Below are 84,732 nucleotides of genomic sequence, written 5' to 3'. Positions count from 1 at the left end.
CTCGACCATCACCACACGGTGCAGATTACCCAGCACTCCAAATGAGACGACGTCTAAGAGCGGAATGTTCCGACGTTGGGATTGCCTGATCTGGATGAGGAGCTACCGGTATGGGACCGCAGCGCACGAGGCCGGATCTTGGCGGTGTTCCCGAGACTGCGCTCTGGACGCTGTACACGCGTGCTCTCGAAGCACGCCGACCCGACCGCCTGATCGTGGATCCGGAAGCAATCAAGCTGGTTGATGCGCTGGACTACCCGTTCCGGGAGCGCTTCGGCCCGGACAAGTGGGACATGGCCGATGGTGAAGCGATCCGGACGCGGGTGTTCGACGACGAACTCCGTCGATTCCTCCAGAATCACCCAGAGGGAACCGTGGTCACTCTCGCCGAGGGGCTGGAGACACAGTTCTGGAGGGCGGACAATGGACTGGCCCGATGGCTCGGTGTGGATTTGCCGGAGATAGTGAAATTGCGGCGCTGCCTGCTGCCGGAGTCGCCACGACAGCGGCTCATTGCGTGCTCGGCGCTGGACGATCACTGGATGAACGAGGTGGACCCCACCCGTGGCGTCCTGATCACCGCCAAGGGGTTGTTCCAGTACTTTCAGCCAGCGGAGGTGCGCCGACTTATCGCCGCGTGCGCGGAGCGGTTTCCCGGCGCCGTGATGGTCTTCGAGGCACCTTCCCGCTGGCTCAGCACTCGTATGAGGCAAGGCCGTCTCCGGACTCCCGCCGGCACTCCGATCCCTCCCACATACTGGGGGATGGACCCGAAAGAGGCCCGAAGGATCAGCACGGCCCACCCGAACATCGCCGAGCTGACGGACCTGCCCCTGCCTGCCGGCCGAGGGAAGGTCTACGGTCGACTACTGCCGTGGATCGCGCGCACACCCGTGGTACGGAACTGGAAACCTGTCTGGATCACACGCCTGCAGTTCGGTGACGCCAGTGGAGCACCCCCCTGCGGTGACGGCCCGGAGCGCACCCGACACGAGTCTCGGGAGCGCCCAGCCAGCCGTTACTGAGGTTGAACTCGTGGAGTCGTAGGGGCTGGACGGCTCGTCGTGCGTGCGGTAACACCGGGGCATGCGGTATCCACAAGGTGGCGGGTTGACCGCCGAACGGCAGCAGTTCCGCGAAGAGTTACGGCTCAAGGCGGCTGAGAGGTTCGCCGAGAGTGAGGCGAGCTCGGTGATCGCCAAGGACTTGCGGGTCAGCGTCCGCTCGGTGCAGCGGTGGCGGCAGATGTGGGACGAGGGCGGTCCGCGGGCTCTGCGGTCGCAGGGGCCAGCGTCACTGCCGAGACTGAGCGAGAAGCAGTTCGCCCAGCTGGAGGCGGAGCTGGCCAAGGGGCCGGCCGCGCACGGCTGGGAAGACCAACGCTGGACCCTGAGCCGTGTGAAGACGGTGATCGGCCGGCGCTTCCACCTGACCTACACGGTCCAGGGCGTGCGCAAGCTCCTGGTGCGCAACGGCTGGTCCTGCCAGGTCCCGGCCCGACGGGCCATGGAGCGGGACGACGAGGCGGTGGCCGGGTGGGTCAAGGAGGTGTGGCCCTGCGCGGAAGACTCGCGGCGGCCCGTGGAGCCTGGCTCGTCTTCGAGGACGAAGCCGGATTCTCCATGACGCCGCCGCAGGCCAAGACCTGGTCACAGCGTGGCCGGACACCAGTGGTCCGAGTCCGCGGCCGGTCCCGCAGACGCATCTCCATCGCGGCCCTGACCTGCTACAAACCCGGCCACCGATCCCGGCTGATCTACCGGCCGAGACGAGACAACGGCCAACGCGACGGACGCAAGAGCTTCTCCTGGCGCGACTACCGAGACCTGCTGATCGCAGCCCACCAGCAGCTCGGCGGCCCGATCGTGCTCATCTGGGACAACCTCAACGTCCACAAAGCCGCCAACTTGCGGGAGTTCGCCGAAGCCCGGGACTGGCTGACCATCTACTACCTGCCGCCCTACGCACCCGACCTCAACCCCGTCGAAGGAATCTGGTCCCTCCTGCGACGCGGCTGGCTCTCCAACGTCGCGTTCAGCACCCCCGAACACCTCGTCCAGCGCATCCGACGCGGCCTACGGCACATCCAGTACCGCAGCCACCTCATAGACGGCGGGACTGCTGCACGAGTAGGTGACAGCGGGGTTTATGCAGCCAGGGCTGCGGGTGGGGTCATGATGGTTTCGTACTCGATGGGGGTCAATCGGGCCAGGCGTTTCTGGCGCCGGCGTCGGTGGTAGGTGCGCTCGATCCAGGTGACGATCGCGATCCGCAGCCCCTGACGGGTGGCCCATGTACGGCGGTCGAGGACGTTCTTCTGCAGCAGCGCGAAGAAGCTCTCCATCGCCGCGTTGTCACCGGCGGCACCGACCCGGCCCATCGATCCGATCATGCTGTGACGTGCGAGAACGGCGACGAATTTCCGTGAGCGAAATTGCGACCCGCGGTCGGAATGCACGATGCATCCTGCGACCTGGCCGCGGCGGGCGACGGCGGATTCAAGGGCTCTGACGGCCAGGCTGGACTTCATCCGGGCGCACGGGCACAAGGTTGGGGAGACGGCCGAGGCGTACTGGAGGATCAACAGGCACCAGTCGGACTGCGGCTACGGTGTCGGCCAGGGCGCGACGGGTGACGTCGCTGGCGGTACGGTCGCAACCGGTCATCGTGGCGAGGATCGTGATGATCTGCTCGTGCCAGATGACCACGCCGTACGTGTGGTTGAGTACCGGCTCCAGGTCCGGGTGGGGGTATGTGGCGGTGGCGTCGTACCGGGCGGCGATGCGCGGGGAGCGATCAGCCCACTTCAGGTATTCCAGCGCCCGCTCGCGCGGCTCGGACCTGCCGAAACGGTGGGCGAACCGGGCATGCAGCCCGGCTGTCCCCTCCGGCCACGACTCGACATGCTCAACCGCCAGCTCATCAGCACACAGTCACATCAACGACGTCGAGGCTAATCGTCACCCCAGATGCGGTTGCAGTATGAGGCGCTGCACGGATGGCGTCTGAGATGCCACAGGCACGGTGCTGGACGGCATCGATCTGGAAGCTCCCGACGGCAAGCAACTGCCCCCTGTCCTCTTGGATGCCCGACTCGGCATCAGCTGACCTGCTCGCGTGCCAACAGCAAGAGACCCCGGAGAAGCTCTCCGGGGGTCTCTTCGTGCTTCGAGTGTCCGGCCGGTTCAACGACCCGCTGTTTGTGTGAGGCCCATTCCATGCCCAGTTCCGCAGCGCTTTCGGGGCTGACATCCCCGTTGCGGCCCCTTCGCCTATGCCCTGGCAGGAGTTGAGGACGAGGGAGGGCGGGATGGGCGGCGCGGACGCAGCCGGGGATCGAGGCTCGCTCACCGGTGTTGTGAGGTCGGGACGGGCACGTGCCCGCGTGCGGGGTGGCGCCACCCGCCGGATGCGTCGCGGGCAACGTCCACGCCGACTTCCACCACCAGCGCGGGTTCACACAGCGTGACGACAAGTTCTTCCTGGCTGCACCACCGGCGGGCTCTCCGTCAAGTTGGACGTGTTGAAGCCCAAGGGGTCCTGTCGGCTGAGCGGCCCGAGCGGGGTGCTGCCCACGGGCATGCTGGAGCAGATCATCGCCCGGCGCGGCGGTAAGATCATCGAGGTCATCAGTGGCGCCGGTAGCACCGCTAACGGGTTTGCTCGTCCACCGACTCGGCTCCACGCTCCCCGCATGGATCGACGCCGTCCACGCCAGCCAAGCTGCCCTGCCAGGAAGCGCTGGTGTGAGCTGGACAGGTCGATCGCGGACGGGCAGACAAGCACGACGACGCTCCTGGTCAAGCGAGTGATCTCGGTTGTGAACTCGCCTACCGGGAGCTTCACGCCTCTATGCGACCAGGGCGTAGCCCCCTCGCCGCAGCCGGCGCCAGGTTGGATGAGCAGGTATCGATCAATCCTGGCTGGGCCGCCACAGCCAGCGCAGAGCGTCCGGCAGCAGGACGCCGCCGTGGTTGGGGCTGTGTCCGCCGTCTCCCAGAACAAGGCGGAAGTCGTAGCCCGCTTCAGCGAGAGCGGCTGCCACGTGCAGGTTTTCGGCGAGCCAGTTCCACTGTGGCTCATTCCAGCGCAGGTCGCGGTGGCCGCTTTGCAGGAAGATGCGCAGCGGCTTGCGGAGGACGCGGGAGATGAGGTCCGGGTAGGGATTGCCGCCCGGCATCTGCGCGAAGCTGGACAGGTATCCGATGACGCGGCGGAACTTGTCCGGACGCAGCCACGCGGCGGTAAGGGCGCAGTTGCCGCCGCTGCTCCCGCCGCAGATGCCCCATCTTTCGGGTGACAGGGCGATGGTATAGCGCTCCGCAACCTGCGGGATGATCTCGGTGAGGAGGAATGTGACGTACCGGTCGTCGAAGGCGTCGTACTCGTTGTTGCGGTTCTTCGGGATATCCGCATCGGGGAAGACGCCAGGATCGACGAACACGCCGATGGTGACGGGGATGTCGCCGCGGTGAATGAGGTTGTCCAGGACGATCGCGCCGCGTACCTCCCCTGCAGGGTCCAGGTACCACTATCCGTCCTGGAACACCATCAAGGATGCCGGTTTCGCCGGGTCGTACTGTGCGGGCACGTGGACCCAGAACTTCCGGAAGGTCCCCGGGTAGACCTCGCTGTCCCTCCACTTGAACGCGACCGTCTCGCCAGTGGGCACACCCGGCTGCAGAGCGGAATCGGGTCCGTGGACGTAGCGCACGTCCGACTGGTCGATCGGAAGTGTCTGGTAGGGCATCTCGACAGTCACGGGGAGCAACCGTAGGGCGATCACCACCCTTGGCCGCAAGGTTTTTTTTCGGCCAGCCCGAATGCCACACCTGACATCTGTCAGGGTCGCGACGTCCCTGGCGCGGTGAACCGCTCCGGGATCGGTGGAGGCTCTATGCGTTGACTCCAGCCGCCGGTCGGGGCTGGTGTTGAGCGTAGTGGTTGGTTTCGTGCTCGTGGGGCGGGATGTCTCCGATCGCGGTGTGGAGGCGCTGGTTGTTGAACCAGCCGACCCATTCCGCGGTGCCGAGTTCGACGTCGGCGAGGCCGTGCCAGGGCTTGCGGGGTTTGATCAGCTCGGTTTTGTAGAGGCCGATCTGGGATTCCATGAGCGCGTTGTCCAGGGCGTCGCCGACGGTGCCGATCGAGGCGTCGATGCCGGCCTCGAGGAGTGTGCCGTGAACGCGAAAGACGTGTACTGGGCGGATTCAACTGGTCGTCGCAACACCTTGATCACGGAGGTGTCCGATGGGACGGCCGACAGGGTGGACGACGACGGTAACGGGGCGTCCGGGGATGCGGTCACCGGGCAAGCCGCCGGTCCGCCGGGATGCGGAACGCGCCTTCTGGAAGAAGATCGCCGCAGGGCTGACCAGTGAGGACGCAGCGATCGCGTGCGGTGTGTCGGGGCCGGTCGGCTCGCGCTGGTTCAGGGAACGTGGCGGAATGCCGTCGATCCACCTTGGCCCGGCCTCGGGCAGATATCTCTCCTTCGAGGAACGTGAGGACATCGCGCTGCTGAAGGCCCAGGACTCCGGGGTTCGGGAGATCGCCCGCAGGCTGGGCAGGGACCCTTCTACGATCTCGCGGGAACTGCGGCGCAACGCCGCCACCCGCTGCGGGCAGCTCGCCTACCGGGCTTCGATCGCACAGTGGAAGGCCGAACTGGCCGCGCGACGGCCGAAGCCGTCCAAGCTGGCCGGCAATGAGCGGCTGCACGAGTACGTGCAAGACCGGCTGGCCGGAGAGCTCCGCCGCCCGGATGGCACCACAGTGCCGGGGCCTGCGGCGCCGCGATGGAAGGGACGGAACAAACCCGTCGCCAGGACCGTCGTTGGGCCACATCATGGAGCCCGCAGCAGATCTCCCACCGGCTGAGGGCCGACTTCCCCGATGATGAGTCCATGCGCATCTCGCACGAGGCGATCTACCAGGCCCTCTACATCCAGGGCCGGGGCGCGCTGAAGCGTGAGCTCGTCGCCTGCCTGCGCACCGGCCGGGCGCTGCGGGTGCCCCGGGCCAGGTGACACCTGACCTGGCTTGCTGAGAGGCGGCCTGGAAGGATGTTGCAGTGCCCAAGCCGTATCCGAAGGAGTTCCGCGAGGACGTCGTGCGGGTCGCGCGCAACCGTGAGCCCGGCGTCACGCTGGAACAGGTCGCCGCCGACTTCGGCATCCACCCGATCACGCTGTCGAAGTGGCTGCGTCGCGCCGGCACCGACGAGGGCGGCACCAAGCCTGCGCCGGTGTCGAGCGAATCGGCCGAGCTGCGCGAGGCCCGCAAGCGCATCCGGCTCCTGGAGCAGGGGAACGAGGTTCTGCGCAGGGCTGCGGCGTATCTGTCGCAGGCGAACCTGCCGTCAAAATGATGTACCCGCTCGTCCGCGAGCTGGCCGCCGCCGCTGCCCCTGGCCGGGTGCCGGTGGCGGTGACGTGCCGGGTGCTGGGGCTGGCCTGCCAGCCCTGCTACCGGTGGCTGGCCTCTCCGGTCACCGACACCGAACTCGCCGAGGCATACCGGGCGAACGCACTGTTCCACGCTCACCGCGACGACCCGGAGTTCGGCCACCGCTTCCTGGCCGATGAGGCCCGCGCGGCCGGCGAGGCGATGGCCGAGCGGACCGCCTGGCGGATCTGTCGCGACAACCGCTGGTGGAGCGCGTTCGGTAAGCGGCGGGGCCGGGGCAAGAGCGCCAAGGCCGGCCCTCCGGTCCACGACGACCGGGTGAGACGCGACTTCACCGCATCCGGGCCGAACCGGCTGTGGCTGACGGACATCACCGAGCACGCCACCGGCGAGGGCAAGCTGTATCTGTGCGCGGTCAAGGACGTCTACTCGGGCCGCATCGTGGGCTACTCGATCGACGCCCGGATGAAGTCCAGCCTGGCCGTCAGAGCCCTTGAATCCGCCGTCGCCCGCCGCGGCCAGGTCGCAGGATGCATCGTGCATTCCGACCGCGGGTCGCAATTTCGCTCACGGAAATTCGTCGCCGTTCTCGCACGTCACAGCATGATCGGATCGATGGGCCGGGTCGGTGCCGCCGGTGACAACGCGGCCATGGAGAGCTTCTCCGCGCTGCTGCAGAAGAACGTCCTCGACCGCCGTGCCTGGGCCACCCGTCAGGGGCTGCGGATCGCGATCGTCACCTGGATCGAGCGCACCTACCACCGCCGCCGGCGCCAGAAACGCCTGGCCCGATTGACCCCCATCGAGTACGAAACCATCATGACCCCACCCGCAGCCCTGGCTGCATAAACCCCGCTGTCACCTACTCGTGCAGCAGTCCCTGCTCGTCACCCGGGAGGCAGGCTACTTGTCACAGACGTTCAATCGGCAGCCTTCCTGTCACCAGGTCGAGGCGTGACGCTCATCCAGTCGGTCGGCTACGGAGCTGCCTTGCGGAAGCGAGACAGCAGGGTCCGGGCCGGCAGGGCGTCCGGGTCGAAGAACTGCGTGGCCAGAGCGGGCGGAACCGCCGTACCCTGCATGCGGACCTCGTGGCAGGTGAAGCAGAACGCCGCCTCGAACAGCGCCAGATCAAGAGAGTCCTCGTATGCCCGGACGCTCCAGCCCGGCGAGAAGCCGCAGCGGCGCTGTTCACTGCCGGGCAGGCTCTCGATCAAGGCCACGGCAGCGGCGGCCTCGCTCCCGACCCAGTGAGCAACCGCCGTGCCGGGGTACGGGACGTCCCGCCCGGTGGGAAGGGCGGAGATCCGTACGACCTCGATCAGCACGGTGGCGGTAACGGCTTCGGCGGGGAGCTGCATGAACGCAGTCTGCCCGCCAGGTCGGCGGCCGGGTAAGGGGCACAGACGCCTTCGGCAGGCGCAGGCCGGTGTCGGTTCGATCGACCCGATGCCATCCACCGCGGAAGTACCGGATGCGGTCCTGGTCCGTCGACCCGATCGGCGCGGTGTAGCCCATGCGGGCGCGGGTGTCGATGACGATGCCGCCGGTGGTCGCCGCCTTCTGCCGTGCCCGTGCCCTAATCTGCGGCTACCCCCGCTTCTTCACATCCCGCTCCAGCCGGTCCGCGAGGTCCGGGCCGGGCCTTTTCCCTTCCACTCAGCCTGCCCGTCGGCAGACCGAGTGCGCGTACGCACCCGACCACCGACCCGACCACGGCAGGTCAGCGCTTTGCAACACCTCGCCGGGGGCTGTGTGCTGAGCTCCTGGCGCACGTCCAGGCAGCGCAGCCGGACACCGGGCTGCCCGGATCCCGTGCCGTACGGTCTGACGCCGCGGTCGCCCACCGTCCGCGACGGATCTCACCGAACCCGGCGGTGCCGCCGGTACGGCCGGGAGATCTGAACCAATACCAGGAATCAGGCGGCGACGAGCTCCTGCTCGCGGTCCGGCGTTGTGACCTTGGGCTTCTTGTTCGGCAGCGAGAGCCGGAAGACCTTGTGCCACGCGGAGAACACCTGCTTGGGCAGCGGGCCGGTGACGTACTCCAGCTCGTACTTCTCGAACAGCGCGCGCACCTTCACCGCGACCTCGGCGTACCGGTTGCTCGGCAGGTCCGGGAACAGGTGGTGCTCGATCTGGTGCGACAGGTTGCCGGTCATGAAGTGCATGGCCCTGCTGCCGCTGATGTTCGCCGAGCCCATCATCTGGCGCAGGTACCACTGGCCGCGCGTCTCGCCCTTGATCGACCGGCGCTCGAAGACCTGCACGCCCTCGGGGAAGTGCCCGCACATGATCACCGAATGGGACCAGATGTTGCGGACCAGGTTCGCGGTGAACGTGGCGGCGAGCGTGGGGAGGAACGACGGGCCGGACAGCAGCGGGTGGATCACGTAGTCCTTGAGTACCTGCTTGCGGATCTTGCGTCCCACGGCCTTGGCCCGGGCGCGGAACTCCGGGTTCTTGCGGCGGCGCTTGTGCAGGTTCTTGCCGAGCTCCAGATCGTAGGCGGCGATGCCGTACTCGAAGAAGCAGGCGTTGAGGAAGTTCCACAGCGGCTGGCCGAGGTGGAACGGGTGCCACTTCTGGTCCTCGTCGACGCGCATGATGCCGTAGCCGAGGTCGTTGTCCTTGCCGATCACGTTGGTGTACGTGTGGTGCAGCTCGTTGTGCGAGTGCTTCCACTGGTCGGCCGGCGAGACGTGATCCCATTCCCAGGTGGTGGAGTGGATCTTCGGGTCCCGCATCCAGTCCCACTGGCCGTGCAGGATGTTGTGGCCGATCTCCATGTTGTCCATGATCTTCGCCACGGACAGACCGGCGGTGCCGATCAGCCACGCGGGCGGGAAGATCGAGAACAGCAGCACGCCCCTGCTGACCAGCTCGAGCTTGCGCTGCGCCGAGATGACCTTACGGATGTAGGCGGCGTCTTTCTCGCCGCGGTCGGCGATCACCTCGTCGCGGATCGCGTCGAGCTCGCGGCCTAGCTCCTCGATCTGCTCCGCGGTCAGGTGGGCGGTGGGGTCGATGGCGGTCAAGGTGCTCCTACCGTTCGATGTCGCAGGGGCCCGCCGCGGCGGACACGCAGGTCTGGATGAGGACGCCCGGCTCGGCCTCGGTGATCTCGCCGGTGCGCAGGTCGCGGACGGCGCCCGCCTTGAGCGGCGTGATGCAGCCGAAGCAGATGCCCATGCGGCACCCGGAGGGCATGAGCACGCCGGCCTCCTCGCCGATGTCCAGCAACGGTGCGGCGCCGTCCGCGTCGACGGTCTTGCCGGTGGCGCTGAACGTGACCTTGCCGCCGTCGCCGGTGACGACGATGGTGGGGCGGAAGCGTTCGGTGTGCAGGCGCTCTTGGACGCCGTGCTCGCTCCAGTGCTTTTCGGCGGCGTCGAGCAGGCCCGCAGGCCCGCAGGCCCAGGTCTCGCGCTCGGCCCAGTCGGGCACGAGTTCGTCGAGACGGGCGATGTCGAGCATGCCGTCGGTGTCGGTGTGCACTTCGGTGAGCCGCAGCTTCTTGTCCGCGACCAGGTCGTGCAGTTCGTTGCGGAAGATCACGTCTTGCGGCTGTGGCGCGCAGTGGACCATGACGACGTCGTCGAACTCGGTGTCGCGCAGCATGCCCATCACGGGCGTGATGCCGCTGCCGGCCGTCAGGTAGAGCACCTTGGCGGGCTTGGCCTGCGGCAGCACGAAGTCACCGGTCGGCTGGTCGAGCTGGATCAGCGTGCCGGGTTTCGCCCTGCGGACCAGGTGGTTGCTGACCTTGCCGTCCGGGATCGCTTTCACGGTGATCGTGACGCGGCCGTCCCGGCGGTTTGTCGGCGAGGTGAGGGAGTACGCACGCCACAGGCGCACCCCGTCGACGTCGACCCCGATCCGCACGTACTGACCGGCTGTGTGACCGCGCCAGCCCCGTCCCGGCCTGATCACGATGGTCGCGGCGTCATTCGTCTCGGGGTGCACGGCCTCGATGCGCCCACGCAGGTCAGCGCCCGCACGCAGCGGGCTGACCAGGTCGAGGTAGTCCGACGGCAGCAGCGGCGTCGTGACCATCTCCAGCAGTTTCCACGCCCTGCTGCGGAGGGCTGCACTCGTCATGGCTCCAGCTTGCTGCGTCTCAGGGCGTAAAGTCCTGACCGCAGGATGTGAATCTGGTCGGCTGAATTGTTCGCAGGGAACAAAAACATGAGCCATGCAATCCAGAGGGCCAGCGAACTGGCCCTGGACGAGACGACGGTCACCGCACTGCGGACCGCGCTGAAGACCACCGCCGACGAGGTCGTCCAGGCGATCATCGACGAGGTCCCTCCCTACGCCAACGCCCTCTCGGGCCACATGGGCGCCACCATCCGCCGAGCCGTCCGCACCGCCCTGGGGCACTACCTCGACCTCGCGAGCGGGAACGCCACAGGCGGCGACGGCGGTGACGCAGCCTACGAGCTGGGCCGCGGCGAGGTGCGCGACGGCCGTTCGATGGACGCCCTGCTCAGCGCCTACCGCGTCGGCGCCCGCGTGGCCTGGCGATGCCTGGCAGCGGGCGCCGTACCCGCAGGTCTGCCCGCCGCCGAGGTCGCCAAGTTCGCCGAGCTGACCTTCGCCTACATCGACGAGCTCTCCGCCGCGAGCGCCGCGGGCCACGCCGACGAACTGGCCGCCCGGGGCAGGGCCCACGAGCGCCACCTGGAACACCTGGCCCGCGACCTCCTCGCCGGCGCGAGCCCGGACGTGCTGCTGGCCTCTGCTCAACGGGCCGGGTGGCAGCCTCCGGTTTCGCTGACCGCGGTCCTGCTGCCCGCCGCCCAGGCCCGGCCTGCCTACCGCGCGCTCGACCCGAGCACCCTCGTCCTCGACGATCTGCCGGACGCCGCCGGCGTGCTGCTCGTCCCCGATGCCGACCGGTCACATCTCTTGCGGCAGCTGACCGACCGCACCGCCGTGGTCGGCCCGGCCCGGCCATGGACCCGGGCGTCCGCCTCGTACGCACGGGCCGTACGCGCGCGTTCCCTCTCCTCTGATATTCGCGACACCGAGGACCACCTGCCCGAGCTGGTGCTGAGCGCCGACGTGGACGCGTTCGCAGACCTGCGTGCCCGAGCCCTCGCACCGTTGCGGACCTTGCCTGTGGCGACCGCACAGCGGCTGGAGGAGACGTTGCGGGCGTGGCTGCTGCACCAGGGCAGGCGGGACGAGGTGGCGGCGGCGTTGTTCGTCCATCCCCAGACGGTCCGGTACCGGATGTCGCAGCTGCGGGAGCTGTTCCCGGATCTCGCATCGCCACACCGGGTCCTTGAACTGACGCTGGCGGTCGGTCTTCGGGTCGGCTGACGCGTACTTCGACCGTCCACGACCGCGTCCGCGAGCGGCCCCGTCTCCGAGAAGCGCAGGGGTGGATACGGCTCGACTGGATCCGGTGGACGACGCGCACCGGCCCGCTGGTCGACGCGCTCATCGAGCATCTGGTCGGTGATCCGGGCCGCTATGCCTGGGAGACAGGTCTCATGTCGTCGTGGAGGGCGCTGTCCTGGCGCGAGCTGACCCACGGGCGCGCGGCGAGCTGCAGCTGGGTGACCGGCGGGGTGGCCAGGCCGGGTCACCAGGGGCGAGGGGCCTGGCCGCTCGCGACGGGGACCACCGAGGTTCTGCGACGGCCCCGTGCCTCCCTTCCGACAGATCAGCCGGACGACCGACCGGGCCGGCCTGGCACACCGCGCGAGGGATCATGGGGATGGAATGACGGAACGTGAGGTCAGGAGCTGCCATGGCGAAGCGGGTTCACCGACCCCGCGAGGACGAGGAGTTCAATTTCATCCTCGGTATGAGCGGAGTTCCGGTCCTCGCATACTTCACCGGGACATGGCCCAAGGCGATCGAGCCATGCCGGGTGATGGACCTCGTCGTGGGTGGCATCGCCGACGACTACACGGGCCGCCTGACGGCCGTCCGCACCGACATCACGCGTTGTCCGGCCGCAGCCGAGCGATACGGGATCACCGGAGCCCCGTCCTACGTCCTGCTGAAGGAGGGAGAAGCGGTGGCGCACGGCAAGGGGCCTGTGACCATCGCCGAGGTACGGAAGTTCCTGGACGGCCACCTCTGAGCGACCGCTGCGGCACCAGGCCGCGACGCCCGTCACGTCTCGTCTCTGGGAGCTGCGCCGCCTGAGACACCTTGGGGCTCAGACACCCCCACAGGTCACATGACCCCGTCGAGCGCGGTCGCGTCCGGCAACTGCGCGGCGCCGGAGCTCACCTCGGGAAAGGCGGGCAAGAGGTCCGTCCCCTGGCGAGAGCGCGGCACCATGCGCCCGGCAGCCATCGAGAGCAGGGCCCGCCAGCCATCCCACTTCGCCTCGGCAGCCCACACCGGGGGTAGGCCGGGATCGGACACGGGTGCGGCGAGCATCGGCTCCGGCATGGTCCACATGGCTCAGACCGTCAACTCATCAGCGATGAGGGCCCGTGGCGGTGCTGAAGGTGACGAGCGCTCGTGCAAGGGGGCGTCACCACGACACCTCGCGGACGTCGGCCCGGCTCTGCGGCTGGATCGTGGCGGTGATCTCCGACCGGTGGCGGCTCGCGGAGAACGTCACCGTGAGCGTCTGCGCCTCGGTCCGGCTCGTACTCACCGTGAACCCCCGGTTCGGCACCGCCGAGATCAGGCACACCGCGTCGTCGCCGAACCGCACGGTGGCCTTGCCGCCCTCGGACGGCACCGTGTAGACGCCGGCGCCGCCTTCCTGGCACCCCGAGCCGTCCGCGCCGGCCGGCGCCCCCGGGGTACTGGTGCGGCCTGTGGGTGTCGGCGTGGGCGTGGGCGTCGGGCTGGGATCGGTCGCCGGCTCGCTGCTCCGGGGCGGCGGGCTGGGCCTGCGACTGCTCGCCGACGGGCTCGGGGAGGGTTTCACGGTGGTGGGGCTGGGCCGCGGGGACTTCGGGGGCTCACTCGGCGCGGACTGTGCGACCGGCGCGGTAGGCCGGGTCGACCCCACCACGAAGTGAATCGTGAGGATGACAGCGGTGACACTGGCTGCCGTGCAGGCCAGCCATATGATCAGGTAGCGCAGGAGGCGGGACACGGCACCATAGTGACGGACCGGCTAACGTGACTGCTCATGGCCTCCGTACTTGTCGTCGAGGACGACCCCGTCATCCGGGCCGCGCTGATCGAGGTCCTGACCGGGCACGGCTACGCGGTCAGGACCACCCACCAGGGTTTCGAGGCGCTGCGCGAGATCACCCAGAGCCCGCCGGACATCGTGGTGCTGGACCTGGGGCTGCCCGATCTCGACGGCCTCGACGTGCTGCGCATGATCCGGGGCATCTCCCGCGTGCCGGTCCTGGTCGCCACCGCCCGTGACGACGAGAGCGAAATCATCCGGCTGCTCAACGCGGGGGCCGACGACTACCTGGTCAAGCCGTTCTCCGGCGGCCAGCTCGCCGCCCGGCTCGCCGCCGTGCTGCGCCGGTCCGTGCCCGCGGACGTGACTGCGGCCCGGCGGCCCGTCCTGCAGGTGGCAGACCTGCGCATCGACCCGACCGCTCGCACCGCGCACCTGGCTGGCCGGGAACTGCCCCTGACCCGCCGCGAGTTCGATCTGCTCGCCTACCTCGCCGCCCACGCCGACCAGGTCGTCACTCGGCAGCGCATACTCGCCGAGGTGTGGCAGCAGCCGTACGTCGAGGACCAGACGGTCGACGTCCACCTCTCCGCACTCCGGCGCAAAATGGGCGAGAAGGCGCGAAAGCCCGGCTATCTGCGCACGGTTCGCGGCCTGGGCATCAAGTTGGTCAGCTCGCCATGAGACGTGCCCTCGCTTGGATCGCCCTGGCCGTCACCTCGATGGTGGCCCTGTCCTTCCTCATCCCCCTCGCCCTCCTCGTGCGCGAACAGGCACGGGACCGGGCCACCACGGCTGCCGAGCAGCGGGCGTCCGCCCTGTCTCCGGTGCTCGCCCTCACCACCCGGCGCGCAGACGTGCAGCAGGCCGTCGCCGAGCTCGGCTCCTCCGACCAGCTCGTCGTACGTCTGCCCGACGGCGGCTTCGTCGGCACCTCGCACGCGCCCCGGGACGCGCTCGACCGGGCCGTGCGCAGGCGCGAGACGCTGGCCGTGGACACCACCGGCGGCTGGGTCTACCTCCAGCCCGTCGTCCTGCAGGGCGACCGGGTCGCGGTCGTGGAAGCCTTCGTGCCCACCGCAGACCTCACCCGGGGCGTGGCCGCGTCCTGGGGCGTCATGGCGCTCCTCGCGCTGGGTCTGATCGGCGGTTCGGTACTCGTCGCAGACCGGCTCGGCGCCCGCGTCGTCCGGTCATCGCGCAGTCTCAAGCGCGCCTCGCTGGCTCTCGGCTCCGGCGATCTGGACGTGCGTGTCGAACCCGACGGCCCGCCCGAACTGCAGGAGGCCGGTGCGGCGTTCAACACCATGGCCGACCGCGTCCTCGACCTGCTCGCCGTGGAACGCGAGCTGGTCGCCGACCTCTCGCACCGGCTGCGCACCCCGTTGACCGCTCTCTACCTGGAGGCCGACCGGATGGGGTCGACGCCCAGCGCCCGGCGGGTCGCGGAGGCGGCCGGCCAGCTGGAGAGCGAACTGGACTCGATCATCGCCGCGGCCCGTACACCGCTGGCGTCGGCGCGGCCGGCCCGTACGGCGGCCGGCGCGGCGAAGGCGTGCGACGTCGCCGAGGTGGTGGCCATGCGCCTGGACTTCTGGTCGGTCCTCGCTACCAAGCAAGGACGACCCTACGAGCGCTCCCTCACGCCGCGATTGGTGCCCGTAGCCTTCCCCGAGGACGACCTTGCGGCCGTCGTCGACGCCCTGATCGGCAATGTCTTCCGGCACACCCCGGAGGGCACCGCCTTCGCCGTGCGCGTGGAGCGGGCGGATCGGCACGTGTTCCTCACGGTCGACGACGCGGGACCGGGCGTGGCGGACCCCGAGGCAGCGCTCACGCGCGGTGTGAGCGTCGGAGGTTCGACGGGGCTGGGCCTGGACATCGTGGCCCGGGCGTCCCGCGCGGCGGACGGCGAACTGACGATCACCCGGGCGCCATTGGGCGGCGCCCGGGTGCGGGTGTCGTTCGTACTGGCTGACGCGGGCGGGGCCGGCGACGGGGGGGCGGTGACCGGGGTCAGCGACCGGCGCCGAAGTTCTGCGTCCACCAGGGACCGCCGTCGCCGAATTGGACGCCCACGCCCAGCTCCTTGAAGGAGCAGTTGAGTATGTTCGCGCGGTGCCCGGGGCTGTTCATCCAGGACTTCATCACCGAGGCGGCGTCCGCCTGGCCCCGGGCTATGTTCTCGCCCAGGGTCGACCACTGGTATCCCGCGGCCTCGACCCGCGTCGTCATCGTCGAGCCGTCGGGGCCGGTGTGGGACATCACGCCGCTGCTCGCCATGACGTCGCTGTAGTCGTCGGCGGCCCGGGTGAGCCGGTCGTTCGCCGTGACCGGCGAGCAGCCCGCCGCGGCCCGCTCCTTGTTGACCAGTGCGAGCACCTGGGCCTCGGGCCCGCCACCGGACTCGGAACCCGACCCGGAGTCCGATCCTGTGCTGCCCGGCCGTATGCCGCCGGAACCGCTCGCCGACCCGCCGCCGCTCTTCGCCGTCGTCCCTGCGGGTGCCTTGGACGCGGGGACGGCCGTCTTCCGTGCACGAGGGGTTGGGCTCGCCGATTGCTTCCGCTTCTCCTTCGGCTTCGCGCTCGGCGAGCTGCTCGCCGTGGTGCTCGGGCTCGCCGAAGCAGAGGCGAGCGGCGCCGCACTGCCGGCGGCGTCCCCGGCGCCCGGCGTCCTGTCCGTGCTGTTCGCAACCACCCGGTCCGACGCGTCGCCGTCCTCGCCGCTGACGACGGCCACGGTGATCCCGACGCCCGCGATCGCAGCCACGGCTCCCATGGCCAGCGCGGGACCGCGCGATTTCGGCCCACTGCGGGGGCGGGCGTGAAAGCGGGACGGGCGAGCGGCTCGGCGGGAACCCATGCAGGACACCTCGGTCTGTCGGTCGGCTGACTCGGCCCCGTGTCCGGTGGCCGCGATCGCGGCCACCGGACCTGTGGGGGGTGTTCGAGAGCCTAGGACCCGGCCGGGGCGGAGACCTCTGTTCGAAGGTCATCTTCAAGAAGCCTTAAGAGAGCCGCCAAAGTCCGCTGAGGAACGGTGGGAAGCTCACCCTGAGGGTGTGCACGCCATGTGGCTGACACACATCGACACAAGATCGCCGAGCTCCAGCGGCGGGAATCCGAACGGGAACGCGGCCGGCGCGTCCGGTACGCCAGTCCGGGATGGATCGTCCGGCTCGCTATCGGCACCGGCTGCCCGCCCGTCCAGGTCCAGCCGGCGACTGCCGTGCCACGGGCAACCGCCGCCGCGCCATCAACCGCGCCGAAGCCCGCCGGCCCCTGGCCTCCGGACTCCCCGCCTGCCCCACTGCCAGCCCGACACCGACCTGCGCATCCTCGACTGAACATCGGCGACTCCGCCCCCTACGGCTCCTGCCTGGTCATGTGCGTGACTGCTGCACCGTCGGCGGCCCGGCCCGGCGGCGCCGACGCGTGACACCGGCGAGCGCGCGCTGATCCCCGGCTGCGGTCGCGCCGCCCGTCCCTCCCCTCCTCCTCAACTCCGGTCAGGCATGGACGAAGACGGAAGTCGCCGTTCTCCTGGCCGATGCCTACGTGGTCCGGCGGACGCTGGCGGTACACCGCGGCGCGCACACCCACACCGTCTGTCACCGTCCATCTCGACGACCTGAGCGCCCACCTCGTGGCCGACTGGCTGCGCGAACGCAGTTGCCGCTGGCCCCAGGCCAGTGACCCGCACCTGATCATCACCGCCCCCCTCCTATCGGCATCCGGCATCGCCACAGCTCAGCTACTGTGCCCTGCGGGCTGCCTTCGACCAGGTCGGACTGCTGCCCCGGCAGGTGTGGGCCGACCACATCCTGTATGAGGCACGAGAGACCGCCGATCCCGTGCACCTCTTCCGTCTCTTTGGCATCCACCCCAACATCGCGGTGACGTACGTGCACGCCGCACGTCCGGACAAGGGCCTGCCCCGCATCCGCTGACCGAGCGGCTGGTCCGGTGCACTTGCTGGTCACCAGCCGGTGACGCGCTGCCAGATGTCCTGGATCGCCGGTGCGGTGTTCGTGGTTCGGGTGCTGTCGATGACGTGGTAGCCGTGATGCTGGGCGGCGGTGGCGCAGGCGTGGTTGGGCAGGATGCGCAGGCGGGTGCCGACGGGCAGGTCGGGCAGGCGGGCGCCGTCGGGGGTGGTGAGGGTGCCGTGTTCCTGGCTTGCGGCCGTCATGACCAGGTCCGGGATGAGGGTGCCGTCCAGGTCGGTGACCAGGCCATAGCCCTGGTCCTGCGCCTGGACGGCAGTGCCGCGGTCTCGGGACATGGCCATCCAGCCGCCGTCGGTGACGACCCAGCCGTATTCGGGGCGGTGGCCGATGACGGTGACCACGACCGACAGGGCGATGTCCTCGATGCGGCAGACGCCGATGCCGGCCATCACCAGGTCGAAGAAGACGTAGTTGCCGGCGCGCAGTTCGGTGACGCCGGTGAGGTCCTCGGCCGCGTGGGCCGTGGGGGTGGAGCCGACGCTGACGGTGGCCACGGGCAGGCCGGCCGCGCGCAGCCGCTCTGCCGCGACGCCGGCGGTGTCGCGTTCGTTCTCCGCTGCCAGGCGCTGTTCCTCGCCGGTGTAGGCGAAGTACGACTCGCCAGCGTGGGTCAGCACGCCGTCCAGACAGCCCGCGTCATGCAGGATGCGCCCGATCTCGACGAGCGTGGGCGCGTCGGGCTTGAGGCCGCCGCGGTGGCCGTCGCAGTCGATCTCGATCTGGGCGGGGACGGGAAGGCCCGCTTGGCGGGAGGCTTCGACGACGAACTCCGCCTGCTCTGTGCTGTCCAGCAGGATGCGCAGGGTGACTCCGCGGCGCAGCAGCGCGACGACGCGCGGGAGTTTGTGGGGGGCGATACCGACGGCGTAGGTGATGTCGGTGTAGCCGCCGTCGGCGAACGCCTCGGCCTCGGCGAGGGTGGAGACCGTGACGGGACAGGGGGTGCCATGGTGCAGGAGGGTGGCGACGTCGAGGCTCTTGGCCGTCTTCACGTGGGGGCGCAGGGCGACCCCGAGCCGGTCGGCCCTGGCTGCCAGTCGCTCGATGTTGCGCCGCATCTTGTGGACGTCGACGACGGCGAACGGCGTGTCGGGATCGGCGAGCGTCCGGGCGGCGCTGGGGCTGGTGGCGGTTGCGGGGTTGTTCACAGGGAGATGTCCATCTTCTTCAGGAGGGCCAGGCCCAGGTACAGGTCCTGCAGGCCGATTCCGGAACTGTCGAAGACCGTGATGTCGCTGTCGTCGGTGCGTCCCGTGGCGCGTTGGGTGAGGACCTCGCCGAGCGGGATGAGGACCGTCTCCGCCGGGGCGTGCTGGCTTTCGCCCATGCGGCGGGCCTGTTCGGGCAGGTCGCAGAAGACGCGGGCGCGGGCGAACAGTGCGGGCGGGAGTTCCCGCTTGCCGGGGGCGTCGGCGCCCATGCAGGAGATGTGCGTGCCGGGGCGGACCCACGCGGCCTCGAACAGCGGCGGAGTGTCGGCCCGGGCGGTCGTGGCGGTGACGATCACATCGGCCCGGGCGCAGGCTTCCTCGGCGCCCACGCTCCGGACGGTATGCCCTTGTGCCGCCAGTGCCGCGGTCATCCGCTCGGCGCGCTCGGCGCTGCGTCCCACGACCAGGACCTCGTCGATGGGCTGGACGCGGCTGACGGCCGCCACCTCGTAGGCGGCCTGGTGGCCGGTGCCGAAGACGGCCAGGGTGGTGGTACCGGTACGGGCCAGCAGGTCGACGGCGAGGGCGTCGGCCGCAGCGGTCCGGTAAGCGTTCGCGGTGCCGACCTCCAGGACGGCCGCGATCCTGCCGATCGTCTGGTTCAACAGCAGCAGGGTGGAGTGGTGGCGCGGCAGCCCGTGCCCGGTGTTGCCCGGCCAGTAGGTACCGATCTTCACCCCGGCGTGGGTCGCGGACGCGGACGGCTTGAGGGTGAACTGGTTGCGCGGGTCGGACCCGTGCACGGCCAGGCTGGGAAAGGCCGTGCCGTCCACCGTCGCGGCGAAGGCGGCGCGGGCCGCTTCGAGGGCCAGGTCCTCGTCCACGAGCGCGGCGGTCTGCTCCTCGGTGATGTGCAGCAGGCGGCGCGCAGCCGGTGGCCGGCCGGAGCCGGGCGAGGGAGCGAGCACGGGGTCGGTGGTCGATCCGGCGGCGGTCACGAAGTGCCCCCTACTTGGTGTAGTTGTAGACGGTCGCCCGGGACACGCCGAGCAGGTCCGCGATGGTCTGCGCGGCATCACGCGAGTCGAAGTAGCCGTCCTGGTGCAGCTGCCGTACGAGTGCCTTCTTGTCCTGTCTGCTCAGCGATCGGGGGGTCGCGGCGCGCTCCGCGGCCAGTTCCTCCACCGCGTGGCGCAGTTCGCGCGCGTTGCGGTCCCGCAGGGTCTCCAGGGCCTGCTCGCGGTGCTCGGTGTCCGTGGCCACGAGGTTCGACAAAGCGAGCGTCATCGGTGACAGCACCGACACGTCGAGGTTCAGGCAGAGGGCGGCGATGTACTCGCCGGCGGTGTTCTTGATCCCGATGGACGTGCTCTTGGCCGGGCGGCCGTCGGGGAACTGGTTGGGGTAGTTCTGGATGACGCTGGGGTAGCCGGGGTCCTCGATGCGGGCCAGGCCCAGCTCTGTGGCGGAGTCCCCGACCTCGCGGCCGGAGAGATTGTTCTCGATCGCTCGGATCGCGTGCTGGGGATCCCGCAGGTCGTGCAGAACCACCTCGCACAGGCCCGGGAACATGCGGCCCAGAGCAACAGCGATCTTCTCGGCCTCGCGGATGAGGTGCTCGTCCGCCTCGGCCGAGGCCGAGGTGACGATGCCCTCGCGTTCGACCCTCTCCACACCATCAACGACGCGTGCCACGAGGCCCCATCCCGAAGATTCAACTGGACTCATATTCCACATCTAGATGATGAGTCTAGAAATCCTCTCGGCGATTGTCCAGCGGCCCTTCAGCAGGCGGGGGCGAGCATCAGGGCGTAGCCACAGAGCCACCCACCGACGGCCACGCTCACCCGCCTCGCATCCCTGGATGATCCTCGACCACCCCCGGCAGTTCTTCTTCAATGATCTCGACCAGCCGGTCGAAGGCGGTCGGGCCACGTCCAGCGCGGGCTTCCGCCGGCCTGGCGGCCATGCGTGCCTTGTGAGTGGCCTGAGAGCCATGCCGAAGGCGGCGGCGAGCCTGGGGCCCATCGTGTTCACCATGCCGGCAAGGCGGGTGCTGCGGATCATCCGGGGCGGGAAGCCGCAGTCGTCGGGACGTGGGAGAGGTATGCAGCGAAGGCCGGGCTTCGCCCGGCCTCTGTTCCTTTGGTGACCACGACGTGGGGGTTCTCGGTCCGCCATGCCTGGCGATGATCCAGGCAGCGTTGCCGCACCGTCCATGGGTCGGGATCGAGCGGGACAGGATGGGGCCGCTTGCCGAGCCGGACCGTTTGGGCCTGCTGGTCCATGTCGTTGACCTGCAACATTCGGGCCTCTGACCTGGAGGCGCCATGCAGCAGAGTGAGCATCCCCACGACTGCCTCGTGGGGATGGACCTCCTCGTTGGTCGTCCAGCAGCGGAAGAGGTCAGCGCTGCTGGACGAGGGTGAGGGTCCTGCCGCGGAAGCCCTTCGAGCCATTGGAGGTCATGTTCCGGGTCGGATCGACCAGAACGATGTGCTGGGTCCGGGCGAAGCGGAAGAACTGTGTATCGGCCCGTGGAATCCGTACTCGTGTCCGGACTGCCCACCCGTGATCGTCGTCGACGAGCAGGGCTTGGCTTACGCTCGAGCCGGGCGCCCCGGCCGGGGAACGAGGCCGGTACCTGCCCTGCGACCCGGGCGATGGCATCCTTCGAGAGCCGGGTGAAATCAGCGATCGTTAATACCGCTGGACGAGGAAGGCGCCATGAGCAACGGGCTGGAACAACTGAAGGCCGTGGTACCGCTGCTCAATGAAGAGGGGGCAGCGGGAGACATGCTTGACTGGGACGGGGCCGCGACCGAACTCGGCGTGTCCTCCTTTCCCAGCGACTACCAGGCGTTTGTGACGTCCTTCGGCGCCGGATCGATCGAGGACAGCCTCTACGTGTGGGTCCCCCGCCCCGGAACGACGGGTGCCCCGTTGACGGTGGGGCGGTTGCCGGCGGATGCGCTCGGCTCGGAGTCAATGCGTGTGTGGCAGGACTCGGTGGCAAACTCCAGGTACCGGCTGGAGGACATGCTCGTCTGGGGGCAGACGAACAGCGCGGACGCCCTGTGCTGGGTGGCGTCCGACCCCGACCCGGACAACTGGCCCGTCGCGGTCTGGGAACGGCAAGGCAGCAGGTGGCAGGTCTACGACCTGGGCATGGTGGAGTTCCTCCTGGGGCTGTTGCGCGGAATCCTCCCCGCGTGCCCCGTGAGCGATGAGACTCTGTGGAGGGCCCGGAGCGCCCGGTTCCTGAACTTCCGGGACGAGGAACGAGCCCTCGACGCGGGCGTCGACCCGTGGACGGGCAGACGGTTGAACAGGTTCGGCTGAACCCTCCCCCTGCCCTCTCGGGCGGTCCGACGAAGTCGTTGCGCTGGGCCGTGTTGTAGAAGGTACTGGTCTCTTGAGTCGGCCGTTCGGAGAAGTCGCGCGCGGCCAGCCAGATGATGAGGTCGTAGGCGATTCCGCCGGTGTCGGTGTCGGTGGTGACCTTGTAATCGCGACGCGTGGGGTACATGGCAGGGTCCGGTGCCGGGAACGGTGCACGGATTGTCTATCGTCTCCCAGTGCGAACAATCATGGTGCCTGTCCGCGGAGCGGAGGGCTTGGCGTGGTGAGGCTGCGGTGGCCGCGCCTTCGGCATCCGGCGCAGGTGGTCGTGGCCGGCTTCGCCACGGCGATCGCGGCCGGGGCCGGCCTGCTGATGCTGCCGGCGGCGAAGGCCGGGCCGGGCGGTGCCGGTGTGGTGGACGCGTTGTTCACCTCCACCTCCGCCGTGTGTGTGACCGGTCTGGTCGTGGTGGACACCCCCGGCTACTGGAGCGGGTTCGGGCAGGCGGTGATCCTAGCGCTCATCCAGGTGGGCGGCTTCGGCATCATGACCTTCGCTTCCCTGCTGGTTCTGCTGGTGTCCCACCGCATCGGCCTGAAGGCACGCATGACGGCCGCCGCGGAGACCAAGACCCTGGGGCTGGGCGATGTCCGCTCGGTCGTGACCGGTGTGGTCAAGGTCAGCCTGCTGCTGGAGGCGGTCACCGCGCTGGTGCTGACCCTGCGGTTCGCGACCGCTTATGACGAGCCCTGGCCGCGGGCGGTGTGGCTGGGCGTCTTCCATGCCGTCTCGGCATTCAACAACGCCGGATTCGCCCTGTACTCCGACAGTCTGATGGGCTTCGTCACCGATCCATGGATCTGCCTGCCCATCGCGCTGGCGGTCATCGCCGGCGGACTGGGCTTCCCGGTGCTGTTCGAACTGCGCCGCCGTTGGCACCGGCCGTGGTCCTGGTCCCTGCACACCAAGATCGTGGTCTGGGCCTCCGGGATCTTCCTGGTCGGCGGCAGCGCCTTCATCACCGCGATCGAATGGTCCAACCCGGCCACCCTGGGCTCCCTGGACGTGCCCGGGAAACTGCTGGCCGGCTTCTTCCAGGGCGTCATGCCGCGCACCGCCGGGTTCAACAGCCTCGACACCTCCCAGATGAATCCCGCGAGCTGGCTGGGCACGGACGTGCTGATGTTCATCGGCGGTGCCAGCGCCGGCACCGCCGGAGGCATCAAGGTCACCACCTTCGCCGTGCTGTTCTTCGTCATATACGCCGAGATCCGCGGCGAGGGCGCAGTCAACATCTTCCACCGCCGCCTGCACGGTGATCTTCAGCGTCAGGCTCTGACGGTGGTGCTGCTGTCCGCGGGCGCGGTCGCCGTCTCCACCCTGGCCTTCGTGGTCTTCACCGACTACAGCCTGGACCAGTCGCTGTTCGAGACCACCTCCGCCTTCGCCACCGTGGGACTGTCCACCGGCATCACCGCGGCCCTGCATCCCGGTCTGCAGCTGCTGCTGATCGCGCTGATGTTCATCGGCCGGCTCGGCCCCATCACCGTCGCCTCCGCGCTCGCCCTGCGCAGTCGCGTCCGCCTGTACGACCTTCCTGAGGAGCGACCCGTCATTGGCTAGGAAACCCACCCCGAAGAAGCGGCGCACGGGCCCGGAGAGCTCCGTCGTCGTCATCGGCCTGGGCCGCTTCGGCCGCGCCCTGGCCCTGGAACTCGTCGACGAGGACACCGAAGTCCTCGGCATCGACGAGAACGCCGAGGTCGTCCAAGCCCTCTCCGGTTCCCTCACCCACATCGTGCGGGCCGACTCCACCAAAGAGGACGCCCTGCGCCAGCTCGGCGTCCACGAGTTCGACCGTGCCGTCGTCGCCATCGGCACCGATCTGGAAGCCAGCATCCTCACCGCCTCGCTGCTCATCTCCTTCGGCATCGACGACGTCTGGGCCAAAGCCACCAGCGAGGCCCACGGCCGGATCCTCACCCAGCTCGGCGTCCACCACGTCGTCTACCCCGAACACGACATGGGCCAGCGCGTCGCCCACCTCGTACGCGGCCGCATGCTCGACTACATCGAGTTCGAAGACGACTTCGCCATGGTCAAAACCAACCCGCCCGCCGACATCATCGGCCTCCCCCTGGCCAACAGCGCCGTCCGCACCCGCTACGGCATCACCGTCGTCGCCATCAAACGCCCCGGCGAAGGCTTCACCTACGCCACCGCCGACACCGTCGTAGAAGCAGACGACACCATCATCGTCGCCGGACGCACCCGAGCCACCGAACGCTTCAGCGAACTCCAGTAGGAACAACCCGGGCGGGCAAACCAGGATGGTTTGGCTCCTCTCTGACGGCCGGGCACCGGCCGGCTGGGTGCCGACGAAGGCGGACGGCCGCAGTCCCGGGCGGAGCGGTGTCGCGCAGGCGGCCGGCTGCGAAGACGCACCGACCGGGACACCGCCGCTGGAGCAGGCACTGGACCCAGCCGAGCAGCCGGGAGTGACTGTGCTCTCCGGGCGGCACCGCCGCCTACCTGCACCCCGCCCTCAACAGCCTCGGCGATGACCGGAAACCGGGTCGGTGACACCAAGGCTGCACAGTGAGCCCCTTCCACGCCGGCGCCGCCGCCGTGACAGGGCTGATCATCGCCGCCGCGACGGCACCGGACCAGGTCTGGCGGGTGGGCGCCATCGGGGCCCTCGCGCTGGTCGCCGTACCGCTGACGGCCGGCGATGCCGAAGACGGACTGCGACGGCTCGGCACCGGCCTGCTCGGGTTGGTCTGGCTGGGCGTGCTGGTGCCGCTGGGGGCGCTCGGCCTGGCCCTTTTCGCCGCGGTGTCGGTCGCCGACGTAGTGTGCGTACTTCGCCGGCCGGCGACTGGGCGGGCCCCGGTTGTCGCCCCTGTCCCCGGCCAAGCGATGGAGCGGAACGCTGTGCGGCGCTGCTGCGGGCCTGGCCGTGCTCGTACTGCTGTCGTCGTGGAGCTGGCCGGCGGTGGCCGCGGTGGCCGTGGGCGGACCGGCAGGCGACTTGGTGGAGTCCCTCGTCAAGCGCGGCGCCGGGGTCAAGGACTCGGGCCAGTGGCTGGCGGGAGCCGGAGGGCTGCTTGACCGCGTCGACTCCCTCGTGGGTGCGCTGGCGGTGGTCGTCGTACTGGGATGAGCGGGCCGGCAGTGCACCGTGGACTCCTTGGCCGAACCGGCAAGGCCATCGCTGCCTGGCTGCAACGGGTCGGTCTTGCCGCTTGCCGACTCCCCCGCCGCATCCGCACAGGCGAATCCGGCGGGTGCAGCAGGCCGGAGCGGCCGGCTCCCGTGCGCGTCGCCCCCGCGGGGTCATGCGCGCGTCCCGCACGCTGGCGGTCACGACGTTCGTGTTGATCTTTCGATCGCCGGGCCTGCGGTCGGTTCGACGACGACGCCACCATCCCGGTGGCCGCATGGCGCGCAAGCCACCGGGCGCGAAGGGTGCGCGGCGTCACGGACGGCGATGCCCCGGGCTCGATGGACGACCATCTGCTGGATCACGGTGAGTGGCGGATGGACGCGCAGGGGGTGAAGCTGGAGGGGAGCGACCAGCCGGGATTCGGCGTCCGGACGCTGCTGCACCGCAGCATCCAGACCCGGCTCGACAACCACATCGCCGACCTCTCGCCGGGCGGCGGGGCCCCCGGCGACATGATCGTCGCCGGCGTGCGCGACGCCCCCCCCGCACCGCATCGTCCGCAAGGCCGGCGCTGACCGCAGTCTCGCCCGCCGCAGGTAAGCGCCTGTGACAGGCCCGCCCCTCTCGTGGCCGGAATCGCACGGGACACCGACGCACCGGCGCGACTCGAAGTACACGACGGGGGAACCGGAAGAGAAGCCCTGACGCACGAGGGGAGGCCGGGTTCCCGGACGCCCGGCTCCGTCACCGGAAGGGAGGCGACGATGGCGCACGAAGACGACGCCCGGCAGGCCGTGCCGAACACCCCGGGGATGCGCCCGGACGGCGACGGCGTCACGCGCCGCCGTCCGCTGCGGGAGCGGCACCACGTCCAGGAGACGGTCGAGGTCGAGGTCGCGGTGCCGGTGCGCACGGCGTACAACCAGTGGACGCAGTTCAAGACCTTCCCCCGGTTCTCGACCCTGGTGCACGGCGTCGAGCAGGTCAGGCCCACCGTGACCACCTGGACCATCGGCTACGGACCCCTGCGTCACCGCTTCATGGTCGAGATCGTGGAACAGGACCCCGACGCCTACCTGGCCTGGCGCGCTCTGGAGCAGAAGCCCTCCCACCAGGGCGAGGTCGAATTCAGGGCGACGGAATCCGGCGGCACCGCGATCACCGTCCGGCTGCTCCTGGACCCGCGGGGAGCCGCGGGGATCCTCACCCGCTCGTCCAGGGGCGCCCGGCTGACCGCCCGGCTGGTGCACGGCGAACTCATGAAATTCAAACGGTTCATCGAGGGACTGGGGCAGGAGGGCGGGGCCTGGCGCGGCACCATCCGCAACGGCCGTGTACAGCACGATCATCCGGAACCGCCCAGGAGCCGCGTGGCCCAGTGGCCCGTCGGCTGACCCGCGCACCGGACAAGAGAGAGGCGAACCGATGCAGAACCCGCCCGGTGAGGAGCCGGAGACCACCCTCTCCGTGACACCGCCGAAGAAGTGGGCGGCCGGAGTCCCCGCGGTCGTGCACGCGCTGGGGTACTCCCTGGAGCAGACCTCCCCGCGCAAGACCGGGGTGGACCTGCTGACCATGAACCAGGTGGGCGGGGTCGACTGCCCCGGCTGCGCGTGGGCGGACCCGGCCCCGGGCCGGCGTCATCGCAACGAGTACTGCGAGAACGGTGCCAAGCACATCAACGACGAGGCCACCACGCGCCGGATCACCGCCGACTTCTTCCGTGAGCACAGCGTCTGCGACCTCGCCGCCCGCTCGGACATGTGGCTCAACCAGCAGGGCCGGCTCACCGAGCCGATGATCAAGCGGTCCGGCTCCGAGCATTACGAGCCCATCGGCTGGAACGACGCCCTGGGTGTCCTCGCGCAGGAACTGAAGGCGCTGGGCTCCCCGGACGAGGCCGTCTTCTACACCTCCGGCCGCGCCAGCAACGAGGCCGCCTTCGTCCTGCAGCTCTTCGCCCGCGCCTTCGGCACCAACAACCTGCCCGACTGCAGCAACATGTGCCACGAGTCCAGCGGCTTCGCCCTGAGCGAGACCCTGGGCACCGGCAAGGGCACCGTCAGCCTCGACGACCTTCACCACGCCGACCTGATCTTCCTCGTCGGGCAGAACCCGGGCAGCAACCACCCGCGCCAGCTCACCGCCCTGGAGGAGGCCAAACGCAACGGCGGCCGGATCGTCGCGGTCAATCCACTGCCGGAGGCCGGGCTGCGGCGCTTCAAGAACCCGCAGAAACCGAGCGGAGTCGTGGGACGCGGTACCCAGATCGCCGACCGTTTCCTGCACATCAAGCCCGGCGGCGACCTCGCCCTGTTCCAGGCACTCAACCGCCTGCTGCTGGAGGCTGAGGACGCCCGCCCCGGCACCGTCCTGGACCACGACTTCATCGACGCCCACACCGCCGGCTTCGAGGAGTTCGCCCAGCACGCCCGCACCGTCGACTGGGACGACGTGCGCACCGCGACCGGACTGACCCGCGAGGAGATCGAGAAGGTCCGCGACGAGGTCCTGAAGAGCGACCGCGTCATCGTCTGCTGGGCGATGGGCATCACCCAGCACAAGCACGGCGTGCCCACCGTAAGGGAGATCGTCAACTTCCTGATGCTGCGGGGCAACCTGGGGCGCGCCGGTACCGGTGCCTGCCCGGTGCGCGGCCACAGCAACGTCCAGGGCGACCGCACCATGGGCATCTGGGAGCAGATGCCGGACACCTTCCTCGACGCCCTGCAGAAGGAGTTCGGCTTCGACCCGCCGCGACCGCACGGCCTGGACTCGGTGGACTCGATCAAGGCGATGCGCGAGGGCCGCGTCAAGGTCTTCCTCGCCCTGGCCGGCAACTTCGTCCGCGCCGCTCCCGACAGTGAGGTCACCGAGGAGGCGATGCGCTCGTGCCGGCTGACCGCCCACATCTCCACCAAGCTCAACCGCTCGCACACCGTCTGCGGCGACACTGCGCTGATCCTGCCGACACTGGGGCGCACCGAACGTGACGTCCAGGCCGACGGCGAGCAGTTCGTCACCGTCGAGAACTCCATGAGCCAGGTGCACACCTCCCAGGGCCGCCTCGAGCCGGCCTCCCCGCTGCTGCTCAGCGAAGTCGCCATTTTGTGCCGGCTCGCCCGACGCACCCTGGACGGCTCGGCGGACATCCCCTGGGACACGTTCGAGGGTGACTACGGCATCATCCGCGACCGTATCTCCCGCATAGTGCCGGGCTTCCACGACTTCAACGCACGGGTGACCCGCCCCGGCGGCATCCAACTGCCCAATCCGGTCAACGAGGGCGTCTTCAACAACAAAGCCGGCAAAGCCCTGTTCAGCTGCAACGAGCGCGTGGTGCCCCGGGCACCCGAGGGTCACCTGCTGCTGCAGACGCTGCGCTCGCACGACCAGTGGAACACCGTCCCCTACACCAACGACGACCGCTACCGCGGCATCCACGGCAGTCGCCACGTCGTGCTCGTCAACCCGGCCGACCTGATCGAACTCGGTCTCGCCCGGGGCGATCATGTCGACCTGGTGAGCGTCTGGGCGGACGGCTCCGAGCGCCGGGCCGAGAACTTCGAGGTCGTGCCCTACCCCACCGCCAAGGGCTCGGCCGCCGCCTACTACCCGGAGACGAACGTCCTGGTGCCGCTGGACAGCGTCGCCGACATCAGCAACCAGCCCACATCGAAGGGCATCGTCGTCCGCCTCGAACCCACCCTCGACCGGACACAGCCCACACCGGCCTGACCGGCGGCACGATCCCGACGGGGCCCGCGACGACAGCGGGCCCCGTCGTGCGTTGCCGACTGGAGGCCGCAGGAGTGGGCGCAAGGCGGCGTTCTGGCGCCCTGGCCCAGGCGTCCGCCAGGCCCAGGCCGTGACGACTTCAGCAGCCCGCCGGTCTCCCCACCTGTGCGGTTGTCAGACGGTTCGGGGAGGAGCGCGGTGTCGGGTCGGTCGTGCGGGCCCGCGTCGACGTAGTCGGCGAGGGCCTGGACGCGGGCTGCCGGAGCGGAAGCTCGCGCGGACAAGCCTCCGGGTGTGTGACCCTCGATCGCGTCGTGCGGTCGATGAGCCTTCCTGGGCCGGTCGGACGGGCGGATCAGCGCAGTCCGGCGAAGAGATCGTTCTCGGGTACGGCCGCGCCGGTGGCGTCCTGGACACGTACGAAGGTCTCCATGCCCATCAACTCGCCGAACCTCTCCTTGCCCATCTTGAGGAAGAAGATGTTCTCGCCCTGACTGGCGTGCGCGGCCAACGCGTCGAACTTCTGGCCGCTGAACGCGGTGGTGTCCACCCACGTGGTGATCTCATCGTCGGGGAGGCCGATCTCGGCCATCGCGGCGGCCTCGGCAGGATCCGGCTCCGGCATGTCCGGATGAAACTCGCGCATGATCTCGCCGAACCGCTGCATCATCGAGCGGGGCATCGTCGTCCAGTACACCTTCGGGGTCAGCGCGGTCATCTCCAGCGCCGCCATCGTGATGCGGTGGGCCTGGATGTGGTCCGGGTGGCCGTAGAAACCGTTCTCGTCGTAGGTGACGACCACATCAGGTCGGTAGTGCCGCATGAGTTCCGCGAGTCGGGCCGCGCCTTCCCGCACGGGGGTCTGCCAGAAGGATCCGGGGGCGTCGTTGCTCGGCCAGCCCATCATCCCGGAGTCGGCATAATCCAGCATCTCCAGATCGCTGACTTTCAGGACGCCGCAGCTCGCTTCAAGTTCTTGACGGCGCATCAAGGCGATCGCCGCCGGATCGTGCCCGGGATCACCCGGTTTGACACCCCCGGGTCCGTCACCGCAGCCGCCGTCGGTACATGTCACGAGAACCGTGCGGATGCCTTCCGCCGCGTACCGCGCGAGGACCCCTCCGGTTCCGGTGGCCTCGTCGTCGGGGTGGGCGTGCACCGCCATGAGCGTCAAGGGCCGGTCAGTCATGAAACAGTCCTCCTGCAGGCATACGTCTGGTCCGAGTGCGCGGCGGGCGTACCGCGCCCCTGGGGTCCGGATCCGGGTGGGCGGACGACCTTGTGGTCTCCGTGTTCCCCGCCCGTGAGGTGCCGGTCCCTCGGTCGATGCAACCGTGCCGGCCGGACCGGTTGTTCCCCTGCATGTCTCAGCGCCACGTCGGATCCGACGTCCATCCGGCACCAGCCGTGAGATTCCGACACGAAATTTGAGAGCTTACAAGGGTGTTGCTCCGGGGAGCCGCGGAGGGCTACCAGCCACTTCCCGACGCACGCGGCCTGTTGGCCCTGAGCGCCGCTGTCGAGATTTTCGAACCGCCCGAGGCCTACGGTGTGCGGGCGTGAAGGCACCGACGCCCTGCACGGAACGGCAGCTCGGCATCGAGACCGCCATCGCATTCGCCGGGGTGCGTCAACCGGTCTCGCCTCCCCTGTGTGCCTGCCGGGCCGTCCTGTTCGCGGTGATCGACGCCGGCCCGGCCCTTCCGCGTCCGCGGCCGGCCCGTCCTCAACTGGGCGGAACAGAGTGCGTGGGCCGACCGGCCTCGACGGCCTCGGCGACCCGGGCCGCCGTCTCCCGCAGCCAGATGTGCGCCGCGTCGCGCGTGTGCACCGGGTGCCACCACAAGGCTTCCTGAAGCGGCACAGCGTCGTAGGGCGGTTCCATGACGCGGACGGGGACGAGTCCGCCGAGCCGCTCGGCGAGACGTTCCTGGATGAGGGCCACCCTCCGGGTGCCGGCGACCAGGAGGGGCATGAGCTGGAAGCTGTCGACGGCGACCTCGACGTGCGGCTCGATGCCGAGCATGCCGATCTGACGGGCGGCGGGCGCATCATAGATGCGCTGGTACGTCACCCACGGCAGCCGGGCCAGATCGTCGAGGGTGAGGTGCTCGCCGACCTCGGGGTTGTCGTCGGCGACGAGGTACACCCAACGGTCCCGGTAGAGCTCGACGGCGGGGAAGCCGCTGATGATGCCGTGCGGCATCATCAGCCCGTCGGAGGTGCTCAGCAGCGCCCCGGTGTCGTCGATGATTTCGTTCGGTACCTGTTTGAACCTGAGCCGGATGCCTGGTGCCTCGGCTTGGATGGTGCGGGCCAGTTCGGCGCCGAAGACGGCCACCGCGTAGTCGGAAGCGATCAGAGTGAACTCGAGTTCCTCGCGGGCGGGGTCGAAATCGGCCTGGCTGGTGAAGACACGCTCCAGCAGGTCGCAGGCGGTGGCGGTGCGGTCGAGGAGGGTCAGGCCGAGGGCGGTCAGTTCGTAGCGGCCACCCTCCCGGGAGAGCAGGTCGTCGTCGAAGTGGCGGCGTAGTCGTGCCAGCGCGGCGCTCATGGCGGGCTGGCTGAGCCCGATCCGTCGGCCGGCATTGGTGACGTTGCGCTCCTCCAGGAGGGCGCGCAGGGCGACGACGAGGTTGAGGTCGAGGCTTGCCAGATTCACGAAGCATCCCAGTGCCGGGGCGGAAAGCGTTGCGATTATTTGCCGCTTGGATTCAGGTATCCAGGAAATCGATTTCCCAGATCACAAGTTACGGGCCAGATTAGTGGCATCGCAATCGGGAGGACATCTCCGTGAAATCCGCTGCCGCGTCGGCACCCTGCATCCCCTTTTCGGGCCCGTTCGCCATCGGCACCCTGTCGGCACGGGGCGAGGCTCGGTTCCCGGGCCTCGTGGCCCCGGACGGCCAGGTCCTCGACCTGCGCACGGCACTGGACGAACCCGCGCTGACCACGCTCGCGCTCCTGGAGCGCTGGGACGAGGAGCTGCCGCGCCTGCACACCCTCGCCGGGGACCCGACGCGCGACTGGCGACCGCTGGCGGACCTGACGGTGCACGCGCCCGTCGAGCCCCGGCAGATCTTCCAGTCCGGCGCCAACTACCGGCAGCACGTGATCGACCTGGCGGTCGCACACCGCGCCCCGGACGCCCCGGGCACCGTCGAGGAGGCCCGTGCCGAGGTCGCGGCGGTCATGGACAAGCGGGCCGCCGAGGACCTCCCGTACGTCTTCATCGGCCTCCCGACCGCGATCAGCGGCCCCTACGACGACGTGGTGCTGCCCGCGTGGGCCGAGAAGCCCGACTGGGAACTGGAACTCGCCGCGGTGATCTCCCACCCCGCCTACCGGGTCACCGTGGAGGAAGCCCTGGATCACGTCGCGGGCTACACCATCGCCAACGACCTGACCGACCGCGCGACCGTCTTCCGCCGGGACATGCCCCCGATCGGCACCGACTGGCTGCGCAGCAAGAACGCCCCCGGCTTCACCCCGCTCGGCCCGTGGATCGTCCCGGCCGGCTCCATCGCCGACCCCTCCGGCCTGCGGGTCACCCTGAAACTCAACGGGGAGACCATGCAGGACGAGTCCACCGACGACATGATCTTCGGCGTCGCACGGCTCGTCTCGTACATCTCCCAGACCGCCCGACTGCTTCCCGGCGACCTGGTCCTCACCGGCAGCCCGGCCGGAAACGGCATTCACTGGGGCCGGCTGCTGCGCGACGGCGACGTGATGGACGGCTCGGTCACCGGGCTCGGCGCCCAGCGCACCCGCTGTGTCGCGGAGGAGGCCCGATGAGCGCCGACCGTATCGACCGTACCGATCCCGAGGCGGCGATCGCCGAGGCCGCGAAGGCGTACTCGAACTGGGGCCGCTGGGGCGAGGACGACGTGCTCGGCACGCTCAACTTCCTCGACGAGGCCAAGCGCCGCGAGGGCGCAGCCCTGATCCGCGACGGCGTCAGCTTCTCCTTGTCACAGGCCTTCGACATGGACGGCCCGCAGAAGGGCTGGCGGCGGCGTACGAACCCGGTGCACACGATGCTCGCCACGGGCACCGATGCCGCTCTGGGCGGCCAGGGCTTCCCGCATGGTTTCGGTGGCGCCGACGACGTGATCGCCATGCCCCTGCAGTGCTCCACCCAGTGGGATGGGCTCGGGCACATCTTCGATCACGGCAAGGCCTGGAACGGCCGCCCGGCGGAGAAGGTCGTCACCTCCGAAGGCGACCTGGTCACCGGCATCGAGCACATGGCTCCGCACGTCGCCGGGCGGGGCGTCCTCCTCGACGTGGGCCTGGTCATCGGCCAGGACGGTGAATTGCCCGACGGCTTCGCCGTCACCGAGGAGCACCTGACCGCGACCGCCGCCTCGCATGGTGTGACCGTCGGTCGTGGCGACCTGGTCCTCGTGCGCACCGGGCGGCTGGCCCGCGCCCGTCACGAAGGCTGGGGCGACTACGCGGGCGGGCCGGCGCCGGGGCTGAGCTTCAGTACGGCCGGCTGGCTGTACCGGAGCGAGATCGCCGGGATCGCCACCGACACCTGGGGCTTCGAGGTTCGGCCCAACGAGTTCGACCACGCCTTCCAGCCGCTGCACCAGGTCGCCATCCCCCACATCGGTCTGCTCATCGGTGAGATGTGGGACCTCGACGCCCTCGCCGCACATTGCGCCGCCGACGGCCGGTACGAGTTCTGGCTCACCGCCGCGCCACTGCCCATCACCGGGTCCGTCGGCTCACCGGTCAATCCCATCGCCGTCAAGTAACGCCCTGGACCGCCGCGCCGGCAGCGCCCGGACGGCTGCGCCACCCTCGCCCGCCCGGCCCGCAACACCCCCCTTGCCGCTCGACGTCGCGCGGCACCGTCTCAGGGAGAACCCATGACCGATCCCCACCTCCGCACCGTCCTCGTCGTCGGCGGCGGCGCGTCCGGCAACGCCGTGACCGTGCTGCTGCGGCGGGCGGGCATCGCCGTGGAACTCATCGAGGCCAAACCCGACTGGAACGTGCTCGGCTCCGGCATCACCCTCCAGGGCAACGCGCTGCGCGTGCTGCGCGAAGTGGGCGTATGGAACAAGGTCCAGGAGAGCGGCTACGCCGTCGACGCCGTCGGTCTGGCCGCGCCCGACGGGACCGTGTTCCATGTCCAGCAGGACATCCGCACCGGTGGGGACGACCTGCCCCCGATCTTCGGCATGCAGCGGCCCCGGCTGCAGGAGATTCTGTGTGAGGCCGTTCTCGAGAGCGGCGCGACAGTACGCCTCGGCACCACCGCCGAGGAACTGGTCCAGGACGCGTCCGGCGTCACCGCCCGGTTCAGCGACGGCACCGAAGGCCGCTACGACCTCGTCATCGCCGCCGACGGCGTCAACTCCCACACGCGCGCCATGATCGGCATCAGCGACAAACCCGAACCGACCGGCATGGCCATCTGGCGCGTCCCCGCGCCCCGCCCCGAGAGCGTGGAGCGCAAGGACCTGGCCTACGGCGGATCGTGCTACATCGCCGGCTACTGCCCCACCAGCAAGAACACCATCTACGCCTACCTCGTCGAGGCCAACCGCGACCGCGCCTCCATCGACCCGGCCTCGTACGCGGACGAGATGCGGCGGCTGGCCGCGCCCTACGGCGGTGCGTGGCCGGAGATCGCCGCGAGCATCACCGACCCCGCCAAGGTCAACTACACCTGGTTCGAACGGCTGCTCGTCGAGGGCTCCTGGCACCGCGGCCGGATCGTCCTGATCGGTGACGCGGCCCACGTCTGTCCCCCCACGCTCGCCCAGGGCGCGGCCATGTCGCTGGAGGACGCCTCCGTACTGGCCGAGATGCTGAGCGAGGAGCAGGACTGGAGCTCCCTCGACGCCCTGCTGACCGGCTTCTACGAACGCCGGATCGACCGTGTCCGCATGGTGGTCGAAGCATCCGTGCAGCTCGGTCAGTGGCAGCTGGACGGCGTCCGGGACGCCGACGCACCCGGTCTGATGGGCCGCACGATGTCCGTCCTGAAGGAGACCCCGTGAACCCCGTGCACACCGTGAGTTCCCAGAACAGCACACCCACGATCGACGTCCACGCGCACGTCCTGCTCCCTCAGGTCGAGGACGCCGTTGCTGGACACCCCGGGCTGGCCGCGGCCCGTGATCTCGACGCCCGCCGCAACGGCCCCGAGGCCATCGCCGTCAGCGGCCCGATGTTCCGGGACCGCTTCCCGAGGCTGACCGACGTCAAGGCCCGGCTCGCCGCGATGGACGCCTCCGGGATCGACATCCAGCTGGTCTCGCCGTCTCCCTCGCACTACCACTACTGGGCCGACGAGGACCTGGCCCGTACGGTGTGGGAGCCGGCCAACGAGGGCACCGCCGCGCACGTCGCCCAGGCCCCGCAGCGGCTGCACGGCCTCGGCCTCGTTCCGCTCCAGCACCCGGGCCTCGCCGTCGAAGCCCTCGAGCACGCCCTCGGCCTGGGCCTGCGCGGGGTCGAGATCTCAAGCCACGCGCCGGGACGTGAGCTGTCGGACCCCGCGTACGAACCGTTCTGGACGCGGGCCGAGGAAACCGGCGCGATCCTCTTCCTGCACCCCTTCGGCTGCACGCTCGACGAGCGCCTCAACCGGTGGTACCTGTCCAACACCGTCGGCCAGCCGACCGAGAACGCCGTCGCCCTGTCCCATCTGATCTTCTCCGGAGTCCTGGACCGGCACCCGGGGTTGCGCATCGTCGCCGCCCACGGCGGCGGCTATCTGCCCACGCACATCGGCCGCTCCGACCACGCCTGGCTCGCCCGCACCGACACCCGCGGCTGCGCGCACCCGCCCAGCAGCTACCTCAAGCAGCTGTACTTCGACTCCCTGGTCCATGACCCGGACGTCCTGCGCGAGCTGATCCGGGTCGCCGGCCCCGGCCGGGTGCTGCTCGGCTCCGACTTCCCCTTCGACATGGGCACCGACGACCCGCTCGGAGCGCTGCGCGACGTCACGGACCTGCCCGCCCCCCACTTCCACGCCGTCCGCGGCGCCAACGCGGCAGCGCTGCTGCGTCTCACCTGAGGAGCCCGACATGACCAACCGTCTGCTCACCCACCTGCGGCACGTCGACCTGGCGGTGCCGGACTACGACAAGCAGCTCGACTTCTACGCCGGCGTCTGGGGCCTGACCAAGGTCGCCGAGGACTCCGGCATCTCCTTCCTCGCCGCCGAGGGCTCCCCCGAGCAGTACATCGTCCGGCTCCGCAAGGCCGAGGAGAAGCGCCTCGACCTCATCTCCTACGGCGCGGCCAACCCCGCCGACGTGGACACACTCGCCGAGCGACTCCTCGCGGGTGGAGTGCAGTTGATCTCCCAGCCGGGCAAGGTCGACACCCCCGGCGGCGGCTACGGCTTCCGCTTCTTCGACATCGACGGCCGCACCATCGAGGTCTCGGCCGACGTCGAGGCACGCCGGCACCGTCGTATCGAGGAGAAGGAGTCCATCCCGGTCCGTCTCTCGCACGTCGTCCTGAACTCCCCCGACATCAACGCCACCCGCGCCTGGTACGAGCAGCACCTCGACTTCCGGCTGTCCGACACGATGACCTTGCCGCACATGGGCGAGGTCATGCACTTCATGCGGATCAGCAACCAGCACCACTCCATGGCCATCGCCAGCGGTCCGCACACCTCCCTGCAGCACCTCTCCTTCGAGATGCGCGGCATCGACGAGTACATGCGCGGCTCCGGCCGCGTGATGCGCTCCGGCGCCCGCAAGATCTGGGGCCCCGGGCGGCACATGGCGGGCGACAACACCTTCACGTACTTCCTCGACCCGCACGGCAACACCGTGGAGTACACCACCGAGCTCGAAAAGCTGGACGAGGACACCTGGCACCCGCACGTCTACGACCTGACGAAGCCCGAGAACGCCGATCAGTGGGGCACGTCCAACCCGATGAACGAGATGGTCGCCAAGGAGATGCTCAACGACGTCGACCGCGGCGTCTTCGTCGCTCCGCCGGTCTGACCCCTTGGCCCCCGGGGGCTCGGCGCACTCCCCCGCCCTGCCATGCCGCCGCGCCCCCGGCCTGTGTCAACCCACCCCGCTCCCTAGGAATGCCATGCGTTTCGCCACGTACGAACAGCACGGCCGCAGCCGTCTCGCCACCGTCGAGGACGACGGCGTCCTCTCCCCCTGCCCCGGCCGAGCCTCCCTTCTCGATCTGATCCAGGCCGGTCCCGAGGTGCTGCGCGAGGCGGGCAACGCAAGCCTGGACGTGCCGCGCGGGCCGCACGTCTCCCAGGTGCGATTGCTGCCGCCGCTCCAACCGCCGTCCGTACGCGACTTCGTCACGTTCGAGGAGCACGTCGAGGGTGTACGACGCAGCATCGACGGAGTCTCGGGCGCCCCGGACGCCTGGTACGACGCGCCCACCTTCTACTTCACCAACCCCTACGCGGTCATCGGCGCCCACGACGACGTCCCCGTGCCGCCCGGCAGCCAGGCGATGGACTTCGAACTCGAAGTCGCCGCGGTCATCGGCCGCGAGGGCCGCGACCTCACCCCCGAGCAGGCCCGCGACCACATCATCGGCTACACCATCTACAACGACTGGTCCGCCCGCGACCTCCAGTCCCGCGAGATGCAGGTCGGTCTCGGCCCCTGCAAGGGCAAGGACACCGCCACCACCCTCGGCCCCCACCTCGTCACCGCGGACGAGCTGGAGCCCTACCGCGACAGCGACGGATTCCTGCGCCTGGCGCTGACCGCCGAGATCAACGGCGAGGTCGTGGGCAAGGACCTGCTGTCCAACATGAGCTGGACCTTCGAGGAGATGACCGCCTACGCCTCCAGGGGCACTTACGTACGCCCCGGCGACGTCCTCGGCTCCGGCACCTGCGGCAACGGCGGCTGCCTCGCCGAACTGTGGGGCGTTCGCGGCGAGCAGGACCCGCCACCGCTCAAGCCCGGCGACATCGTCACCCTCACCGTCGAGGGCATCGGTACCGTCTCCAACACCGTGGTACCCGAGGCCGAACCGGTACCCGTCCCTCGCGCCCGCAGGCGCTCGCGAGCGCGCCCGTGAACCGCGCGGCGGGGAGCAGGCCTGGACAGTCACCGGGGACGCGCGGGCAGGGCACGGCCGAGGCGCCGGCCCGGGCGGAGCGACTGTCACGGCCGCGACCCCCGCGAAGCCGCACACCACAGCTTGATCCACGCCGACCAGGACTCTCTGACATCAGCCGCCGGACCTCGCGGCGGAGGAGCTCACCTTGACCATCCACCGGCGCCACGACGACCAGGACTGAGGGACCCACCATGAAGAAACTCCCCGGCAAGCGTGGCCGCGTCGCCGTCGTCGGTGCCGGCCCCGGTGGCATGGCGGCCGCGCTCTCCGTCCACCAGGCCGGTCACGACGTCGCGGTCCTGGAGCGTTACCCGCACGCCAGACCCGCCGGCAACATCCTCAACCTGTGGCCGCCACCCATCAAGGCACTCGGGCTGCTCGGAGTGGACACCGAGGACCTGGGTGCGCCCTGTACGTCCGAGTTCCGCAACGCCCGCGGCCGCCGCCGGGTCCGCGCGGCTCTTCCGGAGCAGGTTGTCCGCGACTACGGCGGCGGCTTCATCGGCCTGCTGCGCCCCGAGCTGTACGAGCGGCTGCTCGACGCTTTGCCCAAGGGAGTCCTGCAGGTCAACCACACGGTGGAGCGCGTCGAGCAGGACGAGAGCGGTGTGCGGCTGCACCTCGCGGACGGAGGAGTCCATGAGGCGGACCTAGTGATCGGCGCGGACGGCATCGACTCCCTGGTCCGCCGGACTCTGTGGGGTGACAGCCCCAAGCGCGAGCACAACCTGCACATCTTCGGCGGCTACACCTTCGACGAGAAGGTCGAGACCGAGCCCGGGATGTGCGTCCTCTCCCACACCCGAACGGTGCAGGGCAGCTGGACCGCCATCCGTCACAAGGGACGTGACGGCCACCAGTGGTGGATCCTCGAAGCATTCGACGCACGCCGGGAATTCACCGGGGACCTGCACTCGCACGCGACCAGCCTCGGCCAAGCCTTCGCCCGTCCGCTCCCCCAACTGATCGCCGCGACCGACCCCGCGCACGTCCAGCGCTGGGTGATCCGCGACCGCAAGCCGCTGAAGCAGTGGTCCAGGGGCCGCGCCACTCTCATCGGCGACGCCGCTCATCCCACGTCCCCGTACGCGGGGTACGGCGCGGGTATGGCCACCGAGGACGGCTACTTCATCGGCCGCCACCTGGCGGGGGTGGACCTGCGCGACTACGCCGCTGTCCGCCAGGCACTGGACGCCTTCGAAGCCCCGCGCAAGCCGCACACCGCCCGGCAGTCCCAGCAGGCCTATGCCCTCGGGCAGGTCTTCCATCACGCGCCGCGCGCTCTGCAACCGCTCCGGGACGCCATCCTGGACCACACCCCACTGATGCAGAAGGTGGTCGGTGACTCCACCCCCGGCTCGATCCTCACTCAGCTCGGTGAGATCGACCGGGCCGAAGCCCGCTTCACCGAGCTCCTCAGCCTCGGTGAGTCACCCGACACCGCTTCCTGAGCAACGTGGCTGGGGCCGTGCCCGCAGGTGTCCGGTGCGTCGTCGTCGGCCGTTCGCGGACACGTGCGTCTCCTGCGATCGCGGCAGACGGAGTGGCGAGGGAGGCGTGCACTCCCTGGTGAGCGGGGAGTGCACGCCCAGAGGGCTTGCGTAGTGAGCAGGGGTCGGCTTATTGCGCCGCGACGCGGCCTGAAACGGATTCTCCGGCACATGCGGACTCATCCGACCGTGTGAGCGCCTGGCGCACCGCGTCCGCGAGGGCGGGTGCCGCGTCCGCGTCCGCGTCGGCGATCCCGACGCCGTAACGGAAGCGCACGGTCTCGCCGTCCTCGATGGTCAGCTCCTCGCTGAAGAACGGTGCGGGATTGAGGCAGGCGAACTCCTCGGTCCGGGCGAACCACCGCGGCGGGTGGCTCGGGTTGGCCGCGTCGTCGACCATGAGCACGAGCGACTGCGCGTCCGTCCCGTCGTGGCGGCCCGCGAAACCCATCCACTCCATGCGCCGCCCGCGGACCTCGTCGCCCCCCAGGCCTTCCTCGGTCACGAACTGTCCGCCGGTGAACGACCGAGGGCCCCGCCAGAACAGGCCGCCGTAGCCGGCGTTCTCCCGTCCCTTGGTGGTCGGCGATCCCATGGCGACGTCCGTTCCGGAGACGTTCGTCATCCGCGTCTCGAACGTCAGCGCCCAGGCGTGCGGGGAGATCAGACTCGCTCGCAGTGTCCTGCGTTCGGTGAAGAACAGCTTGCCGGACTGAGTGGTCCAGTCCAGGTCGTGGGCGAACGTCGCCGTTCCGTCGGCCCTGTCCAGGGCGACGACCCGTCGGTGCGCCTGGGTTCCGTTGTTCTCCAACTGGACATAGAAGCGTCCGTGGATGTACGTGGGACCGCCCCAGAAGTTCTCCTCGCCGACGTGGGGCAGGGACCATGCGATGCCCTTGTGCCAGACGTGGTCGTGGGGACGGAACAGGCTGACCACCTTGCCGGCCCGGGTGCGCAGGGGGTGGAGGTAGGGCTTGGGCGATTCCAGCTGGACGGTGTCCGGCTGGTACACGTAGCGGAACAGCTCGGTGCCGCCGTCGCGGACCGTGACCGAGGTGCCGAGGTCGTGGCGGATGTCGAGCGTGCTCATACCAGGGCCTCCTTGACCCGATCCCACGGCACCGCGCCGCCGTCCATGCTGAGCATGAACGGGTCGTCGCCGGCCAGTTGCCCTGCTGCTACGCGCACTCCGCGGAACGCCGAGGCGTACGTCGCCGCCGCGAACTCCAGGGTGCGGCGCGCGTCCGGCAGGGAGACACCGGGTTCCTGACCGGTCTCCCAGGCGTCGAAGACGGCCTCGATCTGGAGCCTGTGGCCGCTGGTGAGGTCCGGCTCGTCGGCGGCGGCCCAGAGGGCCGAGAGCTCCTCGTGGCCGGGGGCCGGGGTGAACCGCCAGTGCTCTTCGCGGTAGCCGTAGAGGTGCTCGAGTTCGACCGTGGCGTACTCGAAGTCGAAGCGCAGGCGTGAGGTCTCCCGGGGGGACAGCAGGGAGTTGACCACCGTGGCGAGGGCTCCGTTGTCGAACCGGACGGCGGCCACCGAGACGTCCTCGGTGTCCGTGGGCCGGGCCTGGCGGTCAGCGAGTGCGGTGATCTGGGACCACGGGCCGAGGACCGACAGCATCAGGTCGAACTGGTGGATGCCGTGGCCCATGGTGGGGCCGCCTCCCTCGACGTCCCAGCGTCCCCGCCACGGCACGTCGAAGTACGCGTCGGGCCGGTACCAGAGGGTCTCGCAGGTGGCGACCAGTGGCCGGCCGAGTGCGCCGGCCGTGGCCAGCCGGCGCAGGCGTACGGCTGCCGCGCCGTAGCGGTGCTGGAAGACGGTCAGGGCCCTGGAGCCGGTCTGCTCCTGTACCGCGGCCAGTTCGTCCATCTCGCGCAGGCTCAGCGCCGTCGGCTTCTCCACCAGAGCGGTGACGCCGGCCCGCATCGCCATGGACGCCAGAAGTGCGTGGGTCTGCGGGGGTGTACAGATGTGGACGAGGTCGAGCTGCTCGCTCTCCAGCAGAGCCTTCGGGTCGCTGAAGACGTGCGGCACGGAGAACCGGTCGGCGAACTCGGCGGCGCGTGTGGGGTCGACGTCGGCGACGGCGACCAGCCGGGCGCGTTCTGGGAGTTCGGCGAGGGCTTGGGCATGGGCGCCGGCTATACCGCCGGTGCCGATGATGGCCGCGTGGTACGGCGGCCGGAGGCTGGGCATGGGTGGGGTTTCTCTTTCTTCTGGTTTCCGACCCGCTCTGCGCGGAGTTCCCCGGGGGCCGTGGGCGGCGGCGACGGCCCCCGAGGGAGAAGAAGTCACTTGGCCGCGTCGATCTCGCCCTGGAGTTCCTTGATGAAGGCCTTCGCGGCGGCTTCCGGCGAGGTCTTCTTGAAGTAGACCTCCTGGCTGTAGCGCTGCAGCTGCGGCTCGATCCCGCTTCCGCCGTTGGGGGTCACGACCGGCGACTCACCCGGTGTCACCGTGTTCATGTAGTCGGCTGCCGCCTTGTCGGGCCCGGTCAGACCCCCCTGGAGGTGCTTGAGCATCTCCTTGTTCGCGGGGATTCCGCGCTCCGTCTTGAGGATGTCGGCGGCCTTCGCGTCGTTGAGCACGAAGTTGACGAACGCGGCGGCCTCGGCCGGGTGCTCGCTCTGGCCGGAGACCGCCCAGTACATCGAGGGCTTGAAGAAGTTCGCCTTGGTGTCGCCGACGCGGGGCAGCTGCAGCAGCTTGAGCTTGGCGCCGGTCGCCTCCTGCAGCGCGGTGATCTGGGTGTTGTAGGCCCCCATCATGGCCGCCTTGCCGGTGGCGAAGCTGCCGGCGGTGATACCGGCGGTCTGGTCCTCGACCATCGTCGAGGCCTTGACGCTGGCCCCGGAGGAGATCAGGCCCAGACCGTACTTCCACATACCGGCGAGCGACTCGGCCTTCAGCGAGACGTTCCCGTCCTTGCCGAAGAGTTCGTTGCCCTGCTGGCGAGCCCAGTACTTGAGACTTCCGGCGTCGAACCCGGGGGCGCCGGCCACACCGTGGATCTTGCCGCCGCTCTTGTCCGTCAGCTCCTTGCCGATCCTGGCGTAGTCGTCCCACGTCCACGTCTTGTCGTCGGGAAGTTTCACGCCGTACTTCTTGAACAGGTCGGTGTTCACGGCGACGGACATGACGCCGATGCCGACCGGAAGCGCGTACTGCGTGCCGTCGACCTGCCCGGTGGCCAGGGCCTGGTCGTCGAACTGCGAGGTGTTGACGAGCTTCTTGGCCTTGCCGAGGTCGTAGAGCGCTCCGCGGTCGGCATACGAGGCGAGGTAGAGCTCATCCATCTGGATGACGTCGGGCGAGTCCTTGGCCGCGGTCGTCGTGGCGAGCGCGTCCCAGTATCCGGCCCAGTCCTTGTACTCTCCCTTGACCTTGATGTTGGGGTACTTCTTCTCGAACGCCGCGATGACCTCGTTGGTGAGCTGGGCGCGGGCGTCCGCTCCCCACCAGGTGGCGCGGATGGTGACCGGCTTGTCGCCGAGCTCGGGAGCGGCGCCGGTGCTGCCGCCGGAGCAGGCGGTCAGTACGAGCGAGCAAGAGGCGACGGCTCCGACGGCGACGCGTCTGAAGGGGCTGGCTTTCATGTGCTTCTCCTGTGCCTGATGGGTGGATCGGGTTGATGGCTGCGACGCGCCCGAGCGGTCATGACTCGTTCGCCTTCGCAGGTCCGGCAGTAGCCCCCGCGGTCACTTGCCGCCGGTGGTCGCGATGCCGCGCAGCAGGAAGCGCTGCCCGGCGAGGAAGACGAGGAAGACGGGAACGAGCGAGACCACGCTCATGGCGAACACCGAGCCCCAGTCCGTCGCGGTCTGCTGGTCGACGAAGGCGCGCAGCGCGAGGGGCGTGGTGTACATCACCGGGTCGGTGAGGTAGATCAGCTGGGTGTAGAAGTCGTTCCAGGTCCAGATGAAGGTGAAGATCGCGGTGGTCGCCAGGGCCGGGACCATCAGCGGCAGGATGACGTGGAAGAAGATCCGCGCGTGCCCGGCGCCGTCGATCCGTGCGGCCTCGTCGATCTCGCGCGGGATCCCACGGATGAACTGCACCATCAGGAAGATGAAGAAGGCGTCGGTGGCCAGGAACTTCGGCACGATCAGGGGCAGGAACGTGTTGACCCAGCCGAGTTCGGAGAACAGGACGTACTGCGGCACGATGATCACGTGGATCGGCAGCATGATGGTGACGAGCATGATGGCGAACCACACGCGCTTCGCCCGGAATTCGAGCCTGGCGAACGCGTAGGCGGCCAGGGAGCAGGCGAGGAGGTTCCCGAGGATCGCGCCGATCACGACGATCAGCGAGTTGATCATGTAGTGGCTGAAGGGTTGGGCGAAGGCGCTCCAGCCGTTGGCGTAGTTCTCGAGGCGCGGGTTCGTCAGGGCGAGTCCCGCGCTGCGGAAGATCTGGTTGTTGGGACGCAGTGAGCTGGCCACCATCCACAGGATGGGATACAGCATCGTCAGAGCGCAGAGAGCCAGCAGGCAGTGCTTGAGGGGGGCGCGCACCGCGCGCCTGCCCCGGCGCACCGGGTGAGGGCGGTCGACGGGCAGCGAGCGGGGTACGGCTACGGCGCGGTCAGTCATCGTAAAACACCCAGTACTTTGAGGCCCAGAAGTTGACGGCGGTGAAGACCGCGACGATGAGGAGCAGGACCCACGCGAGCGCGGACGCGTACCCCATGTCGAAGTGGCCGAACCCGCGCTGGTACAGGTACAGCGAGTAGAAGAGGGTGGAGTCGGCGGGGCCCCCGGTGCCACCGGAGACCACGAAGGCCTGGGTGAACGTCTGGAAGGCGTGGATGATCTGCAGCACCAGGTTGAAGAAGATGATGGGTGTCAGCAGCGGAATGGTGATGCTGCGGAACTGGCGCCAGCGCTTGGCGCCGTCGACGGAGGCGGCCTCGTAGAGGGAGACCGGAATCTGCCGTAGTCCGGCGAGGAAGATCACCATGGGTGAGCCGAAGGTCCAGACGTTCAGGACGATGAGGGTCGACAGCGCCGTTCCCGGTTCCGAGATCCAGCCCTGCCCCTGGACACCGACGAGGGCCAGGGCATCGTTGACGAGGCCGTTGGTCCCGAACATCGCGCGCCACAGCACGGCGATCGCCACGCTGCCACCGATGAGCGACGGGAGGTAGAAGACGGAGCGGTAGAAGGCAAGGCCCCGCACTCCCCTGTCCAGCAGCAGGGCGAGTCCCAGGGCCAGCGCCAGCTGCAGCGGAACGGAGACCAGGACGTAGCTGAAGGTCACCCCGAGCGACTTGTGCAGCCGCTCGTCGTGGAGCATCCGCGTCCAGTTGTCCAGTCCGCTGAACTGCGGCGGCTGCAACAGGTTGTACTTGGTGAAGCTGAGGTACAGCGAGGCCAGCATCGGGCCGAGCGTGATCCCGAAGAGCCCGGCGAACCAGGGCAGTAGGAAGAAGAACGCCGCCTTGTTCTGCTGTCGCGCGCCCCGTTGGGACCCGCGCAGCCGGCGTAGTTCGTTGATGGAGCTCACGGCACTGCTCCCTTGAGCGGCGGCATCGGAAACACAGTGGTGCGGGCCCGTCCCGGGCCCCGCGTGACCAAAAAGTGATCGTTCACTCTTCGGTTGCGAGGACCATAGTGAACGATCACTTTTTGCGTCAATAGTGTGTACGCTCTGACTTCCGTAACGTTGGCGGATGGGTGGGAGAAGCGGATGGACGGCGCTGACACGGCGCGACGACGACCGACGATCACCGATGTGGCGCGACTGGCCGGTGTGTCGCCCCAGACGGTGTCGCGGTATCTGCGGTTCAACGGCGGGCTGAAGCCCGCGACCCTGGAACGCGTGGAGAAGGCGATCCGTGAACTGGACTATCGCCCCAACCTGGTGGCGCGGTCCATGCGCACGCGGAAGACCGGCCGGCTGGCGCTCCTCATGCCCGCCATGGCGTTCAATCCGTCGCGCATGCTGGCGGGGGCCAGCTCGGCGGCTCAGACCGCAGGGTATTTCGTGGACGTCGTGAGTGCCGGTGGCGGCGTGGGAGCGAGGAGCGAACGCCTGCTGGAGCTCGCCGACTCGGGACAGTACGAGGGCATCCTCTCCCTCGCCCCCGTGCTCCCCTCGGTGGAGGCCAGACTGCACCAGAGGACGACCGTGGTGATCTCGGCCGACTTCGACGACGAGATGCGCGGCATCGGGGAACTGGCCGACGCCACCCCTGTCGTGCGGATGATCGAGCACTTGGTGGCGCTCGGTCACTCCCGGTTCTTCCATGTGGCGGGCGACGGGCACTTCGCTTCGGCGAGGGCGCGCAGGCAGAGCTATGTGGACACGGTCGAACGCCTCGGGGTCGAGTCCGTCGGCATCTTCGACGGCGACTGGTCCGGCGAGTCCGGCATCGAAGCGATCCGTTCACTCCCGAGCAGTGCACGTCCGACAGCGGTGATCGCGGCCAACGACCTCGTCGCCGCCGGTGTCGTCCGGGGCGCACGGGAGCGCGGCTGGGACGTGCCCGGCGACGTCAGCGTGACCGGCTGGGACAACGTCGGGGTCGGGCAGTTCATGACCCCGTCCCTGACCACCGTCGACGTGGATCTCGAACGGCTCGGCAGCAAGGCCATGGCCAAGCTGATAGCGGGCTTGACGAACACGGCGCCCGAGCCGAACGGGGTGTCCTTGTTCCGGGTCGTCTGGCGGGAGTCGACGGCCGAGCCGCCCCCCGGAAGCCGCCTTGCTCCGTAAGCGGTGACCGCTCCCGGGCACGGCCCGCGGCGGGCACCGACCGGACGTCCCGGCCTGGAGCGGTGACCGCTCCTGTCCACGGACGCCCCGAGCCGGCGCCGGCCGGTACCGCGCCGTCCCTTCCGCTGCACCGGCGGCCGGCCGCTGCGCACCGTGAGTCGGCACGGCACACGCCCTCACGCGGGTCGCGCCGGCTCGTGTCACGGGCTCCTGAGCGCGCGCATCGACATCAGTTCTGGTAGACGTCAAGTCGCCCGCACATCCCGAACTTCCCGCGAGCCGCGGGTTGTTCCGACCGTACGAGGGCATCGGAGAGGTGGGGGAACTCCCCCCGCTGAAGGGAGTCGAGCTGCGCGCCGGTGGCCGCGGCGGAGGCCTCGGCGCCCTGTCGCCACCGCTCGCGCCACTCGGCGATGCGTGGCCGTACGAGCGCGGCGGCGGCCCGGTGGAACGCGGCCAGAGCCTGTGGCCCCTGGGCCTCGCGCAAGGCCCGGTAACCCTCCAGGGCGAGGTCCCGCCGGGCCCGGGCGACGCGCTCCTGTTCCTCCTCGGGCGCGTCGGCCGGGATGGCGGTGGCGCGTGCGTAGGTCTCGGGATCGGTCAAGTACTGCGGGGGCAGCGTGAGAACCGCGTCCCCGGCTTCCGGCAGCCCGCTGTTCTGCATCAGGACGGTGATCCGCAGATCGCTCTCGTTGACCAGCCGGTGGATGGTGCCGGGCGTGAACCAGGCGACGGTGCCGGCCTGAAGCGGAGTCACCTCGTACCCGGACGCGGTCAGCGTCTGCACGGCACCTCGGCCGCCGGTGACGACGTAGGCCTCCGAGCACGCCAGGTGCATATGAGGGGTGCCGCCGCACACCCCGTCGACGGCAGGCCAGTCGTACACGGACAGATGGGAGAGGGCAACACCCCCGGGCAGTCCGGTGTGGGTTGTCGTCATGTTCGTCAGCACTCCCTTTCGTGACAGCAAGCGCTTGCTATCATCTCCTGAATTTACGTGCCTCTCGCCCAACGGGTCAATGTTCGGACTAAAATCAGGTCAGAAATCGCGAGCTCCAGGGAGATTGATGTGGGTAACGGGCCGGCAGGAAAAAGCCTCTACGCCTTCGGTGACAGCATCGTGCACGGACACGTGTATCCGCGCAGTTTCGTGGACCTCGTCGCCGAGCGCGAGAGCATGACCCTCGCCAAGTTCGCCCGGAACGGCGCGACGATTGGCGTCGACCCACATGCGTCCGGTGGACAGATACGTACGCAGGTCGAGGAGGCGCCTGACATCGCGCCGGAATTCGTCCTCTTTGACGGTGGCACCAACGACGCCCAGTCGATCTTCAGGGACCAGCGCTACGAGGTGGACGCCTACGCGGATGAGCTGGAGAAGACGCTGCACACGATGAAGCGGAAATGGCCGGCCGCCCGCATCGTGTACGTCGCCGCCCACAAACTCGGTTCGAGGGACTGGGACACTCAGATGGCGCTGCGTGAGGTCACGTTGCAGGCCTGCCGGACGTGGGATGTCGCGGTTGCGGATGTTTTTCGTGACACCACGTTCGACACCCGCGACGAAGCCCAGCGGGCGAAATACACATTCGACGGCCTGGTCAACGGTCTCCCCGGCACGGAGGGGTCGGGAACACACCCCAACATGACGGCTGTCACCCTTTTCTATGTGCCGGTGGTCAGCGCCTGCCTGCAGAAGATCTCATCACGTTGACCTGTGCGGCAATCAGCTCTGCCGGGCCGCATGCGGCCCGGCAGAGCTGATTTCTCATGTGAGAGATGTCAACGGACCGGAAATGGTCACTGGCCGTATCCGGTACCGCGCGAGACTCGGACGTCGTCCACGTGCACCGACCCGCGCTCACCGCCGTTCGCGTACCACGCGACCTTCGCGATTCCCGGCATCGAGGTGCGGAACGCGGCATCGGTCAGCATGCGCCGGCCGTCGATGTCCAGGTCGAAGCGCTGGTTCACGGTGTCCACGGTGAGCGTGATCCGGTACCACTTGCCCTGGGTATACGTACCGATCACCTTGTCCGTGGTTCCCTCGTACGCGTGGATCTGGCCGCGGGCGAAGGCCACGCTGACGGCTTGGGTGCCGCCGGCGTTGTACAGGTAGGGCAAGCCGAACCAGCCCGCCTGCGTGTCGCTGCGCATCACCTGTGCCTCGATGGTCACCACGCCCTGCAGCGGGGTGCTGAAGAGCCGGGCGAGGTTGGTCCCGTCCGCGCCGCCGCCTTCGATGGTGCGGGTCAGCCGGACGCTCTTGTCCGTGGCGGATGGCGTCGCCACCACGGAGACGTCGTTGTTGGTGGAGATGACTCGCCATCCGTTCGTGCCGTTGGCGAGCGCGCCGGTGGGCCGGTTGTCGAACGTGTCAGAGAAGGCGATGCCGGGCGCGCCGCGTTCGAAGGCGCCGATCTCCGGACCGGTCCCGATCGGCACAGGGGCCCCGGCGAAGTCGAGGCCCCCGTTGCCGGTGACGGTTGCGCCGGCGTCGACGAACGGCGATCCGGACTGGAGCGCGAAGTTCGCCGCCGTGCCCAGCCTCGTGCCGTTCTCGTCGCCGTAGGGTCCCGTGACGGAGGGGTTCACGAACTGCGGAGCGCCGACGACGGCGTTCGCGTCGGACGAGGGCCGAGTCGTCAGGTTGGATGAGTAGCCGTTGTTGTTGTAGACGATGCTCGACTGCTGCTTGAACTCGGGTGCTGAATTTCCGGAGACGAACAGGTTGTTGGTCAGCGTCACCTTGCCGGAGGCACCGCCGCTCACCATGGTCTGCGAATCGGGGTTGGAGAAGGTGTTGTTGTAGACGTGCGCCACCGAGCCCGTTGTCTGCGACATGTGGAGGTTCCACCGCTCGCTGCCGGTGATGACGTTGTAGCGGACCACCGCGCTGCCGAACCTGACCGAGGAGTTGCACGCGCAGAGCAGGATGCCGTCGCCGTTGTCGTGCAGGTAGTTGTACTGGAAGAGCTGGTTGGTGGTGCCGATGTCGGGGTCCAGACCGTTCGCGTCGGCACTGCCCCCCATGTGGTGGGTGCCCATGACCTCGTTGTGCTGGACGGTGACGCTGTCGGCCATGTTGGTCTCGACGCCGGAGACGCCGACCCGGTCGATCACGTTGCCTTCGACGAGTGCGTCTCGGGTGCCGGTGACATAGATGCCGTTGCCGCCGAAGTCGGTGTTCGCCTGCGTGATGTAGTTGCCGCGGATCGTGACGTCGGTGTGCGGGGTGAAGCGGGAGTCCGTGGCCGTGGCGCGCTTGCCCCAGCCCGTGAAGACGGCCCCGGGCGCGTCACCGGCGTACTGCTTCGTCACGATTCCCGCGAACGAGGTGTTCTTGATGGTGGAGTTCTGCACCGTGATGTCGTCGAGCACGGTGGGGGCGCCGGGCGCGGCGATGTCCTGGACCGTGGTGAGGAAGGCGATGCCGCCGGTGTTCTTCGAGCGGTCCCAGCCGTTGTTGAAGGTGATGCCCGGCTTGTTGTTGGCGGTGTTGCCGCCGATCCACCTGACCTCGCCGGTCACGTCGTGGACGTCGACCGAGTCGATCACGAAGTGGTGCAGGGTCTGGCCGTTGTCGCCGAGCACGCCGATGCCGCGGAAGTCGCCGAGCTTCGAACCGTCTGTCGTCCCGGTGGGCACCGCGTTCGACACGTCGAGGTTGCGGATTTCCCAGTACTGCTGGTTGAACAGCCGCACCGCGTCGCTGACCGTGCCCTGGCCGGCGATCTTCGGCTTGGCGCCCGTTCCGTAGCTGTCGATGGAGATCGGGGCGCCGTCGGTGCCGGACCCCTTCGGCCACAGCTGGCCGACCCAGCTGTCACCGGCCTCGAAGCGAATGGTGTCGCCGGGCTGGAACGTCTTCGAGTTCACCTTGCTCAGTGAGCGCCAGGGCGCGCTGCTGCTGGTGCCGCTGTTGCTGTCGTTGCCGCTCGTGCTCACGTAGTACGTGGTGCCCGCGGCGTAGGCTCGCTGCGCGGGGACGAGCACGATCGACGCGAGCACGACGGCCAGCGCACACAGTGCGGCGGCTGTCGCTCTTGATACGAGTCTTCGGTTGACGGTCATTGTCCTCTTCTTGTCGTCTGTGATGGTGAGGAACTGGCTCCTGTCGTGACGCCTGCGGCCGCGATGTCCCGTAACGACTCGGGGCACGGGCAGTTCGGGACTGGGCGGCGGACCCACCAGCGGGTGCCCGACGACATGGGCGCGGGTCTGGTCGGACATATCCCATCGGGGGCTGAGCTCAGCAGCGGCTCCAGGAGCCGTGCTTCCCGTGTCACAGTGCCTCCCGGATATGAAGCCGGCCGTCAGGAATCCTCATGCCTGCCCCCTGGGGCTGCATCGGGAAAACGTATTCCGCGCAGTGTGCCCAGCGGTGCCTGAGTGCGTCAAGGTTTCGCGCAGATGAACGCGCGGGCGGTGTGGAGGGCGCCGCCGGAAGCCGGCGGCACCATGCGACGGCGAGCCGTGAGGCAGCCCGGCCGCTTCGGCCGGCGCCCCGCACTGGCTGCTCAAGCACCCGTTTCCCGGCGCGTGCACGGGAGATCCCCTTCGGAGGGAGTGCGGGTGTGAGTGAGGCTGCACGGAGGCTCGGTCCCGAGTCGGTCGCGTGGGATCGCCGAGGTGGGCGCGCCCGGTCGAAGGTGTCCTCATCCGTCCTCATCCGTCCTCATCCGTCCTCACGCGGTGGGAAATCGCATTCCGATCGGGTGTTCCATGATCGAAGGCGCACGCGTCGGTCAGCGCGGAGGAACGCGTCCTGGACGTGTCAGGTTCCGGTGGCTCTGAAGTGCCTGTGTGCGTCGGCCGGAGTGATGGGCTCAGGGGCGGTTCAGGCGACGCGGATCGCCGTGCTGTCACGCACCACGACCTGCCCGCGCATCATCAAATGGACTGCTTGCGCACGATCCGCGAGCGCGAGGCGGACCGCCTCGGCACCTGCCTGCGCCAGTGGCAGCGACACGGTCGTCAGCCGCGGTGTCACGTCGATCGCGAGGTCGATGTCGTCGAAACCGGTCACCGAGACGTCGTCCGGCACCGCCACCCCGGCAGCCCGGAAGGCGGACATCGCGCCGATGGCAATGGTGTCGTTGACGGCGAGGACCGCGTGGGGCGGCTCCAGCCCCTCGGCGACCAGCCGCCGCGCCGCGTCGAACCCCCCTTGGCGGCTCACCGCGCAGTGCGAGATCCGGATGTGCCGCCCCTCGACGCCGCCGCCGCGGAGCCCGGCCATGAAGCCCGCGGTACGGGCGGAGACGTTCCCCTGCCCGCGCGCGCCGGCGAGGATCGTCACGTGCCGGTGCCCCGCCCCGGCGACGTAGGCGGCCAATTCCTTCGCAGGGCCGTGATTGTCGAAGCCGATGGAGTCGAACGGCATGTCGGTGTCACCGACGATCACTACCCGGCCGCCCTCGCGTTCGTATCCGAGCAACTCGTCGAGCAGACGCCCGCCGAGGGCGTTCGTATCGAGGCGGCTCGAGGTCAGAATGAGCGCACGCGGCCGCAGAGCACGCTGCAGCCGGACGGTTTCGAGCTGACGCTCGGCGGTGCCGTGGGTCGACGAGACGGTGACGAACGCCCCCGCATCACGAGCCCGCCGTTCCATCGCCGCGGCGACCATTCCCATCGACGGGGTCGTGAGGTCGTCGCCGGCGACCGCGATCGAGTCGCTCACGCGCCGCATCGCCCGGGCCGAGGCGTCCGCGGTGTAGCGCAACGCGGCCGCGGCGGAGAGGACCCGCTGCCGGTATTCCTCCGCGACCGTCCGGGAACTGCCGCCCAGCACGCGTGACGCGGTCGAGACCGACACACCGGCGGCCGCCGCAACGTCACGCAGGGTGACGGTCGGCCTAGCTGAATGGGGCATCGTGCCGTCCCTCCCGCACCACGAAAACGAGCCGCCGTCGACGCTACCCGAGGATATCCCTGGCCAGGCCGCCGACGTGGGTGCATGAACGCCGGTGACCGACTCGGGACACGGCCGCCCGGCCGGAAGGTGGTCGTGCCGGCCCGGTCGGGGTTCGGCCAGGCATGGACGACGTGGTGAGCGGCCGGCCCACGACGTGACCCTCGGTAGTCACTCGGCACCTTCCAGGTGATGTGCGGCACGGTGCACAATGTGCGGCATGGAAGAAGGAACGGCAGCGCCTGTACGGCGTCGCGGGGAGGCCGTATCCGGGGAGCGCCAGGTGACCCTCCATGATGTGGCGCGCACGGCGGGCGTCTCACAGGCGACGGCGTCGCGGGTGCTCAACGGCAGCGTCCGCAACGTCCGGCAGGAGAACATCGACCGTGTGCTCGCCGCCGCCGCGGAACTGGACTACGCGCCGCACCTGTCCGCCCAGGCGATCGCGCGGGGTTCGACGAACATCGCCGCGCTGGTCGTCAGCGGTGTCGACGACCCGTACTTCTCCTCCATCGCGGCAGGGGTGGCGCCTGCAGCGGAGGCTGCCGGACTCATCGTGACCATGGCGGTCGCGGACCGCTCCCCGGAGCGGGAACTCCAGATCGTCGCGACGCTGCGCGGCATGCGCCCCCGCGTCATCATCATGACCGGCAGCCGCATCGACGGCACCGGCACCCGCGACGCACTCGTCGAGGAGCTCGAGGCCTACCGGGAAGCGGGCGGCAGCGTGGTCTTGATAAGCCAGCACGACCTGCCGTTCCACACCGTCAGCATCGACAACTACGGTGGAGCGCGGCAGCTTGCCCGCGCGCTGGTAGGGCTCGGCTACCGGCGGTTCGCGGTGGTCCGCGCGGGGACCGGACTGAGGACGTCCCGTGACCGGTGCAGCGGCTTCGTGGAGGGCCTGCGCGAGTTCGGCATCGACGTCGACGAGCGGCTGGTGGTCGAAGCCGAGTTCAGCCGCCGAGGGGGTGGTGCGGCGGCCCGGGAGCTCGTTCAGCGGGGACTGGACGGCACGGAACTCGTCTTCGCGGTCAGCGACGTCATGGCGATCGGTGTGATGACCGCGTTCCGCGACGCCGGACTCGTCCCTGGCCGGGACATCGCCGTCGCCGGCTTCGACGACATCGGCCCGGCGGTGGACGTCGTCCCGGAGCTGACCTCCGTGACCGTTCCTCTGCAGCAGGTCGGGCTCCGTGCGATGGAACTCGCGCTCTCGGACGACGACGCCTCGCGGATCGTCCCGGTCGCCGCGAACGTCGTCCTGCGGGCCAGCACCCCGTTGCTACGGACTGAGCGGTAGCGAGTGAGACGAAGACCGCCGGTGCCGGTCCGCGTTGGTGTTTCTGTGCGCACAAGCACCCTGCCCCGGCCGCCGAGGGGCGGCCGGGCACGGTGAGGGCAGGGCCCTGGTCGACGCGGATGATGAGTGAGGGGTGGAAAGAACGGCGGAAGCGGCTCAGGCGAGCGAGACCCAGACGCTCTTGGTCTCCGTGTAGAGGTCGATGGCCCCGCGTCCCATCTCCCTGCCCCAGCCGCTGGACCGGAAACCGCCCCAGGGAGCCGCGGCGTCGACGGGGTTGGGCATGTTGACGAACACCGTCCCGGACCGGATGGCGTGGGACACCCGGTGAGCGCTCGCGATGTCCCGCGTCCAGACGGACGCGGCGAGGCCGTACTCGCTGTCGTTGGCGCGGGCGATGGCATCGTCCTCGTCGTCGAAGGGCAGCACGGCGAGGACCGGACCGAAGATCTCCTCGCGGGCGATGCGCATGTCGTCGCGGACGTCGGTGAAGACGGTCGGCTGGTAGAAGAAACCGGCCCGGTCGGCCACCTCGCTGCCGCCGGTGAGCAAGGTGGCGCCCTGCTCGATCCCCGAGCGCACCAGGGCGTCGACGCTCGCCCGGTGCTCCGCCGTCACCAGGGGGCCGAGCTGAGCGGCGGGATCGTTCCCCGGGCCGATGGGCACCGACTGCGCCGCCTTGGCGAGGCGCTCGGCGAACTCGTCCGCTATCGAACGGTGGGCGTAGAAGCGGGAGTAGGCGGCACACACCTGGCCGCTGTTGACGAGGGCCCCCTGCAGGGTCCCCGCGACCGCGGCATCGAGGTCGGCGTCCGCCAGGACGAGGATGGGGGTCTTGCCGCCGAGTTCCAGCGACACCCGCTTGAGGTTGCCGGCCGCGGCCCGGACGATCTCGCGGCCCACCTCGGTCGAGCCGGTGAAGGAGACCTTGTCGACGCCTGGGTGGTCGATCAGCGCGCGGCCCGTCTCCGCTCCGCCCGTGAGCAGGTTGACGACTCCGGCGGGGATCCCCGCCTCCTGGCACAGTTCCACCAGCCGGACGGTGGTCATCGGGGTCTGCTCGGCGGGCTTGACGACCACCGTGTTCCCGCAGGCCAGGGCCGGGGCGATCTTCCAACTCGCGATCAGCAGGGGGAAGTTCCACGGAGTGATCAGTGCGCAGACGCCCACCGGCTCGCGCCGGGTGTACTGGAAGACCCCCGGGATGGACACCGGTTCGGTCTCGCCCGCGATCTTGGTGACCCAGCCGGCGTAGTAGCGGAAGTGCTCGGCCGCTCCCGCGACGCTGATGGCGTGGGCGATGCCGAGGGGTTGTCCCTGGTCGCGGGTCTCCAGCGCGGCGAGTTCCTCGGCGTGCTCCTCGATCAGGTCGCCGATCCGCCACAGGACGCGGGCCCGCTGGGCCGGGGTGAGGCCGCTCCACTCCGCGCTGTGCAGGGCCGAACGGGCGGCGGCCACCGCCGCGTCGACGTCGGCGCCGGACGCCTCGGAGCAGCGTGCGTGCGGCTGCCCGGTCGCGGGGTCCAGGGTGTCGAACTCGGCGCCGGAGGCGGCTGCCTGCCACTGGCCGCCGATGGACAGGGTCTGGGCGGTGCTCATGAGGACTCTCCGAGGACGAAGTCGGCGCAGCGCTCGCCGATCATGACGGCGGGTGCGTGGGTGTTGCCCGAGGGGACGGCGGGCATGACCGATGCGTCGGCGACGCGCAGGCCCGGTACGCCGTGGACGCGCAGCATCGGGTCGACCACCGCGTCGGGACCGGTGCCCATACGGCAGGTGCCGACCTGGTGGTGGTAGCTCATCAGGGCCTTCTTGGCGTACGCGGCGATCTCGGCATTCGTGACGACGTCGGGACCCGGAGCGATCTCGAAGGAACGCCAGTCGCCGAGTGCCTGTTGCCGGCCGATCTCGCGGACCTGCTTGATCGCCGTCACCATGGCCGCGAGGTCGTACGGGTCGGCGTAGTACTGCGGATCGAGCGCGGGCGGCTGGGTGGGGTCGGCCGAGCGCAGCCACATCCGGCCGCGGCTGAGCGGACGGATCGTGCCCGCCATGACGGTGTAGCCGTGCCCCTCGGCCGGTACGTCGTAGCCGGCCACGGGGATCGGCGCGTGGGACATCAGCGGCTGGAGGTCGGGGGCCGTCATCGTCGGATCGGTCTTGGCGAAGTAGTGGGCCTCCAGCTTGTTCGCCGTGCCCGGCGGCAGCGGACGGCTCGACTGCCACACCACCGGGACGAGCGCGTGATCGTGCAGGTTGGCGCCCACTCCGGGGAGGTCGGCGGCGACGTCGATGCCGAGCGTGCGCAGTTCGTCGGCCGGGCCGAGCCCGCTGAGCAGCAGCAGCTGGGCCGAGCCCATGGTGCCGCCGGAGAGGATCACGTCACCTGAGCAGCGGATGGAGGCGGTGGAGCCGTGTCCGATCACCTCGACGCCGCGGGCGCGCCCTGACTCGATGATCACCCGGGAGACCGGGGACCCCGTCATCACGGTGAGCAGCGGGTTGTCCAGCACGGGCTGAACGAAGGCGGTCCAGGCGCTGATCCGCTTGCCGTCACGGATGGTGCGGTGCAGCAACTGCACACCGAGGATCTCCTCGGCGTTGCAGTCGTCGTTGCGCGCGATCCCGTACTCCTGGCACGCCGCGATGAACGCGCTTGTCACCGGGTGGGGGTCGCGGTTGCGGGTGACCGGCAGCGGGCCGCCCGTCCCGTGGTAGTGCGAGGGCCCGTCCTCGAAGTCCTCCGAGCGTCTGAAGTACGGCAGGACCTCGTCGTACGACCAGCCGGTGGCCCCGTGGCGTTTGGCCCAGTCGTCGTAGTCGGAGCGGTGGCCCCGGACGTAGATCATGCCGTTGAGGGCACTGGATCCGCCGAGGACCTTGCCGCGCGGCCAGAAGACCTGTGTGCCGTCCGCGTGTTGCTGGGGTTCGGTGAGGTAGGCGTAGTCCTCGGGGGCGTTCCACAGTTCCCAGGAACGGCCCGGGTCGTGGATGGCCGGGTTGTCGTCGGCTCCCCCGGTCTCGATCAGCAGGACCTTGCGGCCGGCGTCCACCAGCCGACGTGCGATGACGCAGCCGGCGGATCCGGCGCCCACCACGATGTGGTGGTAAGTGGTGTTTGCGGCTTCCATGACCGGAAGCGTGCGGCCTGGAAGCGGTCCGGGCTTGCGGTGTGGTGCACGGGTTCTTGCGTTGTCGTGCACGGTGTCGCGATGCCGGCCGGTGCCGTCGCCGGGCACAGCCCTAGCCGCGCCCGGCCTCGGGCGGATGCGGGGCCCGGCCCGCGCGGACTTCCCGGGGGCTCATGCCGTAGGCGGCCTTGAAGGCATGGCTGAAGTGAGCCGGGTCCGGGAACCCCCAGCGACCCCCGATGGCGCCTACCGACAGGTGCCTCAGGGCCGGATCACCGAGATCGCGCCGGCAACGGGCGAGACGCTGCTCCCGCAGCCAGCCGGAGACGGTGTAGCCCTCCTCGGCCATGAGCTTGTAGAGATGGCGACGCGAGACGCGATGAGCGGCCGCGATCTCGTCGGGGCCCAGCGCCGGGTCGTCCAGGCGTTGCTCCATGTACGTCAGGATGCGCCGGACCAGCAGGTCCCGGCCCTCGTCTCCCGGTGCTCGGTCCACGCCCACGTACTCGGTGAGCAGCGTTCCGATGAGGTCCGCCACGTTGTGGCCGAGCCGGGGTGTGTCGAGGGACTCGGACTGCTCCACCTGCCGAACCAGCCCGTCCAGAAAGGGACGCACCAGAGTGCCGATGCCTTGGTGGCACGGCACGCGGGTCGCCGCGACCCGCGCCAGATCGCGTTCCGGCATGCGGAGCAGGTCGCGCGGGAACATCAGGACAAGGCCCCGGTAGGGCCGGTCCAGGTCGAGCGAGTAGGGACGCCGGGTGTCGTAGACCGCCAGATCGCCCGCGCCCAGCTCGGTCTGGTTGCCGCCCTGGGAGAGCACGCACCGCCCGTTGAGCAGCAGGTTGACCTTGACGTAGTCCGGCGGTGCGGATCCGATGTGCCGCCGGGTACGGGCGATGGCGTGCGGTTGGGCGGTGATGACGGAGACCTGGACCGGGCCTATGCGGGCCGTGTGCAGCTCGGCACGGAAGTCCGGGGTCTTGCGCGGCAGCGCTTCCAGGGGAACGAAGCTCTGGCTGACGACGTCCCGCCAGAACTCGAGTCTTCGCTCCGAGGTGTCCTCGGCCGGCGTCACTATCGAGGGCATGCGGTTCTCCCCTCAGCGAACTGGATCAGGGCACCGAGTTCGATTACCGAGTCAACCTAGGGAGCCGCACTTCAGCGTGTCAACGGGTCGCGGCGGTCCGGATTCAGGCCTCCGTGGCCCCGGCGAGGAGCTTGGTGATCCGCTCGGCCGCCTCGGCGAGGGTGGGCGCATGGTCGGTGAAGCCGGGCGTGCGCGTGGTCGGCACGATGACCGCCAGACTGGCGACCACCTCACCGTCCCCGTCGCGTACCGGCACGGCCAGGCCGTACGCGCCGACGCGCAGCTCGTCGTGCGTGACGGCGTAGCCCAGCGCGCGCACCTCGGCGAGGCGCCGGGTGATCCGCTCGGGTTCCTCGGTGCGCGCGGCAAGGGTTTCGCGTTCCTGCTCGCCGAGGAAGGCCAGCAGCGCCAGGCCGCTGGCACCGAGGGTGATCGGGTGACGGTAGCCGAGCTCGTACTGGGCGCGGACCAGGTGGTGGGAGCCTGCCACCTGCTCGACGATCACCACTTGATCGTCCTCGCGGACGGCGAGCACGAGCGTCTCGTGCAGCCGCTCCGCCAAGTCGGTCATCACGGTCCGGGCGACCGCCCGCAACTCGGGCTCGAACTGCCCGGCCATGCGCATCAGCGCCGCCCCGAGGGCGTACCGGTCGCCGCGCTTGAAGACGAATCCACGACCCTGCAGCGTGGCGAGCAGCCGGTGCACGACTGTGCGGTTCATGCCGGTGGCCCGGGCCAGTTCTGCCGGGGTCCGGGCGCCCTGGTCGGCGATCCGCAACAGCAGGACCAGTGCCTGATCGGCGGTCTTGGAGATCTCCATCGCTGCCTTTTCGAACGTGGGACATCGTAAAACGAACGATAGCCATGCCCACAACAGCCCGTCGAGCCCATGGCGCGGCGCGTTCGCGCTTGTTGACAAGCCTCTCGCCGTCACCTCACGATGAGGCTCAATGAATCGAACTCATATGTTCGTTTAACGAACCGCAGGGAGAGTCGGGTCACGTGCCTTACTTCATGCAGATGGGCGAGACGCCCCGCACGCGCCACACCCAGTTCCGCCGGCCGGACGGCGTCCTCTACCGCGAGGAGCTGATGGGCGAGGAGGGCTTCGTCTCGGATTCCTCGCTCCTCTACCACCGGGAGACGCCGACCGACGTGGTGGCGGTGGACGCGGTGGAGGGAGCCCGGCCCTCGCTCGCGGCGAACTTCCCGCTCAAGCCGCGGCACCTGCGCCCGCACGAGCTCACGGGCAGAGGTGACCTGGTCCGCGACCGGCACGTGCTGCTGGGCAACGACGACGTCGTCATGAGCTACTCGGTAGCCGACGAGCCCTCCCCGCTCTACCGCAACGCCATCGGCGACGAGCTGGTGTACATCGAGGAGGGCAGCGGACGGTTCGAGTCGGTGTTCGGCACCCTGCAGGTCGGCAAGGGCGACTACGTGATCGTGCCCACCGCCACCACCCACCGCTGGGTCCCGGCCGACGGCGACGCCCTGCACGCGGTGGTGTTCGAGGCCTCCGGACACGTGCGGCCGCCGAAGCGCTTCCTCTCCGAGGCCGGGCAGTTCCTGGAGAACGCGCCCTACTGCGAGATGGACCTGCGGCGCCCCGAAGGCCCGTTGCTCGCCGAGGGCACCGACATCGAGGTCCTGGTGCGCAACCGGGACGGCGTCACGCGCTACGTGCACGCGACCCATCCGTTCGACGTGGTCGGCTGGTTCGGCTGCCTGTACCCGTACGCCTTCAACATCGCCGACTTCTCGCCCGTCACCGGCTCCCTGCACCGGCCACCGCCGGTGCACCAGACCTTCGAGGGCCCGGGCTTCGTCATCTGCTCCTTCGTGCCCCGTCTGTTCGACTACCACCCCGACGCGGTGCCCGTCCCGCCGTTCCACGCCAACGTCGACTCCGACGAGGTGCTGTTCTACGCCGACGGCAGCTTCATGAGCCGCAAGGGCACCGGCATCGGCCAGGGCTCGGTCTCGCTGCACCCCGCCGGGTTCATCCACGGCCCGCACCCGGGCAGCATCGAGGCCGCCCTCGGCGCCCGGCGGACCGAGGAGACCGCCGTCATGCTCGACACCTACCGGCCCCTGCGCCTCGGCACGGCCGCCATGGACTGCGAGGACCCCGCATACCTGAGCAGCTGGCGGGTCCGGCGATGAACACACCCGACCGGGAGCTGCTGGCGGTGCCCATGCGCACCCCCGCCTCCGCGAACGAGATCTACTCCGGCGTGGCCCGGATGGCGGGGACGCTGTGGTGCACCCGGCACCGGGCACGGCCGGGGAGGATCGCCCGCACCGCGGTGGTCGCCGTCCACCCGTCCTCGAACTTCCTCGGACACTACGCGCTGGGCGCCTTCGCCCGCGCGGGCGTGGACGCGATCGGCATGACCACCCGCTACATCGGCAACGACACCGCCCTGCTGCTGGAGAACTGCGTCGTCGACGTCGGGTCGGTCGTCCGGCATCTGCGGGAGGAGGGCTACGAGCGGGTCGTGCTCTTCGGCAACTCGGGGGGCGGGGGCCTCGTCTCGCTGTACCAGAACCAGGCCGAACACCCCACGATCACAGCGGCCCCGGCGGGCGGAGGACCCGACCTGACCCAGGCCGACCTGCCCCCCGCCGACGCGCTCGTCCTCGCGATGGCCCACCCCGGCCGGGCCCAGTTGCTCGCCGAGTGGCTCGACCCGGCGGTCCGCAGCGAGCAGGACCCGTTCGACCGCGACCACGGCCTGGACCTGTTCGACACCCGGAACGGACCGCCGTACACACCGGAGTTCCTGCGCCGCTACCGCGCCGCGCAGGTCGCCCGCAGCGAGGCGATCACCGCCTGGGCCGAGAAGAAGCTGGCCGCACTGGACGAGCGCGGGATCGCGGACATGCCGTTCCTGGTGCACGGTGTCTGCGCGGACCCCCGGTTCCTGGACCTGTCGCTGGACCCGTCCGACCGCGAGCCGGGGACGCTGTGGGGCGACGCGTGGAACGCGAACTTCCAGCCGGCCGCGCTCGGGCACTACACCACCCTGCGCTCATGGCTGTCCCAGTGGTCCCTGAGCCGTTCCCGCGGCGACGGCCCGGCCAGGCTGCGCACCGTCGACACCCCCGTGCACGTCGTGTACGGCACCGCCGACCAGGGCTGCTTCCCCTCCCACGCGCGGGCCCTGTACGACGCGGTCCCGCACGACCGCAAGGCGCTGACACCCGTCAAGGGCGGTAAGCACTACCTGGTCGGCCAGCCGGAGCTCACCGCCCTCATGGTGGACACGCTCCTGGCCTGGCTGGACGACGTGCCGGCATGACCCGCACGTCACCCCTTCCACCACACTGGGCGACGGGACGGCCGACGTCCCGGGGCGTACGCAGGAAAGGCCCTCACCGATGTACTTCGACTACGTCACCCACCCCGTCCACCTCCCCGGACCGACCGACGGGAGAGACCCCGCGCGCCATCGCGTCGTCATCGCCGGGGGCGGCCCCACCGGTCTGGCCCTCGCCCTGGGACTGGCCCGGTACGGCGTGCCCTCGGTGGTGCTGGAGTCCGACCGCACCGTCTGCGTCGGCAGCCGGGCCGCGTGCCTGTCGCGGCGCACGCTGGAGATCATGGAACAGCTCGGCGCGGCGGACGCCTACCTGGCCAAGGGGCTGGCCTGGACCGGTGGCGTGAGCTACTACCGCGACACCGAGGTGCTGCGGTTCGCGATGCCGCACGACGAGAACCAGAAGTTCCCGCCGATGATCAACCTTCAGCAGTGCTACGCCGAGCAGTACCTGCTCGACGCCGCCGACCGGTACGGCGACGGCCTGGTCGAGGTCCGCTGGGGCAGTCGCGTCGAGGCCGTGCGGCAGAACCCGGACGGGGTCGACCTGGAGGTGCGCACCGACGACGGCGACACCTACACCATGACCGCCGACTGGCTGGTGGGCTGCGACGGCGCCCGCAGCACCGTGCGCGAGCAGCTCGGCCTGCGCCTGGCGGGGACGGCCTACGAGGGCCGGTACGTCATCGTCGACGTCGAGCTGAAGACCGACCGGCCCGCGCTGCGCTACGCCTGGTTCGACCCGCCGTCCAACCCGGGCTCCACGCTGCTCATGCACCGGCAGCCCGACGACATCTGGCGCCTGGACTACCAGTTGCGGCCGGACGAGGATCCGCAGGAGGCGGTGCGGCCGGAGAACGTGATGCCGCGGGTGCGCAGCCACCTGCGGATGATCGGCGAACGCGACGACGTCGAACCGGTGTGGATCTCGGTCTACAAGGCCAACGCGCTCACACTCGACTCCTACCGGCACGGCCGTGTCCTGTTCGCCGGGGACGCCGCGCACCTCGTCCCGATCTTCGGCGTGCGGGGCATGAACTCCGCCATCGACGACACCCACAACCTCGCCTGGAAGCTGGCGTTCGTGGTGAGCGGCCACTCGCCGGCCGAACTGCTGGACACCTACTCGACGGAGCGGGTGCACGCCGGCCGGGAGAACATCCGGTACGCCTCCAAGAGCACCGAGTTCATGGCGCCGCCCTCCTTCGCGTTCGACACCATGCGCACGGCCGTACTCGGCCTGACCGCCGAGGGACACACCTGGGCCTCCTCGCTGATCAACCCGCGGCAGACACAGCCGATCTCCTACGGGGGCTGCGGATTCACCGGTCCCGCCGACGTTTTCGACGACGGCCCGCGCCCGGGCGACGTCCTGCCCGAATGCCCCCTCACCCTCCCGGGCGGCAAGGAGGGCCACCTCACCGACCTGCTCGGCTCGCGGATCACGGTGCTCGCCTTCACCGCCGACGGCGAACTCGCCCCCGAGCTGCGGGCGGAGCTGGACGAGCTCGCCGCCGAGCCGGTACCGCTGGCCACGGCCGTGATCTCCGCCGCGCCGACGCGGACCGCGTCCCACGACCACACCGGGCGCCTGTTCCCCCTCTACGGCGCCCAGCCGGGAACCGTCTGCCTGATCCGCCCGGACGGGCACCTGTACGCACGCCGACAGCACCCGGGGCCCGGCGAGATCCGGGCCTGGGCCAAGGCCATGACCGCCGGACGCGGCATCGGAAGGGACACGCGGTGAACGCCGAACAACTGGACGAGATCTACTCGGAGATCTGCCACCGGATGACCGCGGCGGGCGAGGACGGGGCGCTGCTGTACCTGAGCCGGCTCGCCCTGCTGCTCGCCCACGAGGTGGACGACGCCGAACGCGTCCGCACGGCCGTCGAGACGGCCGCGACCCCCGACGGCGGCCGGTAACCCCCTGTCCAGTGCGCGCTTCTGGAGGAAGCTTGCGACTCGACTCCATGGGTGTGGACGACCTTCGCGTGGTGTCCGACAACTGCGGCGTGGACGACCGGGGCCCGGGCATCCTGCTGCGCGACCGTCGGCTCTCCCGCGTCACCGCCTCCTACATCTGCGAGAACAAGGAGTTCGCCCGTCGGCACCTCACCGGCGAGTTGGAGGTCGGACTCATCACGCAGGGCACCCTCGCGGAGAAACTCCGCGCGGGAGGGTGCGGCGTTCCCGCCTCTGCACACCCGCCGGCGCCGGAACTCCGCTCGCCGACGGCGGCCCGCCCTGGCGCCACGGTGGGCGGGCCGCCGGGTGGTTCGATCAGGGCTGGAAGGGCATGGTCCAGCAGTTGGACGCGGTCGGCTTGCCTTCCAGCCGGTCGGTGAGCCAGGAGATCGCCGCTCCCTGGTCGGTGAAGAGGGGGGCGAGGTGGTTGGTGAGGATCCTGTCGCCGAGGTTGGGCAGGTTGACGGCCTCGTAGGTGACGTTGCCACCCTTGCGGCACCAGTCCACGGCCAGTTGGCGGGCCTGGCGGTGCGGCACGATGTCGTCCTGGATGCCCGTTGCCACACGGACCGGACCGGCCGGCTTGAGCGTCCCGATCCGCTGTTCGTCGAGGACGGCCTGGGCGCGGGGTTCCGCGGCGATGATGTCGGCGAGGGATGTGCCGCTGGCCGTCCACGCCGTGCTCCGGCGGAAGCCGTAGCTGAGGATCGCGTCGCCGACGCACATGGTCGACGTGTCGGCGAGGGCCTTGCGTCCGGTGTCGTTGAGGTTCGCTTCGAGGAGGGTGCGCACTTCGGGGTAGGACTGGGCGAAACCGTTGATCGACCAGCCGAGGGCACTGACCAGGGCGCTTCCGTCGATCCCCTTCATGACGGAGGTCAGGTCGGCGGGCGGGGCGCCCGCGTAGGTGCCGGCCAGTCGGACGTCGGGCGCGTACGTGGGCTGGAGTTCGGCCGCCGACGCGCTGGCCCCGCCGCCCTCGCTGTAGCCGTACAGGCCGACACGGGAAGCGGAGGTGAGGGACGTGCCGGGGACAGCGCGCGCCGCACGGACTGCGTCCAGCACCGCGTGCGCCCCGTCCAGGCGGTTGACGTAGGTGTGCAGACGGTCGGTGGCGCCCAGACCGACGTAGTCGGTGACGACGACGGCCGCGCCGGTGGCGAGGAGACGGTAGATCGCCAGGTTGTCGTAGGCCACGGACAGGGTCTCCCCGCTGACGGTGAGCGGGTGCTGCAGCGCGAACGAGGGTGCGCACTGGTCGCCCTGGCCCATCGTCCCGGAGGCCACCGCCACCAGGGGGCGGGGTCCGTCGCCTTGCCACTGGGCCGACGGCTCGATGTAGGCGCCCGTCACCGCGACGGCTTGGCCGTTCGAGTCGGTGGACTTGTACATCAGGCGGGTGGCCGTGCCGGGCAGGGGGCGGCCGTCCAGGCCGGGCAGCGAGACCCCCAGAGGCAGGGCTTCGTGCCGGATCAAGCTGCCGTTGGTGGCGGGTAGTTGGGCCGGCGGGGTGTAGAAGGCCGGGATGGTGACTCCCCGGGACACGACGGGTTCGGTGGCGCTGGCCGGGGTCGCGCTGGCACAGGCGCAGGCCACGGTGGCCAGCGCGGCGACGGCAAGGCGGTTGATTGTGGAACGCGGTCGGGTTCTGTAGCGGCTCACGGTGCACTCCTCGCGCTGCTTCGTTGCAGGGTGCGCGAAAAACTAGCACCGTTAGTTAAAGTCGATAACAGCTTGGCAGGTCACGGCCTGGTCACGATGTGCAGGAGTGAGTCCGTGGTGCGTGCAGCGATCGGGCCGTACCGCCAAGACCTCACCCCTGGCGAGTGGCGGCCTCCCGGAGGACGCTCCGCACCGTGTCCGGTGCCTCGCCCGGCCTTCGAACTCGGCCGTTTCGTCGTACGGGTGGCGATGCCGCGCCACTGCATCATCCGGCTGCAGAAGAACCTGCGCCTCACCCAACCGGTCGGGCCGGGTGCACGCCGCCCTCGTCACGACGTGCGCGCCCGTCACGCGCGTTACACCACCCGTACGCCCCATGCGCTCCCCAACGCCCCTTCACACCCCAGGGCATCAGGAACCGTAAGCCTGCGCACGCCTTCCTACAGGCATGTTCCTGAGACGGCGGACACCGTTCGTCATCGTGCTCTGGGCGAACCTGCGGCGGCAGGCCGGCCCGCTGGCCGCGCTCGTCCTGGCCGGCGTGCTCGTGGCCGTGGCCTGGGACGGGCTGTACGCCCGAGGCAGGTGGAGAGACACCGGCTGGGTCTACATCGGTGAAATGTGCGGACTGGCGGCGCGAACCGTCGGAGTGGGATGCGCCGTGCTGCTCGCCGGGTGGCAGGGCGGGTCGGAGGCACGCGATGACGCCGGTTGGGTCGCGACGGCATCGGCCAGGGGTGGAGTGACCTACCAGTTGATGGGGCTGGCCTCGGGAGTCGTGTGGCCGTTGGCCGGCTATGTGCTGGCCATGACCGTCATGGTGGCCTCCCCCTATCCGCAGGAGCCGGTGGGCCGTGCGCCACTCGACATGATGGCGGTCGACGGGGTGATGCTCACCGCCTTCTCCTGTGTGGCCTATCTGGTGGGCCGGACCGTACCGCTGCGAGGAGTGTCCGTTCTCCTCGCAGCGGCCGCCGTGGTGCTGTCCGTCTCCACATGGAGCGAGCCGCTGTTGGGTCCCCTCGCCCATCTCCGGTTCACCTACCGCGGGGATACGGTCCCGGGCGGAGCCGAGCTGGGGGCGCCACCCGGTCCGGCCGTCTGGCTGCCCTGGTGCAGAGCCGTCTTGCTCGCCGCGGTGGCGGCGACCGCTGTCCTGTCGTGCGCCCGACGGTGGAAGACATCGGGTGCCCTGATCGTCATGTTGACGGTGGCCCTCCCGCTCCTGGCCCTCACGCCGCAGTCCCGCGCCTCAGGGTCGGTGCTCAACACGAGAGAACTGCGCTGCAGGGGACACGATCCCGCTGTCTGTGTCTCGTCCGCGTACGAGCCACGACGACAGCATCTGGAACACGTCGCCGTACGCCTGTCCCGACGGATGGAGGGCGCCGGCCCCACCCACTACCTCCTGACCGAGGACAGTTCGCGCGAGTGCCGGGACAGCGACGGGGTCGACCACGCCTGGACGGTCGGCATCTCGGCACGGGAGGACATCAGTCTGCAAGGCCTCGCCGGTTGCCTCATCGCATTCTCGCCCCACCAGGAGCCCACGACGGCAGAGGCCCGCGCGCTGTATCTATGGCTCACGCAGGAAACGCCCTCGCACGGTTCCACGGCCCACGCGCCGTCCACCGCCGACCGGTTGGCCCGCCTCTCCGCGCCAGAGCGCGCGCATTGGATCGGCCGGTATCTGGCAGCCGTCGAGCACGGCAGCCGCCCGCCCCGCATCCCCGCCCCCGACGGAGGAGAACCGCGATGATGCCCTTCCCCCAGCCACCACCGTGGCTGCGAGCCGTGCCCGGACTGCGCTGGCCGTGGCTGCTCGCCGTCACCGGGGTCTGCTCGGCGGCCGCCTGGCTCGCCGCGACAGCCGGCGAGGAGGACTCCCTGCCTTTCCTGCTGCTGATCGCACCGCTGCTGCCTCTCATCTGGGTGGCTGCCAGCTACGGAGGCAGAGCCGATCCTTTCGCACCCGTGATCCGCAGCACTCCGGCCGGCGGACTGCGCCTGCTGATGCTGCGCACCGGTGTCGTACTCGCCATCTGCCTTCCCCTGCTCCTCGTCGCCGCCATGACGGGCGTCGGCGTGTCGCCCTGGGCGGCCGCCTGGCTGGTGCCCAGCCTGACGCTGACGCTCGTCACGCTGATCCTGGGTTCCTACATCGGCTGCGCCCTCGGCGCGGTCGTGACCAGCGGTACATGGCTGCTGGTGACCGCCGCCGTCGCCCGGCTCTCCATGCGCCAGGACGGCAAAGTCAGCTCCTTCAGGACCGTCCTGCTCCATGTGCTCAAGAACCTGCTGGACGGCGGCGCCCAGTTCGTGTGGGGAGTCGCGTCCGGTGTACTGGCCGCCCTTCTCGTCCTCCGACGGCACTCCTTCAACGATCTGAGGTCCTGATGATCAGCGCCACCCGATTGACCGTCCGACATCGCCGCACCACCGCTGTGGACAGCCTCGATCTGGACCTGGGGCACGGTGTGCATGCCCTGCTCGGGCCCAACGGAGCCGGTAAGAGCTCCCTGCTGCGTGTCCTGGCCACGGCCGCGGCGGCGGTGGAAGGAGAACTGAAGCTGCTGGGGCGCGATCCGCGGCGTCCCGCCGAGCGCCTGGAGATCCGCCGCCGACTCGGCTACCTACCACAGACATTCGGCATGTTCCGGGGCTTCACGGTACGGGAGTGCGTCAGCTACGCCGCCTGGCTGAAGGACATGCCGAACCGTGGTGCCCTCGACGCGGTGGAACGCGCCGTGGACCAGGTCGGCCTGACCACACGGATGGATGCCAAGTACCGCACCCTCTCCGGCGGAATGCGACGCCGGGTCGGGATCGCCCAAGCCCTGGTGAACCACCCGCAACTGCTTCTGCTCGACGAACCCACCACCGGCCTCGACCCGGCCGAGCGGGACCGCTTCCACGCTCTGCTCCGGCAGTTGAGCGCCACCACGACCGTGGTCGTCGCCACCCACCTCATGGAGGACGTGCACGCCTGCTGCGACAGCGCGCTCGTCCTCCGTACATCCCGCAAGGTCTTCCTCGGGTCCCCGCAGGAGTTGGAAGAGGCGGGCGGCTACGCCGGAGTCCTCGCAGACGGCGCCCATGCAGGCAATGCCCGTTGACGGAGACAGCCGTTGACGACGACCACGAGGCTGCACATCTGCCTCACCACTGCTGTGCCGCCGGTCTGACCGAAACCGGCGGGCAGACGACGCTGCTCGGCGGAGGAAGGGCAGGCTGCGCGAGGAAGCGGTGGGGCGCCTGGACCGCTTCAGCCGTCCAGTCTGCGGGCTGCGGGTCCGGATCCAGCGTGTGCTCAGCCATCCAGGCGTCACAGGGCACACGGTCCTGGACACAGCACTGCCCGTGATCGGCATCGCTCTCCCGCGCCGACATCTCTTGAGGCTCTCACCGCGCCGCCCGTCATGCTCGCCTGTGGCCGCTCACATCCACGCTCGCCGTCCACGACGACCGGCCGGTCATCAGCAAGCCCCGATCCGTTCCAGGGCATCCATCTGGCAGTCAACCGCGCGACACGGGAAGGCGACACGCCGGTGTTCCTGACCGCCGAATGATCCAGACTCGCCGACCCGACCTGCGCCGACACGGCGGGCCAGGCCCCGCCGCACCATCTCGGCGACACCGGCTGGGTACGGGAGGGAGCGCCGGCGGATCAGGTGGTCCTGGATCGCGATCTGTCCGAACGGGTCGGCACAGGAGATCGCGGGGACGCGGGTCCGCGCTCACGTACGTGGGGGCGCGCGAGTATATGCAGCTCATGAGGCTTGAGCAGTAACCCAGATCACGGCCGGGTCACGGTGTAGATCATTTACGCTCTGGGCAGCCTCGAAGCGCTTCTCGGTTCAACTTTCGTTCTGCGAAGCCCAGTTCGAGTGTGCGGGCGGTCTGGACGTCCGCCTGTTTGCAGGGCCGGGGGGACTCTGCGGTCCGTCTCCCGAAAGGAAGCGCATGTCTCAGGACGTCACGGTCGACCGCCCCTTCGACCCTGCCAGCAAGCCTCTGGAGTACACCCAGGCGGGGAACGCCCTGGCCGGCCTCTTGGTGAAACGCATCAAGGGGTGCACGGAGGAGTACCAAAGGTGCCAGAACGCCGCTCAGCAGCGGCTTGACGCGCTCGGATCCCCCCAGTCCGGCACCACGCTGCATGTGGAGGGAGCCCTCGGTCTGGCGCCGCGCGCGTTCCTCCCGCCCGATGAGGAGGGCTACGCCAGGTTGAGGCGACTCGACACCAGTCTGCGCGTGATCGAGGCGGCCTTCCCCCAAGTCAGCACCGATACCGAGGTCTGCCGACTGACCAGCAGGATGCTGGAAGGGGCCTGGAGGAGCCGGGCACTCACGCCGCCGCGCGAGGAGGAGCAAGCAACCGTCTGCGCCTGCCCTCTGTGCCGTCGGCTGCCCACGCCCCCGGCACGCACAATGGGTGACTACAGTTGGCGGCAGAGCGCCGGTCGTCCCCTCACGGTGAAGACCTGGCCGTACAACCGGGAGCTCGACAGCGTCCTGACCGGTGGATGGTCCTGGACCCGGCAGATGAACGACCTCGAACGAGACCTCGGCCACCGCCACCGCTTCGAGGACGACATCCTCGTCTTCCACGAATACAAGCGCGTCATCGACACCATCGACACCGAGCGCCTGACCCAACTCGTCGAAGGCCGCTTGGCTGAGAGTTTCAGTACCAACAGCGCACGGGCCCTGATCTGCGGACTCTTCGCGGCCCACAAGCGATCCGTTGACGAGTACTGGCTGCAGCAGCACCACGCGGGCAGCGTCACACTCCCCCAGACCAACCCACTCGGCCAGAGCACCTACTCACTCCTGCAGATGCTGGACTGCCTGTTCTGGCACGTCTCACCCGACACCGAACTCTGGCAGGAGGAACACCTCGCCTCCCTGCTGCTGTGCCGCGTCATCGACGACATGGCCGACGTACGAGCCGACGCCCTCACCGGCGAGATCAGCAACTTCTGGCTCGCCGACATACCCACCCACACCAAGGCCCTCTACGCTGCCTGCGCCATCGCGCTCGTCAAGTACGGCTGCATGCCCGAGGCGCATGCCCCGATGTGGAACACCTGGTTGATGACCACCACGATCGTCTGGATGGGGCTCACGGGCCGCCACGCCCTGTGGTTCGACGGCATCACCCAGGGCCTCCCCCCGGCCCAGGCGTGCCCGCTGTGCGACCTGCAGCCCAACCCATGCACCGGCCTCCTCACCCACGGCACCACCCTCACCATCGGCCCGCGGCCGAGCGCACCAGCACTGAGCGCCCGGACCGCTGAGCTTTCCGCACGCTGCCGAGCCCAAAACCCCCAGGCATGGCCCCTCTTCGACGCCGAGCTCCATGCCTTCGAAGCACTGCACGGCCCCTGGCACGGCAACATCGACAGCACATGGGAGATCTTGCGCCGCACCTACATCGCCGCCGTGGAGGCGTCCAGCGCCGCACCGTCCACAGCCCGCGCCCGTCATGTCCAAGAAGACGCCGGCGTAGTCGGATCCGAGAATTTCCACACCCTGCACGACCCTCGAACCGGGAGGGAAGACACCACACTGCTCGCCTACATGTTCGGCTGCGCCCACCCGCATTTCCTATGGAACGCCACGGGATACCGTCCCACGGACGTAGCAGGCGACTGGCTCGACGGCTGACGCCTCAAATCCTGTTCCAGAACCCAGTGGACGGTGGTGGGGACGACGTCCTCACCACCGCCCTGTACCAAGTCCCTCGCACCCTCCAGGACGTCCTGCCGCTCCCTGAGCGAGGAGTGCGCGATGGCGTCGGCGCCGGGAATGCTTGAGGAGCGGAAGAAGCGGGAGACAGCGGCCCGCGCGCGGGTGGAAGGGTCGCGTTCAGGCCGTCGTCGATTGCTGAGCCACGTGACATCCTCAAGGCCAACCTCGGCAGTGGGCCGGAGCGAACCGGCCTACGCGGCATCGTGGATGACGAGCTTGAACTCGGCGAGGGTCAACAGGCGCGCGGTGGCGTCGTTGTGTGTGACACGGAGCGCAACCGGGGTGCCCGGGACAACGAAGATGCCATGGTTCTTGACGTAGTACTGGCCGCCGGGCGTCGGCGTGCGGTGCTCGGTCGCGGTGGTGTCGTTGGGGTTGGGCGTCAGGCCCAGCGGGTCACGGACGTACTGGTCGCGCAGCTCGGTGTAGCCGCCCGTGCCGCTGGCGGACTCCCACTGGATCATCGCGTGCAGGTGGCCCCAGCCGGCTTTGGACGGCCAGATCAGGCCGCTTCGGTCGTCTGTCGCCCAGTCGCTCACCACGTAGCCGTCCGGCTGGACGGCTTGGTGCATCTCGAAGCGGTCCGTCGGCTCCGCCGCTCCATAGGGGAACCGGACGATCTTGTACGTGGTGCCCGGCGAGATCAGCTGAGGTGTATCGACCTTGAGAGAGCAGACCTGCACTCCGGCCGCAACGCCACCGTTCGTAGCCATAGTTCAGCTTTGCCCGCGGCAGACAGGCGCCATGCCCGCGCCGCGGTACCGCGATGCGTCACGCGGCACGATGGGCCAGCCCAGGTCGGTGGTGGGTCGGCGGCCTGGGGTGCGGTGTTCCAGGCGTCGGCGAGGGAATTCACCGGTGCCGCCTTCTGCGGCTTCAGTCTTCGCCCCTCCATCGAGGTACTGCCCAGGCCAGCACATAGCCGAAGCTGTTGAGGGCCCAGTGCAGCGCCGCGGGCGCCAGCAGACTTCCGGACCGGCGCCGCAGCTCGCACAGGACGACCCCGGCTGCGGTCGTGGCGACAACGGCGGCCGCGACCGGCAGCACGCTGCCTGCCGGTCCCGTGCCGAGGACCGCTGCGGCCGCGTTGGCCCGGCTCAGCCCGCGCGAGGGAAGCACGTGCCAGAGCCCGAACAGCAACGACGACACAGCTGTGGCCCACGCAGTACCACGCCGACGCCGCACCATGGCCCACAGGACACCGCGGAAGGCGACTTCCTCCAGCAGCACGGTGCCGGCCGGCACCCGGATCAGCACCCGCCACAGCAACTGCCCGAGGGTCAGGCCCGCGGCGCGTTCGTCCTCGAACGCCTCCCTGGTGGCCGGCACAGCAAGCCCGGCCAAGAAGACCGCGAGAACCGCGCCCACCAGGAGCGGCGCCCACCGCAGCCCCCGGTACAAGGCAACCGTGTCGAGCCCGAGATCGGCGCGGGTGAGACCGTCCCACCGGGCGATCAGCAGCAGCGCGGCAGCTGCCACCACGCAGGTGAGCAGGTAGGCACCGGGCGCGAGCCAATTGTTGAGCAGGTTCGCGCCCACCAGGACGGCGAGGGCACAGAACATTCGCATGGTGTCACCAGCATCCCCTCGCTCCGTCCCACGAGCCGGGATGACGGAACGAGCGCGCCACTGCTGAGGAGTCTTCCGGTCCAGGCGCTCGCGCCGAAGGTGCGCCCGGATGTTCCAGTCGATCTCATCCGCCTCCTCGACTGCGGCCCGGACCTGCTGGAGCATGTGCTCCCAAGCCCCCTCGGCCGGTCACAGCCGGTGGCGTTTCGACCGTCTTCCACGGCCCGAACCGTTCGGTCTGGTCACGCCACCGCGTACCGGTCCCGTGCCCGGTGCATGATCCCGTCGATCACCTGCCGGTGGCCGGCCATCGTGGCCACGCCTGTCGCAGGCCGGCAGGAACACCGCCCGTCTGCGAAGCCGGGTGGCACAACGCGCAGCTTTTCATCCGGAAGTGGTTGCATTGGAAACGGGGCGCGGCCAGAGTCGGGAGGGGGGACAGGAGGCAGCTGTGACCGTCCTCGCGATCTTCCTTCTCGTCATCGGAACGATCTTGATCCTTCTCGGAACGATCGTGATCGCTATCGGGGCAGCCTTGATCCTCATGGGGATGACTCTGATAGCCATTGCGATCTATTTGCTGATCCGGAGAGCGTTGAAGCACCAGGAGCCATAGAAAGTTGCCGATTCAGGGTCTCGCGCCTGAGCACCGTGAGGCCCAACCCTCTCGCTCCCCTTGGAGAAGACGGTGTCCGGCCTGCGGGCGGCCCGGCCGCCGTGGCCGAGTTCGCCGGCGCTGACGGCGACTGCGGGGCTCGGCCCGCTCGGCGACCGGGATCGTCGGGCGCAGCGTGCCGGCGTCGTCGAGGTTGCTCGTTCCCCCGGCAGTCGCTGCGCGTCGAGTTGAGATGGTGATCACCTGGTACGTGTCCCAGCGGGGCCTGCCGTCCGGCCCTGCGGGGCGCTGTGGTCACGCGGGGCGGATGTTCTCCGCCTGCGGCCCCTTCTGGCCCTGCGTGACGTCGAACTCGACCTTCTGGCCCTCCTGCAGCTCACGGAAACCCTGAGCGGCAATGTTGGAGTAGTGGGCGAAGACGTCGGGTCCGCCGCCCTCCTGCTCGATGAAGCCGAATCCCTTCTCGCTGTTGAACCACTTCACGGTGCCCTTGGCCATGGTCTGCTCCTTCGAGGAAGACCGGGCTCGCGCCCTGCGGGCCCGGGAGGTGATCGCCCTGGTCCGGAGAGGTGCTGAACAGCAAAAACGCCCATGATCGTGATCACGGGCCAGGGGGACTTCGGAACCACGACTGCTGAATATCGACGCTACACCGCCCGGTCGGCAGCTGCTATCGATGCGGCCGCCGATCGCGGGATGTGATCATGGTTCATCCCGACGATCAGCAGCGGGTTCACCGGCCTGCTCGCTCCGGCTCCGGGCGGCGTCGGCCATCCATGGAACGGCTGGTCGTTCTCCGCCGGGCGCGGCACGAAGCAGCACCCTGGGAGTCACCTCGATCCGGGCCGAGCCGGTGGTCGAAGCCGGCGTCGACGTCGCCCGTGACGCCCCGGACCAGTCGGCGGCGAGCCGTGCGGCCCGAGCTGTACGCCGGGGATGCCGGCGTGGGGCCGCCGACACGCTGCACGGCCATGCCACCGTCTCCAGATGCGGCAGGCGCCGGCGACTGCAACCGTATGGGTGACGAGGCTGGTCCGCACGAGCTACACGGGAAGGATGCCAGTCATGATCACGGCGCCCCCTTCACTCCTGCGGGAGCTGGTCGAACGATGCGAAACACTCAGGCACCGCCTGGCTGCCGACGACGGCCCTGAGACCGCCCGCCGGCTTGAGGACGCGACCTACACACTGTGTGTGATCACCGGCACCCGTCAGCTGGACACGGCACTGCATGTCGCCCGTCGACAACTGGCCGAGGCAACGAGGCGAGAGCGGTCCCTCCGCCACTGACATGCCGCACCGGCCGCGCCCTGAAGATGCGCAACACGGTCCCAGACCCTCACCGGCTCACGTCGCCCGGAAGGGAATCGCCCCCCAGGAGCGCCCCCTCCGGCCCCTCAGGAAGGCGGCGGATCCAGGCGCCCAGCACAACGGAGAGGCGCAGCCGCGCGGGTGTGCGGCCGCGGTTGCCCTCAGTGCCTGGTCTCACTCGGGGTGGCCGCGGAGGTCTGCCATGACCCGAAGCGTCCTGGCCCGCGCGATCAGCTTCGGTCTGGTCACCGGACCGGCCGCTGCCCCAGCGGCAGAATGTGCCGGCTCGTATCTCGGTCACACGGCGGCCTGAGGCACGGAGGCCACGCCTGTCCGACGTGCGACGCTGACACCAGGTGTTGGTCGAAACATCAACTCATCACTCCTGAAACACAGTTGTCGCGCATCCTTCTGGTTGGCAGACTCGCCTCGCCGACGGAAACACGTGGACAAGAGTGCGAACACGCACGTGGAAGCATCACGTCGGCGGACGGGGCTCACGCCATCTCACCAGGGGGGAACATCCATGAACCTCAGTCTGCCCAGACGCGTCCTGGCCCGTGCCACCGCCACCCTCGCGCTTGCGCTCGCCATGGCCACCGGCACCACCGGCCTGCTCTCCGGCGCCGAAGCGCATGCCCTGCCGGTCACCGAGGGCTCCTTCGGTCTTGGCGGCGACGAGGACGACTACATCAGCGGCGGCCAGTCCTACGCCTACGCGACGGCGTCCCAGGACCGCATGAACGTCTCCGGCAACACCGACAACAAGGTGGTCACCGTCTCCGTCGACGGAGCGAACGGTGACTGGTGGACCCTGAACCTCGCGGCGCCGTCCGGCAAGACCCTGACGCCCGGGACCTACACGGGAGCCACCCGCTACCCGTTCAACGACGGGACCGAACCGGGCCTGTCGCTCAGCGGAAACGGCCGCGGCTGCAACCAGCTCACCGGCACCTTCACCGTCTCCGCGGTGGAGTTCGGCCCCCAGGGCTACGTGAGGAAGCTCGACGCCACTTTCGTGCAGCACTGCGAGGGAGGCACCCCGGCCGCGCGCGGCGAGGTCCACATCGAGAACCCGGCTCCGCCGGCCGAACTCGGCCTGGGCCTCGACGTCGCCCTGGACGGCACCGCGAGCTCCCTCAACGGCAAGGCCGCCTTCCACGGCACGGTGAGCTGCAACAAGCCGGTGCGGGTGACCGTGGCGGGCGACGTCACGCAGGTGAAGAAGCGGGATCTCATCCGCGGTTCCTTCTCCACGTCGGTGTTCTGCACCCCGGGCGCCCCTGTCGACTGGACCGGTACGGCTGTGCCCACCGGCTCGGCCCCCTTCCAGAAGGGAAACGTCGAGGTCGAGGGCCGCGCGACGACGACGGACCCGGACTACGACCAGCTTGTGAAGGTCAGCGAGACGGTGGCGGTCCGCCTCACACGGGTCTGACCCCTACGTCCTGACGCACCGCGACAGCCACACCGCCAGGCCCGGGCCCTTGTCCTCTCGAGGACGAGGGCCCGGGCCTGGTCGCGGGTGCGCCGGGCGATGAGGATTCCCCCTGTCGTCGACGACGGATGGGGGGCCGGTCGCCGCCCGGACGCACGCTGAGGCCGACTCCAGGCATCCCCTCCGTACCGGGACATCGGCAAGCATCAGCTCGCGCGGCGGGCGTCTTGACAACCTGGAACGCAAGAGAAAAGCTGTTGCGCATAGAGATGCTGGTTGCTCAATCAGAAACCACGGCATCCGCGGTCGAGAGGTTTCGCTCGCACCTCCCGCCACACCCACGCGCAGACAAGGGAGCCCGCTCGTGGCCATCTCCGTCTTCGACCTCTTCTCCGTCGGCATAGGCCCGTCCAGTTCGCACACGGTCGGTCCCATGCGGGCCGCCCGCATGTTCACCAGCAGGCTGGAGAAGGAGGATCTGCTCGCACGGACGGCGTCGGTACGGGCTGAGCTCTTCGGCTCACTGGGGGCCACCGGCCACGGTCACGGCACCCCCAAGGCCGTCCTGCTCGGCCTGGAGGGCAACGAGCCGCACACGGTGGACGTCGGCCTGGCCGAGCGGGACGTGGAGCGGATCAGGTCGACGGGCCGACTGCGTCTGCTGGGCTGCGAGCTCGGGGACACCCACGAGATCCCCTTCGACACGGAGAGGCAGCTGGTCCTGCACCGCCGCCGTTCCCTGCCCTACCACGCCAACGGCATGAGGCTCTTCGCGTGCGACGCCGAGGGGCTGCCCTTGCTGGAGGCCACCTACTACTCGGTCGGCGGCGGGTTCGTCGTCGACGAGGAGGCCGCCGGTGCGGACCGGGTCAAGGTCGACGACACGGTGGTGAAGTACCCGTTCGGCAGCGGCGACGAACTGCTGCGCCTGACCCGGGAGACGGGTCTGTCGATCTCGGCGCTGATGCTGGAGAACGAGCTGGCCTGGCGGACCGAGGAGGAGATCCGCGCGGGCCTGCTGGAGATCTGGCGGGTGATGCGGGAGTGCGTGGCACGCGGCCTGTCCTGTGAGGGGATCCTGCCGGGCGGGCTCCGGGTCCGCCGCCGGGCCACCGCCGTGGCCAAGGCGCTGCGGGCCGAGGGCGACCCGGCGGGGCGGGCGCTGGAGTGGGTGACCCTCTACGCCATGGCGGTCAACGAGGAGAACGCGGCCGGCGGCCGGGTGGTCACCGCCCCGACGAACGGCGCTGCCGGCATCATCCCGGCGGTCCTGCACTACTACGTCAACTTCGTGCACGGAGCCGACGACGACGCCGTGGTCCGGTTCCTGCTGGCGGCCGGCGCCATCGGCCTGCTGTTCAAGGAGAACGCCTCGATCTCGGGCGCCGAGGTCGGCTGCCAGGGCGAGGTCGGCTCCGCCTGTTCCATGGCCGCGGGCGGCCTCGCGGAGGTACTCGGCGGCTCGCCCGAACAAGTGGAGAACGCCGCCGAGATCGGCATGGAACACAACCTGGGCCTGACCTGCGACCCGGTCGGCGGCCTGGTGCAGATCCCGTGCATCGAACGCAACGGCATGGCGGCGGTCAAGGCCGTCACGGCGGCCCGGATGGCCCTGCGGGGCGACGGCCGCCACCACGTCTCCCTGGACAAGGTCATCAAGACCATGAAGGAGACGGGCGCCGACATGAAAGTCAAATACAAGGAGACGGCCCGCGGCGGGCTCGCGGTCAACGTCATCGAGTGCTGACGGCGCGGCAGCAGGGATCTGAGGAGTGTGCGTGGGACGGGTCACCGAACGACGGCGCGTACTGCGGATCCGGGACGGGGTGGTGGGCAGCCGGCCGGACACCCTGGTCGCGGAGGAGCCGCTGGAGATCCGGCTGAACGGCAGGCCTCTCGCGATCACCATGCGCACGCCCGGCGACGACTTCGCGCTGGCCGCCGGGTTCCTGGTGAGCGAGGGCGTCCTCGGCCGGGCCGAGGAGCCGGCGAACATCGTGTACTGCGCGGGCGCGACAGCGGACGGCTCGAACACGTACAACGTCGTCGACGTGCGGCTCGCGCCCGGCGTGGCGGTGCCGGACATCTCGCTCGAACGGAACGTGTACACCACCTCCTCGTGCGGTCTGTGCGGCAAGGCGAGCCTCGACGCCGTGCGGACCACCGCCCGTTGGCCGATCGCCGACACTCCCCCGGTCCGGGTGGCTCCCGGCCTGCTGGCCGCCCTTCCCGACCGGCTGCGAGCCGCGCAGCGGGTGTTCGACCGCACCGGGGGGCTGCATGCCGCGGGGCTGTTCTCGGCGGAGGGGGAGCTGCTGGATCTGCGGGAGGACGTGGGCCGTCACAACGCGGTCGACAAACTGGTCGGCCGTGCGCTGCGCTCCGGTGCGCTGCCGCTGTCCCGGGCCGTCCTGCTGGTCTCCGGCCGCGCTTCCTTCGAGCTGGCGCAGAAGGCGGTCATGGCCGGCATCCCGGTGCTGGCCGCGGTCTCCGCGCCCTCCTCCCTCGCTGTGGACCTGGCGGCGGAGACCGGCCTCACGCTGGTCGGTTTCCTGCGCGGCAACTCCATGAACGTGTACGCCGGCGAGCAGCGCATCGCCCTGGGGGCACGAGGAGGTCGCCCGGAGTGAACCGTCGCCGCCCCCGCCGCGTCGCGATGTTCAGCGTGCACACTTCGCCCCTGCACCAGCCGGGCAACGGCGACGCGGGCGGCATGAACGTCTACATCGTCGAACTCGCCAAGTGCCTCGCCGCGATCGGCATCGAGGTGGAGATCTTCACCCGGGCGACCTCGGCGGCGCTGCCGCCCACCGTCGAGCTCGCGCCCGGTGTGCTGGCGCGGCATGTGGTCGCCGGCCCCTACGAGGGCCTGGCCAAGGAGGAGTTGCCGGCGCGGCTGTGCGAGTTCACGCACGGAGTGACGCGCATCTGGGCCGGGCAGCGCGCCGGGTACTACGACGTCGTGCACTCGCACTACTGGCTGTCCGGGCAGGCCGGCCGGCTCACCGCCGAACGCTGGCGCGTGCCGCTCGTGCACGCCATGCACACCATGGCCCTGGTCAAGAACGCGTCACTCGCCGAGGGCGACACGCCCGAACCCGAGTCCCGTGTGCTCGGGGAGGCCCGGGTCGTCCGGGGCGCCCACCGGCTGATCGCCAACACGGCGAAGGAGGCGGACGAGTTGTGCCGCCACTACGACGCCGAACCCGGCAGGGTCGCCGTCGTGCACCCCGGCGTGAACCTGAACCGCTTCCGGCCCGATCCTCGCGGGGTCGAGGCCGGCCGGGCCGCAGCCCGGGCCAGGCTCGGGCTGCCGCCGGGGGCACTGATCCCGCTCTTCGCCGGCCGCATCCAGCCCCTCAAGGCTCCGGACATCCTGCTGCGTGCGGTGGCCCGGCTGCTGGTGGAGCGGCCGCGGCTGCGGGAGCGGCTCGTCGTGCCGGTCGTGGGCGGGCCGAGCGGCAGTGGCCTGGCCAGGCCGGAGGAGTTGCACAAGCTCGCCGCCCAGCTCGGTATCGGGGACGTGGTGCTGTTCCGTCCGCCGGTGGGTCAGGCGGCGCTCGCGGACTGGTACCGGGCGGCGACCGTGCTGGTCATGCCGTCCTACAGCGAGTCCTTCGGTCTGGTGGCCGCCGAGGCGCAGGCCTGCGGCACGCCGGTGATCGCGGCCGCGGTCGGCGGTCTGCCGGTGGCAGTTCGGGACGGCGTGAGCGGCGTCCTGGTGCCGGGGCACAGGCCGGCGGACTACGCGCGGGCGCTGCGCCGCTTCGCCGACGACCCGGCGCTGTCGGCCCGGATGGGCGCGGCCGCCGCCCGGCACGCCGCGTCGTTCGGCTGGGACATGTCCGCCGCGGCCACGGCGGACGTGTACGCGGCGGCGATGCGCGAGCGGGCCTGACGGGCCGGGTCCGGTCAGTCGGCGTGGCTGACCGGACCCGGCCCGTCGTCCCGAGGGTGACCGACCGGCAGTCCGGTCAGTGCGCCGCCTCCAGCCGGACCACGATGGACTTGGACGTCGGCGTGTTGCTGACCTCCGCGGTGGAGTCCAGCGGTACGAGGACGTTGGTCTCGGGGAAGTAGGCGGCGCAGCAGCCGCGCGGGGTCGGGTAGGCGACCGTCCGGAAGGCCGGTGCCCGGCGCTCGACCCCGTCGGAGAACTCGCTGACGATGTCGACCGGATCGCCCTCGGTCAGGCCGTGCGCGGCGAGGTCGTCCGGGTGGACGAAGAGCACCCTGCGGCCCTGGTGGATGCCCCGGTAGCGGTCGTCCAGGCCGTAGATGGTGGTGTTGTACTGGTCGTGAGAGCGGAGGGTCTGCAGGAGCAGCCGCCCCTGCGGGACGCGCAGCACATCGAGTTGATTGACGGTGAAGTTGGCCAGTCCGGTCCGGGTGGGGAAGCGCCTCTCGTCGCGGGGCGGGTGGGGCAGGGCGAAGCCGCCCGGCCGGCGCACCCGGGCGTTGAAGTCCTCGAAGCCGGGGACCACCCGGGCGATCCTGTCCCGGATGCGGTCGTAGTCCGCCTCGAAGTCGGCCCAGGGCACCTGTGGACCGCCGCTCCCGAGCGCCGCGCTCGCCATCCGGCAGATGATCGCGACCTCGCTCAGCAAGGCGTCGGAGGCGGGCGTCAGCCGGCCACGTGAGAGGTGCACCATGCCCATGGAGTCCTCCACCGTCACTCGTTGCTCCCCGGCGGGCCGCCGGTCGGCCTCGGTGCGGCCCAGGCAGGGCAGGATGAGGGCCTGGCGGCCGGTCACCGCGTGGGACCGGTTGAGCTTGGTGGAGATCTGCACCGTGAGCTCACAGTTGCGCAGAGCCCGCTCGGTGAGTGCGGTGTCCGGGGCGGCGGAGACGAAGTTGCCGCCGAGCGCGACGAAGACCCGCACCTGTCCGTCCCGCATGGCGCGGATGGTCTCCACCGCGTCGTGGCCGTGGTGGCGCGGCGGCACGAAGCCGAACTCCGCGCCGAGCGCGTCGAGGAAGGCGGCGTCCGGTTTCTCGTGGATGCCCATGGTCCGGTCGCCCTGGACGTTGGAGTGTCCGCGCACGGGGCACAGGCCGGCGCCGGGGCGGCCGATGTTGCCCTGCAACAACAGGAAGTTCACGACCTCGCGGATGGTCGGCACCGAGTGGCGGTGCTGGGTGAGGCCCATGGCCCAGCACACGACGATCTTCCGGGCGGACAGGACCTCCTGGAACGCCTCCCGGATCTCCCGCTCCGGCAGGCCGGTCGCCTCCAGGACGTCGTCCCAGGAAATCTTGCGGGCCTGGTCGGCGAACTCCTCGAAACCGTGGGTGTGCGCGGCGATGAAGTCATGGGCGAGGACCGTGCCGGGAGCGTCGTCCTCCGCCTCCAGGAGCATGCGGTTGAAGGCCTGGAAGAGGGCCTGGTCGCCACCGAGCCTGATCTGCAGGAAGAGGTCGGAGAGTTGGGTTCCGGCGCCCAGCACTCCGGAGGGCCGCTGGGGGTTCTTGAAGCGCGACAGGCCCGCTTCGGGGAGGGGGTTGACCGAGATGACCCGGGCCCCCCGTTCCTTGGCGGTCTCGAGCGCCGAGAGCATCCGGGGGTGATTGGTGCCCGGGTTCTGCCCGACGACGAGGATCAGGTCGGCCTCGTACAGGTCCTCCAGCCGGACGCTGCCCTTGCCGATGCCGATGGTCTCGGTCAGGGCGGAGCCGCTCGACTCGTGGCACATGTTGGAGCAGTCCGGCAGGTTGTTGGTGCCGAGGAGCCGGACGAACAGCTGGTAGAGGAAGGCGGCCTCGTTGCTCGCCCGGCCCGAGGTGTAGAAAGCGGCCTGGTCCGGTGAGTCGAGCGCGCCCAGTTCCCGGGCGATGACCGCGAACGCCTCGTCCCAGGAGATCGGCCGGTAGCGGTCGCCGCCCGCCGGCCGGTACACGGGGTGGGTGAGGCGGCCCTGCTGGCCGAGCCAGTAGTCGCTGCGTCCGGCCAGCTCCGACAGGGTGTGCTCGGCGAGGAAGCCGGGGCCGACCCGGCGCAGGGTCGCCTCCTCGGCCACCGCCTTGGCGCCGTTCTCGCAGAACTCTGCACGGTGCCGGTGCTCGGGCTCGGGCCAGGCGCAGCCCGGGCAGTCGAATCCCGTCTTCTGGTTGACGCTCAGCAGGGTCAACAGACTGCGGCGGACGCCCATCTGCGCGTGGGCGTGGCGCAGCGAGGAGGTGACCGCGGGGAGGCCCGCGGCGTGGTCCTTCGGCGGGCCCACCCGCAGCCGGGAGTCACCGGGGTCCTCGGCAGGTGCCTTGCGGGTCATCGCCTAGCTCTCCGCGAGGTTCGAGCGGGTGCCGAGGCGGTCCTGGACCCAGTCGTGGAACTCGCCGATGTGGTGCTCGCTGGGCACCAGGACGCCGCCCTTGGCGTACAGCCGGGAGCTCATCGCGGGCTGGCAGCGCTCACAGGCGTCGAAGTCCTGCCGGTTGACGCGGTCGAACAGCTCCACCGACCGGCTGACGTCCCGGCCGCTCGCCACCACGCCCTTCAGGTACAGCCAGTCGCACTCCACGATCGTGCGATCGACGGCCACCGGGAACATCCGGTGGAAGATCACGTGGTCGGGGACCAGGTTGATGAACACCTGCGGGCGCACCGTGATCGCGTAGTACCGGCGGTCCTGCTCCTCGGAGACCGTGGGGATACGGTCCAGGCCCTCCGAGCCGTCCACGGTGAAGCCCTGGACGTCCGAGCCGAACTCGGCGCCGTGTCCCACGTAGTACTGCGCCGCGAACCCGTCGGCGAACTCCGGCAGCACCTCGGTCAGCTCGGGGTGGATGGTCGCGCAGTGGTAGCACTCCATGAAGTTCTCGATGATGAGCTTCCAGTTGGCCTTGACGTCGTAGACGATCCGCCGGCCGACCTCCAGGCTCTCGACGTCGTACCGCTCGATGGACTCCGCGTCGCCCAGACGCGCGACCACGTCCGCGATCACCGACTGTTCGAACGGAGGCGGGTTCTCGGCCAGGCACACCCACACATAGCCCAGCCACTCGCGTACCGCCACGCTCGCCAGGCCGTACTCGGTCCGGCCGACGTCCGGCATCTTCGTCAGGTTCGGTGCCGCGACGAGTTTGCCGTTGAGGTCGTACGTCCAGGCGTGGTACGGGCACTGGAAGGCCCGCTTCACCTCCCCGGACTCCTGCGTGCACAGCTTGGCGCCCCGGTGCCGGCACACGTTGAAGAAGGCCCGGACGGAGCCGTCCCGCGACCGGGTCAGCAGGACGCTCTCCCGCCCGACGTCCACGGTCCGGAAGGCGCCCGGCTTCGACAGTTCCGACGATCGTGCCGCGCAGAACCACATGGATTCAAAGATGTGTTCCTGCTCCAGGCGGAAGATCTCCGGGTCCGTGTAGTGGTCACCGGGGAGGGTCGCGATCAGGCTCTCCGGCAGGCCGGTCGTAGTCATGGTTCACCTCGGAGTGAAGCGCCTCGGGCGGGCGAGTGGTTGCCTCATGTGCAACGAGCTTCTTGCTACGCAACTCACGGTGCAGTCCGGCCGAAGCACTGTCAAGCCCTTGACCACAGACCGTCGCAGCCTGGACCATGTTGCGTATCAATCAGGCTGTTGCGTAATACGCACCTCTCTGGGAGGGCTCCATGTCACTTGGACCCACAACCGGCCGCGAGTTCGTCCTCACCCTGTCGTGCCCCGACCGCTCGGGCCTCGTCCACGCCGTCACCGGCTTCCTGGTCCGGCACTCCGGGAACATCCAGGAAAGCCAGCAGTTCGACGACCGGCTGCAGGACCGCTTCTTCATGCGGGTGCACTTCGACGTCTCGGACCCGGGCACGTCGCTGGAGGACCTGAAGTCCGGCTTCGCCCAGGTCGCGGAGGCGTACCGGATCTCCTGGCAGCTGTACGAGGCGTCGACGCCGACGCGCACGCTGATCATGGTGTCGAAGTTCGGGCACTGCCTCAACGACCTGCTCTTCCGCTGGCGCACCGGCGCGCTGAACATCGAGGTGCCGGCGATCGTGTCCAACCACCGGGACTTCGAGCCGCTCGCCGAGAGCTACGGGATCCCCTTCCACCACGTGCCCGTCACCCGGGAGACGAAGCCCGAGGCGGAGGCGCGGCTGCTGGAGCTCGTCGACGAGCTGGACATCGACCTGGTGGTCCTCGCCCGCTACATGCAGATCCTGTCGAACGACCTGTGCAAGCAGCTCGAGGGCCGGGCGATCAACATCCACCACTCGTTCCTGCCGAGCTTCAAGGGAGCCCGCCCCTACGTCCAGGCGTACGACCGCGGCGTCAAGCTCGTCGGAGCGACGGCCCACTACGTCACCCCGGACCTCGACGAGGGACCCATCATCGAGCAGGACGTCATCCGTGTGAACCACTCACAGGGGCCCGACAGCATGGTCGCCCTGGGGCGCGACGTCGAGGCTCAGGTCCTGGCGCGGGCGGTGGAATGGCACAGTCAGAGCCGCATCATGGTCAACGGCAACCGTACAGTCGTCTTCCGCTGAGGAAAAATGACCTCCACCCCTCACACCTGTTGACTATTTCGCCTAGGGTTTCGCCATGAGCAACTTCGGCGCTGAGTCCGCAGGCGCTCCCAGTGGCGGAGTGCAGTCCGTCGACCGTGCTGTCGCCGTGCTGGAGATCCTCGCCCAGCACGGCGAGGCGGGCGTGAGTGAGGTGGCCGCGGCGATCGACGTCCACAAGTCCACCGCTTTCCGTCTGCTCGGCGCGCTGGAAGCGCATGGGATGGTCGAGCAGGAGAGCGAACGCGGAAAGTACCGTCTCGGCTTCGGCGTCGTGCGCTTGGCCGGCGCCGTGACGGGCCGCATCGCCGTCACCAGGTACGGGCGCGGAATCTGCGAGCGTCTCGTCGACGATGTCGGCGAGACGCTGAACATCGCCGTGCTCGAGTCCCCCCACGCGATCAACCTCTACCAGGTGCGCGGCACATCGGCCATCGCCGCGCAGAACTGGGTGGGACGGCTGACGCCGCTGCACTGCACGTCGAGCGGCAAGATCCTCCTGGCCCATCTCGACCGCGAGGACCGCGACGCACTCCTCGCCGAGGCCGGCCTCCCCCGTCTGACACCGCGCACGGTGACCTCCAGGAGGAAACTGGAGGCGGACCTGTCCGAAGCCCGTGAGCAGGGCTATGCCATCACGGTGGAGGAGTACGAGGAGGGCCTCAACGCCCTGTCCGCACCCGTGCGTTCGGAAGACGGCAAGGTCATCGCCGCCCTCAGCGCGTCGGGGCCGGCGTTCCGGCTGACCGACGACCGGTTGCGCGAACTCGCGCCACTGCTGGTCGCGGGAGCGGACGAGCTCAGCCGCCGTCTCGGCTACGCGGGCTGAGGCCCGGGAGGCCGACGCGGCCGCTGACCGGTACAGGCTCCTCATGACAAGCGGCGGTCGGTGATCCGGTGTCCGGA

General features: G+C 69.6%; 74 protein-coding genes and 6 pseudogenes. 45 read left to right on the top strand and 35 right to left on the bottom strand.

Features of this window, described 5'->3' with window-relative positions:
* Window positions 1-110 precede the first annotated feature (110 nt).
* From ACFU3E_RS25740 to ACFU3E_RS25730, 3 genes are all read left to right on the top strand, one after another.
* Window positions 111-1,025, top strand: coding sequence for a class I SAM-dependent methyltransferase (locus ACFU3E_RS25740; RefSeq protein WP_384162675.1), 915 nt, complete (start codon window positions 111-113; stop codon window positions 1,023-1,025).
* 61 nt (window positions 1,026-1,086) lie between these two features.
* The gene (locus tag ACFU3E_RS25735) at window positions 1,087-1,626 is read left to right on the top strand and encodes a winged helix-turn-helix domain-containing protein (RefSeq protein ID WP_384162671.1); all 540 of its coding nucleotides are present in this window, start codon (window positions 1,087-1,089) and stop codon (window positions 1,624-1,626) included.
* On the top strand, window positions 1,623-2,240 hold the full coding sequence (locus ACFU3E_RS25730) for a transposase (protein WP_384162692.1): 618 nt from the start codon (window positions 1,623-1,625) through the stop codon (window positions 2,238-2,240). Before ACFU3E_RS25735 ends, ACFU3E_RS25730 begins: the two co-directional genes overlap by 4 nt.
* Here ACFU3E_RS25730 and ACFU3E_RS25725 read toward each other — a convergent pair.
* From ACFU3E_RS25725 to ACFU3E_RS25705, 5 genes and pseudogenes are all read right to left on the bottom strand, one after another.
* Window positions 2,147-2,536: pseudogene (locus ACFU3E_RS25725) on the bottom strand (transposase); the annotation flags it as partial. The gene ACFU3E_RS25730 and the pseudogene ACFU3E_RS25725 sit on opposite strands and share 94 nt — an antisense overlap.
* Window positions 2,537-2,612: 76 nt before the next feature.
* A pseudogene (locus ACFU3E_RS25720) lies at window positions 2,613-2,783 on the bottom strand (hypothetical protein); the annotation flags it as partial.
* A gap of 1,130 nt (window positions 2,784-3,913) precedes the next feature.
* On the bottom strand, window positions 3,914-4,489 hold the full coding sequence (locus ACFU3E_RS25715) for an alpha/beta hydrolase (protein ID WP_384162689.1): 576 nt from the start codon (window positions 4,487-4,489) through the stop codon (window positions 3,914-3,916).
* A 42-nt stretch (window positions 4,490-4,531) separates the two neighbouring features.
* Window positions 4,532-4,762, bottom strand: coding sequence for a hypothetical protein (locus ACFU3E_RS25710; RefSeq protein WP_384162667.1), 231 nt, complete (start codon window positions 4,760-4,762; stop codon window positions 4,532-4,534).
* Between the two features lie 133 nt (window positions 4,763-4,895).
* Window positions 4,896-5,206 (bottom strand): annotated as a pseudogene (locus ACFU3E_RS25705) (integrase core domain-containing protein); the annotation flags it as partial.
* 44 nt (window positions 5,207-5,250) lie between these two features.
* Between ACFU3E_RS25705 and ACFU3E_RS25700 the strand changes: the two are divergent.
* Both ACFU3E_RS25700 and ACFU3E_RS25695 read left to right on the top strand, forming a co-directional pair.
* Window positions 5,251-6,026: pseudogene (locus ACFU3E_RS25700) on the top strand (transposase); the annotation flags it as partial.
* A gap of 47 nt (window positions 6,027-6,073) precedes the next feature.
* Window positions 6,074-7,257 (top strand): IS3 family transposase gene (locus ACFU3E_RS25695; RefSeq protein ID WP_384162664.1). Its coding sequence is split into 2 segments (ribosomal slippage): window positions 6,074-6,361 and window positions 6,364-7,257, totalling 1,182 coding nucleotides; the frame shifts between segments, so codons are not numbered across the junction.
* 128 nt (window positions 7,258-7,385) lie between these two features.
* Here the strand turns inward: ACFU3E_RS25695 and ACFU3E_RS25690 are convergent.
* From ACFU3E_RS25690 to ACFU3E_RS25675, 4 genes and pseudogenes are all read right to left on the bottom strand, one after another.
* A complete protein-coding gene (locus tag ACFU3E_RS25690) occupies window positions 7,386-7,769 on the bottom strand; it encodes a hypothetical protein (RefSeq protein ID WP_384162661.1) in 384 nt (127 codons plus the stop codon).
* A 106-nt stretch (window positions 7,770-7,875) separates the two neighbouring features.
* Window positions 7,876-8,058: pseudogene (locus tag ACFU3E_RS25685) on the bottom strand (XRE family transcriptional regulator); the annotation flags it as partial.
* A gap of 269 nt (window positions 8,059-8,327) precedes the next feature.
* A complete protein-coding gene (locus tag ACFU3E_RS25680) occupies window positions 8,328-9,446 on the bottom strand; it encodes a fatty acid desaturase family protein (protein WP_384162658.1) in 1,119 nt (372 codons plus the stop codon).
* Window positions 9,447-9,453: 7 nt separating this feature from the next.
* Window positions 9,454-10,509 (bottom strand): ferredoxin reductase, encoded by a 1,056-nt coding sequence (locus ACFU3E_RS25675; RefSeq protein WP_384162655.1) that lies wholly within the window; start codon window positions 10,507-10,509, stop codon window positions 9,454-9,456.
* Between the two features lie 87 nt (window positions 10,510-10,596).
* Between ACFU3E_RS25675 and ACFU3E_RS25670 the strand changes: the two genes are divergently transcribed.
* A complete protein-coding gene (locus tag ACFU3E_RS25670) occupies window positions 10,597-11,736 on the top strand; it encodes a PucR family transcriptional regulator (protein ID WP_384162652.1) in 1,140 nt (379 codons plus the stop codon).
* Window positions 11,737-12,169: 433 nt separating this feature from the next.
* Window positions 12,170-12,508 (top strand): thioredoxin family protein, encoded by a 339-nt coding sequence (locus ACFU3E_RS25665; protein ID WP_384162650.1) that lies wholly within the window; start codon window positions 12,170-12,172, stop codon window positions 12,506-12,508.
* A 95-nt stretch (window positions 12,509-12,603) separates the two neighbouring features.
* Here the strand turns inward: ACFU3E_RS25665 and ACFU3E_RS25660 are convergent, their stop codons facing one another.
* Both ACFU3E_RS25660 and ACFU3E_RS25655 read right to left on the bottom strand, forming a co-directional pair.
* Window positions 12,604-12,834 carry a hypothetical protein gene (locus ACFU3E_RS25660; protein WP_384162647.1) on the bottom strand — a complete coding sequence of 77 codons (231 nt, stop codon included), beginning with the start codon at window positions 12,832-12,834 and terminating at the stop codon, window positions 12,604-12,606.
* A gap of 76 nt (window positions 12,835-12,910) precedes the next feature.
* Window positions 12,911-13,123: a hypothetical protein gene (locus tag ACFU3E_RS25655; RefSeq protein WP_030897924.1), complete on the bottom strand. Its 213-nt coding sequence runs from the start codon at window positions 13,121-13,123 to the stop codon at window positions 12,911-12,913.
* Between the two features lie 79 nt (window positions 13,124-13,202).
* Between ACFU3E_RS25655 and ACFU3E_RS25650 the strand changes: the two genes are divergently transcribed.
* From ACFU3E_RS25650 to ACFU3E_RS25640, 3 genes are all read left to right on the top strand, one after another.
* Window positions 13,203-13,409, top strand: coding sequence for a hypothetical protein (locus tag ACFU3E_RS25650; protein ID WP_384162644.1), 207 nt, complete (start codon window positions 13,203-13,205; stop codon window positions 13,407-13,409).
* 113 nt (window positions 13,410-13,522) lie between these two features.
* On the top strand, window positions 13,523-14,212 hold the full coding sequence (locus ACFU3E_RS25645) for a response regulator transcription factor (protein ID WP_384162641.1): 690 nt from the start codon (window positions 13,523-13,525) through the stop codon (window positions 14,210-14,212).
* Window positions 14,209-15,621, top strand: a complete 1,413-nt coding sequence (locus ACFU3E_RS25640; protein WP_384162638.1) for a sensor histidine kinase — start codon at window positions 14,209-14,211, stop codon at window positions 15,619-15,621. The genes ACFU3E_RS25645 and ACFU3E_RS25640 overlap by 4 nt, the downstream gene beginning before the upstream one ends.
* Here ACFU3E_RS25640 and ACFU3E_RS25635 read toward each other — a convergent pair.
* The gene (locus tag ACFU3E_RS25635; RefSeq protein WP_384162635.1) at window positions 15,545-15,910 is read right to left on the bottom strand and encodes a CAP domain-containing protein; all 366 of its coding nucleotides are present in this window, start codon (window positions 15,908-15,910) and stop codon (window positions 15,545-15,547) included. The genes ACFU3E_RS25640 and ACFU3E_RS25635 overlap by 77 nt on opposite strands.
* 67 nt (window positions 15,911-15,977) lie before the next feature.
* Here ACFU3E_RS25635 and ACFU3E_RS25630 point away from each other — a divergent pair, with 67 nt between their 5' ends.
* Window positions 15,978-16,358: a hypothetical protein gene (locus ACFU3E_RS25630; RefSeq protein ID WP_384162632.1), complete on the top strand. Its 381-nt coding sequence runs from the start codon at window positions 15,978-15,980 to the stop codon at window positions 16,356-16,358.
* A gap of 1,151 nt (window positions 16,359-17,509) precedes the next feature.
* Here ACFU3E_RS25630 and ACFU3E_RS25625 read toward each other — a convergent pair.
* From ACFU3E_RS25625 to ACFU3E_RS25615, 3 genes are read right to left on the bottom strand one after another with little or no spacing between them, the layout of a single operon-like run.
* The gene (locus ACFU3E_RS25625; protein WP_384162629.1) at window positions 17,510-18,688 is read right to left on the bottom strand and encodes a DSD1 family PLP-dependent enzyme; all 1,179 of its coding nucleotides are present in this window, start codon (window positions 18,686-18,688) and stop codon (window positions 17,510-17,512) included.
* Window positions 18,685-19,689 (bottom strand): ornithine cyclodeaminase family protein, encoded by a 1,005-nt coding sequence (locus ACFU3E_RS25620; RefSeq protein ID WP_384162626.1) that lies wholly within the window; start codon window positions 19,687-19,689, stop codon window positions 18,685-18,687. The genes ACFU3E_RS25625 and ACFU3E_RS25620 overlap by 4 nt, the downstream gene beginning before the upstream one ends.
* Before the next feature lie 10 nt (window positions 19,690-19,699).
* Window positions 19,700-20,341: a transcriptional regulator gene (locus ACFU3E_RS25615; protein WP_384162687.1), complete on the bottom strand. Its 642-nt coding sequence runs from the start codon at window positions 20,339-20,341 to the stop codon at window positions 19,700-19,702.
* Window positions 20,342-21,418: 1,077 nt separating this feature from the next.
* On the opposite strand from ACFU3E_RS25615, the gene ACFU3E_RS25610 reads away from it, so the two are divergent.
* From ACFU3E_RS25610 to ACFU3E_RS25580, 7 genes are all read left to right on the top strand, one after another.
* A complete protein-coding gene (locus ACFU3E_RS25610) occupies window positions 21,419-22,033 on the top strand; it encodes a hypothetical protein (protein ID WP_384162623.1) in 615 nt (204 codons plus the stop codon).
* A 322-nt stretch (window positions 22,034-22,355) separates the two neighbouring features.
* Complete coding sequence (locus ACFU3E_RS25605) at window positions 22,356-23,657, top strand: TrkH family potassium uptake protein (protein ID WP_384162684.1); 1,302 nt, start codon at window positions 22,356-22,358, stop codon at window positions 23,655-23,657.
* Window positions 23,650-24,339 (top strand): potassium channel family protein, encoded by a 690-nt coding sequence (locus tag ACFU3E_RS25600; protein WP_384162620.1) that lies wholly within the window; start codon window positions 23,650-23,652, stop codon window positions 24,337-24,339. Before ACFU3E_RS25605 ends, ACFU3E_RS25600 begins: the two co-directional genes overlap by 8 nt.
* 588 nt (window positions 24,340-24,927) lie before the next feature.
* The gene (locus ACFU3E_RS25595; protein WP_384162617.1) at window positions 24,928-25,197 is read left to right on the top strand and encodes a phosphatidate cytidylyltransferase; all 270 of its coding nucleotides are present in this window, start codon (window positions 24,928-24,930) and stop codon (window positions 25,195-25,197) included.
* Window positions 25,198-25,538: 341 nt separating this feature from the next.
* Entirely contained in the window at window positions 25,539-25,775 is a 237-nt protein-coding gene (locus tag ACFU3E_RS25590; protein ID WP_384162614.1) for a hypothetical protein, read from the top strand.
* A 189-nt stretch (window positions 25,776-25,964) separates the two neighbouring features.
* Window positions 25,965-26,594, top strand: coding sequence for an SRPBCC family protein (locus tag ACFU3E_RS25585; protein WP_384162612.1), 630 nt, complete (start codon window positions 25,965-25,967; stop codon window positions 26,592-26,594).
* Between the two features lie 31 nt (window positions 26,595-26,625).
* Window positions 26,626-28,938 (top strand): FdhF/YdeP family oxidoreductase, encoded by a 2,313-nt coding sequence (locus tag ACFU3E_RS25580; RefSeq protein ID WP_384162609.1) that lies wholly within the window; start codon window positions 26,626-26,628, stop codon window positions 28,936-28,938.
* A gap of 355 nt (window positions 28,939-29,293) precedes the next feature.
* Here the strand turns inward: ACFU3E_RS25580 and ACFU3E_RS25575 are convergent, their stop codons facing one another.
* Together ACFU3E_RS25575 and ACFU3E_RS25570 are read right to left on the bottom strand one after the other, a co-directional pair.
* Window positions 29,294-30,127: a PIG-L family deacetylase gene (locus ACFU3E_RS25575; RefSeq protein WP_384162606.1), complete on the bottom strand. Its 834-nt coding sequence runs from the start codon at window positions 30,125-30,127 to the stop codon at window positions 29,294-29,296.
* Between the two features lie 537 nt (window positions 30,128-30,664).
* Window positions 30,665-31,600, bottom strand: a complete 936-nt coding sequence (locus tag ACFU3E_RS25570) for a LysR family transcriptional regulator (RefSeq protein WP_384162604.1) — start codon at window positions 31,598-31,600, stop codon at window positions 30,665-30,667.
* Window positions 31,601-31,725: 125 nt separating this feature from the next.
* On the opposite strand from ACFU3E_RS25570, the gene ACFU3E_RS25565 reads away from it, so the two are divergent.
* From ACFU3E_RS25565 to ACFU3E_RS25535, 7 genes are all read left to right on the top strand, one after another.
* Window positions 31,726-32,736, top strand: coding sequence for a fumarylacetoacetate hydrolase family protein (locus tag ACFU3E_RS25565; RefSeq protein ID WP_384162681.1), 1,011 nt, complete (start codon window positions 31,726-31,728; stop codon window positions 32,734-32,736).
* The gene (locus ACFU3E_RS25560; protein WP_384162601.1) at window positions 32,733-33,704 is read left to right on the top strand and encodes a cyclase family protein; all 972 of its coding nucleotides are present in this window, start codon (window positions 32,733-32,735) and stop codon (window positions 33,702-33,704) included. Before ACFU3E_RS25565 ends, ACFU3E_RS25560 begins: the two co-directional genes overlap by 4 nt.
* A 114-nt stretch (window positions 33,705-33,818) precedes the next feature.
* Complete coding sequence (locus ACFU3E_RS25555) at window positions 33,819-34,958, top strand: FAD-dependent oxidoreductase (protein ID WP_384162598.1); 1,140 nt, start codon at window positions 33,819-33,821, stop codon at window positions 34,956-34,958.
* A complete protein-coding gene (locus ACFU3E_RS25550; protein ID WP_384162595.1) occupies window positions 34,955-35,983 on the top strand; it encodes an amidohydrolase family protein in 1,029 nt (342 codons plus the stop codon). The genes ACFU3E_RS25555 and ACFU3E_RS25550 overlap by 4 nt, the downstream gene beginning before the upstream one ends.
* 10 nt (window positions 35,984-35,993) lie before the next feature.
* Window positions 35,994-36,932, top strand: a complete 939-nt coding sequence (locus ACFU3E_RS25545; RefSeq protein WP_384162592.1) for a VOC family protein — start codon at window positions 35,994-35,996, stop codon at window positions 36,930-36,932.
* Window positions 36,933-37,026: 94 nt separating this feature from the next.
* The gene (locus ACFU3E_RS25540; RefSeq protein WP_384162589.1) at window positions 37,027-37,992 is read left to right on the top strand and encodes a fumarylacetoacetate hydrolase family protein; all 966 of its coding nucleotides are present in this window, start codon (window positions 37,027-37,029) and stop codon (window positions 37,990-37,992) included.
* Window positions 37,993-38,225: 233 nt separating this feature from the next.
* Window positions 38,226-39,485: an FAD-dependent oxidoreductase gene (locus tag ACFU3E_RS25535; protein ID WP_384162586.1), complete on the top strand. Its 1,260-nt coding sequence runs from the start codon at window positions 38,226-38,228 to the stop codon at window positions 39,483-39,485.
* A 169-nt stretch (window positions 39,486-39,654) separates the two neighbouring features.
* On the opposite strand, the gene ACFU3E_RS25530 is transcribed toward ACFU3E_RS25535, so the two are convergent.
* The 5 genes from ACFU3E_RS25530 to ACFU3E_RS25510 form a co-directional block, all read right to left on the bottom strand.
* The gene (locus tag ACFU3E_RS25530; RefSeq protein ID WP_384162582.1) at window positions 39,655-40,614 is read right to left on the bottom strand and encodes a PmoA family protein; all 960 of its coding nucleotides are present in this window, start codon (window positions 40,612-40,614) and stop codon (window positions 39,655-39,657) included.
* Window positions 40,611-41,726, bottom strand: coding sequence for a Gfo/Idh/MocA family protein (locus ACFU3E_RS25525; protein WP_384162579.1), 1,116 nt, complete (start codon window positions 41,724-41,726; stop codon window positions 40,611-40,613). Before ACFU3E_RS25525 ends, ACFU3E_RS25530 begins: the two co-directional genes overlap by 4 nt.
* A 95-nt stretch (window positions 41,727-41,821) precedes the next feature.
* Window positions 41,822-43,126: an ABC transporter substrate-binding protein gene (locus tag ACFU3E_RS25520; protein ID WP_384162576.1), complete on the bottom strand. Its 1,305-nt coding sequence runs from the start codon at window positions 43,124-43,126 to the stop codon at window positions 41,822-41,824.
* Between the two features lie 102 nt (window positions 43,127-43,228).
* Complete coding sequence (locus tag ACFU3E_RS25515; protein ID WP_384162573.1) at window positions 43,229-44,125, bottom strand: carbohydrate ABC transporter permease; 897 nt, start codon at window positions 44,123-44,125, stop codon at window positions 43,229-43,231.
* Window positions 44,118-45,038 carry a sugar ABC transporter permease gene (locus tag ACFU3E_RS25510; RefSeq protein ID WP_283970782.1) on the bottom strand — a complete coding sequence of 307 codons (921 nt, stop codon included), beginning with the start codon at window positions 45,036-45,038 and terminating at the stop codon, window positions 44,118-44,120. The genes ACFU3E_RS25515 and ACFU3E_RS25510 overlap by 8 nt, the downstream gene beginning before the upstream one ends.
* 183 nt (window positions 45,039-45,221) lie before the next feature.
* On the opposite strand from ACFU3E_RS25510, the gene ACFU3E_RS25505 reads away from it, so the two are divergent.
* Entirely contained in the window at window positions 45,222-46,250 is a 1,029-nt protein-coding gene (locus ACFU3E_RS25505; RefSeq protein ID WP_384162570.1) for a LacI family DNA-binding transcriptional regulator, read from the top strand.
* A gap of 229 nt (window positions 46,251-46,479) precedes the next feature.
* Here the strand turns inward: ACFU3E_RS25505 and ACFU3E_RS25500 are convergent, their stop codons facing one another.
* Complete coding sequence (locus tag ACFU3E_RS25500; protein WP_384162567.1) at window positions 46,480-47,190, bottom strand: cupin domain-containing protein; 711 nt, start codon at window positions 47,188-47,190, stop codon at window positions 46,480-46,482.
* 129 nt (window positions 47,191-47,319) lie between these two features.
* On the opposite strand from ACFU3E_RS25500, the gene ACFU3E_RS25495 reads away from it, so the two are divergent.
* A complete protein-coding gene (locus ACFU3E_RS25495; protein WP_384162564.1) occupies window positions 47,320-47,964 on the top strand; it encodes an SGNH/GDSL hydrolase family protein in 645 nt (214 codons plus the stop codon).
* A gap of 86 nt (window positions 47,965-48,050) precedes the next feature.
* On the opposite strand, the gene ACFU3E_RS25490 is transcribed toward ACFU3E_RS25495, so the two are convergent.
* Both ACFU3E_RS25490 and ACFU3E_RS25485 read right to left on the bottom strand, forming a co-directional pair.
* The gene (locus ACFU3E_RS25490) at window positions 48,051-50,324 is read right to left on the bottom strand and encodes a right-handed parallel beta-helix repeat-containing protein (RefSeq protein WP_384162561.1); all 2,274 of its coding nucleotides are present in this window, start codon (window positions 50,322-50,324) and stop codon (window positions 48,051-48,053) included.
* A 766-nt stretch (window positions 50,325-51,090) separates the two neighbouring features.
* The gene (locus ACFU3E_RS25485; RefSeq protein WP_384162558.1) at window positions 51,091-52,125 is read right to left on the bottom strand and encodes a LacI family DNA-binding transcriptional regulator; all 1,035 of its coding nucleotides are present in this window, start codon (window positions 52,123-52,125) and stop codon (window positions 51,091-51,093) included.
* A 322-nt stretch (window positions 52,126-52,447) separates the two neighbouring features.
* Here ACFU3E_RS25485 and ACFU3E_RS25480 point away from each other — a divergent pair, with 322 nt between their 5' ends.
* Window positions 52,448-53,467 (top strand): LacI family DNA-binding transcriptional regulator, encoded by a 1,020-nt coding sequence (locus ACFU3E_RS25480; RefSeq protein WP_384162555.1) that lies wholly within the window; start codon window positions 52,448-52,450, stop codon window positions 53,465-53,467.
* A gap of 156 nt (window positions 53,468-53,623) precedes the next feature.
* On the opposite strand, the gene ACFU3E_RS25475 is transcribed toward ACFU3E_RS25480, so the two are convergent.
* From ACFU3E_RS25475 to ACFU3E_RS25460, 4 genes are all read right to left on the bottom strand, one after another.
* A complete protein-coding gene (locus ACFU3E_RS25475; RefSeq protein WP_384162552.1) occupies window positions 53,624-55,066 on the bottom strand; it encodes an aldehyde dehydrogenase family protein in 1,443 nt (480 codons plus the stop codon).
* Window positions 55,063-56,598, bottom strand: a complete 1,536-nt coding sequence (locus ACFU3E_RS25470) for a GMC family oxidoreductase (protein WP_384162549.1) — start codon at window positions 56,596-56,598, stop codon at window positions 55,063-55,065. Before ACFU3E_RS25470 ends, ACFU3E_RS25475 begins: the two co-directional genes overlap by 4 nt.
* Before the next feature lie 112 nt (window positions 56,599-56,710).
* Window positions 56,711-57,688 carry a helix-turn-helix domain-containing protein gene (locus tag ACFU3E_RS25465; RefSeq protein ID WP_384162546.1) on the bottom strand — a complete coding sequence of 326 codons (978 nt, stop codon included), beginning with the start codon at window positions 57,686-57,688 and terminating at the stop codon, window positions 56,711-56,713.
* A gap of 103 nt (window positions 57,689-57,791) precedes the next feature.
* Entirely contained in the window at window positions 57,792-58,508 is a 717-nt protein-coding gene (locus ACFU3E_RS25460; protein ID WP_384162544.1) for an IclR family transcriptional regulator, read from the bottom strand.
* A 182-nt stretch (window positions 58,509-58,690) separates the two neighbouring features.
* On the opposite strand from ACFU3E_RS25460, the gene ACFU3E_RS25455 reads away from it, so the two are divergent.
* From ACFU3E_RS25455 to ACFU3E_RS25435, 5 genes and pseudogenes are all read left to right on the top strand, one after another.
* Window positions 58,691-59,854, top strand: coding sequence for a homogentisate 1,2-dioxygenase (locus tag ACFU3E_RS25455; RefSeq protein WP_384162541.1), 1,164 nt, complete (start codon window positions 58,691-58,693; stop codon window positions 59,852-59,854).
* Window positions 59,851-60,993 carry a hypothetical protein gene (locus tag ACFU3E_RS25450; RefSeq protein WP_384162538.1) on the top strand — a complete coding sequence of 381 codons (1,143 nt, stop codon included), beginning with the start codon at window positions 59,851-59,853 and terminating at the stop codon, window positions 60,991-60,993. Before ACFU3E_RS25455 ends, ACFU3E_RS25450 begins: the two co-directional genes overlap by 4 nt.
* A 79-nt stretch (window positions 60,994-61,072) precedes the next feature.
* Window positions 61,073-62,758, top strand: a complete 1,686-nt coding sequence (locus tag ACFU3E_RS25445; RefSeq protein ID WP_384162534.1) for an FAD-dependent oxidoreductase — start codon at window positions 61,073-61,075, stop codon at window positions 62,756-62,758.
* A complete protein-coding gene (locus tag ACFU3E_RS25440) occupies window positions 62,755-62,937 on the top strand; it encodes a hypothetical protein (RefSeq protein ID WP_384162531.1) in 183 nt (60 codons plus the stop codon). The genes ACFU3E_RS25445 and ACFU3E_RS25440 overlap by 4 nt, the downstream gene beginning before the upstream one ends.
* A 50-nt stretch (window positions 62,938-62,987) precedes the next feature.
* Window positions 62,988-63,268, top strand: a pseudogene (locus ACFU3E_RS25435) (CoA-transferase); the annotation flags it as partial.
* 26 nt (window positions 63,269-63,294) lie between these two features.
* On the opposite strand, the gene ACFU3E_RS25430 reads toward ACFU3E_RS25435, so the two are convergent.
* On the bottom strand, window positions 63,295-64,641 hold the full coding sequence (locus ACFU3E_RS25430; protein ID WP_384162528.1) for a lipase family protein: 1,347 nt from the start codon (window positions 64,639-64,641) through the stop codon (window positions 63,295-63,297).
* 448 nt (window positions 64,642-65,089) lie between these two features.
* On the opposite strand from ACFU3E_RS25430, the gene ACFU3E_RS25425 reads away from it, so the two are divergent.
* The 4 genes from ACFU3E_RS25425 (at window position 65,090) to ACFU3E_RS25410 (ending at window position 70,311) form a co-directional block, all read left to right on the top strand.
* Entirely contained in the window at window positions 65,090-66,400 is a 1,311-nt protein-coding gene (locus ACFU3E_RS25425; RefSeq protein ID WP_384162525.1) for a hypothetical protein, read from the top strand.
* Window positions 66,397-67,038, top strand: coding sequence for a hypothetical protein (locus ACFU3E_RS25420; protein ID WP_384162522.1), 642 nt, complete (start codon window positions 66,397-66,399; stop codon window positions 67,036-67,038). Before ACFU3E_RS25425 ends, ACFU3E_RS25420 begins: the two co-directional genes overlap by 4 nt.
* A gap of 17 nt (window positions 67,039-67,055) precedes the next feature.
* Window positions 67,056-67,757 (top strand): ATP-binding cassette domain-containing protein, encoded by a 702-nt coding sequence (locus ACFU3E_RS25415; protein WP_384162519.1) that lies wholly within the window; start codon window positions 67,056-67,058, stop codon window positions 67,755-67,757.
* 940 nt (window positions 67,758-68,697) lie between these two features.
* On the top strand, window positions 68,698-70,311 hold the full coding sequence (locus ACFU3E_RS25410; protein ID WP_384162516.1) for a hypothetical protein: 1,614 nt from the start codon (window positions 68,698-68,700) through the stop codon (window positions 70,309-70,311).
* Between the two features lie 275 nt (window positions 70,312-70,586).
* Here the strand turns inward: ACFU3E_RS25410 and ACFU3E_RS25405 are convergent, their stop codons facing one another.
* Both ACFU3E_RS25405 and ACFU3E_RS25400 read right to left on the bottom strand, forming a co-directional pair.
* On the bottom strand, window positions 70,587-71,108 hold the full coding sequence (locus tag ACFU3E_RS25405) for a hypothetical protein (protein ID WP_384162513.1): 522 nt from the start codon (window positions 71,106-71,108) through the stop codon (window positions 70,587-70,589).
* 163 nt (window positions 71,109-71,271) lie between these two features.
* Window positions 71,272-71,964, bottom strand: a complete 693-nt coding sequence (locus ACFU3E_RS25400; protein WP_384162510.1) for a CPBP family intramembrane glutamic endopeptidase — start codon at window positions 71,962-71,964, stop codon at window positions 71,272-71,274.
* Window positions 71,965-72,415: 451 nt separating this feature from the next.
* On the opposite strand from ACFU3E_RS25400, the gene ACFU3E_RS25395 reads away from it, so the two are divergent.
* Window positions 72,416-72,580, top strand: coding sequence for a hypothetical protein (locus ACFU3E_RS25395; RefSeq protein ID WP_384162507.1), 165 nt, complete (start codon window positions 72,416-72,418; stop codon window positions 72,578-72,580).
* 294 nt (window positions 72,581-72,874) lie between these two features.
* Here the strand turns inward: ACFU3E_RS25395 and ACFU3E_RS25390 are convergent, their stop codons facing one another.
* Window positions 72,875-73,078, bottom strand: coding sequence for a cold-shock protein (locus ACFU3E_RS25390; protein WP_007379522.1), 204 nt, complete (start codon window positions 73,076-73,078; stop codon window positions 72,875-72,877).
* 438 nt (window positions 73,079-73,516) lie between these two features.
* Here ACFU3E_RS25390 and ACFU3E_RS25385 point away from each other — a divergent pair, with 438 nt between their 5' ends.
* The 5 genes from ACFU3E_RS25385 (at window position 73,517) to mshA (ending at window position 79,227) form a co-directional block, all read left to right on the top strand.
* Window positions 73,517-73,870 (top strand): DUF5133 domain-containing protein, encoded by a 354-nt coding sequence (locus ACFU3E_RS25385; protein ID WP_384162504.1) that lies wholly within the window; start codon window positions 73,517-73,519, stop codon window positions 73,868-73,870.
* A 547-nt stretch (window positions 73,871-74,417) separates the two neighbouring features.
* Window positions 74,418-75,329, top strand: coding sequence for a hypothetical protein (locus ACFU3E_RS25380; protein WP_384162501.1), 912 nt, complete (start codon window positions 74,418-74,420; stop codon window positions 75,327-75,329).
* A 364-nt stretch (window positions 75,330-75,693) separates the two neighbouring features.
* Window positions 75,694-77,076: an L-serine ammonia-lyase gene (locus tag ACFU3E_RS25375; protein WP_384162498.1), complete on the top strand. Its 1,383-nt coding sequence runs from the start codon at window positions 75,694-75,696 to the stop codon at window positions 77,074-77,076.
* Window positions 77,077-77,107: 31 nt separating this feature from the next.
* Window positions 77,108-77,959 (top strand): formate dehydrogenase accessory sulfurtransferase FdhD, encoded by an 852-nt coding sequence (gene fdhD, locus ACFU3E_RS25370; protein WP_384162495.1) that lies wholly within the window; start codon window positions 77,108-77,110, stop codon window positions 77,957-77,959.
* Window positions 77,960-77,985: 26 nt separating this feature from the next.
* Window positions 77,986-79,227, top strand: coding sequence for a D-inositol-3-phosphate glycosyltransferase (gene mshA, locus ACFU3E_RS25365; protein WP_384162678.1), 1,242 nt, complete (start codon window positions 77,986-77,988; stop codon window positions 79,225-79,227).
* Between the two features lie 76 nt (window positions 79,228-79,303).
* On the opposite strand, the gene ACFU3E_RS25360 is transcribed toward mshA, so the two are convergent.
* Together ACFU3E_RS25360 and ACFU3E_RS25355 are read right to left on the bottom strand one after the other, a co-directional pair.
* Window positions 79,304-81,598 (bottom strand): FdhF/YdeP family oxidoreductase, encoded by a 2,295-nt coding sequence (locus tag ACFU3E_RS25360; protein ID WP_384162491.1) that lies wholly within the window; start codon window positions 81,596-81,598, stop codon window positions 79,304-79,306.
* Between the two features lie 3 nt (window positions 81,599-81,601).
* Window positions 81,602-82,744 carry an aromatic ring-hydroxylating dioxygenase subunit alpha gene (locus ACFU3E_RS25355; protein WP_384162488.1) on the bottom strand — a complete coding sequence of 381 codons (1,143 nt, stop codon included), beginning with the start codon at window positions 82,742-82,744 and terminating at the stop codon, window positions 81,602-81,604.
* Between the two features lie 191 nt (window positions 82,745-82,935).
* Between ACFU3E_RS25355 and purU the strand changes: the two genes are divergently transcribed.
* On the top strand, window positions 82,936-83,808 hold the full coding sequence (gene purU / locus ACFU3E_RS25350) for a formyltetrahydrofolate deformylase (protein WP_384162485.1): 873 nt from the start codon (window positions 82,936-82,938) through the stop codon (window positions 83,806-83,808).
* A 55-nt stretch (window positions 83,809-83,863) separates the two neighbouring features.
* A complete protein-coding gene (locus ACFU3E_RS25345) occupies window positions 83,864-84,655 on the top strand; it encodes an IclR family transcriptional regulator (RefSeq protein WP_384162482.1) in 792 nt (263 codons plus the stop codon).
* Window positions 84,656-84,732 lie beyond the last annotated feature (77 nt).

It is taken from the genome of Streptomyces sp. NPDC057424, from assembly GCF_042803315.1.
In the GTDB taxonomy this organism is placed as follows: domain Bacteria; phylum Actinomycetota; class Actinomycetes; order Streptomycetales; family Streptomycetaceae; genus Streptomyces.
The sequence above is the reverse complement of the archived record's forward strand: the minus strand, read 5'-3'. Positions and strand labels throughout refer to the sequence as shown.

Bases quoted from the DNA above. Each gene is read 5' to 3' on its own strand.
- ACFU3E_RS25740 (WP_384162675.1), top strand. From the start codon at position 111: ATGGGACCGCAGCGCACGAGGCCGGATCTTGGCGGTGTTCCCGAGACT.
- ACFU3E_RS25735 (WP_384162671.1), top strand. From the start codon at position 1,087: ATGCGGTATCCACAAGGTGGCGGGTTGACCGCCGAACGGCAGCAGTTC.
- ACFU3E_RS25730 (WP_384162692.1), top strand. From the start codon at position 1,623: ATGACGCCGCCGCAGGCCAAGACCTGGTCACAGCGTGGCCGGACACCA.
- ACFU3E_RS25690 (WP_384162661.1), bottom strand. From the start codon at position 7,769: ATGCAGCTCCCCGCCGAAGCCGTTACCGCCACCGTGCTGATCGAGGTC.
- ACFU3E_RS25675 (WP_384162655.1), bottom strand. From the start codon at position 10,509: ATGACGAGTGCAGCCCTCCGCAGCAGGGCGTGGAAACTGCTGGAGATG.
- ACFU3E_RS25670 (WP_384162652.1), top strand. From the start codon at position 10,597: ATGAGCCATGCAATCCAGAGGGCCAGCGAACTGGCCCTGGACGAGACG.
- ACFU3E_RS25665 (WP_384162650.1), top strand. From the start codon at position 12,170: ATGGCGAAGCGGGTTCACCGACCCCGCGAGGACGAGGAGTTCAATTTC.
- ACFU3E_RS25660 (WP_384162647.1), bottom strand. From the start codon at position 12,834: ATGTGGACCATGCCGGAGCCGATGCTCGCCGCACCCGTGTCCGATCCC.
- ACFU3E_RS25645 (WP_384162641.1), top strand. From the start codon at position 13,523: ATGGCCTCCGTACTTGTCGTCGAGGACGACCCCGTCATCCGGGCCGCG.
- ACFU3E_RS25640 (WP_384162638.1), top strand. From the start codon at position 14,209: ATGAGACGTGCCCTCGCTTGGATCGCCCTGGCCGTCACCTCGATGGTG.
- ACFU3E_RS25630 (WP_384162632.1), top strand. From the start codon at position 15,978: ATGCCGCCGGAACCGCTCGCCGACCCGCCGCCGCTCTTCGCCGTCGTC.
- ACFU3E_RS25610 (WP_384162623.1), top strand. From the start codon at position 21,419: ATGAGCAACGGGCTGGAACAACTGAAGGCCGTGGTACCGCTGCTCAAT.
- ACFU3E_RS25590 (WP_384162614.1), top strand. From the start codon at position 25,539: ATGGACGACCATCTGCTGGATCACGGTGAGTGGCGGATGGACGCGCAG.
- ACFU3E_RS25585 (WP_384162612.1), top strand. From the start codon at position 25,965: ATGGCGCACGAAGACGACGCCCGGCAGGCCGTGCCGAACACCCCGGGG.
- ACFU3E_RS25580 (WP_384162609.1), top strand. From the start codon at position 26,626: ATGCAGAACCCGCCCGGTGAGGAGCCGGAGACCACCCTCTCCGTGACA.
- ACFU3E_RS25575 (WP_384162606.1), bottom strand. From the start codon at position 30,127: ATGACTGACCGGCCCTTGACGCTCATGGCGGTGCACGCCCACCCCGAC.
- ACFU3E_RS25560 (WP_384162601.1), top strand. From the start codon at position 32,733: ATGAGCGCCGACCGTATCGACCGTACCGATCCCGAGGCGGCGATCGCC.
- ACFU3E_RS25555 (WP_384162598.1), top strand. From the start codon at position 33,819: ATGACCGATCCCCACCTCCGCACCGTCCTCGTCGTCGGCGGCGGCGCG.
- ACFU3E_RS25545 (WP_384162592.1), top strand. From the start codon at position 35,994: ATGACCAACCGTCTGCTCACCCACCTGCGGCACGTCGACCTGGCGGTG.
- ACFU3E_RS25540 (WP_384162589.1), top strand. From the start codon at position 37,027: ATGCGTTTCGCCACGTACGAACAGCACGGCCGCAGCCGTCTCGCCACC.
- ACFU3E_RS25535 (WP_384162586.1), top strand. From the start codon at position 38,226: ATGAAGAAACTCCCCGGCAAGCGTGGCCGCGTCGCCGTCGTCGGTGCC.
- ACFU3E_RS25530 (WP_384162582.1), bottom strand. From the start codon at position 40,614: ATGAGCACGCTCGACATCCGCCACGACCTCGGCACCTCGGTCACGGTC.
- ACFU3E_RS25525 (WP_384162579.1), bottom strand. From the start codon at position 41,726: ATGCCCAGCCTCCGGCCGCCGTACCACGCGGCCATCATCGGCACCGGC.
- ACFU3E_RS25520 (WP_384162576.1), bottom strand. From the start codon at position 43,126: ATGAAAGCCAGCCCCTTCAGACGCGTCGCCGTCGGAGCCGTCGCCTCT.
- ACFU3E_RS25515 (WP_384162573.1), bottom strand. From the start codon at position 44,125: ATGACTGACCGCGCCGTAGCCGTACCCCGCTCGCTGCCCGTCGACCGC.
- ACFU3E_RS25505 (WP_384162570.1), top strand. From the start codon at position 45,222: ATGGACGGCGCTGACACGGCGCGACGACGACCGACGATCACCGATGTG.
- ACFU3E_RS25500 (WP_384162567.1), bottom strand. From the start codon at position 47,190: ATGACGACAACCCACACCGGACTGCCCGGGGGTGTTGCCCTCTCCCAT.
- ACFU3E_RS25490 (WP_384162561.1), bottom strand. From the start codon at position 50,324: ATGACCGTCAACCGAAGACTCGTATCAAGAGCGACAGCCGCCGCACTG.
- ACFU3E_RS25485 (WP_384162558.1), bottom strand. From the start codon at position 52,125: ATGCCCCATTCAGCTAGGCCGACCGTCACCCTGCGTGACGTTGCGGCG.
- ACFU3E_RS25475 (WP_384162552.1), bottom strand. From the start codon at position 55,066: ATGAGCACCGCCCAGACCCTGTCCATCGGCGGCCAGTGGCAGGCAGCC.
- ACFU3E_RS25470 (WP_384162549.1), bottom strand. From the start codon at position 56,598: ATGGAAGCCGCAAACACCACTTACCACCACATCGTGGTGGGCGCCGGA.
- ACFU3E_RS25465 (WP_384162546.1), bottom strand. From the start codon at position 57,688: ATGCCCTCGATAGTGACGCCGGCCGAGGACACCTCGGAGCGAAGACTC.
- ACFU3E_RS25460 (WP_384162544.1), bottom strand. From the start codon at position 58,508: ATGGAGATCTCCAAGACCGCCGATCAGGCACTGGTCCTGCTGTTGCGG.
- ACFU3E_RS25450 (WP_384162538.1), top strand. From the start codon at position 59,851: ATGAACACACCCGACCGGGAGCTGCTGGCGGTGCCCATGCGCACCCCC.
- ACFU3E_RS25445 (WP_384162534.1), top strand. From the start codon at position 61,073: ATGTACTTCGACTACGTCACCCACCCCGTCCACCTCCCCGGACCGACC.
- ACFU3E_RS25425 (WP_384162525.1), top strand. From the start codon at position 65,090: ATGTTCCTGAGACGGCGGACACCGTTCGTCATCGTGCTCTGGGCGAAC.
- ACFU3E_RS25420 (WP_384162522.1), top strand. From the start codon at position 66,397: ATGATGCCCTTCCCCCAGCCACCACCGTGGCTGCGAGCCGTGCCCGGA.
- ACFU3E_RS25405 (WP_384162513.1), bottom strand. From the start codon at position 71,108: ATGGCTACGAACGGTGGCGTTGCGGCCGGAGTGCAGGTCTGCTCTCTC.
- ACFU3E_RS25400 (WP_384162510.1), bottom strand. From the start codon at position 71,964: ATGCGAATGTTCTGTGCCCTCGCCGTCCTGGTGGGCGCGAACCTGCTC.
- ACFU3E_RS25390 (WP_007379522.1), bottom strand. From the start codon at position 73,078: ATGGCCAAGGGCACCGTGAAGTGGTTCAACAGCGAGAAGGGATTCGGC.
- ACFU3E_RS25385 (WP_384162504.1), top strand. From the start codon at position 73,517: ATGCCGGCGTGGGGCCGCCGACACGCTGCACGGCCATGCCACCGTCTC.
- ACFU3E_RS25380 (WP_384162501.1), top strand. From the start codon at position 74,418: ATGAACCTCAGTCTGCCCAGACGCGTCCTGGCCCGTGCCACCGCCACC.
- mshA (WP_384162678.1), top strand. From the start codon at position 77,986: ATGTTCAGCGTGCACACTTCGCCCCTGCACCAGCCGGGCAACGGCGAC.
- ACFU3E_RS25360 (WP_384162491.1), bottom strand. From the start codon at position 81,598: ATGACCCGCAAGGCACCTGCCGAGGACCCCGGTGACTCCCGGCTGCGG.
- ACFU3E_RS25355 (WP_384162488.1), bottom strand. From the start codon at position 82,744: ATGACTACGACCGGCCTGCCGGAGAGCCTGATCGCGACCCTCCCCGGT.
- purU (WP_384162485.1), top strand. From the start codon at position 82,936: ATGTCACTTGGACCCACAACCGGCCGCGAGTTCGTCCTCACCCTGTCG.
- ACFU3E_RS25345 (WP_384162482.1), top strand. From the start codon at position 83,864: ATGAGCAACTTCGGCGCTGAGTCCGCAGGCGCTCCCAGTGGCGGAGTG.